Here is a 98,085-nt window from a genome sequence, read left to right on the forward strand (position 1 = left end):
CTCGCGCACGGTCATGCCACGGGCGTACATGGCGATGATCTTGTCATCGAACCCAGTGAAGCGCCGTTCGTGCTTGGGAATCAGGATCGGATCGAAGCTGCCGTCGCGGTCGCGCGGGATGTCGACCCGCAGCGGGCCATCCTCGGTTAGAACGGTCTTGGCGCTCTTGCCGTTGCGCTGGTTGGCTGTGCCAGCCGGGCGCTCCGCGCCCGGCTGGTAGCCCAAGTGATGGCCTAGCTCGGCGCCTAGGGCCCGCTCGATCAGGGCCTTCTTGAATGCCATCGAGGCGTCCTGAACCGCTTCGGCGGTCATCGGACCCTTAACGAAATGAGCGATCAGGTCCTCGGGAATAGCCGGCAGTTCACGGCCTGCGGCTTGGCTGGTCTTCGTCTTGCGTGGCATACATGCTCCTTGGCGACATGTTATGCCCTAAACACAAAATTTCTGACAGGTCCGTCTGGCCATTCGCGCCGCCAGCCTTTAGCACTCGATACTGTACGTGGCACTCTCCGCAGGCATACTGCATGTGTATGACATCGATTGTTGTGTTCTCGTCCGACAGATGAAAGGGGTATAGGAACGCAGCCAGGAGTCCAGCAGCCAACAGCCAACAGCGACACTGGGATAAACACACGGGCTGCGATCTTGGCCGCGCTGTATCTGTACATGGGACACCCTAAGAGTTGCATGTCCAACTTTTGAGGCCCAGATCAGTGTGACCGGGCCTTCTTTCAACCGAACAGACCAACGCCTAGCGGCGGGTCGAAAGATTGGGCTTCGTCCGTCCATCCCTCAAGGCTCCCGCACCTGACCCGAAACGAAACCAAGCCCTTTGTTTCAACTTGAATCAACCTGCAGAAGGTGCCTGATGGAACGGTACCGCTGAAAGGCCCTTGCCGTTTGAACACGTCTAGCGGCTCTTCGTGCAGGGGTACGGGTGCGACGGTGGTTCGCCCTAGCAGGTCGATACTACAACCGCTCCACCATGCGTAAAGCAGCGCGAACGCCAACCCCGACACACCTAGAGCAACGACTGATTTCCTACCAATTGCCGGAGGCGCCACCTTCGTAACCCTTTCCATAGAATCGGCGTTCAACAAGCCGGTTAGATTTCGATAGCACCGCCAACAGATCGGCCGGGGATACCGGCGTCGGGAAGTAGCGTGGATCGTGCGCCATGATACCGACCAACTCGAGAATGTCCGCGACGTTGGAGCTACACGAATTACTGAACACGCTGTACTTCTCGTCTTCGACCACTCGTCTCTCTAATTCGTCCTGAACGATCCTCCTTTCGCGTGGCGACACCCATAGGTACAGACCAACAACATCGCGCTTCACCCCTTGCGTATTGCTTCTCAGGTATTCCGTAAGCGAGCCCTTGAAGTACTTTTCATGTGCGCGGCTATAGACGGTCCCATCAATCCCAATTGCAGCATGACCGAATGCCGAGGCCGGACGAGGTAGCTTATCGAAGATGAGCACTTCCAAATATTCCCGCTCCACGGGAACCGGTTTAGGTGCATTCGCTGGCGTTGGCGTTGTCGTGCGCCTGGCGACAGGAATCAAAGTCTTGCCAGATGGGGAAACAAGCGCGCTCGACATTCAATCACCCCTCTACGTAAATGGTCACTTCCGCTGCGTGCATAGTGGAAGTCAGCAGATGGGTTCTTCCCTGGCCATCGGTCTTGCCAAACTCAGGACTGGCGCCTTCACGCACGACCGCATATTCGGTATTCGGCAATGGCGTTCCGGTCGAACTGTCCTGGAGCACGTACAGGTCGTCATACGCGTCGTTCTTGCCCCATGCACCTGCGATATGCGCCATCCCGCCTTCCGCGCTTGCAAAGCCCGTTCCCCCGCGCGGGTGCTCAACGTTTGCAAAGCCACTGGTTGACGAAATCAACTGCGCCCCGCAGGCCGTATGCATGCCATGCAGTGCGATCGACTTGCCATAGGCGGTAAAAGACGTATCACCTTCAATGATCGGGAACGCACCTTTGCACTGTGGACACGAAACCATATGCCCTACCGCGGCGACAGGTACGCCGTGGATCCTAAAATTCGGTATACCTTCTAACACCTCGCCGCCGTGCGTGGTCGTGTCGCCCTGCCGAATGATGCCCTTTCTCATCACAGGATGTCCTCCAGCAAATAGCTTGAATCGAGGAATCTAAACGAAGGTAGTCATTCGATCTATAAGTCTTTCCCTAAAAATGCGGTTTGACTTATTCAAATCAGATGTTAGCGAAATATCGCCCTGGTTTTCAGGATTTTTCCCCAGGCGCTGGGAGACAATGGCGCAGTATCATTTTGCCGATGGATTTATCTGGATGAAATGCAGGCCAAGCACGGTGGCTCACCCTTGGGGATCTATGGGCTGCAGGCGTTGGCCGCTCGAATCGTAGCGGAGGGGTGTGAGGTGATGGTTCTGCGTTGGTTATTCCTGCTGCCTTCCGTATTGCTGCCTGCTTCGCTTATCGGGCTAAGCCTCTTTCACATAGTTGCTGCGCCAACACGGGACGATATGTTCGTTGGCTATGCGGGCGTTGTGTCAGCTGCGGTACTTCTGGCTGACCTGATCCTTGTGCTGGTATGGCTTGGGGCGTTGGGATACTTGCTCTGGACCATCCCCGACCAGCGTCGCTCATTGCTGATGGTAGCCGGCATAGCCGTGGTGGCCTCCGTTGCCTGCTATGCCTTGGACACCAGAGTGATTCGAGTCATGTTCTCAGTGGCTGCGGCGTGACGCACGAATTGCGGTAGCACCATGACGGAGTTTGGGCTCCATCCAACGGTCGCGCCGGACGGGGTACCGTGGGATAGCACAGCATCAACCATTTTTTCCTGCGTGCCCTCCCCCATCTAGCGCGATTTGACGAAGGGGATAGACGGGCTTAGGTAGATGAACCGCAACGCAAGCAAGGTGGTTCGCCTAGTGGATTCTATGTGCCGCGGCCATGACCTTGCTGGGTATAACGTTCGCGGTGATTGCCGCTCGGACGCCCGTTACACTCGCACGAGCCACAACCGGCCCATTAGCTGCGATAGCTGGCACCACCGTTTTCTGCGCAGCTGTATTGGCGCTCATCGGTCTGTTGCTTTTGCTTTTTGTCTTTCTGCGCCGGCCGGGCAAACGGCTGCGGGCGTCTCTCTCCTACGCCATTGGTGTCTGCCTGTTTGTAGCGGTGTTTCTCGCGACGGACCGACGGGTTACGCGTCCGCTTCCTGAGCGGCATAGCGCCGCACAAGTTGGCCTTCTTCCTCAAAATCCGCGCAGCGTTCCCCGGAATTCTTCGAAGAACCTTTTTTTGTTGCCATCGGACTCCTGTTCCCCGGCCTTGCGGTCCTCTCACTGGTAATGGGTACATTCACTACTACCAGTTTCCAGGTATTGCACAGGGCCTGGCGCGGACTCATGATGGACTACCTTTGCTGAGCCAATAGCGCTGCGCGAAAGCCGGCGCTAGCACTGCTCATCATTCCAGTCTACAGGAGGCACCACATGAAACCCACCCTGATCAGTCTGGAGGCATTTAAGAGTAAGACTGCGCTTTCTGGCTTTCGAGGCAGGAAGAAGCTACTGCAAATCGACTTTCTGCTGGAGACATGGGTGACCAATCCACCGCCGACAGCAGATGGGCGTATGCAGCATCTTGGCACCCTCTTGGGTGCGTGTGACGAGTGGATGAAGATTAAGGAGGGGAAAGAATCGAAGAACAGCGCGTTGCGAAGCGTTGCTGTGCAGGACCTTCGCAAGCAGGTGCTCTTACTTATGAATTACGAGCAGTTCCAACGCAAGAAGCAACTCTACGGCCCCCGCATAGGCGTTCCCCTTCAACCTGGCTACTCCGTCGAGCGAATGCTGTTCATTCAAGCTAGGAACCAGTTTCGCGATGCGATAACGTATGGATTGGACGTGACGATTTCGCCGGTGGGCGGAAGCTTCGTCCATGATGTTCACACAAGGCAGCCATCTCCGTTGGTCCAAGGTCGACCGTTCGATCAGTTCAGGCCAGAGGACTTCACTGCCTACGAGAAGCTGGCTCCCATCTCGAGCCAAAGCATGTATGTCCACTATATGCGCAAGCATGAGCGCCTTGGAACGATGCTTACCGTGTCAAATGGTCAGCTTAGCCGCAACGGTGCCTGGTATTCGACGCCCAAGGGCATCACGATCTATGCCATGGATCTCTACGGAAACCTGTTCGTGCAGAACAGCACCGAAAACGGGCGCCTGGTCGGCAACGTCAGCTCGCAATTCAATCACTCGTCGCTCAATGCTGGCAATAGTGTGATCTGCGCTGGCGAGATTGTGGTCAAAGAAGGCATCCTTCGCGAAATCTCCAACGCCAGTGGGCACTATCGCCCTACCAGAGAAAATCTAATCGAATGCCTGCGCGTACTAGCGGATGATGGCCTGAACATGGACGAAGCAATAGCGATCGTCCATACGGCTACAGGGGACGAGCACGATTCTGTCGCCGCCCTTTGCGCGCCGGGGCAAGCGGCCGCTTCGACCCCGCCGCCTGGCAGGCCGCGAGCGAACCGCCACGCGCCGCCGCCTCGATTTGAGCCTGCCGCCGAGCCAAGTCGCGAATGGACGAGGGGCACGAAGCCTCAGGCCCCGCCGCCTCAATCAGAACCCGTCGCCGAGCCGAGCCGCGGATGGAACAACGGTAAGCCATTGTAAGGTTGAGCCTACAAATGGCTTAGAGCTACCTAAGCCCCTGGACAGCCGCTTGCGATCGGTCACAGCCGGCGGTGTAGTGCATGGATCACGCCGCCCGGCTCATCATCGAGCATGGCTTTGGCGCCACCAGCGTGGAGGCCATTGCCGCCGCCGGCATTTCCAAGAAGACCTACTACACCCGCTTTGCCGGCAAGGCAGAAGTCTTCAAGGCGGCCATGCAGTGCTACGCGGCGCAGAATCTGCTATCTGGCCTATCTGGGCGGAGTTACTTTCGCCAGCCCATGGGCTAGGCGACTGGGAAAGATTGGCGTCGCCGCTGGGTTGCGGTGGCGAGCCTCTCCCCAGGCTCCATTTATGAAGCTGGGTCAGCAAGCAGGAATCTCCCCAGGACCTGCAACCACCCCAGATCGCCCTGCTTCGCAGCGCGCACTTTCATTGCACCATACAGATTCACGTGAGGCCCCATCGACAGGCATTGCAGCATGCTCACGCAGGCCAACGGTTAATCGCAAGCTGCCCCGATACCGCCCGGTAGCTCATATCATTCAGGCGCTTGCACACGTCGCGCCACAGATCATCATCCAGTGCACAGTAATCGAGCAAGAAGCGAATCGAGTTAATCTCGTTAAGTAGGATCAGAAGCGAGATTGCATGGCGGAAGGCCAGAGATCCATGCAATGCCGGCATGTAGGCACTGACGAACGCGCGCCACAAAAAGGCCGCATCGCATCTGCCGTCAATCTCAAGCCACCATCCAATGGCGGCCAGATCGAACCATTGCAGCCCGCATCCGCAATCGTCGAAGTCGAATAACGTGATCCGGGGGCCATCGATCCGCATGTTCCCCACACGATAGTCGCCGTGGCAAAAGCCGAACGGCATCTCAGCAGCCGACCAGCCCGCCGCCACCAAGCGCTCACAACGCTCCCGAACCGCAACCGACGGCACTTCCAGCGAAGGTGAATTTTTCTGCTAGACGGTTCAGCGTCCGACCAGCTTCACGAATATCTGCGATTTGCCTGCGAGGCGCGTAATCCTTTAGCGACGGCTGGTCATGAAGGCGTTTCAGCGCCTGCGCTGCCACGCCAAGATCATCCCTCGTCATTTCCAACGGACGCCCGTCTGCCCCATAGAACAACGCTGCATGACGCATCGCGCCATCCGACAGGGCAACACGAAAGCTACGCGCTCCTTCTAGCGTTGGATGTGCGACCGATACTGCCAGCACCTCATCCTGCTCGATCCGCTCAAGCAACCGCAACTCGGCGTCAACATCGTCTTCGCCCCGGCCATGGGTTCTGTACTGGCGAAGATAGTACGTCCGATCGCCAGAGTCGCAGAGGGAGAAGGTGCGGTTCACCCCCCGTACGACTTCACGCACATTGATCACGTCTATGCCATAGGCGGCCACGATGGCCTGGCACACGAGCGCGACGTCGTTGGAGGAAGCGGTTTCGCTGTCCGATGTCATAGCTTATGCGGTCAGTCGCATGAATCGTTCAATGGAGCCGGGTGAATATATGGACGCAATTTCAACGGCCACTTTAGGATTTGCCTGATTGATTCCATACCGCACGGCTAGTTCCATGTCTTGGTGGCGACCTGCCATGCTCATGGAACACGGAAAATGGCCTCAATCAGAAACGATAACCTTCATCTTGAGAGATCGAAAGACCTCTGCCCTGCGCCGATCTTGGCTTACGTTCGTTCCGACGCTGAGGGCGCGCCATGGTGACCCGAACCTATCTGGTCAGAGGCGACAAGGCCGACAACGGCGCTGTCATCGTTGGCGGCAGCAGTTCCTACTTCTGGCACAGCAAGCCAGTTGCCCGCGAGGGCGATGCCGTCTACTGCCCTGTATGCAAGCGCCCGGGCGTGATTGTCTGTGTCGGTCCGCGCATCCCCTCTAGAGATAGAGGCAAGGAAGTGGCCCTCAGCGGAGACATCTGTGCATGCGGTTGCCGACCAGCGCCTGTCTTTCATGCCTCGCGTCCGTTCACGATGACTATCACCGCGGACCACATTGCGAAGCTGCGTGTCGCTATGCCCAGCGGCTTTGCTGCGACCACGCAAGCGTTGCACTCAGGCGAGCCCGCCAGCTACGACCAGCGCATCCAGTTGCTTGATGAAGGCAGCGGACGGCCCTTGGCAAACTGGCGGTATCGCCTGATCGGCGATACCGGAACGCATGAAGGCCACACCGACAGCAACGGCTTCACCACACCTGTGTTCGCGGACCGTGCGGCGACGGTCAGGCTTGAGGTCTTTGGGGAGGGTGCATAACCATGCAACCGCTCAAGACTGTCAACGTCCGGCTGACGCCGGTTTCGGATAGGGAACCAGTCCAGGTGTACCTGTTGCGGCCGCGGGGGTACATTGTATTGGGGTGGTGCTGGGCTGGATGGCCAATACGTCCAACCTCAGCTGGCAGCCTTCCGTCGAGCCGGCATTTCCCAGTGCTTTGCCGGGCTGACCAACTCTGCAACGCACGCGTTGCCGCAAGACTACGCCTTGGGTGGCATGCTGCTGGATGCCATCCGGTCTGGCATGGTGATCCGAAACCGCGACGATGGCGAATGGACAATCACCAGCGGCATGGCTGCGGAGGCACCTCAGTTCAACCTGATCGGCTACAGCTATGGGTCATTGCTGGCCGCTCAGACCGCGTGGTCATACGCCAGGCAAGGGCATATCATCGACCATCTGGTTCTGGTAGGGTCGCCAATCGCCGAAGCGTTTCTCACGGACCTGCGCGGCCATCGGAACATCCGGAAGGTTATCGTGATTGACCTGGTGCAGTATGGGGATCCGATCCATGCAGGCATTCCGTGGCTGGAGTTGGTGGCTGGTGCCCCATTGCTCAGCAGGCAGATGCTTGCAGGAAAAGGCGAAGGACATTTCTATTATGCTCATGTCGTTTCGGACAGTCCGCGACGTTGGGCGGCACTGGCGGAACGTCTTGTTGCCGAAGGGCTTAGGTAGATGAAACGCAAAGCAAGTAAGGTAGTTCGCCTAGTGGATCTATGTGCCATGGCCATGACCTTGCTGGGTATAACGTTCGCGGTGATTGCCGCTCGGACGCCCGTTACGCTCGCACAGGTCACAACCGGCCCATTAGCTGCGATTGCTGGCATCACAGTCTTCTGCGCAGCTGTATTGGCGCTCTGCGGTCTGCTGCTTTTGCTGTTTGTCTTACTGCGCCGGCCGGGCGAACGGTTGCGGGCATCTCTCTCCTACGCCATTGGTGTCTGCCTATTTGTAGCGGTGTTTCTCGCGACTGATCGATGGGTTACTCGTCAGCTTCCTGAGCGGCATAGCGCCGCACAAATTGATGCGCCGCGGATGCATTCCAACACCCTTGTCATCGCGTCGCAAAAATGTCGAGCACATCGCGGGCCACATTGGCCCTTCTGAGTAAGTTGGTAGCAGGGCTCTGGCTCGAGTCCTGCAAAGAAGCGTTGCGCAGAGCGAGCTGATCAAGCTTGTCGTGAAAGCGAACGGCTGAGAGCAAGATGTTCCTCCAATGCGGCAAACGCTCAGGATTCTGGAGCCGGCAATATCAGCCACCTTGGCGGAGCAGTCCGCGATCTCCTGGGAAGGGATGAAAGGGTCCCCTTTCTCCCATCGGCCTGCCGTGCCAGTCAGTATCGCCCGCCCCTATCACGCACCCGCAAGCGTCCTGGGCATCCCCGCCCCCGAGTACGCACTCAGGTTGTGCTGATAAGTCGTCTCCCCCTTGAGCGCCTCGATCTGCTGATCGAACGCCGCCAGCGTGGCGGCGATCTTGCGTTGCCGGACCTCGGGGTCACTCCGCTCAAGCAGGCGCTGGTAGCGGTTCGAATTGGCGAAGACCGGCATCAGCCCGCTCCACCAGTTGCGTTGCACGCCCAGCTTGTCGGCAAAGTCGTCGCCGTGGAACAGCCGGCAGAAAGCGTGCATCAGACCCACCGCCGCGTCTGCGGGCATGCCCAGCGCAGGCCCCAGGCGTTGGGCGGCCGCATCCAGCATCTTGGCCGTCAGCGTCGCGGCGGCCTGATCGGGCTCGCCGGCGGCGGCGTCGATCAGCGCCAGCATTTCCGCGCCGGACGCCTGGTCGGTCACCCGGCGGTAGTAGCGGTCTTCAATCCCCAGCAAGTGGGCCACCAGTTGCCACACGTGGTAGAGGTCGCGGAACTCGTCGGCATCAAATTCAATGCCGATCTTCTCCAGCGCGTTGAAGGGCACGTAGGTGAAATCCAGCCACGTGCGCAACATATCGAGCTGGCTGATGGGCATGCCGCGTTGCGTGGTGTCCCATCCACGCGCCAGCAAGCCGACCCGGACGCGGGCGTGCAGAATGCGAACCTGCAAGGTATGGATATAGCCCGGCGCGCCGGCCGCCAGGCCGCCCGGGCGCAGCGTCTGCTGCTGCCAGACGGCCGTTTCCAGCAGGCGCCGCGGAGATTGCGCATCCAGGTTGCCGGTGGCCATCAGTACGCTGGCAATGGCCGGAGAACTATAGGTATGCGCCAGCGATCCCGGGCCAAGCGAGATGCTAGTCCACAGCGCGCCAATGCTCAGATAGGCTTCGGCCCCGCGCCGTATGCGTTCGGGATCCACCCACGGCGGCATCGACTCGGCCTGCCGGAGAAAGGTGTCGATAGCCTCGGGCGGGCTCGACAGGCTTGCGCGCCCTTCCCGCAGGCCCGCTTGCAAGATCGCCGGATGGCCGGCCTGTCCGCTGTTCAGCGCGGCGATGGCCGCATCGGCCAGCGGATCGGCGCTTGCGGCCATTTCCATCACCAGCGCCGTGGCTTCGGCGCCGAAACGCGCCGCCAGCGCGGCCTGGTCAATTGCACGGCCCGGCAACGCGGGGGACAGGCTGCCATCATGCGACATTCGGGTCTCCTGGATCAGCGGGAGAGCTGCATGCAGCCCTCTTATAATTCTTGGCCAAATGGACGGGTCGTTCTATAACGAAAACGGCAAAGGAAACGGTATCGTTTCCTTTATAGGACTCCCGATGCCGATGCGCAAGTCCATGCTTTCCCTATGCCCAGATGCGGGCCCGCATCTGCCGTGGCACTCACCCAATCAGGCCGACAGCTAAGAACAGTATTGCAATGCGCAAGGGCAGAGAAACCGCAATGACGGCGGCGCCATCCAGACAACCATCCGTGCGACCATCCGGACGCCCCTCGCTGGAACGGGCCGGGCAGCTTGCCGACACCATCGTGGATCACGCCACCCGGCTCTTCATCGAGCATGGCTTTGGCGCCACCAGCGTGGAGGCCATTGCCGCCGCCGCCGGCATTTCCAAGAAGACCTACTACACCCGCTTTGCCGGCAAGGCAGAAGTCTTCGAGGCGGCCGTGCTGCGCTACGTGGCGCAGAACCTGCGAACCGGACAGCCGGCGCAAGCCGACAGCGAGCCGCTGGAGGAACGCCTGGTCCGCATGGCCTGCGAGCTGCTCGAATGGATCCTGCGACCCGAGGTTCTGGGCCTGTATCGCGTGACGATTGCCGAAGCACCGCGGTTTCCACAACTGGCCCGAACCGTAGTCGACTTCGCCATCCTCGGCGCGGCACGCTCATTCGAGCCGGTATTCCGCACCTGGGCTGCCGGCAATCCGAGCGATGACGAGATCGCCTTCGTGGCCTCGCAGTTCCTGCAGAGCGTGGCGGCCGAGCCGTTCCATCGGGCGGTTCAGGGATTGGATGCGGCGGGGTTGGATGCGGCACGGCGGGAGAAGGTGGGGCGGGCTGTTCGGTTGTTTTTGCGGGGGTTTTTGCAGCGGGGCGAGGGGTGACCGGCCGCGTCGGCAATCTGTCGCCCCTTCCGAGCCCGTACCCACCACCGACCTTCTCATCCGCCTGGCCAGACGAGAAAGGGCAGACGAGAAAGGGAACCGGGAAAGGGGACAGATCTATTTCTAATCTAGGAAATAGATCTGTCCCCATTCTCCCAGTCCCATTGCGTCTTACTCCGCCAGTTGGTAACGGCGTTGCTTCCCAAGCGTGCATCTATAGAGGGTGGCTGTCACCACGGGCAGCATGTAGGCTTCTTCTCGTCAAGTGCCGAACACACTCCAGCAACGGCTTTACCGCGCCCGGACAGCTTGCGGTGACTTCCTTCCAAGCCGCTATGACAAAAGAATTCTTGCCGTATGTTCGCACTCTTACGACGGGCCTCACTCACTTCCCTGTCACGCCAAGTGGTAACAATGGCTTTACCGGTCTCCGAGCAGTTCCATGGCTCCGATTGAAGGGCGTCTGGTTAGAGAGGGCGGGCTTTACTGTCGGGCGAACTGCCAGGATCGAGGTGCGGCAAGGGCAAATTATTATCTTCGCCGAATAACTGCTCGTGGCTATGCCGGTCCAAAGTACCAACATGGCTGTGACCGGCATCGCCCTATCACCCGTTCACTGGAACTCAGCATAGGTTCCAGCCCCCTGCAACGAGCCCCTTCGTTGTTCTGCCCACTACCTTTGCCTCTCGCGAATCCAAGGCACGCGCGGAGCGCTTTCGTCCGCAAAATACTGCAAATCAAAAACTCGCGACTCGTGAAGGACTTGCGGCCATGACCTGCAACCGTATTTCGCTGGCACTTGCTCTGGCTGCTGGCTTTCGACTAGCGCAATCACGTGATCAAGTCTCGCCCACTCTCCAGAGTCGAGTTCTGAGATCGCATTGCGAAGCGCCTTGACAATGCCGGCCGCCTCCCAGGAGACCGTCCCATCGGGTGCTATACCGTTTATAACAAATTCACTGAACGCCGGTGTTTGCACGAAGGCCGCAGTCGCGAGTTTCGCCTCATCCATGCTTTTTGCCCAAGCGCGCAATAACTCATATTGCCTGCCAATCAGAGATAGGCAATCGTCTAGATGGACGCAGGCAGCGGAACAGCCACCGACTGATTGGAGGTCAAATCTATCGAGGAAATGGTGTACAAGGTCGTTTCGCAAAGCGACCAGATGAGTTAGATCCGATGCTGCCTTGGCATAGGCATCAGCTGACATTTCAATAGAGCACTTATAGCGAAGCGTGACCGACTCGATTGGCAGCTTGCTGTCGTCTTCAGTGATGGAAGTTTCCCCATCAGTCGTGAGATACGACTTCAGGAGCACGCCTATCAGGGTTCCAAGCGTTTTCGTTGCGTATTCATCCGCACGCTGTGCATGGTTCTGCTCTAGTTCGTGTACCGGCCCACCAAGTTCATGGGTAACAACAACAGCCTTTGCCAGCCTCTCAAATTGCTGCAGCCGAAGCAGGCAGCGACCGAGAAGTCGCTGAACTACTTGCTGCATCGTTGGCAGATCGTTAATCTTCATGGTACCGGCTTGGCAAAGAGCTTTTACCCTCTCACAGTTCGGATCAGATTCTTCAACACAATCGAAGCGGACACTCAACACTGGAATCGACAACGAAAAAGGACAGCTCTATTACTAAATTTTGAAATAGATCCGCCCCCTTTTTTCATCTATATTCAAAGATTCTCTGACAAACGAGAATAGGCTGCCAATCTAGAAAGATCAAAAATCGGTGCCCGTCTAAGAAGGGAAACCAATTTCAAAACTGTGTCACCGATTCGGGCGGCTTCTGCACTGCGCGTCCGCTTAAGCACCAAGTGGCCACGCTCAAAGTCGAGCACATGGATACCTTGCTTAAAGCGAGAGCCAGAGTATTGGCTCAAATCGAGAAGATATACCTCTGCTCTTTGCCCAGCATGATGTTGATCCGACAGACTCGGATTAATTAAGTGAAGCATGCGAAGATCTGCTAACGCTTGCAACACGCGATACTCCGATGAATGAGCTTCCTTATCACGAAAATCGACTCTAAAATAAGTGATCTCTTCGCTTGAAAGCAGAAATTCTCTTACTATGTTCAACGACGCGATCAATTCTCCGGACCGACCCAGCGTAGCAGCCGCGTCATCTTCGAGCTCCTGGAGTTTGGTCTGCCCCGCGACGCCAGCCGCGTTATTGACATCCTGTACCCCAACAGTCTTCGCATTTGGACGCTGGCGCGCGGTCTGAATGGAAGACGCACATAAGGTCAAAAAATCGCGCGGTACACCACCAGATGCCAATACGAGCCTATCTAAAGCCGCAGAGCTTAAGACCTTGCTGAGCGGTAGTGCATTAGACTCTTCGACATAACCGCGAAGCACATTTCCCAGGAAATCTTTCGCTCGTTCAGGATGCTCAAGTGTGACATCAAGATTGATAATTGTCGCGTCATGACCTGTTTGCAACCCAGTTGGAGGCACCGGGATAAACCATCTGGTCTGATGCTGAATGCCTGCCACTTTCAGCCAAACAAGGTTATCTCGAGTGACGCCATGAAGAAGATCGAGAAAATAAGGAACTTCCGAGCTGGGAAGATAATGGATATCATCTATGAAGAGATAGATGGTCCGTTGCGCCTGCAGAGTAAATCGCGAGCATTCCTGTTGAAGCTGCGGGACCAAAATAGCCACGTCTTGCAACGTTGAGCCATTTGCTGCAAAACGCTGTTCGATGTTCGCCCTTAACGCTCTCAATGCATCGAATCCCGCTTGCGACGAACGAACGGCTTCCTGTGCGGACAAAAGCAAATCGCAGAGCTTCAGAGCGACAGTCAGGAAGGCGCTCCCAACACCAAGACTGCGCAGGGATTGTACATTAACCCACAAAACATAAGCACCCTGATTCTCCAGGAGCCTTTTAGCCTCCAATAAGAGCGAGGTCTTACCTACACCACGACGACCAAATACGAGATGATGGCGCGGGGTAATAGCAACACTCAACCTTTCCTCGACGTCTTGAATATATTGAAGGCTGGGTTGACTTTCCGACGTTCGGGAGCGAGTACTAAGCAAGCTGAGCAAATCACCTACCCTGGAGTCATGAACTCCAACGACAGGCTGGTAGGCCTTCTTGCCATTTCCGATTTTGATCTGCCGAACCGTCACGAAGCCATTCTCGATTCTTGAATCAAGCTCCTGCGCAATGGTCAACGCTCGCTGATAGTCATGCTCCACCTCGACGATCGCGATTATTTCGCCCGGGAAACTTCTAATTTGAATTGAGACAGGAGATATTCCAGCCTTTCGCATCTCCTGCTCAATCACTCCCCTAATATCCGATTCAATCATCATTCTGAGACCTTATTTTTTCATTGATGTATCTTTGCGCAACACGGACAAAATCCTTCGCATCCCGGATCGTTGCTGCGCAAACATCTTCAAAATCCATTTCATCAATCGGGTACGGATCATAATCAGCGCGATTTCTCTCATACCGTGCATTCTTCAGCTTATTCCGCCATTGATCCGAACTGGGGAAATCAGCCGGCAATTTCCCGGGAAGCGCTGAGTGCTCCTCGTGATCATCGCCCCCATACGAGAGGTACGTCGCTGCACGAGCCGCGTGATACATCGCATAATATGCTCTACTAATAGCAGTGCGCGCGAGCCTCGGTGTTAATGAGGATACCTGAACCGCGTCCCTTAATTGCGCCTGTGCCAATTTGAGGCGATCCTTAGCTACTCGCGCGCGAAGACGCTCGATTGAGGAGCGTGCGCGACGACAAATAGAAACCCCATCCGCAAAATTTCTGAGCTTCTCGATCTTTGCCTTGGAGATCAGCAAGAGTTCGCTTTCAGTGATTCTTGTCATTCTTTTGTTGGCGATGGGCTCTTATCGAAAAAAAGAATTGCTTGTAAAGCTATTGGGGATGGCAGCCATTGCGAGACGGGCGGGTCTTCTAATATGGCAGCCGTCCACTGGACTGTTAACTGTACAACCAGCTCCCGGATTTAGTCCAGCGCCAAAAAATGCTTGCCGTATAGCCGAGCAGCAAAGAGATGGCCCGTACAAAGCAATGACCACTCGTCGATGATACAAAAGAAAAAGGAGCCCATTGGGCTCCTCGCTTCTCAACAAGTCATAATCACAGATCAATCCCAGCTCAACGCCCCACCCGTCTGATACTCAATGACGCGCGTCTCAAAGAAGTTCCGCTCCTTCTTCAGATCGATCATCTCCGACATCCACGGGAACGGATTCTCCTCATTCGCGAACAGCTGCTCCAACCCAATCTGCTGGCAACGACGATTGCAAATGAAGCGGAGGTAACCCTTAAACATCGGCGCATTCAACCCCAGCACCCCACGCGGCATCGTGTCCTCCGCATAGCGATACTCCAGGTCAACCGCCTTCTTGAACAACTCAGTAATCTCAGCCTTGAACTCCGCCGTCCAAAGATGCGGGTTCTCCAGCTTGATCTGGTTGATCAGGTCGATACCAAAATTGCAGTGCAGCGACTCATCGCGCAGGATGTACTGGTACTGCTCCGCAGCCCCAGTCATCTTGTTCTGGCGGCCCATCGCCAGGATCTGCGTAAAGCCCACGTAGAAGAACAGGCCTTCCATGATGCAGGCAAACACGATAAGGCTCTTCAGCAGCTTCTGGTCGTTTTCCGGCGTACCAGTCTTGAACGACGGATCCGTCAGCGTGTCGATAAACGGAATCAGGAACTCGTCCTTGTCGCGGATCGACTGCACTTCGTGGTACGCGTTGAAGATCTCGGCTTCGTTCAGGCCGAGGGACTCCACGATGTACTGGTAGGCGTGCGTATGGATGGCCTCTTCAAAGGCCTGGCGCAGCAGGTACTGGCGGCATTCCGGCGCAGTGATCTGGCGGTAGGTGCCCAGCACGATGTTGTTGGCGGCCAGCGAGTCGGCGGTGACGAAGAAGCCGAGGTTGCGCTTGATGATGCGGCGCTCGTCTTCGGTCAGGCCGTTGGGGTCTTTCCACAGGGCGATGTCGCGGGACATGTTGATTTCCTGCGGCATCCAGTGGTTGGCGCAGCCGGCCAGGTATTTTTCCCACGCCCACTTGTACTTGAACGGCACCAGCTGGTTGACGTCGGTCGAGCCGTTGATGACGCGCTTGTCGGCGGCGTTGACGCGGCGGTTGCTTTGCGCGGCGGCGGCGTTGGGGTTGTTGCCCAGGATGCCGGCTTGCGTGGCGCTCGGCGGCAGGACGCCTTGCTGGTCAGCGGTGGCAGCCGATGCAGCGGGTTGCAGGGCAGGCTGCGGTGCGGCCTGCGGGGTGGCTTGAACGTCGTCGTCCCAGCTAAGCATGATGTGGTTCTCCGTGATTCGGTTTGGGGGCGGCGGTGGTCAGTGTTTTTTGACTTGTGCAACTTCGTGGTTGCGCCGGCCCTCTCCCCCGGCCCCTCTCCCGCGGGCGGGAGAGGGGAGCAAACCGGGGGGTTAGGTAAGACTTATTGGCAGGCTTCGCACTCTTCGAAGCCGGGGTCGCCCGGGCGCATCGTGCAGACCGCGCCTTCGGCTTCCGGCATGGCCGGGGCCGATGCGGCGGCTGCGTCCAGGGCGGAGCCGCTGTCGCTGCCCGACGACACCGCGTTCAGCGAGCCGCGCGACACGGTGGACTTTTCCACGTGGGTGGCAGCCATCGTGCGCAGGTAGTACGTGGTCTTCAGGCCGCGCACCCATGCCAGCTTGTAGGTGTCATCCAGCTTCTTGCCCGACGCGCCGGCCATGTAGATGTTCAGGGACTGGGCCTGGTCGATCCACTTCTGGCGGCGGCTGGCGGCTTCCACCAGCCAGGTCGGCTCGACTTCGAACGCGGTGGCGTAGATGTCGCGCAGGTCTTGCGGAATGCGGTCGATACGCGACAGCGAGCCGTCGAAGTACTTCAGGTCGGCAACCATCACTTCGTCCCACAGGCCGCGTTCCTTCAGGTCGCGCACCAGGTAGTCATTGACCACGGTGAACTCGCCCGACAGGTTGGACTTGACGTACAGGTTCTGGAACGTCGGCTCGATGCAGGCGGACACGCCGATGATGTTCGAGATCGTGGCGGTCGGCGCGATCGCGATGCAGTTCGAGTTGCGCATGCCGTGCTGCTTGATGCGGGCGCGCAGGCTGTCCCAGTCCATCGTGGCAGACATGTCGACTTCCAGGTAGCCGCCGCGCTCTTCGGCCAGCAGCTTGAGCGAGTCTTGCGGCAGGATGCCACGGTCCCACAGCGAGCCTTCATAGGTGCTGTAGCGGCCGCGCTCTTCGGCCAGCTCGGTCGAAGCCTGGTAGGCGTAGTAGCACACCGCTTCCATCGAGGTATCGGCAAACTTGACGGCGGCATCGCTGGAATACGGCGTGCGCAGCACGTGCAGGCAGTCCTGGAAGCCCATGATGCCCATGCCGACCGGACGGTGGCGCAGGTTGGAATTGCGCGCCTTGTCCACGGCGTAGTAGTTGATGTCGATCACGTTGTCGAGCATGCGCATGGCGGTGCGCACGGTCTTCTGCAGCTTGGCGTGATCCAGCGCGTAGGTGCCGTCGGCCTGCTTCGCCATGTGGGCGACCAGGTTGACCGAGCCCAGGTTGCAGACGGCGATCTCGCTCTCATTGGTGTTGAGCGTGATTTCCGTGCACAGGTTGGAGCTGTGCACCACGCCCACGTGCTGCTGCGGGCTGCGGATGTTGCACGGATCCTTGAAGGTGATCCACGGGTGACCGGTCTCGAACAGCATGCCCAGCATCTTGCGCCACAGTTGCAGCGCCGGCAGCTTCTTGAACAGCTTCAGTTCGCCGCTGGCGGCCTTGGCTTCATAGCCCAGGTAGGCCTTTTCGAATTCCTTGCCGACCTTGTCGTGCAGGTCCGGGCAGGTGGCCGGCGAGAACAGGGTCCACTCACCGCCTTCCATCACGCGCTTCATGAACAGGTCCGGAATCCAGTTGGCCGTGTTCATGTCGTGGGTGCGGCGGCGGTCGTCGCCGGTGTTCTTGCGCAGCTCGAGGAACTCTTCGATGTCCAGGTGCCACGTTTCCAGGTAGGCGCAGACAGCGCCCTTGCGCTTGCCGCCCTGATTCACGGCCACGGCGGTGTCGTTCACCACCTTCAGGAACGGGACCACGCCCTGGCTCTTGCCATTGGTTCCCTTGATGTGCGAGCCGAGTGCGCGCACGTTGGTCCAGTCATTGCCCAGGCCGCCGGCGAACTTGGACAGCAGCGCGTTTTCCTTCAGCGCTTCATAGATGCCTTCCAGGTCGTCCGACACGGTGGTCAGGTAGCACGACGACAGCTGCGAGCGGCGGGTGCCGGAGTTGAACAGGGTCGGCGTGGACGACATGAAGTCGAACGACGACAGCAGCTGGTAGAACTCGATGGCGCGCGCTTCGCGGTCCTTCTCGTTCAGCGCCAGGCCCATGGCCACGCGCATGAAGAAGGCTTGCGGCATTTCGATGCGGGTTTCATCGATATGCAGGAAGTAGCGGTCGTACAGGGTCTGCAGGCCCAGGTAGTTGAACTGGAAGTCGCGGCCGGCGTCCAGCGCGGCGCCCAGGCGGGCCAGGTCGAAGGTGGCCAGCTTTTCGTCCAGCAGCTCGGCTTCGATGCCGCGGGCGATGAACTTGGGGAAGTACTCGGCGTAGCGGCTGGACATCTCGGCCTGGGTCACTTCGGTGCCCAGGATTTCCTTGCGGATGGTGTGCAGCAGGATACGGGCGGTGACCTGGCTGTAGTCCGGGTCCTTTTCAATCAGGGTACGCGCGGCCAGGATGGCGGAGTCGTACACCTGCGTCATCGGCACGCCTTCGTACAGGTTCTTCAGGGTTTCCTTCAGGATCGGCTCGGCGCTCACTGCGTTGCCAAGGCCGCTGCAGGCGTTGTCGATCAGGTCATGCAGCGCGGCGATGTCCAGCACGTGGGTGACGCCGCCATCGGTCACGTTGACCGAGATGCCGCCTTCCTGCACGCGGGCCACGGCCTGGGCGTTGGCCTGGGCGCGCTCGTCCTTGCGCTTCTCGCGGTACAGCACGTAGGCGCGGGCCACTTCATGCTCGCCCGAGCGCATCAGCGCCAGTTCCACGTGGTCCTGCACGTCTTCGATATGGATGGCGCCGCCGTTGGGGCGGCTGCGCACCAGTGCGCGCACGACGTTGTCAGTCAGTTGCTCGACGATCTCGCGCACACGCGCGGACGCGGCGCCCTGCCCGCCGTTCACGGCGAGGAAGGCCTTGGTCATGGCAACGGCGATCTTGGACGGCTCGAAAGCCACCACGGCGCCGTTGCGTCGAATGATCTTGTGATCCGGGTAGTTCGTATTGGCGGCGTTGGCGGGGGTCTGCTGCGCGGTCGGTGCAATACCGGCGGCGGCGCCACCCGTGGTGATTTCGTTCTGGGCCGTTTGCATGAGAACTCCTGTTTTTACCCTGGAAATAAGAGACAAAAGAGTCCCTGGCGAAATGCGGCGAAAAGAACGTCCCTCCCGGCGTGAGGTCGGGGGCGGACAGACTGCCTTTACGTGAACATTTCGCCAGGGACTCTTGTGATTCGCTGGCCTTAGCGGGCGGTTTCGAGACGATGCACGAACTTCGTGATCCCTGACTCACCCTTGGGGCCGGCTCCCCGGTTGGACTACTAGATATAGTGTGTGACGCGTGAAACTGGGCTAAGTATAGTGAAACGAATCCGAATGACCAGTCTTGACAAGCGCTATTTCGGGGGCGGTTGCGCCGATGCGGCAGCGCCACATGCCCGCAAGCCTAATACTCGCAAGGGTTTTCGCCAGACCGTTCGCAACTGCACATTCCACAAAAATTTTTTTGATTGTTGCGAGGTTGCGATAGCCCCACCCCGAGGTAGGGCATGTGCGCCGGAACGGGGCGCACGGGGATGGGGAATGAGGTTAAGGATTCGTCACCTGGCCAGCCGCGCCAGGGCACTGGTAGGGCAACATGCCCGGCGCCACGCCTGCCTGCCTGGCGAAGCGCGCCCAGTCGAAATGCGGGCCGGGATCGGTCTTGCGCCCCGGGGCGATGTCGCTGTGCCCAGCAATCGCGCGCACCGGGTAGGCGGCCAGCAGCGCCGGCACCAGCGCGGCCACGGTGTCGTACTGGGCCAGGGTGAACGGCAGGTCGTCGCAGCCCTCGATCTCGATGCCGATGGAGAAATCGTTGCAGCGGGCGCGGCCGAAGAAGTCGGACTGTCCGGCGTGCCAGGCCCGCTGCGTGCACGGGACAAACTGCACCAGCTCCCCCTCGCGCGTGACCAGGAAGTGCGCGGACACCTGCACCTGGTGGATGGTGGCAAAGAACGGGTGCTTGTTGGGATCGAGCCGGTTCTGGAAGAAGGCCTCGATGTCGCCGCTGCCGAACTGGCCGGGCGGCAGGCTGATGTTGTGCAGCACCACCAGGTCCACCGGCATGCCGGCCGGGCGCTCGTCAAAGTTTGGTGACGGCACGCGGCGCGCGGCGGGGACCCAGCCGTCGGCCTCTGGCAGATAGCGGTGCTCGGGCTTGCTCATGACGTGCCCTCGCCTTCCACGGTGCTGCGTTCGGCGGCGTCCATGGCCTCGCGGATGCCCAGTTGCTGGATACGGTAGCGCAGCTGGCGCAGGTTCAGGCCCAGCAGCGGCGCGGCCGCGGTGCGGTTGAAGTTGGTCTGCGCCAGCGCCTGCAGGATCAGCTCGCGCTCCACGGCTTCCAGCCTGGCTTGCAGGTCGATCGGGAAGACGATGCCGCGGCAGGCGCGTTCGGCGGGATCGCCGGCGGGCTCGGGTTCGGCCGCGCTGGCCGGGGCCGGCACCACGGGCGGCGGCTCTGCCGGGGCCGGCGCGGGCGCGGCGGCCGGCGGCACCGGCGCCCACATGCCTGCGGCACCCCAAGGGGCGGAATAGTTGGTGGGCGCCATCGCCGGCGCGGGGGCATGCATCAGCCCGGCGCGCTCGGCGCCGGCGTCCAGCGGGCCCAGGTCGGCCAGCTCGATCTCTTCGCTCTCGGCAAAGGCGTAGGCGCGCTCCAGCAGGTTCTCCAGCTCGCGCACGTTGCCGGGGAACGGATAGGCCACCAGCCGTTGCAGCGCCGCCGGCGACAGCCGCTTGGGGCGCGGGTCGCCGTAGCGCACCGCCAGGTGGTCCAGGATGGCGCGCGCCAGCACCGGGATGTCTTCACCGCGCTCGCGCAGCGTGGGCATGCGCAGCGCCAGCACGTTCAGGCGGTAGTACAAGTCCTGCCGGAACTGCCCGGCCGACACCATCGCCGCCAGGTCCTTGTGGCTGGCGCACATCACGCGCACGTCGACGGCGTCTTCGCGGCTGGCGCCGATCTTGCGCACGCGGCGCTCCTGCAGCGCGCGCAGCAGCTTGACCTGCATCGGCAGCGGCAGGTCGGCCACCTCGTCGAGCAGCAGCGTGCCGCCGTTGGCGGCCTGGAAGAAGCCGCCGCGCTCCCCGTCGGCACCGGTGAAGGCGCCTTTGACATGGCCGAAGAACTCGGACTCCATCAGGTTCTCGGGGATGGCGCCGCAGTTGACGGCGATAAACGGATGCGCGGCCCGGCCGCTGGTCGCGTGGATGGCGCGCGCAGCGCGCTCCTTGCCGCTGCCGGATTCGCCGCTGATCACCACCGGCGCCATGCTGCGCGCCAGCCGCGACAGCGAACGGCGCACCTCCAGCATGGCGGCGGAATGGCCGGGCAGCAGGGCGGCGGCGCGGTCGGCGGCCTGCTCGGCCGCGGCGGCTTCGGCATCGGTGCTGTCGCGTTGCTGGCGGCCCAGCGCGTTCAGCACCAGGCTGCGCAGCTGCTCCAGCGATACCGGCTTGGCGATGTAGTCGAAGGCGCCGGCCTTGAGTGCTTCCACGGCGTTGTCGGCGCTGCCGTAGGCGGTGATGACCGCCACCGGGATGCGTTCCGGCGCGGCCGACAGCTGGCGCACGATCTCGATGCCCAGGCCGTCGCCCAGGCGCATGTCGGTCAGCACCAGGCTGTAGCGGCGCTGCGCCAGCTTCTCGCGCGCCTCGGCGAGCGAGCCGGCCAGCACCACGTCATGGCCCATGCGGCGGATCGAGATGTCCAGCAGCTCGCGCAGGTCGGCCTCGTCGTCGATGACCAGGATGGGATCGGGCGCTCGGGACATTCGGGGTGGCATGGGGTGGTGGCTGGGTTGGGACAGGTCAGGCGGCGGCCGCATCGGCACTCTCGATGCGCAGCGTCAGCACGAAAGCCTTGGCCGGCAGTGTATCGCGCGCGGCGGCGGCCAGCATGCCAGTGCGCTCCAACAGCGCCGGCAAGGCGATGGCGCCGTAGCGCACCTGGGCGTCATTGGCGCCGCACAGCTCGCGCGCCATGAACAGGCCCAGCCCGGTGCCCTGGGCGTTGCTGGTGAAGAACGGTTCGAACAGGCTGCGCTGGTGCTCGCGCGCGACTTCGGCGCCGTCGTTCCAGACGATCAGCTCGGCATGGTGCTGGTCCAGCGCATGCGCCAGCAGCCGGATCGATCCCGGCAGCCGGCTGCAGTAGCGCCAGGCGTTGTCCAGCAGGTTGCCCAGCACCTGCTGCAGCTGCGAGGCGTCGAACACCACCGGCTGGGCCACGTCCACGGTCAGCCGGATGGCATTGGCGTTGATGTCGGCCCGGCCCGCCGGGCGGGTCTCGCCGGCGCGCGGGCGGCGCGAGCGCATTTCGGCGCGCCAGCGCTCGACGATCTCGGGCAGCGCCTGCGCCAGGTGCACGGTGCTGCGGCCGGTGCGCGGGCGGCGCGACATCTGCAGCACGTCTGACACCACCTGGTCCAGCCGGCGCACGTTGTCGTTGATGATGCGCAGCAGGCGGGCGTCGATATCGACATCGGCGCCGCCATGGTCCTGCGCGGCGGGATCGCGCCGGCCGGAATCGCCCAGCAGCTCGCTGGCCTGGCTGATTGCCGCCAGCGGGTTGCGGATCTGGTGCGCGATGCTGGCCACCAGCCGGCCCATGGCGGCCAGCTTTTCCTGCTGCACCTGCTCGGCGATGCGTTCCCAGCTTTCGATATGGACCAGCACGGTGTCGCGCATCTCGTTGCGCAACAGGGCCTCATCCTCCTGCGACCAGGCCATGGCCTCGTTCTGGGCGATGGCCAGGCGCAGGCGGCCGGCGGCTTCGGGCGACAGTTCGCTCCAGGCGGCGGTATCCAGCGTGGCCGGCACGGTGCGGCCATGCGCCATGGTCGAGCGCAATCCTGCCAGCCCCGGCAGCACAAAGCGCAGCCGCAGCCGGGTGTGCTGCATGGTGCCGTCGGCCAGCGCGGTGCCGGACGCCATCGGCAGCAGCTGCAGGATGCGCGGCACGTCGTCCTTGCTGTGCAGCCAGTCGCGCAGCATCTCCATCAGCGGCTGCAGGCGCGGGATGCGGCGCAGGTCGAACAGCACTGCTTCTCCGCCCTGACCTGCCGCACCACCCAGCCGGCGCGAGTAGATGCGCTCATGCGGCTGCACGCCCAGCAGCACCACCGCCGCGGGGTTGGCGGCCACCACCGCGCCGTTGGCGCGCACCAGCATCACGCCGTCCTGCATGTCGTTGACCATGAGCCGGTTGACCAGCTGCTGCAGGCGCAGCTCCTGCTCGCGCGCCAGCGCCAGGCGCTCCTGCGCGATCTGGCGGTTGGCCAGCATATACATCAGCAGCGCCGCGATCATGAACACCAGGCCGAACAGGCCCGAGCCCAGCAGCCCGGCATCGGCCTGGCGCAGCAGGATGGTGTGCATGAAGGGCCCGCTCATCACCACCAGCGCGGAGATCGACGCGGCAAACAGCGCGAACAGCAGGCTGGTCAGTGCGCCGGCTTCCAGCGCGGGCAGCAGGAAGATCATGGCCAGGCCCTCGGCCTGCCCGCCCCGCCCCAGCACGCTAAAGACCAGCGCCAGCAGGGCCAGGTCGGCCAGCACCTGCACCCGCACGCGCAGATGGAAGTGCCGGCGCCACAGCGTGCCGGCCAGCATCGCCACGGCAATGCCAAGATAGGGCACGGCGATGGTCATGGCCGCCGCGTGCTCGATGCCGCCCAGGCCCCCGAGGTCGAACGGCACGGGCGGGATCGCATTCGTGATGGCGGTGACGGAGGCCGGCTCGCCGCGCCGCATCAGCGCAAAACCGACCAGCAGCAGGCCCACGGCCACACGGGTCCAGCAGAAATAGCGCAGCAGGCGCCAGTGAAAGTCAGGCGGTTCAGGCTGGCGCCACAGCTGAGCCAGGCCGCGCCAGGCGTTCAGCCGCTGCCAGCCCGACGACGCCGGCTCTGTCATGGGCGGGGGCCGCTGCTGCTGTCGCTGCCCTCGGCCCGGCTTTCGTCAGGCAGGTGGCTGCGGCGGCAGTAGTGCAGGCCGCGCCAGGCAATGGCCTCGCCCTGCGGCAGGTGCACGCCGCACTGGGCGCACTGGACCATGGGTTCGGCGGTGGCGTCGGCCGGGCCGGCGGCGGCAGTGCGCTCGCTGGCCTCGCGGGCCTGGCGTGCGCGGTGTTCAGCCAGCCGCGCCTCGGCGCGGGCGCGCAGCCACCAGATGACGCCCAGCACCACGGCCAGCAGGATCAGGATACGTGCCATGGGGAATCAGAGGCGATGCAGGACGACTTCAATCACGAAACGGCTGCCGACATAGGCCAGCAGCAGGATGCCGAACGAGGCGATGACCCAGCGCAGCGCCACCTTGCCGCGCCAGCCGCGGAAGATGCGCCCGGCCAGGATGCCGCCGAACATGGCCCACGAGATCAGCGCGAACACCGTCTTGTGGTCCAGCCGGAAGGCGCGGCCGAACAGGTCTTCAGAGAACAGCAGGCCCGAGCCGATGGTCAGCGTCAGCAGCACAAAGCCGGCGCCAATCAGCCGGAACAGCAGCTTCTCCAGCGTCAGCAGCGGCGGCAGCAGGTCCAGCCAGCGGCCCAGCCATTCGCTGGGTTGCTGCTCCGGCGGCCGCGCCGGCGCGTGCCGGAAGCCATGCAGGCGCCGTTCGGCCAGCAGCATCAGGAAGGCGTGGAACGCCGCCAGCGTGAACAGCCCGTAGGCCACGTTGGCGATGATGAAATGCAGCTTGAACAGCGGCCGCGCCGCGTAGCCCAGGATCTGCGAGCCGGGGAAGGCCAGCGGCATCAGGCTGGCCACCAGCGCCACCGGGATCACGATCAGGCCCAGGCCCGCCAGCGAGAAGAAGAAGCTTTCGATCCAGTAGATGCCCACGCCCAGCCACAGCATGGCCGACAGTGCGAAGGCAAAGCCGAACATCATGCGCTCGGCCGGGAAGATGGTTTCATGCAGCAGCATGCCGTGGCTGGCCAGCGCCGCCAGCATCAGCACGTGCCACCAGGCCGGGCGCCCTTCGCCGTGCGCGCCGCCCGCCGGGGGGATGGGGCCGCCGCCGGCCACCAGCACGGCCGAGGTCGCCCCCCCTGCCGGGCCGGCAGCGGTGGCAAGGCGTGGGTGGCGCGTGGCCCAGCCGTGAAAGGCCAGGCCGCAATAGAGAAGTGCCGTCAGGGCATACAGTACAATGACCATTTACGCAGTTTACCTTAGTGCCCACGGACGGTGGCGGCCCGCTTGAACCGGTGTAACCGGTGTTCCAGGCCCGCCCCGTGTGCAAGACTGCCTCCGATTTCAGCCCCGAGCCCTGCTCCGACTTCTCCCCCGATTCCTGCCATGCTGGACAATCTCACTCAACGCCTGGCGCGTGTGGTCAAGACCATGCGCGGCGAGGCGCGCCTGACCGAGGCCAACACCGCCGAGATGCTGCGCGAAGTGCGCCTTGCCATGCTCGAAGCTGACGTGGCGCTGCCGGTCGTGCGCGAATTCGTTGCCCGCGTGAAGGAAAAGGCCATGGGCGAGGAGGTTGTCAGCAGCCTCACCCCGGGCCAGGCCCTGGTCGGCGTGGTCCAGCGCGAGCTGACCGCCGTGATCGGCGGCGCCGACGCGGCCAGCGGCAACAACAAGGAAGCCGAGCTGAACCTGGCCGTGCAGCCGCCCGCCATCATCCTGATGGCCGGCCTGCAGGGCGCCGGCAAGACCACCACCGTGGGCAAGCTGGCCAAGTGGCTCAAGGAAAACAAAAAGAAGAAGGTGCTGACGGTCTCGTGCGACGTCTACCGCCCCGCCGCTATCGCCCAGCTCAAGACCGTTTCCGAGCAAGTCGGCGCTGACTTCTTCCCGTCGCAGCCGGACCAGAAGCCGGCGGACATCGCCCGCGCGGCGGTGGACTGGGCGCGCAAGCACTACCACGACGTGCTGATCGTCGACACGGCCGGCCGGCTCGGTATCGACGAGCTGATGATGCAGGAAATCGCCGCCCTGCACGCCGAGCTGAAGCCCGCCGAAACCCTGTTCGTGGTCGACGCCATGCTGGGCCAGGACGCGGTCAACACCGCCAAGGCCTTCAACGACACCCTGCCGCTGACAGGCGTGGTGCTGACCAAGCTGGACGGCGACGCGCGCGGCGGCGCGGCGCTGTCGGTGCGCCATATCACCGGCCGCCCGATCAAGTTTGTCGGCGTCGGCGAAAAGCTGGACGGCCTGGAGCCCTTCTACCCCGACCGCATGGCCCAGCGCATCCTGGGCATGGGCGACATCCTCGCGCTGGTCGAGGAAGCCCAGCGCGGCGTGGACATGGAAGCGGCCGAGAAGCTGGCCAAGAAGATCAAGAAGACCGGTGACTTCGACCTGGAAGACTTCAAGGCCCAGATCGGCCAGATGAAGAAGATGGGCGGCCTGGGCAGCCTGGTCGACAAGCTGCCGGCGCAGTTCGCCCAGCAGGCGCAGGGCGCCAACATGGACCAGGCCGAGAAGCAGGTGGCCCGCATGGAAGGCATCATCAACAGCATGACGCCCACCGAGCGCGCCAAGCCCGAGCTGATCAAGGCCAGCCGCAAGCGCCGCATTGCCGCGGGCGCCGGCGTGCCGGTGCAGGAAGTGAACCGCCTGCTCAACCAGTTCGACCAGATGCAGTCCATGATGAAAAAGCTCAAGGGCGGCGGCATGATGAAGATGATGCGCCAGATGGGCGCGATGAAGGGCGGCATGAAGGGCCTCTTCAACCGCTAGAATCCGTCCGTCGCACCCCGACTTGCCTCCCCCCGCAAAAGAACAGGAAAGACATCATGATGAGTGCCGTACAGGCCCGCGAGCTGTGGGCCAACTCCGAGGAAATCGTCTCCGCCGCGGAAGTCCAGGCGTCGCTGGACCGCATGGCCGCGGAAATCACCGCCAAGATGGGCGATGCCTTCCCGCTGGTGCTGTCGGTGATGGGCGGCGCGGTGGTCTTCACCGGCATGCTGCTGCCCAAGCTGGCCTTCCCGCTGGAGTTCGACTACATCCACCTCTCGCGCTACAACAACAAGACCGTGGGCGGCGAGATGCAGTGGCGCGTGGCCCCGCGCGAGTCGGTCAAGGACCGCGTGGTGCTGGTGCTGGACGACATCCTGGATGAAGGCGAGACCATGGCCGCGATCCGCGAGCGCATCATGGACATGGGCGCCAAGGAATTCCACGCCGCGGTGCTGTGCGAGAAGACGCTGACCAAGATCAAGCCCATGCATCCGGACTTCTGCGGCTTTGCCGTGCCGGACCGCTATGTCTTTGGGTGCGGCATGGACGCCAAGGGCTACTGGCGCAACCTGGACTCGATCCGCGCGCTGGTTTGATCAGTTGAATACAGGCACCCGCCCGGGTGCCTGCCCCGGCGCCATCCTCAGGCGCCCAGGATCGGCCACAGCGAGGCCAGCAGCAGCACGGCCATGCCGATATTGAAGGCGCGCAGCACCCGCGGACGCGCCAGCCAGCGCCGCAGCGCCGAGCCGCACAGTGCCCACATCGCCACGCTGGGCAGGTTCACCACCCCGAAGATCCCCGCCAGCAGCAGCACGTTGAGCCACAGGTTGCCGTGCAGCACATAGGTGCTGCACGCACCCACCGCCATCACCCACGCCTTGGGATTGACCCACTGGAACGCCGCCGCGGCCCAGAAGCCCATCGGCCGCTTGACCTGCTGGTCCTGCACGCCGCCGGCCGTGGCCAGCTTCCACGCCAGCCATATCAGGTAGACCGTCGCCACCACGCGCAGCACCTGCCAGGTCCACGGGAAGGCGTGGAACATCGATCCCAGCCCCAGCCCGACCAGCCCCACCATCAGCGCAAAGCCAATGCTGACGCCGAGCAGGTGCGGCACCGTGCGCACGAAGCCGAAGTTCACGCCCGAGGCGAGCAGCATCGTGTTGTTGGGACCGGGGGTGATCGACGACACCAGCGCAAAGCCGGCAAACGCGGCAAAAACACCGGTTCCGGCGGCGAGTTGGGACACTTCCATGACTGACTCCAGGACGTTCAGGGAAATCAGTCTACGGTCAGTTAGCGGTACAGTACCGGTACAATTTTTGGAATTAATGCCGATACGGCGCCGGGCACTGGATCAGTACCGCGCAGTGCGCTCCTGCGAAACACAATCAGGCGTCGCTGCGGTACGGCCGTTCGCGCAGCCATTTGGTGGCGATCCACTTCTCGCCGGATGCCACCGGCAGGCCCGCGTGCAGGGTGCGTTCGTCCAGCGTGCCGTCGGGCAGCAGGTAGCTGAAGTACACCGCGTTGCCCTTGACCGGCGCCACCTCCAGCCCCACGCGCGGGAACGCGGTGGCGCCGCCCGCCTCGGGCGTGTTCAGGTAGATCACCAGGGTGGCGATGCGCTGCCCGCCGACGGACAGCTGGCGCGCCTCGCCGGGGCGCTGCGGGTTGAAGTAGTCGAAGTGCGGCTGGTACTCGCCGCCGGGCTTGTAGTTGAGGATCTGCAGGCCTTCGCCGTGCTCGGCGGGCACGCCGGTGACGGCGGCGATGCGCGCCTCGATGCGCGCGATCAGGGCGTGCTCGGCCACCTGGAACATCGCGCCCATGCTGGTGCGGGCATCGATCAGGTTCTCGTCGCCGGTGTCCGGGTTGACCACCGGCGAGCGCGCCAGGCGGCCGCGCGACAGCGCCACCAGGGCATCGCACTCGTCGTCGGTCAGCAGTTGCTGGAACAGCTGGACCTGCGGCGACGCGAGCCGGAACAGGATCGGCACCTGGCGGTCGCCGCCATCGGCCGCGTAGAGCGCGGGCGGGCCGGCGGTGGCGGCAGGGCGGGCCGGCGCGGCGCCATCGGCGCCTTGTGCGAAGGCCGCGGCCACGGCCCGGCGCGCAAAGGCGTCGTCATAGCCCGAGCGCAGCATCGACAACACCAGCGCATCGGCGGCAAAGCCCTGGGCGATATGCCGGGCCAGCCATTGTTCAAGTTCGGGCGAGGATTCGGTGTAGCCGGTCTTGCCGCCGGCAACGGATGCTTCGCGGATCATGACGGATTGGCGGCGACGCGCTGCGACGAGAACGGGTTGCGGGCAGGCGGCTCGGACACCGGTGCGCGCGGGCGCGACGGCGCGATCTCGGGCTCGCCGGCCACGGTGACCGTGGCTTCGGAATACTGCCAGCGCTTCCACGCCGCCAGCACCGCGTTCGGATATTCGGGGCGGCCGCGGCTGCCGTTGTAGCGGCCCAGCGCCAGGTACAGGTCGCCCTGCTCGCGGTCCAGGTAGTAGCGCAGGATGGTGCAGCCGTAACGCAGGTTGCTCTGCAGGTGAAACAGCTTGCGCGGGTCGCTGTCGCCGATGGCGCGCACCCAGAACGGCATCACCTGCATCAGCCCGCGCGCACCGGCCGAGCTGATCGCGTACTTGCGGAAGTTGCTCTCGACCTGGACCAGGCCCAGCACCAGCGCGGGCTCCAGCCCGGCGCGCTTGGCCTCGTAGTAGGCCACCTCGATCAGTTCCACGCGCACCTGCGGCTCGGGGATGCGCGAGGCCAGGCGGGCGGACATCTCGCCCAGCCATTTCAGGTAGGCCAGGCGCTCGCCGCCGGACGCGAATACCGGCCGCGTGGGCCGGTCATCGGCAATGGCGGCGGCCAGTGCGCCGCGCACGGAATCGGCGAGGTCTTCTTCCTTCTGCGCGCCGGCGTGGGCTGCCATGGCCGCGACGGCCAGCAGCAGCCCGCCCGCGCAGCGGCGGGCGGCACCGGTCATGCCGCGGGCGGCGCGCATGGGGCTCAGTTCGCCAGCTGGCTGCGCACGTGGCCGACCACGTCGGCCACGCTGACGGCGGTGGCCTGCGCGTCGCGCCGGCCCTGGTACTCGACCTTGCCTTCCTTCAGGCCGCGGTCGCCCACCACCACGCGGTGCGGCACGCCGATCAGCTCCCAGTCGGCAAACATCACGCCCGGGCGCTCGCCGCGGTCGTCCAGGATGACGTCCACGCCGGCGGCCAGCAGCTCGGCATGGATGCGGTCGGCCTCGGCCTTGACGGCTTCGGAGCGGTCGTAGCCCACCGGGCAGATCACCACCGCGAACGGCGCGATCGCGGCCGGCCAGATGATGCCGCGCTCATCGAAGTTCTGCTCGATCGCCGCGCCCAGGATACGGGTGACGCCGATGCCGTAGCAGCCCATCTGCATCGGCTGGGTCTTGCCGTTCTCATCCAGGAAGGTGGCGTTCATCGATTCCGAGTAACGCGTGCCCAGCATGAACACGTGGCCCACCTCGATGCCGCGGCAGATTTCCAGCGTGCCCTGGCCGTCCGGCGAGGCGTCGCCGGCGACCACGTTGCGCAGGTCGGCCACGACCGGCTCGGGCAGGTCGCGGCCCCAGTTGACGCCGGTGTAGTGGTAGTCGCGGTAGTTGGCGCCGCAGACGAAATCGCTCATGTTGGCGACGGTGCGGTCGGCCACCACCTTGACCGGCTTCTTCGCACCGATCGGGCCCAGGTAGCCCGGCGGCGAGCCGAAGGCGTCGACGATCTCGTTCTCGGTGGCAAAGCGGAAGTCGGCCAGGCCCGGCACCTTGGACGCCTTGACCTCGTTCAGCTCATGGTCGCCGCGGATCAGCAGCAGCCAGATCTCGGCGCCGGCCTCGGTGTCCTTGGCCAGCACGATCGACTTGACGGTGCGCTGCAGCGGGATGCCCAGGAACTCGGCCACGTGCTCGCACTTGGCCTTTTCCGGGGTGGCGGTCTTGACCAGGTCTTCGGCCGGCGCGGCGCGGCTGGCCAGCAGGGGCAGCGCCTCGGCGGCCTCCATGTTGGCGGCGTAGTCCGAGGTCGGGCAGTAGACGATGGCGTCTTCGCCGGTGTCGGCGATCACATGGAACTCATGCGAGCCCGAGCCGCCGATGGCGCCGTTGTCGGCCGCCACGGCGCGGAATTCCAGGCCAAAGCGGCGGAAGATGCGCACGTAGGCGTCGTACATGTTCTCGTAGGACGTGCGCAGGCCGTCCGTGTCGCGGTCGAAGGAATAGGCATCCTTCATGGTGAACTCGCGCCCCCGCATGATGCCGAAGCGCGGCCGGCGCTCGTCGCGGAACTTGGTCTGGATCTGGTAGAAATTGACCGGCAGCTGCTTGTAGCTGCGGATTTCCGAGCGGGCGATGTCGGTCACCACCTCTTCCGAGGTCGGCTGGACCGCGAAATCGCGCTCATGGCGGTCCTTCAGGCGCAGCAGCTCGGGGCCCATCTTGTCCCAGCGGCCGGTTTCCTGCCACAGCTCGGCCGGCTGGATCACCGGCATGGACAGCTCCACCGCGCCGGCGCGGTTCATTTCCTCGCGCACGATGTTCTCCACCTTGCGGATCACGCGCAGCCCGATCGGCATGTAGTTGTAGATGCCGGCGCCCAGCTTCTTGATCATGCCGGCGCGCATCATCAGCTTGTGCGAAACGATTTCCGCGTCGGCGGGCGCTTCCTTGAGGGTGGAAATGAAGAATTGCGAGGCTTTCATCCGTAATTTCTCTCTGGGCCGCCGGGCTCGGGAAAACCCGTCCCGGCAAAATCCGGGGGCCGGCGGCACTGAATTGTGGGCACGCGCCTGAAACTGCCCTTCCGCTCGGGGAAAACCAGCATCCCCCGGTCCGGGCCCGGCTGCGCGCTTCCTTTATAATCAGCGTAATTCTAAAGGATTCGAGGTGCAGTCATGCTCGATCGTGAAGGCTTTCGCCCGAACGTCGGCATCATCCTCCTCAACGCACGAAACGAGGTTTTCTGGGGCAAGCGAATCGGCGAACACTCCTGGCAGTTCCCGCAAGGTGGCATCAAGTACGGCGAAACGCCTGAACAGGCCATGTACCGTGAACTGCATGAGGAAATCGGCCTGCTTCCGGAGCACGTCAGGATCGTCGGTCGCACGCGCGACTGGCTGCGTTACGAGGTGCCGGACAAGTTCATCCGCCGCGAGATCCGCGGCCACTACAAGGGCCAGAAACAAATCTGGTTCCTGCTGCGCATGGCCGGCAGGGACTGTGATATCCATCTGCGTGCCACCGAGCACCCTGAATTCGACGCCTGGCGTTGGAGTCATTACTGGGTGCCGCTGGAGGCGGTGATCGAGTTCAAGCGCGATGTCTACCAGCTGGCGCTGACGGAGTTGTCACGCTTCCTGAACCGGCACGCGCGTGTGCCGCTGAGTCCCTATGGCACACACGGCACGCACGGCCCCCACGGCATGCATGGCCGGCATGGCGGGCCGCGCAGCCAGGCGCTCAGCCGCGCCCAGCAGGCGCAGCAGGCCGACGCCGACTGCAATGCCGAGGCCGCGCACGCGACCGAGCACGATTCACCGGCAACGCCGGTTTCCACCTCACGGAGCACTGATGACTAGTTTCACCGGCCTGGGCCGCCGCCGCGGCCTGACCGCTGCCGGCATGCTGATTGCCGCGGCCAGCCTTGCGCTGGCCGGCTGCAAGACCACCGGCAAGGAGATGGCGGAGGAAGAAAGCACCTGGCTCAACCCGTTCGCGCCCAAGACCTTTGATGAGGCCAAGGCGATGCTGCCGGCACCGCCTCAGGACGCCAACCTGATCCCGTTCTCGGTGTCGGGCACCGGCTCGCTGTCATTCGCGGTGGACGGCAAGTCGGTCTCGGTCGGCAAGGACAACGTGGTGCGCTACACGGTCGTCACCACCAGCCAGAGCGGCGCACGCAACGTGACCTTCGAAGGCCTGCGCTGCGATGCGTTCGAGCGCAAGCTCTACGCCACGCTGCCCAAGGGCGCCACCGAGTGGGTGCCCAACAGCAGCGACTACGGCGAGACCTGGCACCGCATGGAGACTGGCGTGCGCAATGCCTATGCCGCCACGCTGGCGATCGATTTCTTCTGCGAGGGCCGTACCGTGGCCGGCACCGCCGACGCCATGGTGCGCGACCTGCAATCGCGAGCGCCGCGCAAGCGCTGAAGCGCGCGGCGTCGACATAAAAAAACGGCGGGACTGCCTGGCAGCCCCGCCGTTTTTGTTTGCGCCCGGCCTGTACGCCCGTCAGACCAGCACCAGGTTGTCGCGATGGATCAGTTCGGGCTCGTTCAGGTGCCCCAGCACGGACTCGATCTCGGATGAGGGCTTGCGCGCGATCAGCCGCGCCTCGGCGCTGGAATAGTTGGTGATGCCGCGCGCCACCTCCTTGCCCTGCGCGTCGACGCACGCGATCACCTCGCCGCGGGCGAACTCGCCCTGCACTTCCGTCACGCCGATCGGCAACAGCGACTTGCCGCCGCTGGTGAGCTTCTCGACCGCGCCGTTGTCGATCACGACCCGGCCGCGCAGCTGCAGGTGGTCGGCCATCCATTGCTTGCGCGCCGTGAGCCGCCCGGTCGGCGCCAGCAGCTGGGTGCCGATGGCCTCGCCCGCGGCCAGGCGCTCCAGCACGTTGGCCTCGCGCCCGGAGGCGATGGTGGTATGGGCGCCGGACTTGGCTGCGCGCTTGGCCGCCAGGATCTTGGTCAGCATGCCGCCGCGCCCGATCGACGTGCCGGCGCCGCCGGCCATGGCCTCCAGCTCGGGGGTGCCGGCCAGGGCCTCGTCCACGAACTGCGCGGCCGGGTCCTTGCGCGGGTCGGCGGTGTACAGGCCGCGCTGGTCGGTCAGGATCACCAGCGCGTCGCCTTCGATCAGGTTGGTCACCAGCGCGCCCAGCGTGTCGTTGTCGCCGAACTTGATTTCGTCGGTGACCACGGTGTCGTTCTCGTTGATGATCGGCACCACGCCCAGGGACAGCAGCGTGAGCAGGGTCGAGCGGGCGTTGAGGTAGCGTTCGCGGTCGGCCAGGTCGGCGTGGGTCAGCAGCACCTGCGCGGTGCGGATGCCGTAGCGGCCGAACTGGCTTTCATAGACCTGTGCCAGGCCCATCTGGCCGACGGCGGCGGCGGCCTGCAGCTCATGGATTTCCTTCGGGCGGCGCACCCAGCCCAGGCGCTGCATGCCTTCGGCGATGGCGCCGGAGCTGACCAGCACCACTTCCTTGCCGGCCACGCGCAGCTTGGCGATCTGGGCCGCCCAGCGGGCGATGGCGTCGTGGTCCAGCCCCTTGCCGTCGTTGGTGACCAGGCTGGAGCCGACTTTGACGACGATGCGCTTTGCCTGCGCGATGACCGATTGCATGACGGGAATCCTGTCTCCCGGGCAGCCGGCGGCGGGCGCCGCGCCCGAATTGTCCGTGGGTATTCTTCTGTGGTGGGGCGCCAGCGGCGGCCCCGGCTTATGCCTCGCCCTGCCCCTGGTCGACGTTGTGCAGGCGCTCGTCCAGCCGGATGTCCGGCTCGGCCAGCGCCGCGGCTTCTTCGGCCTTGATCGCCTGCAGGTGGTCCTTGATCGCGTAGATCAGCTCGCGGCAGCCTTCGCCGGTCAGCGCCGAAATCTGGAACACCGGCCCCTTCCACTTGTAGCGCTTGATGAAATCCTTCACGCGGGCCGCGCGCTCGTCCTCGGGAACCACGTCGAGCTTGTTCAGCACCAGCCAGCGCGGCTTGTCGTACAGGGTTTCGTCGTACTTCTTCAGCTCGTTGACGATGGCCTTGGCCTCGGCCACCGGGTCGACTGCCTCGTCAAACGGCGCCAGGTCGACAATATGCAGCAGCAGGCCGGTGCGCTGCAGGTGGCGCAGGAACTGGTGACCCAGGCCCGCGCCTTCGGCGGCGCCTTCGATCAGGCCGGGAATGTCGGCGACCACGAACGATTGCTCGTGGTCCACGCGCACCACGCCCAGGTTCGGGTGCAGGGTAGTGAACGGATAGTCCGCCACCTTCGGGCGCGCGTTGGAGATATGCGAGATAAAGGTCGACTTGCCGGCGTTGGGCATGCCCAGCAGGCCGACGTCGGCCAGCACCTTGAGCTCGAGCTTGAGCATGCGGCGCTCGCCCGGCTTGCCGTCCACCTGCTGGCGCGGCGCGCGGTTGGTACTGGACTTGAAATGCAGGTTGCCCCAGCCGCCCATGCCGCCTTCGGCCAGGCACACGCGCTGGCCGTGCTCGGTCAGGTCGGCGATGACTTCGCCGGTGTCCATGTCGGTGATCAGCGTGCCCACCGGCATGCGCAGCGTGATGTCCTCACCCGCCGCGCCGTAGCAGTCGGAGCCGCGGCCGTTCTCGCCGTTGCGGGCAACGTGCTTCCTGGCGTAGCGGAAGTCGATCAGCGTATTGATATTGCGGTCCGCCACGGCGAACACGCTGCCGCCGCGGCCGCCATCGCCACCATCCGGGCCGCCGAAGGGCACAAACTTCTCGCGCCGGAACGAGGCGCTGCCATTGCCGCCGTTGCCGGCGATGGCTTCGATTCGGGCTTCGTCTATGAACTTCATGATGATGGGTTTCCGTGATGGATCGGCGGATCAGCGGCTGGAAGCCTCCGACCGGGCTGGCGAACTGACATTGTCGCCAGAAAAGAAAAGGCCCCGCAAGCGTTGCGGGGCCTTCATCCTGCAAAGGCTGTTATCAGGCCGCCGGAACGACGCTGACTTGCTGCTTCTTGGCAGGGCCCTTGACGGCGAACTGCACGTGGCCGTCCACCAGGGCAAACAGCGTGTGGTCCTTGCCCACGCCGACGTTGTCGCCGGCATGCACGCGGGTACCGCGTTGGCGGATGATGATGCCGCCGGCGTTGATGGCCTGGCCACCAAACACCTTCACGCCCAGACGCTTCGATTCGGAATCACGGCCGTTCCGCGTGGAACCGCCGCCTTTTTTCTGTGCCATGTCTTACTCCTGTCGCTTTACCTGGTTACGCTCGATCGATCAGGCAACGATCGCTTCGATGCGCAGTTCGGTGTAATTCTGACGATGGCCCTGACGCTTCTGGTAGTGCTTGCGACGGCGCATCTTGAAGATCTTCACTTTGTCGTGACGACCTTGGGAGATAACGGTAGCCTTGACGGAAGCCCCGCTAACCAGCGGCGTACCAAACTTGATTTGGTCGCCGGCGCCCACTGCGAGCACCTGGTCGAGCGTGATTTCTGCGCCAATGTCTGCCGGTATCTGTTCTACTTTCAGTTTTTCGCCAGCAGCAACCTTGTATTGCTTGCCGCCGGTTTTTACGACCGCGTACATTGTCGAACCTCTCGGATGTGAATAAAACGCCGTATGCCGGCACTGGCGCACCCTGCGCGGCCGGTCAATTGCACGGCCTGGCGCCTGGGCGGGCTCAATGCGGCCCGGTTATCTCCCGCCGGTCAGAACCCGCAAAGCGAGCGCAGCTACCGGAGGAAACCGGGAATTATAAATGAGATCCGGGAAAAGGGCAAAGAAAACAGGCACATAGCCTGTGTGCGGCGGCATCGCCACAATGCAACCGCGCCCTGGCTCAGGTCAGGTCGGCGAGCAGGAATCCCGCCAGTGCCGCAAACGCCACCCAAAGGGCGGTGCGGCGCAGGTGGCGACGAGGCACGGGCTTGTTCATGGCTGCATTATAGTTGCGCGCCTTGCGAACACCCTGAGCGCATACCCTGAGCGCGAATCTTTAGAAGCGCGCCATACGTGGAACGCCACGCGCATCGCATATAATCGTCCGGTTTTGCGTAACGGTGATCATCTTGTCCCAGCCTTCCGCCACTGCCTTGCTTGCCCCGGTCGCTGCAGACATGCGCGCGGTCGATGCTGTTATCCGCCAGCGGCTGTCTTCTGAAGTCCCCCTGATCGAGCAGATCGGCGAATACATCATCGGTGCCGGCGGCAAGCGCCTGCGCCCGGTGATCCTGCTGCTGACAGCGCGCGCGATGGGCTACGACGGCAACCGCCACCATGAGCTGGCCGCCGTGGTGGAGTTCATCCACACCGCCACCCTGCTGCACGACGACGTGGTCGACGAGTCCGAGCTGCGGCGCGGGCGCGATACCGCCAATGCCGTGTTCGGCAACGCCGCCAGCGTGCTGGTGGGCGACTTCCTCTATTCGCGCGCGTTCCAGATGATGGTCGATGCCGGCAGCATGCGCATCATGGAGATCCTGTCCAACGCGACCAACGTGATCGCCGAGGGCGAGGTCCTGCAGCTGCTGAACATGCACGACCCCGACGTCACCGTCGAGCGCTACCTGCAGGTGATCCGCTACAAGACCGCCAAGCTGTTCGAGGCCGCCGCGCAACTCGGCGCCGTGCTGGCCGGCGCCGACGCCCAGATGGAAGAAGCCGCGGCTGAATACGGCCGCCGCATCGGCACCGCCTTCCAGCTGATCGACGACATGCTGGACTACACCGCCAGCGCCGAGCAGATGGGCAAGAACGCCGGCGACGACCTGCGCGAAGGCAAGCCCACCCTGCCCCTGCTGCACCTGCTGGAACACGGCACGCCCGAACAGCGCCAGTTGGCGCGCGACGCCATCGTGCGAGGTGGCACCGAGCATTTCGATGCCGTGTTTGCCGCGATCCACGCCAGTGGCGCGCTGGACGTCACCTTCGAAGCCGCGCGGCGCGAGGCTGAAGCCGCCGAACAGGCGGCACGGCAGTTCCCGCCGTCGGAACTGAAGGAAACCCTGATCCAGCTCTGCGCGTTCTCATTGCAACGGCAGTCCTGACGCAACCGCGGGGAAGGCAGCGGAAGCGGGCAGAACGGCGATTTTCCTCGCCCTCTTCCATTCCCCAAAAAACGCTGCTAAACTTACCTTCTTTGCTGCAGACGGTCAGACGTTTGCCAGCAAACCAAATCGGGGTGTAGCTTAGCCTGGTAGAGCGCTACGTTCGGGACGTAGAGGCCGGAGGTTCGAATCCTCTCACCCCGACCAGATTTAAAAGGCCGGATCAACGTCAGTTGGTTCGGCCTTTTGTCTTTCTGCCCCCCTCCCCGATCCTCCGGCAACTCATCCCTTGATCGCCTTGCGCTGACGCTTGAATGCCTTCAGGTCGGCCGCGGAAAACAGCTGGCTACGACCCACTACCGCATGGGGCGCGAGCTTGCCGTCGCGCACCAGCCGCCGGAAGGTGGCAATTGAAACTTCGAGGTATTCGGCCGCCTCCGCGGCGGTGAAATCTGCTTCCGCGAGGTGGCCAAAGACTTCCTCGTGCGAGAAGTCCTCGTCCTTGAAAGCCTGCTCGCCCACCAGCGTGAAAAACTTGATGCGCTCCTGCGCGGGCATCTTGCTGACGGCCTTCATCAGGTCTTCTGCGGTCATGATGATCATCCCTTTCTCTCTTCATCCTCGATCGCCAGGTACAGCGGCTTGTGCGCCTTCTTGACGAACTGCATGAAGGGCTTCCTGCAAATTGGCGTCACGCAGTGTTATGCACGCACTTTTGATTCTATATCGGATCAAAAAAGGCGTGGCGTCTCCCGTTGGGAAAAGGCCAAGGCAAACATGGGCGGGGACAGGGATTCCTCTCAAAAGGGCACCTATCCCGCGCGCAAGGAAGCTGCCTGAAACGCCGCTTCTTCCCCGCGCAAGTAGGGTTGCGCCCGTGTCGCGCAAACGCCAACACCGCGCCCGCGCCGGCTTTACAAAAAGTGACCCCGGCGGCAAACTGCCCCGATCCGGGGACGTGGGTCCGTCCGCCCCCGCCTGCGTGGCATCCGCCACCGCCTAACCGCACCGCACAGCGCACCTGCCATGACACTCGGTCTTGCCCTGGCCCAGAGCCGGCGTATCGCGCCCGCCCTGCTTGCTCAGCTGGAGCAGGCCGCGCGTGAAAAGCAGTCGCAGCTGATCGACGAGATCGTCGGCAGCGGCACCATGAGCGCGCACGACCTGGCGCTGTTTGCCGCGGACAAATACCAGCTGCCGCTGCTGGACCTGGCCCAGTACAACCTGAACAAGGTGCCGCCGGCACTGGCCGGCAACCGTGAATTCCACGCGCACCGGCTGCTGCCGCTGGGCCGGCGCGAGAACCGGCTGGTGCTGGCGATGTCCGACCCGTCCAACCAGGCCGGGCTGGATGCGATCAAGGAAAAGTACAAGCTGCCGGTCGAAGCGGTGGTGGTCGAGCACGACAAGCTGATGAAGCACGTGCGCTCCGCCGGTGAGGCCCTGGGCACGCTGAAGAACATCTCGCCGGTGCAGGCCGAGCGCAAGATGATCGAATACGATCCGGTGGCCGCGGCCGGCAACCAGCGCAACCGCACCACCGCCGACAATATCGACGACGCCCCGGTGGTGCGCTTCCTGCAGAAGCTGCTGACCGAGGCCTTCCATCGCGGCGCGTCCGACCTGCACTTCGAGCCGTTCGAGACTTTCTACCGCGTCCGCTTCCGCGTGGACGGGGTGCTGCAGGAGGTCGCGCGCCCACCGCTGGATATCCGCGACAAGATCGCCACCCGCATCAAGGTGCTGTCGCGCCTGGATATTTCTGAAAAGCGCGTGCCGCAGGACGGCCGCATGAAGCTGCTGATTGCCCTGCCCAAGGACAAGGACGCCAAGGAGACGGTCGAGCGGGCAGTGGATTTCCGCGTGTCGACGCTGCCGACGCTGTTCGGCGAGAAGATCGTGATGCGGATCCTGGAATCTTCGTCCGACAAGCTCGACATCGACCAGCTCGGCTATGAGCCCGAGCAGAAGGCGCTGCTGCTGGACGTGATCAAGCGCCCCTATGGCATGGTGCTGGTGACCGGCCCCACCGGCAGCGGCAAGACGGTGTCGCTGTACACCTTCCTGAACCTGCTGAACCAGGGCGACATCAATATCTCCACCGCGGAAGACCCGGCCGAAATCCAGCTGCCCGGCATCAACCAGGTCAACGTCAACGACAAGGCGGGCCTGACCTTTGCCGCGGCCCTGCGTTCGTTCCTGCGGCAGGATCCGGACATCATCATGGTCGGCGAAATCCGCGACCTGGAAACCGCCGACATCTCGATCAAGGCCGCGCAGACCGGCCACCTGGTGTTGTCGACGCTGCACACCAACGATGCGCCGACCACGCTGACGCGGTTGATGAACATGGGCGTGGCGGCCTTCAATATTGCCTCGAGCGTGCTGATGATCACCGCGCAGCGGCTGGCGCGGCGGCTGTGCACCTGCAAGCGCGAGGGCGAGATCCCGCGCGAGGCGCTGCTGGAGGCGGGCTTCCGCGAACAAGACCTGGACGGCAGCTGGCAGCCCTACCACCCGGTCGGCTGCGAGCGCTGCAACGGCACCGGCTACAAGGGCCGCTGCGGCATCTACCAGGTCATGCCGATCACCGAGGCCATGCAGGAGATCATCCTGACGCATGGAACGGCATTGCAGATCGCCGAGCAGGCGCGCAAGGACGGCGTGCTATCGTTGCGCGAAGCGGGGCTGCTGAAGGTGAGGCAGGGCGTCACGTCACTCGAAGAAGTGCTGGCGACTACGAATACTTAGGGAAGCAGGACAAACGTAAATACAAGACGCAGAACAAGCGTCATTTACATCGGGGGTCAATATCATGGCGACGCGTGCACCAGCGGCGAGCGCCCGGACGGCGGCACCGTCACGGGCGAAATCAGGGAAGGGGCGCAAGGCACCCACCCAGTATATCTTTGAGTGGGAAGGCAAGGACCGCAAGGGCAAGACCTTCACCGGCGAGCTGCGCGCCGAGAACCAGGCCGAGGTCACCGCCACGCTGCGCAAGCAGGGCCTGACCATCGTCAAGCTGAAGAAGCGCAAGGCCGCGCGCGGGCGCAAGATCACCGAGAAGGACATCGCCTACTTCACCCGGCAGCTGTCGACCATGCTCAAGGCCGGCATTCCGCTGCTGCAATCGATCGACATCATCGCGCGTGGCCACGTGAACCCCAACTTCACCCAGCTGCTGTCCGACATCCGCTTCGACATCGAGGCCGGCAGCAGCATGGCCGCGGCATTCCGGCGCCATCCGAAGTACTTCGATACGCTGTACTGCAACCTGATCGATGCCGGCGAACAGGGCGGTATCCTGGATTCGCTGCTGGAGCGCCTGTCGCTCTACATGGAAAAGACCATCGCGCTGAAAGGCCAGATCAAGTCGGCGATGATCTACCCGATCGCGGTGCTGACGGTGGCCTTTGCCGTGACCGTGATCCTGATGCTGTTCGTGATCCCGGCGTTCAAGGGCGTGTTCTCCAGCTTCGGCGCCAACCTGCCGGCGCCGACGCTGCTGGTGATCGCCATCTCGGACTTCTTTGTCCAGTACTGGTACCTGGTGATCGGGGCGCCGGTGGCCGGCATCTCCTTCTACCTGCGCGCGCTGAAGAAATCGGAGAAGGTGCAGCGCGCCACCGACCGCGCGCTGCTGAAGCTGCCGATCTTCGGCAGCCTGTTCCGCAAGGCCGTGATCGCGCGCTGGACCCGCACGCTGGCCACCATGTTCGCCGCCGGCACGCCGCTGGTGGAGTCAATGGAGTCCGTGGCCGGCGCGGCCGGCAACTGGGTCTACTACGACGCCACGCGCGAGATCGAGCAATCGGTGCGCATCGGCACCAGCCTGACCAACGCGATGCAGGCCACCCATGTGTTCGACAACATGGTGCTGCAGATGACGCAGATCGGTGAGGAGTCCGGCGCGCTGGACAACATGCTGCTGAAGGTGGCGGAGTTCTACGAGCGCGAGGTCGACGATGCCGTGGCCGCGATCTCCAGCCTGATCGAGCCGCTGATCATCGTGGTGCTGGGTGTGCTGATCGGCGGCATGGTGGTGGCGATGTACCTGCCGATCTTCAAGCTGGGACAGGTGGTGTAAGCGATGTTGTCTTCGTGGTCTGCTTCCCCCTACCCTTCGTCGGCCTCCACCGGCGGCGCGCCGCTGGTGGAGGCACTGGCGGCGTTGCCGCCCGCCTTCCTGGTGGCGGCCGCCGCGCTGCTCGGGCTGGTGGTCGGCAGCTTCCTCAATGTGGTCATCCACCGGATGCCGCGCATGATGGAGCGCGACGAGGCCAACTATATCGCCGAGCTGCGCGGCGACCCGCTGCCCTACCCCGGCCGCTACAACCTGATGGTGCCGCGCTCGGCCTGCCCGCATTGCGGCCACGCGATTGCGCCGTGGGAGAACGTGCCGGTGCTGAGCTACCTGTTCCTGCGCGGGCGCTGCTCGGCGTGCCAGGCGCCGATCAGTGTGCGCTATCCGCTGGTCGAGCTGGCCTGTGGCGTGCTGAGCGCGCTGGCGGCGTGGCGCTTCGGCCCCGGCGGACAGGCCCTGGCCGCGCTGGTGCTGGTGTGGGCGCTGCTGGCGCTGACCATGATCGATGCCGATACGCAACTGCTGCCGGACCAGATCACCCTGCCGCTGTTGTGGCTGGGCCTGCTGCTGAACCTGGGCGGCGTGTTCGTGACGCTGCCCGACGCCGTGATCGGCGCGGCTGCCGGCTACCTGGTGCTGTGGACGGCCTACTGGCTGTTCCGGCTGGTGCGCGGCAAGGAAGGCATGGGCTTTGGCGACTTCAAGCTGATGGCGGCGCTGGGCGCCTGGCTCGGCTGGCAGGCGCTGCCGGCGCTGGTGCTGCTGTCGTCGGTGGTCGGCGTGCTGTTCGGGCTGGCCAATATCGCGCTGCGCCGGCAGGAACGCGACACGCCCTTCCCGTTCGGGCCCTTCATCGCGCTCGCCGGCGTGGTGGTGCTGCTGTTCGGCCCCGGCGTGCTGCCGCTGTTTGCATGGCCATGACGGTGTCCGACGATCTCCGCTGAAGCTGGTATCGTTGCGGCAACATCGTCAACAGAGCCTCACATGCTGGAAATCGGACTGACCGGCGGCATCGGCAGCGGCAAGACCCGCGTGGCCGACATGTTTGCCGCGCGCGGTGCCGCGATCATCGACACCGACCTGCTCGCGCACGAGATCACCGCCCCAGGCGGGCGCGCCATCCCGGCGCTGGTCGAGGCCTTCGGCCCGGCCTGCCTGCGTCCCGACGGCGCCATGGACCGCGACGCGATGCGCGCACTGGTGTTTGCCGACCCCGCAGCCAAGGCGCGGCTTGAAGCGATCACCCACCCGCTGATCCGTGCACTGACCACCGAGCGCGCCCACGCGATCCGCGATGCCGGCGACCATCCCTACCTGATCTACGTGGTGCCGCTGCTGGTGGAATCGGGCTCATGGCGCGAGCGCGTGGGCCGCGTGCTGGTGGTGGACTGCACCGAGGCCACCCAGGTGGCGCGCGTGATGTCGCGCAACGGCTTCAGCCGCGAGCAGGTGCAGGCCATCATGGCCAGACAGGCCACCCGCGCCGAGCGCCTGGCATGTGCCGACGACGTCATCGACAACGACGGTCCGGTGGAGGCGCTGGTGGACCAGGTCGACCGGCTCGACCGCTACTATCGTGAACTGTCGGCGGCGGCCAGGGTCCATCCATAACGCGCAACCCGGCGCGCCAGCGCATGGCATCATGCACGCGACATTGTCCTCGGCCCGTGTCTCGCATAGAATGCGCTGGAATATGCGGGGAAATCACCGCATACTGGCGGCAACCGCCCGCCATATACCGCCCCTTCCGGCATTTCCCGGGCCTCATTCTGCACCGGGCCGCTCCTGAAAGCGCCCGACGCCCTGCACGGACATTGCACTTGATTCTGTACGAATACCCTTTCAACGAACGCATCAGGACACTCCTGCGCCTGGAGGACCTGTTCGATCGGCTGGAATACTTTCTCGGCCAGGATCATGCCCACCAGCACCATGTCGCGCTGACCACGCTGTTCGAGATCATCGACGTCGCCGGCCGCGCCGACCTCAAGACCGACCTGATCAAGGAACTGGAACGCCAGCGCCAGGCACTGGCGCCGCTGCGCGCCAGCCCGCAGATCGACCAGGAGGCGCTGGACGCCGTCATCGGCGAGATCGAGCAAGGCATCGCCATGCTCAACCAGACCGTGGGCAAGGCCGGCCAGCTGCTGGCCGACAACGAGTGGCTGACCAGCATCCGCAGCCGCGCGATCATCCCCGGCGGCACCTGCGAGTTCGACCTGCCGGCCTACTATGCCTGGCAGCACCGCCCCGCCGAAGACCGCCGCGCCGATATCCTGAAGTGGGTACGTCCGCTGCTGTCGCTGCGCATGGGCACCACCATCGTGCTGCGCCTGCTGCGCGAAGCCGGCCAGAGCGGCAAGGTGATCGCCACCGGCGGCAGCTACCAGCAAATGCTGTCCGGACGCAGCTACCAGCTGATGCAGGTCTACCTGGATGACTCGCTGCTGGCCTTCATCCCCGAGATGAGCGCCAACAAGTACATGCTGTGGGTGCGCTTCACGCAGCAGGACGGCGACCTGCGCCCACGCTCGGTCGATGCGGATATCCCGTTCCTGCTGAAACTCTGCAATTTCTGAAGCCTGCGCTGAACGCTATGCCTGCTGTCGTCAAATGCCCCACCTGCGGCACCGAGGTGGCCTGGGTGCCCGACAACAAATTCCGCCCCTTCTGTTCCGAGCGCTGCAAGCAGATCGATCTCGGCGCCTGGGCGTCCGAGAAATACGTGATCGGCGGCAAGCCGGGCGAGACCTCCGCCGACCAGACTGAAGACGAGGACGACTGAAGCGCCCTCGCCTTCAGCGTCCCTCGCGGTTCAGTGCGCCGCCGCCAGCACGCGGCGGTAGAAGCCCACGCATACCAGCGCGAACACCGCCAGGCCCAGCCACTGCGCGGTCGCTTCAAACCCGGGCCCGGCCAGCGCCAGTGGCGCATCCCTGCCCGACAGGCCGATTACCGCGGCCAGCATCACGCCGACCAGGCTTTCCCCCACGATCAGGCCCGAGGCCAGCAGCGTGCCGCGCCGCTCGGCATGTTCCAGCGCCAGCTTGACGTCGTCGCCGCGCGCGCTGGCGCGGCGGCGCTCGCTGCGCAGCAGGAGCCACGACAGCACCGCGCCGACCACCAGCGCCGAGCTGATGGTCGGCGGCAGGTAGATGCCGATGCCCACCGCCAGCACCGGCAGCCGCGCCGCGCCGCGGCGGCGGCGCAGCACCTCGTCGATGGCGATCAGCACCACGCCCAGCCCGATGCCGATCAGGATCATGGTCCAGTTGAGCTGGCGGGTGAAGATGCCGGTGGCGATCGCGGTCATCAGCGTCGCCTGCGGCGCGGCCAGCGCCTGGTTGGGGTCCATGTCCGCACGCGGCAGCGCGCCGGCGAAGCCATAGGCGCTATAGAGCAGGTCCAGCACCGGCGGAATCACCGCCGCGCCTACCGCGCAGCCGATCAGCAGCGCCACCTGCTGGCGCCACGGCGTGGCACCGACCAGCCAGCCGGTCTTCAGGTCCTGCAGGTTGTCGTTGGCGATCGAGGCGACCGCCACCACCGCCGAGGTGGTGAAGATCGCCAGCGCAATCGCGAAGTTTCTGCCCTCGGGCGTGGCCAGCAGCCCGTCGGCCTTGCCCGCCAGCAGGATCAGCAGCGACACCAGGATCACCGCGATGATGCCGATGCCCGAGATCGGGCTGGCCGACGAGCCCACCAGCCCGGCCATGTAGCCACACGCCGCCGCCACCAGGAAGCCGAAGATAAAGGCGAACACCACCGCGTAGATCACCAGGCGCCAGCGTGCGCCGCCATCGAGCGGCGCCGGCGCGAGGAACCAGGCGAATACCGTCACCAGCACCGCCAGCAGCCCCAGCATCACCAGGCCGATCCATCTGGCCGGCATGTCCTGCTGCGTGCGCGGCATCTTGCCCTGCCCCGCCGGCCCGCCCTGCAGCGCGCCGAACGAGGCGCGGATGCCGTACAGCATCGGCCCGGCCAGCGACAGCAGCGTCCAGATCGCGGCAATGCCGATGGTGCCGGCACCGATGAAGCGCGCCTGCTGGCTCCACACCATGGCGCCGAAGGCCGACAGCGTGGCGCCGTCCGGGCGCGGCGTGATGGCCGTCAGCCACGGCACCGCGACGCCCCAGGTCAGCACCAGCCCGAGCAGCATGGCCAGCCCGCCGACGATTCCGACCAGGTAGCCCGCGCCCACCAGCGCCAGCGAGAACCCCATCGACAGCCGCACCACCGAGGCCCCGGCCGACAGCCAGAAGTTGGCGCCCTCGGCCAGCAGGCGCAGCCCGCCGGCGGCAAAGCTGAACAGCCCCGCCACCAGGCCGCCGGCCATCAGGTCGGCCAGGCCGGTCGCCTGGGGCTTCTGCCCCGGCGCGGCCTGGTCTGGCGCGGCGCTGCCCACGCGCAGGATTTCCGCCGCGGCCACGCCCTCCGGGTAGGGCAGCTCGCTCTGCACCACCATCGCGTGGCGCAGCGGGATGCTGAACAGCACGCCCAGCATGCCGCCGGCCGCGCAGATCGCCAGCGTCTGCCAGAACGGGAAGCCCTGCCAGTGGCCCAGCATGACCAGGCCCGGCAGGATAAAGATGATCGACGACAGGGTGCCCGCGGCCGAGGCCTGCGTCTGCACCATGTTGTTTTCCAGGATGTTGGCGCCGGGGAAGAGCCGCAGCACGGCCATCGAGATCACGGCCGCCGGGATCGCCGACGAGAAGGTCAGGCCGACCTTCAGGCCCAGGTAGATGTTGGAGGCGGTGAACACGACCGTGATCAGCGCACCGAGGATGATGCCGCGCAGGGTCAGTTCAGGCAGGGAAACGTCGTCGGCGATACGATCGACACGTAGCATGCAGGTTCCTTTCCTGTGGATCAGGGCCTGGTCAGGCCCTGGCGGCGCGCAAGCGGGCGCCGCGGCCGCTTGCCCGACAGCGGGAAGGCAGGGTCAGCCGTTGCCCGATTCCTCGGCCAGCCACTCCACCACGGGAATGGTGGCCGGCAGCAGCGGCCCCACCGTCACCAGCGTGCGCTGCCACGAGAAGGCCTGGCCTTCGCGGCCGACGGGGTCGCCCCGCCAGTCGGTGACCTTGCAGAAATACAGCCGCACATAGGCGTGCGGATAGTCATGTTCCAGAATGTGCCAACGCTCGCATTGCGTTACATCAAGGCCCAGCTCTTCATGGAGTTCTCTGGCCAGTGCTGCCTCCACCGACTCACCGGGCTCCAGCTTGCCGCCGGGGAATTCCCAATAGCCCTCGTAGGGCTTGCCGGCCGGGCGCTGCGCCAGCAGGAAGCGTCCGTCGGGCTGCACCAGCACGCCGACCGCCACCTCGGTCACCTTGCGCGGCGGGTTGGCGCCGGTCTGCGCGGGGTTCTGCGTGGCCGCGCTCATGCCTTGGCGTCTCCGGCGACATCGGCAATATAGGGCTTGCCATGCTTGCCGCCCCAATCGCGCGCAAACTGCCAGGCCACGCGGCCCGAGCGCGAGCCGCGCTCCAGCGCCCACACCAGCGCGTCACCGCGCGCCGCGGCGATGTCCTCGTCGGTGCAGCCAAAGTGCCTGAGCCAGTGGCCGACAATGGCCAGATATTCGTCCTGCTTGGGCGGGTAGAACGACAGCCACAGCCCGAAGCGCTCGGACAGCGAGATCTTCTCTTCCACCACTTCGCCGGGATGGATCTCGCCATCGTCGGTGTGGCGGTAGGTCTCGTTGTCCTTCATGTACTCCGGCAGCAGGTGCCGGCGGTTGGAGGTGGCGTAGATCAGCACGTTGTCCGACTGCGCCGCCACCGAGCCGTCCAGCGCCGACTTGAGCGACTTGTAGCCCGACTCGCCCTCTTCGAACGACAGGTCGTCGCAGAAGATCACGAAGCGCTCGGGGCGCTGCGCAACCAGCTCGACGATATCGCCGAGGTCGCCCAGGTCATCCTTGTCCACCTCAACCAGCCGCAGCCCGTCCCTGACGAAGGCATTGAGGCAGGCCTTGATCAGCGACGACTTGCCGGTGCCGCGCGCGCCGGTCAGCAGCACATTGTTGGCCGGCAGCTTGCTCACGAACTGGCGCGTGTTGGCGACGATGGCATCCTTCTGGCGCTCGATGTTCTTCAGGTCGTCCAGGTGGATCGGCGGCAGCTGGCGCACCGGCTGCAGGTAGCCGATATTGCCGAACAGGCTCTGCCGCTTGCGCCAGCGGAACGCCACGGCCTCCTGCCAGTCGGCGTCGCTCAGTTGCGGCGGCAGCCATTGTTCGAGTCGGGCAAGGAAGTTGTCGAGGCGGGCGGCGAGGTCAGACATGGCAGGGGCGCGCTAGGGGCGCGGTATCGGCTGGCAGGGGAATCGATGCCCTTCCCGCATACACGGGAAGGACGGAAAGCTCAGGAGCGGTAGTCGGCGTTGATCGACACGTAATCGTGCGACAGGTCGCAGGTCCAGACCGTCGCTTCGGCCTTGCCGCGGCCGAGCGCGACGCGCACGGTGATCTCGGCCTGCTTCATCACGCGCTGGCCGTCTTCCTCGCGGTAGTCGGGGTTGCGGCCGCCGTCGCGGGCCACCCAGACATCGTCCAGCCACAGGTTGACGCGGCCGACGTCGAGGTCATCGACGCCGGCGTAGCCGACCGCGGCCAGGATGCGGCCCAGGTTGGGGTCCGACGCATAGAACGCGGTCTTGACCAGCGGCGAATGCGCCACCGCATAGGCGATCTGGCGGCACTCGGCCACGTCCTTGCCGCCTTCGACGCGGATGGTCATCAGCTTGGTGGCGCCTTCGCCGTCGCGCACGATCATCTGCGCCAGTTCCTGCGCCAGCGCGGTCACCGCGTCGCGCAGCGCCTCGAAGGCCGGGCCTTCGGCGCGCTCGACCACGGCGCCGGACTTGCCCGTGGCGATCAGCACGAACGAGTCGTTGGTCGAGGTATCGCCGTCGATGGTGATGCTGTTGAACGAATGGTCGGCGGCGTAGGAGACCAGCGCCTGCAGCACCGGCTGGGCCACGGCGGCGTCCATGGCGATAAAGCCGAGCATGGTCGCCATGTTCGGGCGGATCATGCCGGCGCCCTTGCTGATGCCCGACAGCGTCACGGTCTTGCCGTCGATCTGCACCGTGCGCGACGCGGCCTTGGGCTGCGTGTCGGTGGTCATGATGGCTTCGGCGGCGGCCAGCCAGTTGTCCGGCTTCGCGTTGGCGATGGCGGCGGGCAGGCCGGCCACCAGACGGTCGACCGGCAGCGGCTCCAGGATCACGCCGGTCGAGAACGGCAGCACCTGCTCGGCGGCGATGCCCAGTTGCGCTGCCAGCGCGTCGCAGCTGGCGCGGGCACTGGCCAGGCCCGGTTCGCCGGTGCCGGCGTTGGCATTGCCGGTGTTGACCACCAGCGCGCGGATGCCCTTGCCAGCGGCCAGGTGCTCGCGGCAGACCTGCACCGGCGCCGCGCAGAAGCGGTTGCTGGTGAAGACGCCGGCCACGGTGCTGCCTTCGGCCACGCGCACCACCAGCACGTCCTTGCGGTTGGCCTTGCGGATGCCCGCCTCGGCCCAGCCCAGCTCCACGCCGGCGACGGATTTCAGGTTCTCTGCCTGGGGCAGCGGAAGATTGACGGGCATGTGGACTCCTCGTTCCTGCTTGCGTTATCTGCTTGCGGCTTCTGCTCGCAACTTGCTTGTCATCAGACGAACATGCCCGCGGAGGGCGGGCATGTCGTTTCCTTGCGCGTCACTCCCCAGACAGCGGGAACGACGTCATGCCGGGTACCCGGCCGGGCTCAGTTCAGCTGAGCCTGCCGTGGCACTGCTTGAACTTCTTGCCCGAGCCGCACGGGCACGGATCGTTGCGGCCGACCTTGGGCATGCCCGCCAGCGCCAGCTCGGCGGCGGCCATGGCCGCACCGGTGCGCGGCGACGGCGCTTCCTCGACCGGCTCGCGCCCTTCGGCGAACTCGTCGTGCTTGTACTGGATGTTCTCCAGGTGCGACAGGCCTTCCTCGATCTCTTCCGAAGCCTGCTCCAGCTCTTCCGGCGACTGGATCTGCACGTTGAAGGTCACGCGCGTGACTTCGTTCTTGATCAGGTCCAGCAGGCGCGCGAACAGCTCGAACGACTCGCGCTTGTATTCCTGCTTGGGATCCTTCTGCGCATAGCCGCGCAGGTGGATGCCCTGGCGCAGGTGGTCCAGCGCGGCCAGGTGCTCGCGCCAGTGCGTGTCGATGCTCTGCAGCATGACCGAGCGCTCGAAGCCGGCGAACGACTCGCGGCCGACCATCGCGACCTTGCCATCGTAGCGCTCCGCGGCCGCCTTCATGATCAGGTTGAGCAGCTCTTCGTCCTCGATGCTCTGCGCGCCCTCGATGGTCTGCGCCAGCGGCACTTCCAGGCCCCAGTCCTCGCGCAGGCGCGTTTCCAGGCCGGAGATGTTCCACTGCTCTTCCATGGTGTCGGCCGGCACGTGGTCGCGGAACAGCTCAACCAGCACGCTCTCGCGCAGGTTGGTCACCATGTCGCCGACATCCTGGGCTTCCAGCACGTCGTTGCGCAGCTTGTAGATTTCCTTGCGCTGGTCGTTGGCGACGTCGTCGTACTGCAGCAGCTGCTTGCGGATGTCGAAGTTGCGGCCTTCGACCTTGCGCTGCGCCGATTCGATCGAGCGCGTGACGATGCCGGCTTCGATCGGCTCGCCCTCGGGCATCTTCAGGCGTTCCATGATGGCGCGCACGCGGTCGCCGGCGAAGATGCGCAGCAGCTGGTCGTCCAGCGACAGGTAGAAGCGCGACGAACCCGGGTCGCCCTGGCGGCCGGCACGGCCGCGCAGCTGGTTGTCGATACGGCGCGACTCATGGCGCTCGGTGCCGACGATATGCAGGCCGCCGGCGGCCTTGACCTGCTCGTGCAGCGAATGCCACTCATCCTCGAGCTGCTTGATGCGTGCGGCCTTCTCGGCGTCGGACAGGTTCGGGTCCGCCTCGATAAAGCCGGATTGCTTCTCCACATTGCCGCCCAGCACGATGTCGGTACCGCGGCCGGCCATGTTGGTGGCAATGGTGATCATCTTGGGGCGGCCGGCCTGGGCCACGATCTCGGCTTCGCGCGCGTGCTGCTTGGCGTTGAGCACCTGGTGCGGCAGTTGCTCGCGATCGAGCAGGCCCGACAGGTATTCCGAGGTCTCGATCGAGGTGGTGCCCACCAGCACCGGCTGGCCACGCTCGTAGCAGTCGCGGATATCGCGCACCACGGCGTCGTAGCGCTCCTTGCCGGTCTTGTAGATCTGGTCCTGCTGGTCCTTGCGCTGGGCCGGGCGGTTGGTCGGGATCACCACCACTTCCAGGCCGTAGATCTCCTGGAACTCATACGCTTCGGTGTCAGCCGTGCCGGTCATGCCGGCCAGCTTGTTGTACATGCGGAAGTAGTTCTGGAAGGTGATCGTCGCCAGCGTCTGGTTCTCTTGCTGGACGGTGACGCCTTCCTTGGCCTCAACGGCCTGGTGCAGGCCGTCGGACCAGCGGCGGCCGGTCATCAGGCGGCCGGTGAACTCGTCGACGATCACGACTTCGTCGTTCTGCACCACGTAGTGCTGGTCGCGATGGAACAGGCTGTGCGCGCGCAGGGCGGCGTACAGGTGGTGCATCAGCGTGATGTTCTGCGGCGCGTAGAGCGACTCGCCCTCGCCGATCAGGCCTTGCTGCGACAGGATCTCTTCGGCCTTCTCGTGGCCGGCTTCGGTCAGGTAGACCTGGTGGCCCTTCTCGTCGACGTAGTAGTCGCCCGGCTTCTCGACGCCGGTGCCGTCGGCCTTCTCTTCACCGATCTGGCGCTCGAGCAGCTTGGGGATGCCGTTCATGCGCTGGTACAGGTCGGTCTGGTTCTCGGCCTGGCCGGAGATGATCAGCGGGGTGCGGGCCTCGTCGATCAGGATCGAGTCCACTTCATCGACGATGGCGTAGTTGAGCGGGCGCTGCACGCGTTGCGACGGGTCGTAGACCATGTTGTCGCGCAGGTAGTCGAAGCCGAACTCGTTGTTGGTGCCGTAGGTGATGTCCGAGTTGTACGCCGCCTGCTTGGCGTCGTGCGGCATCTGCGACAGGTTCACGCCCACCGACAGGCCCAGGAAGTTGTACAGCCGGCCCATCCACTCGGCATCGCGCTGCGCCAGGTAGTCGTTGACGGTCACCACGTGCACGCCCTGGCCGGTGATGGCATTCAGGTACACGGCCAGCGTCGCGGTCAGCGTCTTGCCTTCGCCGGTGCGCATTTCGGCGATCTTGTTGTCGTTCAGCACCATGCCGCCGATCAGCTGCACGTCGAAGTGGCGCATCTTCATGACACGCTTGCTGGCCTCGCGGCAGACGGCGAAGGCCTCGGGCAGCAGCGCCTCGAGCGATTCGCCGCCGGCGTGGCGCTGCCGGAAGGTCTCCGTCATGCCGCGCAGTTCGTCGTCCGAGAGCTGCTCGAACTTCGGCTCCAGCGCATTGATCTGCGCCACCGTGCGGCGGTATTGTTTGATCAGCCGCTCATTGCGGCTGCCGAAGACTTTCTTGAGAAGGCCGGTGATCATCGATTGCTTTCACCTGCGCGGAACCGGGCGGCACCCCAGGGATGCGGGCTGCTCCGGCGGCCGGGCGAGGAATGGATAGATTGGCGCAAAACGCCGAGTTTATCATGTGCCGGGGTCACGGCCGGAACGCGCCTGGCCCCGTCCCGCAAGGGCAGGCAAGCCTGCCGGATGTCGGCCACGCGTGTGGTCCGCAGATTGCCCGCGTGATTGCCCGTGCGCCCATTGGCCACAGTTTGGGGCGGCCGCCGCAGCTTCAATCCACAGTCGGGCAAGGCGGCCAGCGCGCCCCTTGCTAGAATGCATGCATGCGCCGCTTCACCCATCACGCCCTGCAGACCCCCGCCGCCAAGCCGCTCAACGACTGGCTGGCCAAGGCCGGCCCGGTTTCGACGCTGATGCAGACCGCGCGCCAGCTGTCGGTGCTCGAGGCCGAGGTGCTGGCACTGCTGCCCGCCGGCATGCGCGACGGCCTGGCCGTGGCCGGGGTCAAGCGTGACGCCACCGACCCGAACGCCCAGGTGCTGCTGTTGCTGGCCGCGCACGGCGCCGCCGCTGCCCGCGTGCGCCAGGTAGTGCCGACGCTGCTGGCACGGCTGCAGCAGCGCGGCTCGCATATCACCGCGATCCGGGTGCGGGTGCAGCCGGAGGTGTCGCGCCACGCGGACTGGGAAGTGGAGCCCGTGCAACGCCAGCGCACCGGTGGCCGCATGACGCCCACGGGACTCGCCAATCTGGACCAGCTGGCGCGCAGCCTGCCGGATTCGCCGCTGCGCGACGCGCTCAATACGCTGCTCGCCCATCACCGCTAGCCCGTTGCCGAACACGAAAAAGCCGACCCTCGGGTCGGCTTTTTTCTGCGCCAGTTCGCCAGGATCAGGCAAACGCCGGCTGCGCCTGCGGCAGGAACGCGACCGGGGCTTCCTCGACGCGGTCGAAGGTGACCAGTTCATAGGCTTCCTGGTCGGCCAGCAGCGCGCGCAGCAGCTGGTTGTTCAGGCCGTGGCCCGACTTGTTCGCCACATAGGCGCCGATCAGCGGGTGGCCCACCACATACAGGTCGCCGATCGCATCCAGGATCTTGTGGCGCACGAACTCGTCGCCGTAGCGCAGCTCTTCATTGTTGAGCATGCGGTGCTCGTCCAGCACGATCGCGTTGTCCAGGCTGCCGCCGCGCGCCAGGCCCATCTCGCGCAGGGCTTCCACCTCGTGCGCAAAGCCGAAGGTGCGGGCGCGGGCAATCTCGCGCACGTAGCTGGTGTCGGCAAAGTCGATCGAGAAAGTCTGGCCGGTCTTGTCGACCGCCGGGTGGCGGAAGTCGATGGTGAACGACAGCTTGAAGCCGAAGAACGGCTCCAGCCGCGCCAGCTTGTCGCCCTCGCGCACTTCCACCGCTTTCTTGACGCGGATAAAGGTCTTCAGCGCGTTCTGCTCTTCAATGCCGGCCGACTGCAGCAGGAACACGAAGGACGCGGCGCTGCCGTCCATGATCGGGATTTCCTCGGCGTCGACATCGACATAGAGGTTGTCGATGCCCAGGCCCGCACAGGCCGACATCAGGTGCTCGACGGTCGAAACGCGCGCGCCATCCTTCTGCAGCACCGATGCCAGGCGCGTGTCGCCGATGGCCGACGCGGCCACGGGAATCTCGACGGCCTCGGGCAGGTCGACGCGGGTAAAGACGATGCCGGTGTCCGCCGGCGCGGGACGCAGGGTCAACGTGACCTTGCGTCCCGAGTGCAGGCCGATGCCAACGGTCTTTACCAGGGATTTGATGGTGCGCTGTTTGAGCATGACAGCCTCAACTATTATAAAAATCTATCGGGCAGCTTTTGTGATTAAGGGATTTTACCACCACCTCAGGGGCGCTCCAGCCGGGTTTTGTTTCCGGCTGTTAACATCCCCTTAACAAGTTGCGTATTATCCACGTTTACCCGGATGACTGTGTCAGCCACGCAACGCCGCCAGCACTGCTTCGGCGCTGCTGACGCGGAATTCGCCCGGTGCCTCGACGTCGAGCCGGGTGACGACGCCGTCGTCGATCACCATCGCGTAGCGCTTGGAGCGCACGCCCATGCCGCGCGCGCCCAGGTCCTGGTCCAGGCCCAGCGCGCGGGTCCACTCGGCGCTGCCGTCGGCCATCATGCGCACCGTGCCGCCAGTCTGCTGTTCACGGCCCCAGGCGCCCATCACGAAGGCGTCGTTGACCGACACGCACCAGACCTCGTCGACGCCGGCCTCGCGCAGCGCCGCGGCGTGCTGCACAAAGCCCGGCACATGCTTGGCCGAGCAGGTCGGCGTAAAAGCGCCGGGCAGGCCGAACACCACGATCTTGCGGCCGCGGACCAGGTCCGCCACCTTGAAGGCATTGGGGCCGAGCGCACAGCCGTTGCCTTCGGTTTCGAAGAATTCCTGCAGCGTGGCGTCGGGGACGCGGGAACCGACAGTGATCATGGGTCGTGGTCCTTCTGGGTTTTCTGAAGAATAGTCCGGATGCCGGGGCGCAGACGCCCGCACTCAGTCAGACGGGCAATCTCAAGATCATAGGCGCCTTGCCCGCATTGCCAAAGCCGGGTCACATCCGGTGACATCCGGCGCGGATCCGATACACCTTGCTACAAAGACGTCCGCGCGGCGCACCTCTTGGGTGCGCCGCGCGGACGCTGATACATCCCGACCGGGAAGGCGGGAAACCAGTCCGGGGAGGCGGCCAGCGGCACGCCAGTCCCGGCGGGATGCGGGTGAAGCTCAGTCCGGCGCAGGCGCGGCGCCGCCAGCAGCCCGGCGGTTCACGTCAGTCCATGCAAGGCACGCGCGGATGGGGAGCGCACGTGCATCGCGACAAGGCGACGCGTTCCGTCAGGCGGCCGGTGGAGGCACCGATGCCGCGCCAGGCAGGGCTCAGTCTGCCTGCTTGCGCAGGAAGGCCGGGATGTCGTACGTATCCACACCCTTTTCCTGCAGCGCCGCCACGTGAGCCGACGCCGACTCACGCGAGCTGCGCCACACGGCCGGCGTATCCAGGTTGCTGTAGTCCGGCGAGCTGTGCGTGGCCGCGGCGGCGGTCATGTTGGCCATCATCTGCACCGGCATGTTGTCCGTGCCGGTCTTGAGCAGGGTCATCGGCTGTTGCTTCTTGGCCGAGCGGCCCAGGCCCGTGGCCACCACCGTCACGCGCAGCGCATCGCTCATCGAGTCATCGTACACCGTACCGAAGATCACGGTCGCATCTTCCGCCGCGTAGCTGCGGATGGTGTTCATGACTTCCTTGGTTTCCGACAGCTTCAGCGAACGGCTGGCGGTGATGTTGACCAGCACGCCGCGCGCGCCGGACAGGTCAACGCCTTCCAGCAGCGGGCTGGCAACGGCCTGCTCGGCTGCCAGGCGGGCGCGGTCCACGCCCGACACGGTGGCCGTCCCCATCATGGCCTTGCCCTGCTCGCCCATCACCGTCTTCACGTCTTCGAAGTCGACGTTCACCAGGCCGTCAACGTTGATGATCTCGGCAATGCCGGCCACCGCGTTGTGCAGCACGTCGTCGGCGCACTGGAAGCACTTGTCCATCTCGGCGTCGTCGCCCATCACTTCGAACAGCTTCTCGTTGAGCACCACGATCAGCGAGTCGACGCTTGATTCCAGCTCGCTGGAACCGTGTTCGGCCACCTTGGCGCGGCGCGCGCCTTCGAAGTCGAACGGCTTGCTGACCACGCCCACGGTCAGGATGCCCATCTCCTTGGCCACTTGCGCGACGATCGGCGCGGCGCCCGTGCCGGTGCCGCCGCCCATGCCGGCAGTGATGAAGACCATGTGCGCGCCGCGCAGGGAGTCGGCGATCTGATCACGGGCCGATTCGGCGCAGTTGCGGCCGACTTCCGGCTTGGCGCCAGCGCCCAGGCCCGTATTGCCAAGTTGCAGCACGCGCGAAGCGCTCGAACGCTTGAGCGCCTGGGCATCGGTGTTCATGCAGATGAATTCGACGCCTTGCACGCCGCGGCTGATCATGTGCTGCACGGCGTTACCGCCCGCACCGCCCACGCCGACCACCTTGATGATGGTGCCGTCCTGCACTTCCGTTTCGATCATGTCAAAGTCCATCACTGCCTCCGAGAAAAATCAGTCCCCAGACGATGCAGCCTCCCCGCCGCAACCCCTGGTTTCTGAACAAGAAACCAATAAAAAGAAAACCAGAAAACTTCCACTCGGTACACAGGCCTGTCCGGTAGACCGCCCTGCCTGCGCGCCGTTGCATCGTCAGCGCGTCAATTTCCGCATTGATCAGAAATTGCCGACAAACCATTCCTTCATGCGGGTCCACACCTGCTTGACCGACCCGCTCTGCACCGCCACCTTGCGTCCGCGCATGCGTTGCACACGGCCTTCCAGCAGCAGGCCCATCACGGTCGCGTAGCGCGGGCTCTTCACCACCTCGTGCAGGTTGCCGCGGTACTCCGGCACACCCACGCGCACGGGCTTGAGGAAGATGTCCTCGCCCAGCTCGACCATGCCCGGCATCATCGCGGTACCACCGGTGATGACCACGCCGGACGACAACAGTTCTTCATAGCCCGACTCGCGCACCACCTGGTGCACCAGCGAGTACAGCTCTTCGATGCGCGGCTCGATCACCGCGGCCAGCGCCTGGCGGCTGAGCGTGCGCGTGCCACGGTCGCCCACGCCCGGCACTTCGATCATGTCGTCCGGGTCGGCGATCGCCTGCTTGGCGATGCCGTACTGGATCTTGATGTCCTCGGCATCTGGCGTCGGCGTGCGCAGCGCCATCGCGATGTCGTTGGTGATCTGGTCGCCGGCGATAGGGATCACGGCCGTATGGCGGATCGCGCCTTCGCTGAAGATGGCGATGTCGGTGGTGCCGCCGCCGATGTCGACCAGCACCACGCCCAGTTCCTTCTCGTCCTCGGTCAGCACCGCCAGGCTCGAAGCCAGCGGCTGCAGGATCAGGTCGTGCACTTCCAGGCCGCAGCGGCGCACGCACTTGACGATGTTCTGCGCGGCGCTGACCGCGCCGGTGACGATATGCACCTTCACTTCCAGGCGGATGCCGCTCATGCCGATGGGCTCGCGCACGTCCTCCTGGCCGTCGATGATGAATTCCTGCGTCAGGATGTGCAGGATCTGCTGGTCGGTCGGGATATTGACCGCCTTGGCGGTCTCGATCACGCGCGCCACATCGGTCTGCGTGACCTCCTTGTCCTTGATCGCCACCATGCCGCTGGAGTTGAAGCTGCGGATGTGGCTGCCGGCAATGCCGGTGAAGACCTCCGAAATCTTGCAGTCGGCCATCAGCTCGGCCTCTTCCAGCGCCTTCTGGATCGACTGCACGGTGGCCTCGATATTGACCACGACCCCTTTCTTCAGACCCTTGGACTCTGACTGGCCCATCCCGATCACCTCGTAGCTGCCGTCGGGGCGCAGTTCTGCGACCACCGCCGCCACCTTCGAGGTGCCGATATCGAGACCGACCAACAGGTCCTTGTATTCCTTGCTCATCGGGTTTTCTCCGCGTTCTTGCTCTTCAGTCGCGTCGGATTGTTGTTGGAAGTACCTGAAACCGCTGCTGCCGCCGGCGCCGGCTTGGCCGCCTTCGCTGCTTTCGCCGCCTTCTCCGCCCTGACCGCCGCTGCGATCTGCGCCTCGGTCAGGAAGCGGGCATTGGCGGCGCGGATGGCAAAGCCGTTGGGATAACGCAAGTCGGCATACTCGATCTGGCTGCCCCATTGCTGGGTGACCTGCGGCCAGGCCGCGACGAAGCGCCGGACCCGCTGGTCCATCGCCACGCGATCCTCATCGTTCTGCTCGCGGCCCAGTTCGACCTCCATGCCGTTGGACAGCTTCGCGCGCCAGGCATAGCGGCCAGACAGGGCCACCGCCAGCGGCTCGGCCTTGAGCGGCTTGAACCACTGGCGCATGACCTCGAGCTTCTCGATCACATCGCCCTCGCTGTCCGGCGGCCCGTCCAGCGCCAGCAGCTGTGCGTCTTCTTCCGCCTCGGCGGTGTTGGCGACAAAGACCTCGCCATAGGTATTGATCAGGCGCCCGCTGTCGGGCGTGCCCCAGGTGCCCAGCGCCTCGTGTTCCTCGACCTCGACCGCCAGGCCGTTGGGCCATTCGCGCCGCACGCTGGCGCGCCGCACCCAGGGCACCGACTCGAATGCCTGCCGGGCCGCGTTCAGGTCCAGCGTGAAGAAATTGCCGGTCAGCTTGCCCAGCGCGCTGGCACGCACGCTGGGCGCGTTCACGTGGCGCAGGGCGCCGCCGTCCAGCGGGCCGATCTCCACATGGGTGATGGCGAACACCGGCCGCTGCGCCAGCCACAGCAGGCCTGCCGCGAGCGCCATCAGCACCACCAGCGCGTACAGCGCGGAGGCGATCAGGTTGAGCAGGCGTGCGTTATGCCACATGGTCCGGTACGGTCCTGTTCGGTTGCGTTATTCGGGTTTCCAATGCTCGTTGGGATGCAGGTCCAGCGTGGCCGCGGCCACCACCTGCATCACGAAGTCCTCGTAGCTGATGCCAACCGCGCGCGCCGCCATCGGCACCAGCGAATGGCCGGTCATGCCGGGCGAGGTATTCATCTCGAGCAGGAAAGGCTTGCCGTCGGCGCGCAGCATCAGGTCGGCACGCGCCCAGCCGCGGCAGCCCAGCACGCGGTAGGACTGCACCGCCAGCGCCCGGACCTCGCGTTCGACTTCGAGATCCAGGCCCGACGGGCACAAGTACTGGGTATCGTCAGTAAAGTACTTATTTTGATAGTCGTAGTTGGCTTCGGGCGCAACAATGCGGATCACCGGCAGCGCTTCGGCGCTGTCGCCCTCGCCCACGATCGGGCAGGTCAGTTCGGCGCCGTCGATAAAGGTCTCGGCAATGACGTCGTTGTCCAGCGCCGCGGCCTTCTCGAACGCCGCGCGCATCTGGTCGGCGGCAGTGACCTTGGTCAGGCCGATCGACGAGCCCTCGCGCGCCGGCTTGACGATCAGCGGCAGGCCCAGGTCGGCCGCCACGGCATCAAAATCAGTGTCCGCATGCAGCATGGCAAAGCGCGGCGTGGCCAGGCCATAGGTCATCCACAAGCGCTTGGTGGCCTGCTTGTCCATGGCCATGGCTGATGCCAGCACGCCGCTGCCGGTGTACGGCACGCCCAGCTGCTCGAGCAGGCCCTGGATGGTGCCATCCTCGCCATAGCGGCCATGCAGTGCGATAAAGACGCGGTCAAAGCCGGCAGCGGCCAGCTCGGCCACGCTCTGCAGGCCCGGGTCGAAGCCGTGCGCGTCCACGCCGCGCGACTGCAGCGCGGCCAGCACGCCGTTGCCAGACATCAGCGAGATCTCGCGTTCGGCCGAGCGTCCGCCCAGCAGCACGCCGACCTTGCCCAGCGACTTGGGATCGATATTGGGATGGGCGACGAAGCTCATGCCTGGCCTCCCTGCGTTGATTGCGTCGATTGCTGGTGCGACACCAGCTGCCCCGGCACGGCCCCGATCGAGCCCGCGCCCATCGTCACGACCACATCGCCCGGCCGGACGGCATCCAGGATGGCCTGCGGCATTTCTTCCATCTGCTCCACGAAAACAGGTTCGACCTTGCCGGCCACGCGCAGCGCGCGGGTCAGCGCACGGCCGTCGGCGGCCACGATCGGGGCTTCGCCGGCGGCGTAGACCTCGGACAGCAGCAGCGCATCGACGGTGCCCAGCACTTTGACGAAGTCCTCAAAGCAATCCCGCGTACGGGTAAAGCGGTGCGGCTGGAACGCCAGCACCAGGCGGCGCCCCGGGAACGCGCCGCGCGCGGCGGCCAGCGTGGCCGCCATCTCGACCGGGTGGTGGCCGTAGTCGTCCACCAGGGTGAAGGTGCCGGCGCCGTCGGGCGTGGCCACCTCGCCGTAGCGCTGGAAGCGCCGGCCCACGCCATGGAACTCGCGCAGTGCCTTGACGATGGCGGCATCGGGCACCTCCAGCTCGGTGGCAATGGCGATCGCCGCGAGCGCGTTCTGCACGTTGTGCAGGCCGGGCAGGTTCAGCACGATCTCGAGCGGCGGCTCGGTATGGCCGTTAAGCTGGCGCTGCACGGTGAAGTGCATCTGGCCGTCGACCGCGCGCGCGTCCACGGCGCGGATCTGGGCATCCTCGGCAAAGCCGTAGCGCACCACCGGCTTGGACACGAACGGCAGGATCTCGCGCACGTTGGGGTCGTCGACGCACAGCACCGCGATGCCGTAGAACGGCAGCCGCTGGGTGAATTCGATGAACGCCTGCTTGAGCCGGGCAAAGTCATGCCCGTAGGTGTCCATGTGGTCGGCATCGATATTGGTGATGACCTCGATGACCGGGAACAGGTTCAGGAACGATGCGTCCGACTCGTCGGCCTCGGCCACGATGAAGTCGCCCGTGCCCAGGCGCGCGTTGGCGCCGGCCGAGTTCAGGCGGCCGCCGATCACGAAGGTCGGGTCCAGCCCGCCTTCGGCCAGCACCGACGCCACCAGGCTGGTGGTGGTGGTCTTGCCGTGCGTGCCGGCGATGGCCACGCCCTGCTTCAGGCGCATCAGTTCGGCCAGCATCACTGCGCGCGGCACCACCGGGATGCGCTTGCTGCGGGCGGCCAGCACTTCGGGGTTGTCGCCGCTGACGGCGGTCGACACCACCACCGCGTTGGCGCCGGTCACGTTGGCCGCGTCATGCCCGTGCATGACCGTGGCGCCGAGCGATGCCAGGCGCCGCGTGGCGGCATTGTTGCCCACGTCCGAGCCCGAGACCTTGTATCCCAGGTTCAGCAGGACCTCGGCGATGCCGCTCATGCCGGCGCCGCCGATGCCCACGAAGTGGATGTTCTTGACGATATGCTTCATTCGATTGCTGCCTATATAGGCTTCAGTCCCTGGCCAGCTGACTGCAGATCTCGGCGACGCGCCGGGTTGCCTCAGGTTTGGCCAGTCCGCGCGCCAGGCGCGCCATGTCTTTCAGCTGCGGCCGGGTCAGGCTGGCGATGGTTTGCGCCAGCCCCTCGGCCGTCAGGTCTTTCTGCTGCACCAGCAGGGCCGCGCCCTGCTTCGACAAAAATTCCGCGTTGGTGGTCTGGTGGTCGTCCACCGCATGCGGGAACGGCACGAACATCGCCGCCACACCCGCGGCAGCCACTTCCGACACCGTCATCGCGCCGGCGCGGCAGATCACCAGGTCCGCATCGGCGTAAGCGCGCGCCATGTCGTCGATGAACGGCAGGGTCTGCGCGGGCACCTGCGCGGCCGCGTAGTTGGCGCGCAGCGTGTCGATCTGCTTCGCGCCCGCCTGATGCGTGACCACCGGGCGCTCGCCCCCGGGCAGCAGCGCGATGGCCTTGGGCACCACCTCGTTCAACGCCGCGGCGCCCAGGCTGCCGCCCACCACCAGGATCCGCAGCGGGCCGCTGCGCTGGTCATAGCGCGCTTCGGGCGCGTCCAGGTGCGCCAGTTCCTCGCGTACCGGGTTGCCGGTCCATTCGCCGCCGGGCAGCGTGTCCGGGAACGCGCACAGCACGCGGTCGGCCACCTTGGCCAGCACCTTGTTGGCCAGTCCGGCAATCGAGTTCTGCTCGTGCAGCACCAGCGGGCGCCCCAGCAGCGACGCCATCATGCCGGCCGGGAAGGTGATATAGCCGCCCATGCCCAGCACCACGCTCGGGCGCACCCGGCGCAGCGCGGCTATGCTCTGCCAGAACGCACGCAGCAGGTTCAGCGGCAGCAGGAACTTGGTCACCAGGCCTTTGCCGCGCAGCCCGCCGAACTGGATGAACTCCATCGGGATGTCGTGCTTGGGCACCAGCGTGGCTTCCATGCCGGTGCGGTTGCCCAGCCAGACCACTTTCCAGCCCTGCTCGCGCAGCGCGTGCGCGACCGCCAGCCCCGGGAACACATGCCCCCCGGTGCCGCCGGCCATCACGAGCAAGGTGCGCGGTCCGGTCATACCTTCCCTCCGCGCATCAATACTCGATTTTCATAATCAATGCGCAGCAGGATCGCCAGCGCCACGCAGTTCATCAAGATCCCCGAGCCGCCATAGCTCACCAGCGGCAGCGTCAGCCCCTTGGTCGGCAGCAGGCCCAGATTCACGCCCATATTGATAAAGGTCTGCCAGCCGATCCACACGCCGATGCCCTTGGCCACCAGGCCGGCAAAGGTGCGGTCCAGCTGCAGCGCGGTGCGGCCGATATTGAAGGCGCGCCGCACCAGCCAGTAGAACAGCACGATCACCACCAGCACGCCGACAAAGCCGAATTCCTCGCCGATCACCGCGAGGATGAAGTCGGTATGGGCCTCGGGCAGGTAGTGCAGCTTCTCGATGCTGCCGCCCAGCCCCACCCCGGTCCACTCGCCGCGGCCGAAAGCGATCAGCGAGTGCGTGAGCTGGTAGGCCTTGCCCAGCGCGTTGCTCTCTTCCCACGGGTTCAGGTAGGCGAAGATCCGCTCGCGCCGCCAGGGCGAAGCCGTGATCAGCAGCGCGAACGCGCCGATTGCCACGCCCACCAGCCCGGCAAACAGCTTGCCGTTGATGCCGCCCAGGAACAGGATGCCCATCGCCACCGCGGCGATTACCAGGAACGCGCCCATGTCGGGCTCGAGCAGCAGCAGCATGCCCACCACCACCACCGCCACGCCCATCGGCAAAAAGCCCTTGGACACGGTCTGCATCCACTCCTGCTTGCGCACGGTGTAGTTGGCCGCGTACAGCACCACCGCCAGCTTCATCAGCTCGGACGGCTGGAAGTTCATCACGCCCAGCGGAATCCAGCGCCGCGCGCCGTTCACGCCCTTGCCGACGAACGGCACCAGCACGATCACCAGCAGGATCAGCGCGAAGATAAAGAGCTTGGGCGCGTAGCGGTCCCACACCTTGACCGGGACCTGGAACGACGCCAGCCCGACCGACAGCCCGATCCCCAGCGCGAACGCATGGCGCATCAGGAAGTGGCTCTCGCGATAGTTGGCGTAGCGCGGCGAGTCCGGCAGCGCGATCGAGGCCGAATAGACCATCACCAGGCCGAGCGCGAGCAGCACGATCGACACCCACAGCATGGGCTGGTCGTACTCCATCATGCGCGAGCGGGTCGGCTTGACGCCCGACACGGCGTCGCGCAGGCCACCCCAGGCATTGCCGATGGTGGCGCCGATAAAGCCGCTGCGCTTGACCTGTGCTTCGCTCATGGCAGGATCCCCCGGGACAGCGCCAGTTCTTCCACGGCGCCGCGGAACACCTCGGCGCGATGCACGTAGTTGCGGAACATGTCGAGGCTGGCGCATGCCGGCGACAGCAGCACCACATCGCCGCTCTCGGCCAGTCCGGCAGCCTTGGTCACGGCCTCTTCCAGCGTGCCGGCGTCGACCAGGCTGGCACCGCTGCCCTGCAATGCATCGCGCAGTTCACCCGCGGCACGGCCGATCAGCACCACCGCGCGCGCGTACTGCGCCACCGGCGCGGCCAGCGGCGAGAAATCCTGGCCCTTGCCTTCGCCGCCGGCGATCAGCACCACGCGCTTGTCCAGCCCAGACAGCGCGGCCACGGTTGCGCCCACGTTGGTGCCCTTGCTGTCGTCGAAATACTCGACATCGTCGATGGTCGCAACCCACTCCACGCGGTGCGGCTCGCCGCGGTATTCGCGCAGGCCGTGCAGCAGTGCGTTCATCGGCAGGTCGATGGCGCGGCACAGCGCCAGCGCGGCCATCGCGTTGGTGGCGTTGTGCATGCCGCGGATATGCAGCGCGTCGGCCGGCATCAGGCGCTTGTGGCGCACCGGCACGGCTTCCTGGACCGCCTCGGCGGCCTTGCGGCGGCGCGGCTTGCCCTCCCCTTCCGCGTCCGGATCGGGTTCGGCCAGCACCAGCCAGGGCATGCCGCCCTCGCGCAGGATGCCGAAGCTGCCCGGCGTTTCCGGCAGGTCGGTGCCAAAGGTCAGCGGCGTGCTCCCGGGCCGCGCCATATCCATGGTCAGGCGGTCGTTGCGGTTGAGCACCTGCACGCACTCGCTGCCGGCCGGCCCGAAGATGCGCGCCTTGGACGCGGCATAGGCTTCCATCGAGCCATGCCAGTCCAGGTGGTCCTGGGTGACGTTGAGCACAGTCGCCGCGGCGGGCGCCAGCGTGTGCGTGGTTTCCAGCTGGAAGCTGGACAGCTCAAGCACCCACACCTCCGGCAGCGATGCCGAGGCGATGCAGGCCGACAGCTTGTCCAGCGCCGACGGGCTGATATTGCCCGCCACCGCCACGCTCTTGCCGGCGCGCTCCACCAGCCGGCCGGTCAGCGCGGTGGTGGTGGTCTTGCCGTTGGTGCCGGTGATCGCCAGGATCTTCGGCGCGTAGCCGGACTCGGCTTCCAGGTGGCGCAGCGCGCGCACGAACAGCTCGATCTCGCCCCACACGGGGATGCCGCGCGCCTGCGCCGCGGCCAGCAGCGCGCCAGTGGCGGCTTCCAGCGGCGACAGGCCCGGGCTGATCGCCACCAGGCCGATGCCGTCGAGCAGGCTGTCGGCGAACGGGCCGCCGACGAATTCGGCCGAAGTCAGCTCGGCCTGCAGGAAGACAAGGTTGGCGGGCGCCTCGCGCGTGTCAGCCACGCGCACCGCGCAGCCGTTCAGGCCACACCAGCGCGCCATGGCCAGGCCCGACTCACCAAGGCCCAGTACCAGCACATGAGGTTTTTGCAGCTCGCCAAACACTTCGATTTCCTGCCTTTGTTTTCCTGTATCTATATAGAAAGCGCCGTCAGTCCCTGACCCGCGCAACCATTAACGCAACTTCAGCGTCGACAACCCGATCAGCACCAGCAGCATGGTGATGATCCAGAAGCGCACCGTGACCTGGGTTTCCTTCCAGCCGCCCAGCTCGAAATGGTGGTGCAGCGGCGCCATCCGGAACAGCCGCCTGCCTTCGCCATAGCGGCGCTTGGTGATCTTGAACCACGTCACCTGCGCCATCACCGACAGTGTTTCCACCACGAAGATGCCGCCCATCACGAACAGCACGATCTCCTGGCGCACGATCACCGCCACCGTGCCGAGCGCGCCGCCCAGCGCCAGCGCGCCGACGTCGCCCATGAACACCTGCGCCGGGTGCGCATTGAACCAGAGGAAGGCCAGCCCCGCGCCGGCCAATGCCGAGCAGAAGATCAGCAGTTCGCCCGCGCCCGGGATATGCGGGAACAGCAGGTACTTGCTGTAGACCGAGTTGCCCATTACGTACGCAAACACGCCCAGCCCGCCGCCAACCAGCACCACCGGCATGATCACCAGGCCGTCCAGGCCGTCGGTCAGGTTGACGGCGTTGCTCGAGCCCACGATCACCAGGTAGGTCAGCACGATGAAGCCGGCCACGCCCAGCGGGTAGCTGATCTCCTTGAAGAAGGGCACGATCAGGTTGGACTTGTACGGCATGTCCAACGACAGCCCGCCCTCGACCCAGTTCAGGAACAGCTCCCACACCCGCACGTTGCTGCTTTCCGATACCGAAAACGCCAGGTAGACCGCGGCCACCAGGCCGATCAGCGTCTGCCAGAAAAATTTCTCGCGGCTCGACATGCCGCGCGGGTCGCGATACACCACCTTGCGGTAGTCGTCGACCCAGCCGATCGCGCCGTAGCCGAAGGTGACCAGCATCACCACCCAGATAAAACGGTTGCCCCAGTCGCACCACAGCAGCGTCGACACCGCGATCGAGACCAGCACCAGCACGCCGCCCATGGTCGGCGTGCCGGCCTTGACCAAGTGGGTCTGCGGGCCGATGGTGCGCACCGCCTGGCCGACCTTCAGCTCGGTCAGCTTGCGGATCACCCACGGACCGAACGCCAGCCCGATCAGAAGCGCGGTGAGGTTGGCCATCACCGCGCGGAAAGTCAGATAGTTGACGACCCGGAGGAAGCTGTAGTCGTTTTGCAGCCACTGGGCCAGAGCCAATAACATCGTGTTGTCTTATTTAATGTGCGGAAGTGTCTGCGACCAGCGCCGCGACCATCCGTTCCATGCGCATGAAGCGCGATCCCTTCACCAGCACGGCGCCCACTTGCGCCACCATGCCCCTGCTGTCTTCCTCCAGCGCCTTTGCCAGGGCTTCCGCGGTGCCGAAATGCCGGCCACCCGCGCCGAATGCCTGCACCGCATGCACGGCCAGTTCACCGGTCGCCCACAGCGTGCCAATGCCGCGCGCCTTGGCGTAGGCACCGATTTCTTGGTGGAATGCGGGGCCCTGGTCGCCCACTTCGCCCATGTCGCCCAGCACCAGCACACGCGGCGCGGCAAAGCCGGCCAGCACGTCGATGGCGGCGCGCATGGAGTCGGGGTTGGCGTTGTATGTGTCGTCGATGACTACCGTCCCACCCGGCGTGTACTTGACCTGCAGCCGGCCCTTGACCGCCTGGAACCCGGCCAGGCCCCGCTGGATCGCCGGCACGTGCACCCCCGCGGCCAGCGCGCAGGCGATGGCCGCCAGCGCGTTGCGCACGTTGTGCTCACCCAGCAGCGCCAGGCGCACGTCGAAGGCATGGCCAGGCGCGCGTACCTGCATCACCTGTGCGCCGTCGACCAGCGTCACGGTGGCGTGCACATCGGCGCGCTGCGAGGTGCCGAACGACAGCGCACGGCGCGCGCCTGCGGCATTGCGCCACACCGGCGCGTAGGCGCCGCCGCTTTCCGCGTCGAGTGGGTACACCGCCACGCCGTTGGCAGGCAGCGCCGCAATCGCGGCAGCGTGCTCGTGGGCGACGGCTTCCACGCTGACCATGAACTCCTGGTGCTCGCGCTGCGCGTTGGTGATCACCGCCACGGTGGGCTGGGCGATGCCGGCCAGGTAGACCGTCTCGCCCGGATGGTTCATGCCGAGCTCCAGCACCGCCAGCTTGTGCGTGGCGCGCAGGCGCAGCACCGTCAGCGGCAGGCCGATATCGTTGTTCAGGTTGCCGCCGGTGGCCAGGCGCTGCTCCTCGCCTACCGCCGCGGCGAAGATGGCCGCGATCATTTCCTTGACCGTGGTCTTGCCGTTGCTGCCGGTCACCGCCACCGCCGGCAGCGTGAACTGGCGGCGCCAGCCGGCGCCGAGCTCGCCCAGCGCAATGCGCGTGTCCGGCGCGACGATGGCCGGCACGCCGGCATCGACCTCGCGGCTGACCAGCACGGCGGCAGCGCCGCGCGCCACCACGTCGGCGATAAAGTCATGCGCGTCGAAGCGCTCGCCCTTGAGAGCGACGAACAGGTCGCCGGGCTCGACGCTGCGGCTGTCGCTATGCACGCGCGAAAACTCCACGGCGCCGTCGCCGCAAACGCGCGCGCCGGCGATCCAGCCGGCGGCTTGCTGCAAGTTGGTCATTGGGGTCTGGCTCATGCCGATACTCCACGGGTGGCAAGCGCCAGTCGTACATGTTCGCGATCGGAGAACGGGCGCTTGCGCCCCTGGATCTCCTGGGTGGCCTCATGGCCCTTGCCCGCCACCAGCACCACGTCGGCCGGTGCCGCGTGCCTGACGGCATAGAGGATGGCGGCGGCGCGGTCTTCGATCTGGCGCGCGCGCGCGCGCACGGCCATGCCGTCGGCAATGGCGTCCAGGATGTCCTGCGGGTCTTCGCTGCGCGGGTTGTCGCTGGTCAGGATGACCTCGTCGGCCTCGCGCTCGGCCACCGCGCCCATCAGCGGGCGCTTGATCGGGTCGCGGTCGCCACCGCAGCCGAACACGCACCACAGGCGGCCGTTACGCGCCTGCGCCACCGGGCGCAGCGCGGCCAGCGTCTGCGCCAGCGCGTCCGGGGTATGGGCGTAGTCGACCACGGCCAGCGGCGCATCCGGGCCGCCGGCGGCACCGAACAACTCCATGCGCCCTTCGACCGGCGTCAGCGCGCGCAGCGCGGCGATGGCCGCGTCCCACGCCACGCCGTTGGCCAGCGCCGCACCCAGCACCGCCAGCAGGTTGCTGACGTTGAAGGCGCCGATCATTGGTGTGGCCATCTCGGCGCTGCCGAAGCTGCCGTCGATATGGAAGGCGGTGCCGGTGGACGTGGCGCGCACGTTGGTGGCGCGCAGCCACTCGCCGCGCGGGCGGCGCACCGTGGCCGCGCCGGGGCCGTCGATGCCGTATTCGATCACGTGCGGCGCGCCAATGGCGGCGGCGTCCGCCGCCAGCAGGCGCTGGCCCATGGCGTCGTCGCGGTTGACCACCGCGGTGCGCAGGCCGTCCCAGCGGAACAGGCTCTCCTTGGCGGCCTCGTACTCGGCCATCGAGCCGTGGTAGTCGAGGTGGTCCTGGGTCAGGTTGGTCAGCACCGCCACAGAGAAATGCGTGCCGGCCACGCGCTCCTGCTCCAGGCCGTGCGAGGACACCTCCATCGCCACCGCGCGCGCGCCGGCGTCGTGCAGGGACGCCAGGCTGGCCTGCAGCTGCACCGCGTCAGGCGTGGTGAAGCCGGTAGCCTGCAGCGCGCCCGGGAAGCCGGTGCCCAGCGTGCCGATGGTCGCGCAGGGCGTGCCGGCGGCCTGCAGCACCCGTGCCAGCCACTGGCTGCACGAGGTCTTGCCGTTGGTGCCGGTGATGCCGGTCACGGCCAGGCCGCGCACCGGGTTGCCATGCCAGCCGGCGGCGATCGGGCCGGCCAGCTGGTGCAGGCGGCTCACCGCGAGATGCGGCACGACGTCGCTGAAGGGCCAGTCGAAGCCGTCGGCCTCATAGACGATGGCCCCCGCGCCGGCGGCAATCGCCTGGGCGATATAGAGCCGGCCGTCGGTGGCCAGGCGCGCGTTGCCGAGCACGTAGGCGAAGAACACATCGCCACGCGCCAGGCGCCGGGTATCTCCGGTCAGCTGCGCGGCGGCGGCCACGTTGGTACGCAGCCAGGCCAGCGCATTGCTGGCCTGCGCGGTGACCTCGAGCGGGAGCAGTGGCTTGGCCGTCATTGGGTCGAACTCCACGGTTCGCTCTCCTGCACCTTGTCGCTGACCACCAGCTGGCGGATCGGCGAGTCGGGCTGCACATTCAGTGCGCGCAGCGTGCCGCCGGTGATGGCCGCGAACGCCGGGCCGGCCACCAGGCCGCCGTAGTGGCTGCCCGCGGTGGGTTCGTCCACGCTGACGGCCACGATGATGCGCGGATTCGACATCGGCGCCAGGCCGATGAACGAGGCGCGGTACTTGCTGCGGTTGTAGCCGCGGCCTTCATGCTTGTAGGCGGTGCCGGTCTTGCCGCCGACGCGGTAGCCCATCACCTGCGCCTCGGGCGCGGTGCCGCCGGGCGCGGTCACGGTTTCCATCATGGCGCGCACGTCGCGGGCCACCTGGGGCGACAGGATGCGCTCGCCGGTGGCGGGGCCGCTGGTGCGGAACATCGACACCGGGATCAGCTCGCCGTCATGCGCGAAGATGGTGTAGGCATGCGCCATCTGGAACAGCGACACCGACAGGCCGTAGCCGTATGACATGGTGGCCTGCTCGATCGGGCGCCAGCTCTTGAACGGGCGCACGCGGCCGGCCACGGCGCCGGGGAAGCCGATCTTGGGCGCCTGGCCCAGCCCGATGCTGGTGTACATGTCCCACATCTCCTGCGGCTTCATCATCATCGCGATCTTGGTCGTGCCGATGTTGCTCGACTTCTGGATCACGCCGCTTACCGTCAGCGCCCCGTAGTTGTGGGTATCGCTGATGGTGGCGCCTTCGAAGTTGTACTTGCCGGTAGTGGTGATTACCGTGGACGGCGTCACGCGCTTGAGCTGCAGCGCCAGGCCGACCGTGATCGGCTTCATCATCGAGCCGGGCTCGAAGGTGTCGGTCAGCACACGGTTGCGCAGCTGCTCGCCGGACAGCCGGGTACGGTCGTTGGGGTTGTAGGTGGGCCAGTTGGCCAGCGCCAGCACTTCGCCGGTCTGGGCGTCGAGCACCACCGCGCTGGCGGCCTTGGCCTTGTGCTTTTCGACCACGGCCTTGAGCTCGTTGTAGGCCAGGTACTGGATCTTGGCGTCGATCGACAGCTGGATGTCCTCGCCGTCGCGCGGGGTCTTCAGCACGCCGACGTCCTCGACCACGCGGCCCAGGCGGTCCTTGATCACCTGGCGCGCGCCGGCCCGGCCGGCCAGGCCGGGCTCGCGCGCCAGCTCCACGCCTTCCTGGCCACGGTCTTCCACGTTGGTGAAGCCGACGATGTGGGCCATCGCCTCGCCTTCCGGGTAGAAGCGCTTGTATTCGCGGGTCTGGTGGATGCCCTCGATCTTCAGCGCGGCGATCTTGTCGGCGACGTCAGGCAGCACCTGGCGCTTCAGGTAGACGAAGCCCTTGTCCTCGGACAGCTTCTTGCCAAGGTCTTTCTCGGACATGCCGAGCAACTTCGCCAGCTGGCGGATCTTGGCGGCCTCGACCTGGTTGGGCACGTCCTCGGGCACCGCCCAGACGGCCTTGACCGGCAGGCTGGTGGCCAGCACCAGGCCGTTGCGGTCCAGGATCTTGCCGCGCGTGGCCGGCAGCTCCAGCGTGCGCTGGAAGCGCTTCTTGCCCTCGGCCTCGTAGAACTGGTTGCCGGGGCCCTGGATCCAGGCCGCGCGCAGGGCCAGCGCGCCGAAGGCGGCGAACATCAGGAACACCACCAGCTTGGAGCGCCACATCGGCAGGCGCAGGCCCAGCACCGGGCTGGCCGAGAACTGCCCGCTGCGCGGGCGCGAGGCGGTGCCGTTGCGGTCACGGCGGGGCGGGTTGGGACGGGCCATGCTCATCGGCGCGCCTCCTCGGCACTGGCCGACGCCGCCTCGGCAGGCGGCGGCAGCACGATGCCGGACAGATACTGGGTCTTGCCGGGGTTGACCGGCGCCATCTTCAGCTGCGCGCGCGCCGCGTCGGCGATGCGCGCGCTCTTGCCCAGCGCGCTCTGCTGGTACTGCAGGCGCGACCAGTCGATATCGAGCTGCTTCTCTTCAGCCTGGGCCCGCTCCAGCGCGACGAACAGCGTGCGCGCCTGGTGCTGCGCGCTCACCAGCGACAGCGCGCACAGGATCAGCGCGGCCAGCAGGAAGAAGGTCAGGCGGTTCATGCGCGTGCGCCTCCGCCGGCAGTGGTCGCGGCAGGGGCCAGCTTCTCGGCCACGCGCATCACGGCCGAGCGCGCGCGCGGGTTGGCGGCCACCTCTTCAGGGCCCGGCTTGTAGCGGCCGAGCAGGCGCAGCGTCGGTTGCGGCAGGTCGGCCGCGCGCAGCGGCGCGCGCCGCAGCGCCGGGTCGGCATCCTGCTGGGGACGGGCGTGCGCCGCCATGAACCGCTTGACGATGCGGTCCTCCAGCGAGTGGAAGCTGATCACCACCAGGCGCCCTCCGACCTGCAGCAGTTCATACGCCGCCTTCAGCCCTCTTTCGAGGTCCTCAAGCTCTTGATTGACGTGAATCCGTAGAGCCTGAAAGGTGCGGGTCGCAGGGTCCTGACCCTTCTCGCGTGTCTTGACGGCTTTCGCCACGAGCGCGGCAAGGTCGGCAGTAGTGGCGATGGGTCCGCCATCGCCGGGTTCGCTCCGGCGAGCAACAATCGCCTTTGCAATCTGTACAGCAAACCGTTCTTCCCCATAGTCTCGTATCACCCTGGCAATGTCCTGCTCATCCGCCTGCGCCAGCCACTGCGCGGCAGTGATGCCGCGCGTGGTGTCCATGCGCATGTCCAGCGGGCCCTCGAAACGAAAGGAAAACCCCCTCGCCGCCTCGTCGATCTGGGGCGAGCTGATCCCCAGGTCGAGCAGCACGCCGGCGACGTGGCCGCGCCCCGACAGGCGCTCGGCCATGGCCGCAAAGCTCGCGTGCTCAATGGAGAAGCGGGCATCCTTGATGGTGCCCGCTTCTGCGATTGCTGCTGGGTCCTTGTCGAACGCAACCAGGGCCCCGTCTGGCCCCAGCCGGGCCAGCACCGCCCGGCTGTGCCCTCCCCTGCCGAAGGTGCCGTCGACGTAGACCCCGTCGGGCCGCCAGACCAAGGCGTCGACGGCCTCGTCCAGCAGCACGGTGCGATGGCGCAGGGCGGGGGTTGCCGGCGTTCCGGTTGGACTCATGACCTCGTCAGAAAGAGAAATTCTTCAATGCTTCGGGCATGCCCTGCGCCATCGCCTGCTGTTCCTTGGCGGCGTAGGTCGCGGCATCCCACACTTCGAAATGGCTGCCCATGCCGAGCAGCATGACTTCTTTGTCGAGCATGGCGGCACTGCGCAACTCCGGGGCGATCAGCACCCGGCCCGCGCCGTCCATTTCCACGTCGGCGGCGTTGCCCAGGAAAATGCGCTTCCACCAGTGCGCATCCATCGGCAGCGCTGCAATGCGCGTGCGGAAGGTTTCCCACTCGGGCCGGGGAAACAGCAACAGGCAGCCATCCGGGTGCTTGGTCAGCGTCACCCGGCCCTCGGCCTGCTGTTGCAGCGCCTCGCGGTGCCGGGACGGAATGGACATCCGTCCCTTGGCATCCAGCGAGAGTGCCGATGCTCCCTGAAACAAGCTTGCTCCCGGTCCATGCCGGCCGGTTGTCGGCCAGCATGCGCGTGAATCCCTTCTGTTCCGACTATGGCGACATCATCCCACGGTCGGGGCCCAATTTCACACAAAAATACACTTCCTCACACTATTTCCCACTTTAGAGGAAGCGATATGGCGGGTCAAGGCTGGTTGCAGGGCAGCAAACGAGTTTTTTTGAATAAGAACAATGACTTAGCGCGCACACCTCACGCACCGAAAAAGTGAATCCTTAATGAAATGAAGATCTTAGGGAGGAAAGCCGAGAAACCACCTGAGAACCACTTGCGGAGGAACTGCCGGCGGCACGGGAAAGACCTGCCCCGTCGCGCGAAGGAAGGATACAACAATTGCCCGCCAGCCCCGCCGGAATCAGGGCCGGCGGGGGGCTGGCAGGGCCGGCTCAGATCCGGTAGGCGGCGGTGGTCATCACGCGCGAGGCGCCGCGCATCAGCGCCCGCACCGGGGCAGGTAACGGGATCCCGCCGGCATCGCGCGCGGCGTTGCCGTGGCGGATCTCGTCGTCGCGCATCTGCTCGAGGATGGCACGCGAGCGGCCGTCGGCCTCGGGCAGGCGGTCCAGGTGCCCGCCCAGGTGGTGCTCGACCTGGCGCTCGGTCTCGGCGACGAAGCCCAGGCTGACGCGGTCGCCGGCGCGGCCGGCCATCCAGCCGATGGCGAAGGCGCCGGCGTACCACAGCGGGTTGAGCAGGCTCGGGCGCGAGCCCAGCTCGCGCAGGCGCTCGGCGCACCAGGCCAGGTGGTCTTCCTCTTCGCGCGCGGCGGCATCCATCTGCGCGCGCACCGCGCCGTCGCGCGCGGTGAGCTTCTGGGCCTGGTACAGGGCCTGCGCGCAGACCTCGCCGACATGGTTGATGCGCATCAGCCCGGCCACGTGGCGGCGTTCATCGGCGCTCATCTGTTCGGTGTCCGGCGCCAGCCGGTCAGCCGGGTTGGCGCGCGCGGTGCGCGTGGCGCCGGCAATGGCGCGCAATGCCACGTCGAATTCTTTGATCAGGGTGTCCATGTCGCAGAGGCAGTTGGTCTTCGTTCCCGGCAGTCCCTGCGATCGTGGGGTGCGCAGCTGCAGCTGCGGTACGCACAGGGGGCCATCGGGATTACCCGCATTGTAGCTTGCCTCTAATCGGCGCCAACCCGCATCCCGCCTTGCATTGATGCGCCCGGCTACTCAGAAACCCTGAGTTGTTAAAAGAAGACAAGGGGGATTGGCCTGAGTAGTGAATTAAGGGTTGTTTGTTACAGTACTTCGCAACTTCCCAGGAAGTTTGACGCACGGGGGATGGAGACCAACAGGAGGTTCTCCCGGGCCGTCACCAATAATTCTTACAGTGGAGATCAACGAGCATGAAGAAATCGCTTCTGGCGCTGGCAGCGCTTGGCGCATTTGCTGGGGCGGCGCAGGCCCAATCGAGCGTCACGCTCTACGGTGTGGTGGATGCCAACATCGAGTACGTGAGCAATATGTCGAGCGTCACGCCGTCGGCGGCCAACGGATTTGCGACCGGCCCGTCGGAGAACCTCTTCCGCATGTCGTCCGGCGGCCTGTCCGGTTCGCGTTGGGGCCTGCGTGGCGTGGAAGACCTGGGCAGCGGCCTGAAGGCACTGTTCGTGATGGAAAGCGGTTTCGGCCTGGACGACGGGCGCTCGCAGCAAGGCGGCCGCCTGTTCGGTCGTCAGGCTTATGTCGGCCTGGAAAGCGCCCAGGTGGGCCGCGTGACCTTCGGTCGCCAGTACACCTCGCTGTTTGACATGATGGCCAATTTTTCGCCGACCGGCTATGCCACCCAGTACGAGCCGGTGGTCGCTCAACTGGGCCTGAACTTCCGTTCGGACAACACCGCCAAGTACACCGGCAAGTTCGGCCCGGTGACCGCGGTCGCGCACTGGTCGTTCGGTAACGGCGTTGCCGGCGGTGGCGAAGTCGCCGGCCAGTTCCGCCGCGACACCGGCTACGGTGCCGGCGTGTCGTGGTCAGCCGGCCCGTTCGGCATCAGCGGCGCCTATGACCAGTACAACCCGACCCTGAACGCCGCCGGCGGCACCGGCGAATTCAAGAAAGCCGCGGTCGCTGCCAGCTATGCCTTCGGTCCGGCCAAGCTGATGGCTGGCTATCGCTGGGGCATGAGCAAGCATGTGAACGACAATACGATCCTGAAGGACAACTACTACTGGGTCGGTGCCAACTACCAGGTCACGCCGGCACTGGGCCTGACGCTCGCGTACTACTACGACGACGTCAAGAACTTCAACCCGGCCGCCGCCACCGTCAACACCACCAACAACATCAAGAACCCCTGGCAGATTTCGTTCGTGGCCGACTACAACCTGTCCAAGCGCACCGACGTGTACCTGACCACGGCCTTCTCGAAGAACGCCGGCCTGAACTTCGACACCTCGGCGATCAGCTTCGCCAATGGTTACTTCCTGGGTACCGGCGAAGACAAGATGATTGGCGCCGCCATCGGCATCCGCCACAAGTTCTGATCGCCAGTCGCAAGGCTGAGCTTGAAAGGCACCTTCGGGTGCCTTTTTTCATTGGCGCGGCGCTGCAGCCCCATAGGGCATCACCTCATCGGCGCCACTGCGGGCGCCGACTAGAATGCACTGACCATAGCCCCCCAGGTACCGAGAGCGGGCCACACCAGGAGACCACCCATGCAACCCACTCGCCGGCGCGTCGTTGCGCTGCTGCTGTCCGCCAGCCTTGCCGCGCTCGCCAGCCAGTCGGCGCTGGCCGCAGACCCGTACCCGGCCAAGCCGATCCGGCTGGTGGTGCCCTTTGCCGCCGGCGGCACCACCGACATCCTGGCCCGCGCCGTGGCCGCAGAGCTGGCCAGGCTGCCGGGCTGGAACGTGGTGGTCGACAACAAACCCGGTGCCGGCGGCAATATCGGCGCGGACATCGTCGCCAAGGCCGCTCCGGACGGCTACACGCTGCTGATGGGCACCGTGGGCACCCATGGCATCAACCAGTCGCTGTACGGCAAGCTGCCGTTCGATCCGATCAAGGACTTCGCCCCGATCACCGAGGTGGCGGCCGTGCCCAACGTGCTGGTGCTGAACCCGGTGTTTGCGCAGCAGAACAAGATCGACAGCGTCAAGGACCTGATCACTTACGCGCGCGCCAATCCCGGCAAGATCAACATGGCCTCCAGTGGCAACGGCACCTCGATCCACCTGGCCGGGGAGTTGTTCAAGACGCAGACCCGGACCTTCATGGTCCACTTCCCGTACAAGGGCAGCGGGCCGGCGCTGACGGACCTGGCCGGGGGCACCATGCAGGTGATGTTCGACAACCTGCCGTCGTCGATGGCGCTGATCAAGAGCGGCAAGCTCAAGGCGCTGGCGGTGACCAGCGCCAGGCCCTCGCCGGCGCTGCCGGGCGTGCCAACCATTGCCCAGGCTGCGGGCCTGCCTCAGTATGAAGCCAGCTCCTGGTTCGGCATGCTGGCGCCGGCCGGCACGCCGCCGGACGTCATCCACCGCATCCAGCAGGAAGTGGCCAAGGCGCTGAACGCCCCGGCCGTGCGCGAACGCCTGCAGGCGCAGGGCGCCGAGCCTGTCGGCAACACGCCGGAGCAGTTCGCCGCGTTCATCCGCGCCGAGACCGCCAAGTGGGCCAAGGTGGTCAAGGATTCCGGCGCCAAGGTGGATTGACGCCGATTTGATCGCCGGCAGGGCGGCGGCGCGTATCGCGCATATACTTGAGGCATCAAATGTCGGCTGCCCGCCCCGTGGGCGGCCCCTGGCGGCCGCGGCCGCACACCTGCGCACCGATGCACTGAAGATGCCAAACCCATCCCCTGCCGCCGGCGCCGACAGCGCGCCGGTCGACCTTGAAACCCGTGCCGACCAGACCGAGCACGAAGCCCTGCGGCTGTGGTTGCGGCTGTTGACCTGCACCACCCTGATCGAGGGCGATATCCGTTCGCGGCTGCGCCAGGATTTTGCCTGCACGCTGCCGCGCTTCGACCTGATGGCACAGCTCGACCGCCATCCGGAAGGCCTGAAGATGGGCGAGCTGTCGCGCCGCATGATGGTGACCGGCGGCAACGTCACCGGCATCACCGACCAGCTGCAGCAGGAAGGCCTGGTCTCACGCGAGGCCCTGCCCACTGACCGCCGTGCCTACCTGATCCGCCTGACCCCGGCCGGGCGCGCCGCGTTCTCGCGCATGGCGCGCGCGCATGAGGACTGGATCGGGCAACTGTTCTCGGGCCTGGCCGAGACCGACCGGCGCGCCCTGTTCCGACTGCTTGGCCGGCTCAAGACCGGCCTGATCTCGCCATGAAGACCCGGCCCTATCTTGTCCTGTGCGGCCTGCTGCCGGTGCTGGCTGCCTGCAGCAGCACGCCGCAGCCGCCGCAGGTCACGCCGGTGAACGCCACCATCAAGCTTGGCCGCGTCACCGAGAAGACGTTCCTGACCCGCCTGGACGTGGCCCAGGTGCCCCCGTACTACGGCGGCGGCACCAGCGTCGGCGTGGGTGCCGCGGGTGGCGGCGGGGGTGGCGGCGTGGGCGTGGGCTTTGCCTTCGACCTGAGCCGGCTGTTCAACAAGCCCGCGCCGGTGCAGCAGGTGGACCTGTTCCAGTACAAGGTGCGAACCATGGACGGCACGATCGTGTCGGCCAACGCGCCGGCGGCGCCGGGGCTGGAGCCAGGCGCGTGCGTGCGGGTGATCTACCCCGACGGCAGCCAGGAAGCCCGCCTGGCGCCATCGAACGAGTGCTGAGCCGCCGCGGCGCAGCCTGAAAGCACAACGGCCTCCACTCGGGAGGCCGTTGTCGTTGGCAGCGGCTGCCGCTCAGGCGGCCTTGCGGCTGTCGCGCAGTTCGCGGCGCAGGATCTTGCCGACGTTGGTCTTGGGCAGTTCGGTGCGGAACTCGACGTACTTGGGCCGCTTGTAGCCGGTCAGGCGCTCCTTGCAGAACTCGATCACATCGGCCTCGGTCAGTCCCGGATCCTTCTTCACCACGAACAGCTTGACGACCTCGCCCGAGTGCGTGTCGGGCACGCCCACGGCCGCCACTTCCAGCACGCCCGGGCACTCGGCCACCACGCCTTCGACCTCGTTCGGATACACGTTGAAGCCCGACACCAGGATCATGTCCTTCTTGCGGTCGACGATCTTGGTGTAGCCACGCTCGTCCATCACGCCGATGTCGCCGGTCTTGAAGAAGCCGTCCGGGGTCATGACCTTGGCGGTCTCGTCCGGACGGTTCCAGTAGCCGGCCATCACCTGCGGGCCGCGGATGCAGATTTCGCCCGGCTGGCCGAGCGGCACGTCCTTGCCGTCATCGTCGCGGATCACCACTTCGGTCGACGGCAGCGGCATGCCGATGGTGCCGGAGAATGCGTCGGTGTCGGTCGGGTTGCAGGTGGCCGAGGGCGAAGTCTCGGACAGGCCGTAGCCTTCGATGATCGGGCAGCCGGTCTTGGCCAGCCACTGCTTGGCCACCGCCTCCTGCACCGCCATGCCGCCGCCGTTGGCCACGCGCAGGCCGGAGAAATCGACCTTGCTGATTTCCGGATTGTTGATCAGTGCGTTGTACAGCGTGTTGACGGCCGGGAACATGTTGAACTTGTACTTCTGCAGTTCCTTGATGAAGCCCGGGATGTCGCGCGGATTCGGGATCAGCACGCTGGTGCCGCCGCTGCGCATGCCCAGCAGGCAGCAGACCGTCAGCGCGAAGATGTGGTACAGCGGCAGCGCGGTGATGGTGATGGGCTGGTCGATGTGTGCGCCCTTGTTCAGCGCCGGCTGCATCCACGCCTCGGACTGCAGCACGTTGGCCACCACGTTACGGTGCAGCAGCACCGCACCCTTGGAGATGCCGGTAGTGCCGCCCGTGTACTGCAGGAAGGCGATGTCATCCGGCCCCGTGGTGGCCGGCTGCAGCGTCAGCTTGCGGCCTTCGGCCAGCACGCTGTTGAAGCGCACGCAGGTGGGCAGCTCCCATGCCGGCACCATCTTCTTGACGTTGCGCACCACGAAATTGACGATCGCTCCCTTCAGCCCGCCCAGCATGTCACCCATGCTGGCCACCACCACGTGCTTGACCGGGGTCTTGGCCAGCACCTGCTGCAGCGTGGAGGCAAAGTTCTCCAGGATCACGATGGCCTCGGCGCCGCTGTCCTTGAGCTGGTGCTCGAGCTCGCGCGGGGTGTAGAGCGGGTTGACGTTGACCACCACGAAGCCCGCGCGCAGCACCGCCGCCAGCACCACCGGGTACTGCAGCACGTTCGGCATCATGATCGCCACGCGTGCGCCGGGACGCAGCCCGCGCGACTGCAGCCAGGCGGCAAAGTGCGTCGAGAGCTGGTCCAGTTCGCCGTAGGTGATGGCCTTGTCCATGCAGATGAAGGCCTTGCGGTCGGCATAGGTGCGGAAAGATGCCTCGAGCAGCGCGGCAAGCGAGCGGAACTGGCTGGCATCGATCTCGGCGGGAACGCCGGCCGGGTAGTGTTTCAGCCAAATTCTTTCCATAGCACCGTCTCCTGATTTCTGAATGGTCGTTCGATTTTGCCGAGATGCTAAACGTGCGCCCCGGTTAAAACAACAACTTAGACGAAGTCCTCGGGGCCACCGGACAGGCCTTGGTGCCCCTGACGGGCATTATGCGCCACCGATCGGGCGCAAGTAGGGGGATAACCCCTAGTGAGGCAAATCCGCACTCAGCCGCCGCTGGGCAGCGCCAGTTTCATCATGCTGGCGGCAAGCTCCTGCGCCAGCGTCTCCGGGTCCATGCGGCCGGGTTCATGCCAGGTGTAGAGGAACCCCACCACGCTGCCGATCGCATGGGCCGTCACGCGTGCGTCGCCGAAGGCGAACACGCCATCGCGCTTGCCCTCTTCCAGCAGCGCATAGAGGTCGCGATAGAAGTCCCGCGCCATGCTGTCGAGCCACGCCACGGTGTCGGGGCGCAGGTACTGGTTGTCGCGAAAGCTCAGCGTGGCCGGCACATGGCAGGCGACGCAGCGCCGCGCCATCTCGAGCAGGCAGGCCTGCAGGCGCTCGCGCACCGGCAGCGCAGGGTCCGCGGTCTCGCGGATCACGGGCAGGCAGGTCTGGGCCGACTCGCGGCACAGGATGTCGAAGATCTCGTACTTGTCAGTAAAGTAGTAGTAGACCGCCGGCTTGGTCACGCCCAGCGCGCGGCACAGGTCGTTCATGGTCATGCCGGGATAGCCCTTGCTGTAGAAGAGCTGCGCGGCGGTATCGAGAATCTGGCGGCGGCGGGCCTCCTGGCGCTCGGCGATATGCGGGCGGGCCGGCTGCGGCTCTGGCGGTGTGCTCAACGGCGGGTTCAGCGGTGCGGATCTGGGTGCAATCGACATGATGCAATTCTCGCATGGCGGGCTCGCTACGCCAGTCCGGTCGAGCCCTTGCTTGACGCCACAGCCTGCGGCGCCAAAGGGGAAAGGGAAAACGGCCAATTGACGCCAATACCCGATCACCCCAGAATCTTACCCAACGGTAAATAAATGTACCAACGAGTACATACCCGCACTGCGCCCACAACACACGCCATCAACGCTCCCGCTCATGACGAACCACAAGCTCCTGATCGCCAATCGCGGCGAAATCGCTATCCGGATCGCGCGGGCCGCCGCGGCCATGGGCATCCCCAGCGTGGCGCTGTACAGCGAAGACGACTGCGACGCGCTGCACGTGCGCAAGGCCGACGCGGCCGTGGCGCTGCCCGGCACTGGTCCGCGCGCCTACCTAGACATTGCCGCCGTGGTGGACGCTGCGCGGCGGGCGGGCTGCGGCATGGTGCACCCTGGCTACGGCTTCCTGTCCGAGAACGCCGACTTTGCGCAGGCCTGCCTGGACGCCGGGCTGGTCTTCGCCGGCCCTGCGCCCGACGTGCTGCGCCTGTTCGGCGACAAGGCCCGCGCCCGCGCGCTGGCGCGCGAGCATGGCGTGCCGGTCGTGCCCGGCACCGCCGGCCCGACCTCGCCGGAGCAGGCGCGGGCCTTCTTCGCCAGCCTCGACGGGCAAGCGGGCATGATGATCAAGGCGCTCGCCGGCGGCGGCGGGCGCGGCATGCGCGCCGTGCATCGCGCTGCCGGGATCGACGAGGCCTACGCACGCTGCGTCTCGGAAGCTACCGCGGCGTTTGGCAATGGTGCGGTCTACGTGGAGCGCATCGTCGCCGCGCCGCGCCATATCGAGATCCAGGTGGTCGCCGACGCCGAGGGCCGCGTGTTGACGCTGGGCGAGCGCGAATGCAGCCTGCAGCGCCGCCACCAGAAGCTGGTGGAGATCGCCCCCAGCCCGTCATTGGATGACGCACTGCGCGCAAGGCTGGCCGATGCCGCCGCCACACTGGCGCGCGCCGCCGCCTATCGCGGCATCGGCACGTTCGAATTCCTGGTGGAAGACAGCGGCAATGGCGGCCCATCGTTCTGGTTCATGGAGGCCAACCCGCGCCTGCAGGTCGAGCACACGGTGACCGAGATGGTGACCGGCGTCGACCTCGTGCAAACCCAGCTGGCCATCGCCGCCGGCGCGCGCCTGGCCGACCTGGGCCTGGAGCAGGCACCCGCGCCGCGCGGCATCGCGGTGCAGTTGCGCATCAATGCCGAGCACCTCGACGCGCAGGGCCAGCTGCGCCCGGCCAGCGGCACGCTGACGGCGTTCGAGCCGCCCAACGGGCCAGGCGTGCGCGTGGACAGCGCGGGCTTTGCCGGCATGACGGCGAATCCGCGCTTTGATTCGCTGCTGGCCAAGCTGATCGTGCACGAACCCGGCGGCAACTTTGCGCGTGCGCTCGCGATCGCCTACCGCGCGCTGTGCGAGTTCCGCATCGAAGGCATCGACACCAACCGCCGCTTGCTGCAGGATCTGCTGCAGCTGGACGACATACGCCGCAATGCCGTGCACACGCAGTACCTGGACCAGGCGCTGGCCGCGCTTGCCGCCGCCGACGCCGACCACCCGGTGCTGCACGCGCCGCCCGGCCTGGCCGACAGCGCCCCGGCCGATGAGCACAATGCGCTGGCCGATGTCCCTGACGACGCCATTGCCGTGCCGGCGCCCATGGACGGCGCGCTCGCCGCCATCCACGTGCGCGAAGGCGATACGGTCAGGCGCGGCCAGCCGCTGGCCATCATCGAAGCGATGAAGATGGAGCATCCGCTGGAGGCGCCCGCCGCCGGCACCGTGCTGCGCGTGCTGGCCGTCGCGGGTGCCACGCTGCGCGCCGGCGCCGCGGTGATCGTGCTGGCGCCCGGCGGCGATGCCGGCCATGCCGCCGAGACCGCCGCGGCGGCCGACCTCGACCATGTGCGCGCGGACCTGCGCGAGACGCTGGAGCGCCACGCCCTCGGCCACGACGCCGCACGCGCCCAGGCCGTCGCCAGGCGCCACGCCCAGGGCGGCCAAACGGCGCGCGAGAACATCGCCCGGCTGTGCGACGACGGCTCCTTCATCGAGTACGGCGCGCTCGCCATCGCCGCGCAACGGCAGCGCCGCAGTGTCGAAGACCTGGTCAGCGCCACGCCCGCCGACGGCATCGTCACCGGTATCGGGTCCGTCAACGCGTCGCGCTTTCCCGGTGCCGATACGCGCTGCATGGTGCTGGCCTACGACTACACCGTGCTGGCCGGCACGCAGGGCTTCTACGGCCACAAGAAGCTGGACCGCATGCTGGCGCTGGCGCGCCAGTGGCAGGTGCCGGTGGTGCTGTTTGCCGAGGGCGGCGGCGGGCGGCCCGGCGATACCGACATGCCGGTGGTGGCCGGGCTGGACTGCACCTCGTTCATCCAGTTCGCGCGGCTGTCGGGCCAGGTGCCGCTGGTGGGCATCGTGTCGGGCCGCTGCTTTGCCGGCAACGCCGCGCTGCTGGGCTGCGCCGACGTCATCATCGCCACGCGCAGCGCCACCATCGGCATGGGCGGGCCGGCCATGATCGAAGGCGGCGGGCTGGGTGTGTTCGCGCCCGAGGAAGTGGGCCCGGTCAGCGTGCAGGGGCCCAACGGCGTGATCGACGTGCTGGTCGATGACGAAGCGGCCGCGGTCGATGCCGCGCAACGCTACCTGTCCTACTTCCAGGGCGACGTGCATGACTGGCAGGCGGAAGACCCGCGCCACCTGCGCCACGCCATCCCCGAGAACCGCCTGCGCAGCTACGACATGCGCGCGGTGATCGCCGCCATGGCAGACAGCGGCTCGGTGCTGGAGCTGCGCGCGGCGTTCGGCACCGGCATCATCACCGCGCTGATCCGCATCGAAGGCCGCGCCTTCGGCTGCATCGCCAACAACCCGCGCCACCTCGGGGGCGCCATCGACAGCGCCGCCGCCGACAAGGCCGCGCGCTTCATGCAGCTGTGCGACGCGCACGGGCTGCCGATGGTGTCGCTGTGCGACACCCCGGGCTTCATGGTCGGGCCGCAGGCCGAGAAGACCGCCACGGTGCGGCACGTGTCGCGCCTCTTTGTCACCGCTGGCGCGCTGCGCGTGCCGTTCTTCACGGTGGTGCTGCGCAAGGGCTACGGACTGGGCGCGCAGGCCATGGCCGGCGGCAGCTTTGCCGCGCCCTTCTTCACCGCGGCCTGGCCCAGCGGCGAGTTCGGCGCGATGGGCATCGAGGGCTCGATCCGGCTGGGCTTCCGCAAGGAACTGGAGGCCGTGGCCGACCCCGACGAGCGCGCGGCGCTGTTCGCGCGCATGGTCGACGGCGCCTACCAGCGCGGCCGCGCGCTCAACATGGCCAGCCACCTGGAGATCGACGCGGTGATCGACCCTGCCGACACGCGGCGCTGGCTGCTGCGCGGGCTGGCCTCGGTGCCGCCGGGGAGCCTCGGCCGCCAGGCCAACGCACCGAGACGGTTCATCGATACCTGGTAAGCGACGCGGCAGCTTAGTTGGCCGCGGTCTTTCCGCCCGCGGTCAGCGTGCCGGCGCGCGTGGCCGGCGGCGCCAGCCGCTGCAGCGCGGCCTCGCGCTCGGCGGCGGGCAGCGCGCCGATACGGGCAGCCTCGTCATAGAAGCGCTGCCAGTCGCCGTTGCACTGCGCCAGCAACGCGGTGAAGGCCGGCACCCACTGCTGGTAAGTGGCCACCGCGGCCAGGTGGGCGTTGGTCAGCGGCTGGTCGAACCAGCGGTCATAACCGCTGAATCCGCCCCACTCCGTGCGCAGCCGCGCGTACTGGGCGCGCAGGTCGGCAAAGATCTTTGCCTTGCTCTCGCGCTTGGCGCCGTCATCGAGCGGGGTCTGGTACAGCGCCACCAGCCGGTCGCGCGTGCCCAGCAACAGCGCGCGGAACTGCTGGCGCCGGGCATCGTACTGCCGATAGCTGGCGCGCGCGTCCTCCGACGCATCCTCGGCCAGCCAGCGCTCCACGCCCGCGGCTTCCACCGCAGTGGCAAAGGACTCGTTGAAGGCGGTGTCGTTGCGCACGTACACCACCTGGTGCGCGAGCTCGTGGAAGATCAGCCGCGCCAGTTCGCCCTCGGGCAGGTAGACGAAGGTATTGAGCAGCGGGTCGTCGAAATAGCCCAGCGTCGAATAGGCGGGGATGCCGGCAACGTAGGTCTCGAGCCCGTCGCGGCGCAGGCCCCGCGCATACTGCTCGGCATCGGACTGGGCGTAGTAGCCGCGGTAGCTGATGCAGCCGACGATGGGGAAGCACCACTTGCGCAGGTCCATCGACAGCTCGGGCGTGGCGAACACGCTCCACACCACATAGGGCCGGTGCAGGTTGGCGTAGCGGCGGTAGCTGCCGTTCTCGGGCAGCTTCAGTTCGCGCGAGGCGAAGTCACGCATGCGGCCGGCCAGCGCAAGCCGCTGCGCCAGGCGCCCATCGTTGGCGTCGCGCGCGTTGGCGATGGCGTCGGTCAGCGGCTGTGCCTGGGCCATCACGCCCAGATGGCCGCCGATCGACTGCGCGTAGTAGCCGACGGCCTCGCACCCGGCCGTCACCAGGACCACCGCGGTGAGGCCGGTCGCCGCCAGGAGTGCCGCCCAGCGCCAGCGGCCACGCTGCGGCGTCATGCCGGCAGGACTGCCCCTTCCGTGCAGGCCTCGACCTGCACCAGGCAGTCATAGAACACCGGCGCGCGGCCCAGGTCGGTCAGGCGCTGGCTGGTCAGCTCGTTGGCGTTCTTGCCGTCCGAGGCCAGCTTCTTCCACCAGATCGACAGGCCCACCACCAGCCCGCGCCGGGCGCGGTCGGTGACGCGGGCGCGCGCCACCATGCTGCCGCGGTCGTTGAAGACGCGCACCATGGCGCCGTGCACGATGCCGCGCTCAGCGGCGTCGGCCGGGTGGATGTCCAGGTGCGGCTCGCCCTCGGTGGCGCGCAGGCTGTCGACGTTGACGAAGGAGCTGTTGAGGAAGTTGCGCGCCGGCGGCGAGATCATCGCCAGCGGATAGCGCGCCGCCAGTTCGGGCGCGGTCAGCGGCGCCTCGTACTGCGGCACGTAGTCAGGCAGCGGGTCGAGGCCGTCGCGCGCCATCGGCTCAGAATAGAACTGGCACTTGCCCGATGCGGTCGGGAAGCCACCCTCGGCGAACGGCGCCGCCGGCAGCGCCAGCTTCTGCCAGCCCTGCTCCTTCAATGATTCCCAGCTGATGCCGGCCGCGCGCGCATCGCCCGGAATGATGGCCTGCGCGGCGATGGCCTCGTCGCTGTCGGCAAAGCACGCCTCGGTGAAGCCCAGGCGCTGGGCCAGCCGGCGGAAGATCTCAGTATTGGGCAGGGCCTCGCCCATCGGCGCGATGGCGGCGTTGTTGGCCAGGAAATAGGTGTGGCCGTAGGCCTTGTGCACGTCGATGTGCTCAAGCTGCGTGGTCGCCGGCAGCAGGATGTCGGCATAGTCGGCGGTGTCGGTGCGGAAGTGCTCCAGCACCACCGTGAACAGATCCTCGCGCGCGAAGCCCGCGGCGACCTTGCCGGATTCCGGCGCCACCGCGACCGGGTTGCTGTTGTACACCACCACGGCCTCGATGCGCGGCGCGCCGGGCGTGGGCTCGGCCAGCAGCGCGTCGCCGATGGTGCTCATGTTGACGATGCGCGGCAGCGTCTGCGGCCAGCCAGGCAGCAGGTCGGGGCGCTGCAGCGCGGCTTCGTTGATCGGGAAGAAGCCCGAGGTCGACAGCTGCAGCCCGCCCGCGGGCTGGCGCCAGGCGCCCACCAGCGACGGCAGGCACGCCACCGCGCGCACCGCCTGGCCGCCGCCGTGCACACGCTGCATGCCGTAGTTCAGGCGGATTGCCACCGGCTGGCGCTCGCGCACCGCCAGCTGGCCGTAGAGGCCGGCCAGCCATTCGATGTCCTCGGCCGGGATGCCGCAGATCTCGGCCGCGCGTGCCGGGGTGTAGGCCTGCGCGCGCTCGCGCAGCGCCTCGAAGCCGACGGTGTGGCGTTCGATGTAGTCGTGGTCGAGCAGGTCGTCGCGGATCAGCACATGGATCAGCGCCAGCGCCAGCGCGCCGTCGGTGCCGGGCATCGGCGCGATATGGCGGTGGCACTTCTCGGCGCTCAGCGAGCGGTACGGGTCGATTGCCACCAGCGTGGCGCCGCGCCGCTTGGCTTCCTGCGCGCGGGTCCAGAAATGCAGGTTGGAGGCAATCGGGTTGCCGCCCCAGATGATCACCAGCCTGGCATCGACCACGTGCTCCATGTCCATGCCCACGCTGGCGCCATAGGTGTAGCGCAGCGCGGTGGCGCCGGCGCTGGCGCAGATGGTGCGGTCCAGCCGCGACGCGCCCAGCTTGTTGAAGAAGCGCGCGGCCATGCTCTCGCCCTGCACCAGCCCCATGGTGCCGGCGTAGCTGTACGGCACGATCGCCTGCGGATCGCGCGCCGCGATCGCCTGCAGGCGGGTGGCGATGGTGTCGAGCGCCTCGTCCCAGGAGATCGGCGCGAACTTGCCTTCGCCCTTCCTGCCGATGCGCTTCATCGGTGTCAGCAGCCGGTCCGGGTGGTAGGTGCGCTCGGTGTAGCGCGACACCTTGGTGCACAGCACGCCCTGCGTGCCGGGATGGTCGGGATCGCCCGCTACCTTGACGGCACGGCCGTCCTCGACGGTGACGAGCAAGGCACAAGTGTCGGGGCAGTCATGCGGGCAGGCGGCGCGGACGATGCGGGAAGCCATGGGGTCTCCGGGCGGGGTGTGTTGTTTTTTCGTTCGGTCGTACGGAACTGGAGATGCCGGCGCAGGCGCGCTGGTAGCGGCGCCCGAGCCGCGCCGGCGGGCGGCGCTTTCCCGGCCGTGCGGGGGATGGCGGGGAGTATCTCGATCCGATTGTATTCGATTATGATGTGCCGGCGCGCTGCCGGCACAGACCGGTACGCGCACCATGCCGCACGACGTGAGCAATTCGCCGGCGAGAGACCGGCCGACGCGGCAAACGGGTAACCGAACCACATTTCGCGGGGGGTTTATGTCGTTCCGATCCGGGGTCAATGGCCGGCTTGCCGGCCTGCTGGTGGCGTGCGCCATCGGCACGGGTGGCGCATCCTGCGCTGCCTTCGCAGCCAACACGGCGGGCACCCCCGCCACATCCGAAAACGGCGTCACCGCCGACACCATCCTGCTGGGCCAGTCCGCCGCGCTGACCGGCCCGACCGCCGTGCTCGGCAAGCAGATGAACTCGGGCGCACGGCTGTATTTCGACCATATCAACCAGCAGGGCGGCATCCACGGCCGCAAGATCCGGCTGGAGGCGCTGGACGACTACTACGAGCCCGAGCCCGCCGCCAGGAACACCAGGAAGCTGATCGAGGAAGACCGCGTCTTCGCCCTCTTCGGCTATGTCGGCACGCCCACCAGCCAGGCCGCGCTGCCGCTGGCAATCCAGGCCCGGGTGCCGTTCTTCGGCCCGTACACCGGGGCGCAGTCGCTGCGCGAGCCGCGCAGCCGCTACGTCTTCCATGTGCGCGCCGGCTACAACGAGGAAACCGCGGCCATCCTGCGCCAGATCCAGACCACCGGGCTCAAGCGCGTGGCCGTGGTCTACAACGAGGACGCCTACGGCAAGGCCGGGCTGGATGGCCTGGAGCGCGCGCTCAAGGCCGCGCCCGACAGCGGCGTACAGATCGTCGCGCGCGAGCCCGTGGTCCGCAACACCACGGAAATCGGCGACGCCATCCAGGGTTCGATAAAGGCCAGGCCCGACGCCGTGGTGATGATCAGCGCCTACCGCACCGCCGGCGCCTTCGTGAAGGAAGCGCTGCGCCGCGGCTACAACGGCCAGTTCTACAACGTCTCCTTCGTCGGCACGCAGGCGCTGGCCAACGAGGTCGGCGCGCAGGGCAGCGGCGTGATCATCTCGCAGGTGATGCCGCACCCGGGCAACGCCACGCTGCCGATCGTGCGGGAGTACCTGCGCCTGCTGCAGGCCGCCGGCAAGCCCAGCGAATTCGACTACGCCAGCATCGAAGGCTTTATCTCCGCCAAGACGTTCACCGAGGGCCTGCGCCGCGCGGGCAAGGACCTGACGCGCGAGAAGCTGGTGACCGCGCTGGAGTCAATGCGCAGCTATGACCTCGGCGGGTTTATCATCAACTTCACGCCGGAGAACCACGTGGGTTCGAAGTTTGTGGAGATGACGATCATCAATTCGAAGGGGCAGGTGATCCGCTGAGATTCAAGGTTTTCTCCTCCCTCGCGCAGGGAGGAGAAAGCCAGGCCCTACTCCATGTCGTTCAGGTGACACGCCGAGAACCGCATCGGCGCAATCTCCTTCAGCAGCGGCTGCTCTTCCCGGCAACGCGGCATCGCATGCGGGCAGCGCGGGTGGAAGTGGCAGCCCGGCGGCGGGTTCAGCGGCGACGGGATCTCGCCGCGGATCGCCACATAGGTCTTGCGGGCCACCTCCAGCTTGGGCGCCTCGGCCAGCAGGGCCTGGGTATAGGGATGGTTGGGCGCGGCGAACACGTCTTCGGTCGGCGCGGATTCCACCACCCGCCCCAGGTACATGATCACCACGCGGTCGCTGATGTGCTTGACCACGCCCAGGTCATGGCTGATGAACAGGTAGGTCAGGTTCAGGTCTTCACGCAGGCGCATGAACAGGTTCAGCACCTGGGCCTGGATCGACACGTCCAGCGCCGCCACCGACTCGTCGCACACCAGGAACTCGGGCTTGACCGCCAGCGCCCGGGCAATGCCGATGCGCGCGCGCTGCCCGCCGGAGAACTGGTGCGGAAAGCGCCGCAGCACGGTCGGGTCCATGCCCACGCGCACCAGCATGTCTTCCACATAGCCCTTCTGCGCTCCGCGCTCGACCATGCCGTGCACCACCGGCGCCTCGCCCACGATATCCAGCACGCGCAGCCGCGGATTGAGCGAGGCGTACGGGTCCTGGAAGATCATCTGGATCGCCAGCTGCTTCTCGCGGCGCTTGTCGGGCGGCAGGTGGTCCAGGTTGATGCCGCGCCACAGGCGCTCGCCCTCGGTCAGCGAGTGCAGGCCCACGGCCATGCGCCCGAGCGTGGACTTGCCGCAGCCGGACTCGCCGACCAGGCCCACCACTTCGCCGGCGCGGATGCTCAGGTCGACATGGTCGACCGCGTGCACCACCTCGTCATGCGCATGGGCGCCGAACAGGTTGGCGATGCGCGCGGCAGTGTCGAGCGACTTGACGAAGCGCTTGGACACGCCGCGCAGCTCCAGGATCGGCGCGCTCGGCGTGCCCCCCTCTTCCGCTGCAGGATTCGTCATCGGTCGGGATTGCAGTTCAGTTGCGCTCATGCTGCCTCCTGGTTGGCCAGCACCGGATGGAAGCAGCGCAGGCGGCGGCCGTCGGCGGCGGTCTCCAGCGGCGGCTCGGTCTTGCAGGCAGCGGTGGCGTAGGGACAGCGTTCGCGGAACGCGCAGCCGCCCGGCAGGTTCAGCAGCGACGGCGTCATGCCCGGGATCTGCCGCAGCGGCGTGCCGCGCGGATTGCGCGACGGCGCCGAGCTGATCAGCCCGTGGGTGTAGGGGTGCTCGGGGTGCTCCAGCACCTGGCGCACGTCGCCGGCCTCGACGATCTTGCCGGCGTACATCACGCACACGGTATCGGCCAGTCCCGCCACCACCGACAGGTCGTGCGTGATCCAGATCAACGCCGTGCCCGATTCGCGGCACAGGGTCTGCATCTCGTACAGGATCTGGCCCTGGATGGTGACGTCCAGCGCGGTGGTGGGCTCGTCGGCAATGATCAGGTCGGGCTTGTTCAGCAGCGCGATCGCGATCGCCACGCGCTGGCGCATGCCGCCCGAGAACTGGTGCGGATAGGCCTGCAGGCGCTCGTCCGGCGACGGGATGCCGACCCGCGCCAGCGCATTGCGCGCGCGTTCGCGCGCCACCGCCTTGCCTACCTTCTCATGGGCCAGCACCGCCTCGATCATCTGCGTGTCGATGCGCAGGACCGGGTTCAGCGTCATCATCGGGTCCTGGAAGATCATCGCGATGCGGTTGCCGCGCACGTCGCGCTGCTGCGCCGGCGTGAGCGCGCGCAGGTCGCGGGTGATGCCGTCGCGGCTGGTCAGCGCGATGCGGCCGTCGACGATCTTCCCGGGCGGATCGATCAGGCCCATGATCGAATACCCGGTCATGGACTTGCCCGAGCCGGACTCGCCCACCAGCCCCATGATCTCGCCGCGGCCCACGGTGAAGGACACGTCGTCGACGGCCTTGGCGATGCCGCCGCGCGTGTGGAATTGCGTCTTCAGGTGTTCAACCACCAATGTCGGTTGTGCCATGTACCGCTCCTGGTTATTGCGTCTGCAGGCGCGGGTTGAGGACGTCGCGCAACTGGTCGGCCACCAGGTTCATCGCCACGATGGTGACCACCAGCGCAATGCCCGGGAAGAAGCTGATCCAGTACTTGCCCGACAGCATGTACTGCTGGCCGTTGGAGATCAGCGAGCCCAGCGAGGGCTCCGTGACCGGCACGCCCAGCCCGAGGAAGGACAGCGTCGCTTCCAGCGTGATCGCCGAGGCCACCTGCAGCGCCGCGATCACGATCAGCGGCGGCAGGCAGTTGGGCAGCAGGTGGCGGAACATGATGCGCATCGGCGGCAGGCCCAGGCAGGTGGCGGCCTCGATATATTCCTTGCGGCGCTCCACCAGTGCGGCGCTGCGCGTGGTGCGGGCGTAGTAGGCCCACTGTACCGCCACCAGCGCGATCACGATATTGCCCAGGCCCGGGCGCAGGAAGGCTAGCAGGATCAGCGCCAGCAGGATCGGCGGGAACGACAGCTGCAGGTCGGCCACGCGCATGATGAAGGCCTCGGTGCGACCGCCCAGGAAGCCGGCCAGCAGGCCGAGCGTGGCGCCCAGCAGCAGCGCGATCACGGTGCTGACCACGCCCACGCCGATGCTGATGCGCAGGCCGTACATCACCGCCGACAGGATGTCGCGGCCCTGCTCGTCCGAACCCAGCAGGAAGGTCATGCCGGTGCCGGCCTGCTCGCCCGGCGCCAGGCGCGCGTCGAGCACGTCCAGCGTGGCCAGGTCATAGGGGTTCTGCGGCGCCAGCCACGGCGCGAAGATGGCGATCAGGATGATGACGACCAGCGTGGCCAGTCCGGCCACAGCAATCTTGCTGGAGAAGAACTCCGCGGCAAAGCGCCGCCACGGCGATTGTTCGCGCGCCGCGGCGAGCGGCGGGGTCTTGTCCTCTTGTTCTACAGATACGGCACTCATGGCTCAGCCCTTGTTGTCGGCAATGCGCACGCGCGGATCGAGCATGCTGTAGATGATGTCCACCACCAGGTTGATCAGGATGAACAGCGTCACGATCACCATCAGGTAGGCGACGATCACCGGCCGGTCCAGCAGCTGGATCGAGTCGATGATGAGCTTGCCCATGCCGGGCCAGGCGAAGATGGTCTCGGTCACGATCGCAAATGCGATGATCGAGCCGAACTGCAGCGCGATCACCGTGACGATCGGGATCAGGATGTTCTTCAGCACATGCACGCCGACAATGCGCGTGTTCGACAGGCCCTTGGCGCGCGCGAACTTGACGTAGTCCTGCATCATCGCCTCCTGCGTGCCGGCGCGCGTGAGCCGGATCACCATGGCGATATTCAGGAGCGACAGCGTCACCGCCGGCAGGACCAGGTGGCGGATGCCGTCGGCAGTCAGGAAGCTGAGCGGGATGCCGAGCACGCGCACGGTCTCGCCGCGCCCGTTGGAGGGCAGCCAGCCGAGCTGCACCGCGAACACCATGATCAGCATCAGCCCGACCCAGAAGGTGGGCAGCGAGAAGCCCAGGATCGACACCGCCATGATCGACTTGCCGGCAATGCCCTTGGGCCGCAGCCCGGCCCACAGGCCCAGCGGAATGCCCAGCACGATCGCCAGCAGGATCGCGCAAATGGCCAGCTCCATGGTGGCGGGCATGCGCTCGAAGATCAGCTTGAGTGCCGGCGTGCCGTGCGCGAACGAGGTGCCCAGGTTGCCTTGCAGCGCATTCTGCAGGAACACCCAGTACTGCTCCCACAGCGGCTTGTCCAGGCCCAGCGCCGCGATGGTGCGCTTGATGTCCTCCTGGTCGGCCTGCGGGTTGATCAGGATGTCGACGGGATTGCCGATGGCAAAGACGCCGAGGAAAACCAGCAGCGACATGACGAAGAGCACAACCACGCTCTGCATCAGGCGCCGGATGATAAAGACCAGCATGTTCGAACCACTTTCCTTTCGCGCGCGAATGCACGCCACACCTGGGCCGCGCCGTGGCGCTTCCCGGGTGTGGCGCGGCAGCCATGCGCGGCACCGCAAACTCGGCCAGCAGACCATCCGCGGGCCGAGGCTCCTGTCTGGGTTGACCGGAGCTTACTGGGGCTTGAAGTTATGCGCGTAGGTGCGCTCGTCGGTACGCGGCACGTAGACGATGCCCTTTTGTGTGGCCCAGGTGGTCACCTGCTGGTGGATCGGGACGATACCGCCATCGTTGATCGCGATTGCGGTGGCCTCCTGCAGCAGCTTGGAGCGCTCGTTGTCATCCACGGTGGACAGCGCCTTCTCCAGCACCACGTCCATCTTGGGGTTGCAGTACTCGCCCCAGTTGGTGGTGCCGAAGCCCTTCTTGCTGTCCTCGCACGCCAGCAGCGCGCGCAGCGGCGAGCTGACCTCACCGGTCTGCGCGCCCCAGCCCAGCAGCCCGAACGACCACTCGTGCTTGATGCCCTTGGACGAGTATGTCGCCATCGGCATGCCTTCGACCTTGGTGGCGATGCCGATGCGGGTCAGGTTCTGCGCAATCGTCTGCGCGATCTTCTCGTCGTTGACGTAGCGGTTGTTGGGCGTATGCAGCGTCACGCCGAAGCCGTTCGGGAAGCCGGCGTCGGCCAGCAGCTTCTTGGCGGCCTCGGGGTCGTACTTGACCGTCTTCAGGTTGGGGTTATAGCCGAACAGCGTCGGCGGCACCAGGTTGTTGGTCGGCTCGGACAGGCCTTCCATCAGGCGGTCCTTGATGCCCTGCCGGTTGATCGCCATGCTGATGGCATTGCGCACGCGCGCGTCCTTCAGCGGGTTCTTGTCCAGCGGTGCGCCTTCCTTGGTGGTGACGTAGGGCGACTTGTCGCGCTTGGCATCGAAATACAGGTAGATCACGCGGTGCGAGATCTTGGAGAAGAACGACAGCTTGGGATCCTGGCGCACCTTGGGCAGGTCAGGCGTGGGCACGTTCTCGATGGCCTGCACGTCGCCCGACAGCAGCGCCGCCAGGCGCGTCGCCGGATTGGGGATGAAGCGCAGGGTAACCTTGTCCCAGGCCGGCTTGGCGCCCCAGTAGTCGTTGTTGCGCACCAGCTCGACCCGGTCGTCGCGGGCATAGCTGACGAACTTGAACGGCCCGGTGCCGACCATGCCCTTGCCCTGCGCGAAGTCATCCGAGCTCAGCCCCTGCGTCGCCTTCTTCTGCACGATGAAGATCGACGTGAGGTCGTTCAGCATCAGCGGATAAGGCTGGTTGGTGGTCAGCTGGATGGTGTGCTTGTCGATGATCTTCTTGTTGACGATCGCCTTGGTGTAGACATCGAACTTGCCCGGGCTGTTCTGGATGGTGGCCGGACGGTCCAGGGACCAGATTACGTCTTCGGCGGTCAGCTCGGAGCCGTCGTGGAACTTCACGCCCTTGCGGATCTTGAATTCCCAGGTGAGGTTGTTGACCAGCTTCCACGACTCGGCCAGGCCCGGGATGATGCGGCTGTCCGGATCCATCTTGGTCAGCGAGTCGAAGATATGCTCGGAGACGTTGATGTTGGAGAACAGGTTGTAGAAGTGCGGATCCATCGAGGTTGGCGGCGAACTCATGGCCAGTTTGAGGTCCGCGGCCTGGGCGGTACCGGCGAGCGCCAGGCCAAGGGCCCCGGCTACCGCCACCACACCAATTGCCTTCTTGAAAGTGCGAAGGGACATCGCGCAATTCTCCCTGTAGGAAGTGAAGCAGACGTTTTAGGATCGGCAATGCGCCGCGCCGCGGGTCACGCGGCGGCGCTGCGTTTTGGTGCGGTTTGGGGTGCGGTTGCGCATCACAAAGCGACGAAATTGCCGGCCGGGCACTTCAAGCATGAACTGTTCCAGCAGTGCGCATGTCGCGGCAATGCGGGGAAACCCACCCGCGCTGGCATATTGCACTGCGCCAACCTGGCAAGCGCGCAGGAAATCGCCGCATTTTGGCGCTTTGCGGAGAGGCATCGTATGATCGGGGTATCCAACGCTAACGCCCCTAACGTCCAGGGCAGCCAGGCATCATGAAGCTCATCCCCGAAATCCTGCAGGCACAAGCCGAAATCCGCGCGATCCGGCGCGACATCCACGCCCACCCGGAACTCTGCTTCGAAGAACAGCGCACTGCCGACGTGGTCGCGCAGAGCCTGGAATCGTGGGGCATCGAAGTGCATCGCGGCCTGGGCACCACCGGCCTGGTGGGCGTGATCCGCAACGGCAACAGCCCGCGCACCATCGGCCTGCGCGCCGACATGGACGCGCTGCCGCTGCAGGAAGCGAACACCTTTGATCACCGCTCGCAGCACACCGGCAAGATGCACGCCTGCGGCCACGACGGCCACACCGCCATGCTGCTCGGCGCGGCGCGCTACCTGGCGCAGCACAAGCCCTTCGACGGCACCGTGCACCTGGTCTTCCAGCCGGCCGAGGAAGGCGGCGGCGGCGCCCGCGAAATGATCAAGGACGGGCTGTTCGAGCGCTTTCCGTGCGACGCGGTGTTCGGCGTGCACAACTGGCCGGGCATGCCGGTCGGAGCGTTCGGCACGCGCGCGGGCCCGCTGATGGCATCGAGCAACGAATTCCGCATCGTGGTGCGCGGCAAGGGTGCGCATGCGGCCATGCCCAACAACGGCAACGACCCGGTCTTCACCGCTGCGCAGATCGTGTCGGCGCTGCAGGGCATCATCACGCGCAACAAGCGCCCGATCGATACCGCGGTGATCTCGGTCACGCAGTTCCACGCAGGCGACGCCACCAATATCGTGCCGGACCAGGCCTGGATCGGCGGCACGGTGCGCACGTTCACGGTGCCGGTGCTGGACCTGATCGAACGGCGCATGGAAGAAGTGGCGCGCGCGGTGGCGGCGGCATTCGACTGCGCCATCGAATACGAATTCCACCGCAACTATCCGCCGACCATCAACAGCGAGGCCGAGACCGGCTTTGCGGCCGCGGTCGCCGCGGAACTGGTCGGTGCGGACAACGTCGACAGCAATGTCGAGCCCACCATGGGCGCCGAGGATTTCTCGTTCATGCTGCAGCACAAGCCGGGCTGCTACCTGTTCCTGGGCAACGGCGACGGCGGCCATCGCGACGCCGGCCATGGCATCGGGCCCTGCATGCTGCACAACCCGAGCTACGATTTCAACGACGAACTGCTGCCGGTGGGCTCGACGTTCTTCGTGCGGCTGGTGGAAAAGTGGCTGGCGCCTGCGTGACGTTACGCACCTGAGCACAGCACAACGATAAAAAAACTGGGGAGCATCCGCGATGGGCCGCCTGGCGCTGGATCGCGAGACAGCGCGCAGCTTCGCGCGCGTGGCGCTGGACAATATCCTGCGCCGCTATCCGTACAAGCTGGACCACATGATGGCCAGCGCCGGTGACCTGGCCGAACCGTCGGCCAGGCATCCGGTCTTTTGCGGCAGCTACGACTGGCACTCCAGCGTGCACATGCACTGGTTGCTGGTGCGGCTGCTGGCGCTGTCGCCGGACCAGGAGGAGGCGCCCCGCATCCGCGCAACGCTGGACGCCCAGCTGCGTCCAGAGCACATTGCGGTCGAACTGGCCTACTTCCAGCAGCCCCTTTCGCGCACCTTCGAACGCCCCTATGGCTGGGGCTGGATGCTGAAACTGCAGGCGGAGTTGCTGGCGCTGGCGCGGCAGGACGCCCAGGCAGCCACCTGGGCCGAGGCATGCGCGCCGCTGGCATCGCACCTGTCACGGCAACTGGCGGATTTCCTGGATGCAGCGGTATTCCCGGTGCGCACCGGCACCCATTACAACAGCGCCTTCGCCCTGGTCATGGCCATGGCCTATGCGCGCACACACCAGGACTTCACCTTGCGGCGCGCCATCGTGCGGCGCGCCCACCGCTGGTTCGGACATGATCAGAAATACCCGGCGCGATATGAGCCCGGCGGCGATGAATTCCTGTCCGGCGGGCTGACCGAAGCCGTGCTGATGCACGCCGTGATGGACGGCTGCGCGTTTTCAGAATGGTGGGAGTTGTTCGTGCCGGGGCAGGCGGAACTGGCTAATTGGCTGACGCCGGTCGAAGTGACCAATCGCAGCGACCCCAAGACCTCGCACCTGGACGGGCTCAACCTTTCGCGCGCCTGGTGCTGGCGCATGCTGGAGCCCGCCCTGCCCGAGCCGCTGCGGCCGCTGGCCATCCGGGCATGGTCCGATCATCTCGAGGCATCGCTGCCGCAGGCGGTCGAGGGCGAGTATGTGTCCACGCACTGGCTGGCCTCGTTCGCGGTGCTCGCGCTGGCCGAGCCTATCGGCGGCTGAAGGCGCCGCCGGGGCGCTTCAGTCCAGCGCGATGTCGCCGTACCAGGACTCGGCCTTGCTCTTGGTGTTGTCGGTATCGGTCATGATGCCCACGGCGATGACCGGGCCGGGGTCGGTCCCGAAGGCCTTGCGGTAGTCGGCGCGCAGGTCGCGCTCATGGCAACGCCACTCATTGGCGTGCTTCATGCCGCTATCCACCACGATCATGCGTACCCGGTCGGTGTGCGGGTTCTTCACCAATGAGCCTTCCGCGCGCCGTCCGCCCCAGATGTACATCAGCGTGGCGTAGGGCATTTCGCGGCCGGTGGTCAGCCGCGCCATCTCGTACATCAGCTGGTCTTTCAAGGGCAGCGCACCCTTGTCGCCATCGAAGGCGACGAACAGGCGCAACGGCGAATCCTCGCGCGGGCCGTGGCTGTTGTCGGCGTTGCGGATAATGCCGCTGGTCTTCCAGGTCCAGCGCAGCATGCCGGCATCGCGATCGCGCAGCGGGACATACAGGCCGGAGGCCGAACTCTCGGCCTTCGCATGGACGACCACGCGCTGGTCGACCTCTGCCATCGAATAACGGGTGGGCGTCTTGTTGCGGTTGATGGTCCAAGGCTGCCAGCCGACCGGCAACTGGTCGCGATGCGGTGACACCGAGAACAACGGCAGCGTGACCAGGGTCGGCGGCGGCGCGGCATCGGCGACTTCGCCGTCATCACCCGCCTCGGCTTCCGCCGCACTGGTGTTGGCGGCAGCCAGCGGGTCGGGCGACGATATGGCAGTCACCGCCGGATCCGTCTGCGCTGCCGCGTACGCGGCCATGCGCCTGGCGAATGCCTGGCAATCGATCGCGGAAGTGCCGGCCACAGCGGTCGTGTCACCCGGAGGAACCGCGGAAACAGGGGGAGTAGATGCGCATCCTGCCAGCAGCAGCGCGCCGGCGGCGCCAGTCAAAACCAGCCGAAACACCTTGGCCGTCATGTAACCCCTCGGAACCCGAATCCGGACCTGCTCTGTTGGCAAGGGTCCGGCTATTGCTCACTACTTGCTGCAAACACGCGTTGCAACCGCCTTCGTGCCGCATGTGGGCACTTGGGTGTCGACCATAGCAGAAGGCGGACAGTCCCGGAATGCTCGGCGACCCGCGATGCGGCATGAAAACAACGAGGACATGCGTGCCTGCGCCGACCCCCGGGCGTTTGTGCCGCGCCAAAGCAAAAACCCCCAGCCTTTTGGGGCTGGGGGTTCTGCGGAATAAGAGCCTGGCGATGACCTACTTTCACACGGGAATCCGCACTATCATCGGCGCGGAGCTGTTTCACGGACCTGTTCGGGATGGGAAGGGGTGGTTCCAGCTCGCTATGGTCACCAGGCATGAGGGGTTGCAGCGCTGAGGTTGAGGTCAACGCTGCGAATAGGGATGTAGTTGGGGTTGTGCGTATCTGGCACAAGGCGATCGACTCACCAGGCAAAACACACTGGTTATAGGATCAAGCCTTACGGGCAATTAGTACTGGTTAGCTTAACGCATTACTGCGCTTCCACACCCAGCCTATCAACGTCCTGGTCTCGAACGACCCTTCAAGGCGGTCAAGCCGCCAGGGAATCCTCATCTTCAGGCGAGTTTCCCGCTTAGATGCTTTCAGCGGTTATCTCTTCCGTACATAGCTACCCT

88 protein-coding genes, 1 tRNA gene and 2 rRNA genes are annotated in these 98,085 nt (G+C 65.7%); 31 read left to right on the forward strand and 60 right to left on the reverse strand.

The window, feature by feature from the left end:
• The 3 genes from C265_RS21965 to C265_RS31745 form a co-directional block, all read right to left on the reverse strand.
• Positions 1–402 (reverse strand): IS256 family transposase (locus C265_RS21965; RefSeq protein ID WP_010814717.1); only part of this gene is annotated, 402 nt, incomplete at its 3' end.
• 639 nt (positions 403–1,041) lie between these two features.
• On the reverse strand, positions 1,042–1,605 hold the full coding sequence (locus tag C265_RS31740) for a hypothetical protein (RefSeq protein WP_010814718.1): 564 nt from the start codon (positions 1,603–1,605) through the stop codon (positions 1,042–1,044).
• Between the two features lie 4 nt (positions 1,606–1,609).
• On the reverse strand, positions 1,610–2,134 hold the full coding sequence (locus tag C265_RS31745) for a PAAR domain-containing protein (RefSeq protein WP_010814719.1): 525 nt from the start codon (positions 2,132–2,134) through the stop codon (positions 1,610–1,612).
• A 204-nt stretch (positions 2,135–2,338) separates the two neighbouring features.
• Here C265_RS31745 and C265_RS21975 point away from each other — a divergent pair, with 204 nt between their 5' ends.
• From C265_RS21975 to C265_RS21985, 3 genes are all read left to right on the forward strand, one after another.
• Positions 2,339–2,749, forward strand: coding sequence for a hypothetical protein (locus C265_RS21975; protein WP_010814720.1), 411 nt, complete (start codon positions 2,339–2,341; stop codon positions 2,747–2,749).
• Between the two features lie 756 nt (positions 2,750–3,505).
• Entirely contained in the window at positions 3,506–4,693 is a 1,188-nt protein-coding gene (locus C265_RS21980) for a hypothetical protein (RefSeq protein ID WP_010814721.1), read from the forward strand.
• Positions 4,694–4,773: 80 nt separating this feature from the next.
• The gene (locus C265_RS21985) at positions 4,774–4,983 is read left to right on the forward strand and encodes a helix-turn-helix domain-containing protein (RefSeq protein ID WP_010814722.1); all 210 of its coding nucleotides are present in this window, start codon (positions 4,774–4,776) and stop codon (positions 4,981–4,983) included.
• A 196-nt stretch (positions 4,984–5,179) separates the two neighbouring features.
• Here the strand turns inward: C265_RS21985 and C265_RS21990 are convergent, their stop codons facing one another.
• On the reverse strand, positions 5,180–5,575 hold the full coding sequence (locus C265_RS21990; RefSeq protein ID WP_037025046.1) for a phosphotransferase: 396 nt from the start codon (positions 5,573–5,575) through the stop codon (positions 5,180–5,182).
• 34 nt (positions 5,576–5,609) lie between these two features.
• A complete protein-coding gene (locus C265_RS21995) occupies positions 5,610–6,164 on the reverse strand; it encodes a hypothetical protein (RefSeq protein WP_037025047.1) in 555 nt (184 codons plus the stop codon).
• 257 nt (positions 6,165–6,421) lie between these two features.
• Here C265_RS21995 and C265_RS22000 point away from each other — a divergent pair, with 257 nt between their 5' ends.
• From C265_RS22000 to C265_RS31755, 3 genes are all read left to right on the forward strand, one after another.
• The gene (locus C265_RS22000) at positions 6,422–6,976 is read left to right on the forward strand and encodes a PAAR domain-containing protein (protein WP_037025049.1); all 555 of its coding nucleotides are present in this window, start codon (positions 6,422–6,424) and stop codon (positions 6,974–6,976) included.
• 210 nt (positions 6,977–7,186) lie between these two features.
• Positions 7,187–7,675 (forward strand): thioesterase domain-containing protein, encoded by a 489-nt coding sequence (locus C265_RS22005; protein ID WP_010814724.1) that lies wholly within the window; start codon positions 7,187–7,189, stop codon positions 7,673–7,675.
• A 48-nt stretch (positions 7,676–7,723) separates the two neighbouring features.
• Entirely contained in the window at positions 7,724–8,107 is a 384-nt protein-coding gene (locus C265_RS31755; RefSeq protein ID WP_174549460.1) for a hypothetical protein, read from the forward strand.
• A 246-nt stretch (positions 8,108–8,353) separates the two neighbouring features.
• Here the strand turns inward: C265_RS31755 and C265_RS22010 are convergent, their stop codons facing one another.
• Positions 8,354–9,571: an oxygenase MpaB family protein gene (locus tag C265_RS22010; protein WP_010814725.1), complete on the reverse strand. Its 1,218-nt coding sequence runs from the start codon at positions 9,569–9,571 to the stop codon at positions 8,354–8,356.
• 335 nt (positions 9,572–9,906) lie between these two features.
• Between C265_RS22010 and C265_RS31060 the strand changes: the two genes are divergently transcribed.
• Complete coding sequence (locus C265_RS31060; RefSeq protein WP_052181664.1) at positions 9,907–10,482, forward strand: TetR/AcrR family transcriptional regulator; 576 nt, start codon at positions 9,907–9,909, stop codon at positions 10,480–10,482.
• Positions 10,483–10,817: 335 nt separating this feature from the next.
• Positions 10,818–11,030 carry a SymE family type I addiction module toxin gene (locus C265_RS33235; protein WP_081050350.1) on the forward strand — a complete coding sequence of 71 codons (213 nt, stop codon included), beginning with the start codon at positions 10,818–10,820 and terminating at the stop codon, positions 11,028–11,030.
• A gap of 125 nt (positions 11,031–11,155) precedes the next feature.
• On the opposite strand, the gene C265_RS31765 is transcribed toward C265_RS33235, so the two are convergent.
• The 10 genes from C265_RS31765 to C265_RS22055 all read right to left on the reverse strand — a co-directional run bounded on the left by C265_RS31765 (position 11,156) and on the right by C265_RS22055 (position 24,991).
• Positions 11,156–12,004 (reverse strand): OST-HTH/LOTUS domain-containing protein, encoded by an 849-nt coding sequence (locus C265_RS31765; RefSeq protein ID WP_058698440.1) that lies wholly within the window; start codon positions 12,002–12,004, stop codon positions 11,156–11,158.
• Positions 12,005–12,159: 155 nt separating this feature from the next.
• The gene (locus C265_RS31770; protein WP_234788258.1) at positions 12,160–13,815 is read right to left on the reverse strand and encodes an ATP-binding protein; all 1,656 of its coding nucleotides are present in this window, start codon (positions 13,813–13,815) and stop codon (positions 12,160–12,162) included.
• The gene (locus tag C265_RS31775; RefSeq protein WP_081050351.1) at positions 13,805–14,335 is read right to left on the reverse strand and encodes a HEPN domain-containing protein; all 531 of its coding nucleotides are present in this window, start codon (positions 14,333–14,335) and stop codon (positions 13,805–13,807) included. Before C265_RS31775 ends, C265_RS31770 begins: the two co-directional genes overlap by 11 nt.
• Before the next feature lie 281 nt (positions 14,336–14,616).
• Positions 14,617–15,804 (reverse strand): ribonucleotide-diphosphate reductase subunit beta, encoded by a 1,188-nt coding sequence (locus C265_RS22025; RefSeq protein WP_010814730.1) that lies wholly within the window; start codon positions 15,802–15,804, stop codon positions 14,617–14,619.
• Positions 15,805–15,947: 143 nt separating this feature from the next.
• Positions 15,948–18,881, reverse strand: coding sequence for a ribonucleoside-diphosphate reductase subunit alpha (locus C265_RS22030; protein WP_010814731.1), 2,934 nt, complete (start codon positions 18,879–18,881; stop codon positions 15,948–15,950).
• 495 nt (positions 18,882–19,376) lie between these two features.
• Positions 19,377–19,994 carry a 1,6-anhydro-N-acetylmuramyl-L-alanine amidase AmpD gene (gene ampD, locus C265_RS22035; RefSeq protein WP_010814732.1) on the reverse strand — a complete coding sequence of 206 codons (618 nt, stop codon included), beginning with the start codon at positions 19,992–19,994 and terminating at the stop codon, positions 19,377–19,379.
• Positions 19,991–21,616 carry a sigma-54 dependent transcriptional regulator gene (locus C265_RS22040; protein WP_037025052.1) on the reverse strand — a complete coding sequence of 542 codons (1,626 nt, stop codon included), beginning with the start codon at positions 21,614–21,616 and terminating at the stop codon, positions 19,991–19,993. The genes ampD and C265_RS22040 overlap by 4 nt, the downstream gene beginning before the upstream one ends.
• Before the next feature lie 25 nt (positions 21,617–21,641).
• The gene (locus C265_RS22045) at positions 21,642–23,747 is read right to left on the reverse strand and encodes a sensor histidine kinase (RefSeq protein ID WP_010814734.1); all 2,106 of its coding nucleotides are present in this window, start codon (positions 23,745–23,747) and stop codon (positions 21,642–21,644) included.
• Complete coding sequence (locus C265_RS22050; RefSeq protein WP_010814735.1) at positions 23,744–24,046, reverse strand: PP0621 family protein; 303 nt, start codon at positions 24,044–24,046, stop codon at positions 23,744–23,746. The genes C265_RS22045 and C265_RS22050 overlap by 4 nt, the downstream gene beginning before the upstream one ends.
• Positions 24,047–24,052: 6 nt before the next feature.
• The gene (locus C265_RS22055) at positions 24,053–24,991 is read right to left on the reverse strand and encodes an inner membrane protein YpjD (RefSeq protein WP_010814736.1); all 939 of its coding nucleotides are present in this window, start codon (positions 24,989–24,991) and stop codon (positions 24,053–24,055) included.
• A 141-nt stretch (positions 24,992–25,132) separates the two neighbouring features.
• Here C265_RS22055 and ffh point away from each other — a divergent pair, with 141 nt between their 5' ends.
• Together ffh and C265_RS22065 are read left to right on the forward strand one after the other, a co-directional pair.
• The gene (gene ffh / locus C265_RS22060; RefSeq protein ID WP_010814737.1) at positions 25,133–26,527 is read left to right on the forward strand and encodes a signal recognition particle protein; all 1,395 of its coding nucleotides are present in this window, start codon (positions 25,133–25,135) and stop codon (positions 26,525–26,527) included.
• A 56-nt stretch (positions 26,528–26,583) separates the two neighbouring features.
• A complete protein-coding gene (locus tag C265_RS22065) occupies positions 26,584–27,126 on the forward strand; it encodes a hypoxanthine-guanine phosphoribosyltransferase (RefSeq protein ID WP_011616075.1) in 543 nt (180 codons plus the stop codon).
• Positions 27,127–27,173: 47 nt separating this feature from the next.
• On the opposite strand, the gene C265_RS22070 is transcribed toward C265_RS22065, so the two are convergent.
• From C265_RS22070 to C265_RS22085, 4 genes are all read right to left on the reverse strand, one after another.
• A complete protein-coding gene (locus C265_RS22070) occupies positions 27,174–27,788 on the reverse strand; it encodes a LysE family translocator (protein ID WP_010814739.1) in 615 nt (204 codons plus the stop codon).
• Positions 27,789–27,924: 136 nt separating this feature from the next.
• Positions 27,925–28,803 carry a 2OG-Fe(II) oxygenase gene (locus C265_RS22075; protein ID WP_010814740.1) on the reverse strand — a complete coding sequence of 293 codons (879 nt, stop codon included), beginning with the start codon at positions 28,801–28,803 and terminating at the stop codon, positions 27,925–27,927.
• Positions 28,800–29,543 (reverse strand): lytic transglycosylase domain-containing protein, encoded by a 744-nt coding sequence (locus C265_RS22080; RefSeq protein WP_010814741.1) that lies wholly within the window; start codon positions 29,541–29,543, stop codon positions 28,800–28,802. Before C265_RS22080 ends, C265_RS22075 begins: the two co-directional genes overlap by 4 nt.
• Positions 29,544–29,548: 5 nt before the next feature.
• A complete protein-coding gene (locus C265_RS22085) occupies positions 29,549–31,270 on the reverse strand; it encodes a proline--tRNA ligase (RefSeq protein WP_010814742.1) in 1,722 nt (573 codons plus the stop codon).
• 192 nt (positions 31,271–31,462) lie between these two features.
• On the opposite strand from C265_RS22085, the gene C265_RS22090 reads away from it, so the two are divergent.
• Both C265_RS22090 and C265_RS22095 read left to right on the forward strand, forming a co-directional pair.
• Complete coding sequence (locus C265_RS22090; protein ID WP_010814743.1) at positions 31,463–32,146, forward strand: RNA pyrophosphohydrolase; 684 nt, start codon at positions 31,463–31,465, stop codon at positions 32,144–32,146.
• On the forward strand, positions 32,139–32,720 hold the full coding sequence (locus C265_RS22095) for a CNP1-like family protein (RefSeq protein ID WP_010814744.1): 582 nt from the start codon (positions 32,139–32,141) through the stop codon (positions 32,718–32,720). Before C265_RS22090 ends, C265_RS22095 begins: the two co-directional genes overlap by 8 nt.
• A gap of 81 nt (positions 32,721–32,801) precedes the next feature.
• Here C265_RS22095 and proB read toward each other — a convergent pair whose 3' ends face one another.
• The 4 genes from proB to rplU all read right to left on the reverse strand — a co-directional run bounded on the left by proB (position 32,802) and on the right by rplU (position 35,860).
• Complete coding sequence (gene proB / locus C265_RS22100; protein ID WP_010814745.1) at positions 32,802–33,920, reverse strand: glutamate 5-kinase; 1,119 nt, start codon at positions 33,918–33,920, stop codon at positions 32,802–32,804.
• A 97-nt stretch (positions 33,921–34,017) separates the two neighbouring features.
• Positions 34,018–35,115, reverse strand: a complete 1,098-nt coding sequence (obgE, locus tag C265_RS22105) for a GTPase ObgE (protein WP_010814746.1) — start codon at positions 35,113–35,115, stop codon at positions 34,018–34,020.
• Between the two features lie 133 nt (positions 35,116–35,248).
• Positions 35,249–35,509, reverse strand: a complete 261-nt coding sequence (rpmA, locus tag C265_RS22110) for a 50S ribosomal protein L27 (RefSeq protein ID WP_010814747.1) — start codon at positions 35,507–35,509, stop codon at positions 35,249–35,251.
• Between the two features lie 39 nt (positions 35,510–35,548).
• Positions 35,549–35,860, reverse strand: a complete 312-nt coding sequence (gene rplU / locus C265_RS22115) for a 50S ribosomal protein L21 (protein ID WP_006576525.1) — start codon at positions 35,858–35,860, stop codon at positions 35,549–35,551.
• A gap of 530 nt (positions 35,861–36,390) precedes the next feature.
• On the opposite strand from rplU, the gene ispB reads away from it, so the two are divergent.
• Positions 36,391–37,320, forward strand: a complete 930-nt coding sequence (gene ispB / locus C265_RS22120) for an octaprenyl diphosphate synthase (RefSeq protein ID WP_010814748.1) — start codon at positions 36,391–36,393, stop codon at positions 37,318–37,320.
• A 130-nt stretch (positions 37,321–37,450) separates the two neighbouring features.
• Positions 37,451–37,527: transfer RNA gene (locus tag C265_RS22125), tRNA-Pro, on the forward strand.
• Between the two features lie 75 nt (positions 37,528–37,602).
• Here the strand turns inward: C265_RS22125 and C265_RS22130 are convergent.
• Positions 37,603–37,923: a helix-turn-helix domain-containing protein gene (locus C265_RS22130; protein ID WP_010814749.1), complete on the reverse strand. Its 321-nt coding sequence runs from the start codon at positions 37,921–37,923 to the stop codon at positions 37,603–37,605.
• Positions 37,924–37,986: 63 nt separating this feature from the next.
• Between C265_RS22130 and C265_RS32585 the strand changes: the two genes are divergently transcribed.
• From C265_RS32585 to C265_RS22160, 7 genes are all read left to right on the forward strand, one after another.
• On the forward strand, positions 37,987–38,160 hold the full coding sequence (locus C265_RS32585; RefSeq protein WP_168163322.1) for a hypothetical protein: 174 nt from the start codon (positions 37,987–37,989) through the stop codon (positions 38,158–38,160).
• 186 nt (positions 38,161–38,346) lie between these two features.
• Complete coding sequence (gene pilB / locus C265_RS22135) at positions 38,347–40,071, forward strand: type IV-A pilus assembly ATPase PilB (protein ID WP_010814750.1); 1,725 nt, start codon at positions 38,347–38,349, stop codon at positions 40,069–40,071.
• 64 nt (positions 40,072–40,135) lie between these two features.
• Positions 40,136–41,407: a type II secretion system F family protein gene (locus tag C265_RS22140; RefSeq protein WP_010814751.1), complete on the forward strand. Its 1,272-nt coding sequence runs from the start codon at positions 40,136–40,138 to the stop codon at positions 41,405–41,407.
• 3 nt (positions 41,408–41,410) lie between these two features.
• Positions 41,411–42,325: an A24 family peptidase gene (locus C265_RS22145; RefSeq protein WP_010814752.1), complete on the forward strand. Its 915-nt coding sequence runs from the start codon at positions 41,411–41,413 to the stop codon at positions 42,323–42,325.
• Between the two features lie 63 nt (positions 42,326–42,388).
• Positions 42,389–43,015, forward strand: coding sequence for a dephospho-CoA kinase (gene coaE, locus C265_RS22150; protein ID WP_010814753.1), 627 nt, complete (start codon positions 42,389–42,391; stop codon positions 43,013–43,015).
• 209 nt (positions 43,016–43,224) lie between these two features.
• Positions 43,225–43,983: a cell division protein ZapD gene (gene zapD, locus C265_RS22155; protein ID WP_010814754.1), complete on the forward strand. Its 759-nt coding sequence runs from the start codon at positions 43,225–43,227 to the stop codon at positions 43,981–43,983.
• A gap of 17 nt (positions 43,984–44,000) precedes the next feature.
• On the forward strand, positions 44,001–44,189 hold the full coding sequence (locus C265_RS22160; RefSeq protein WP_010814755.1) for a DNA gyrase inhibitor YacG: 189 nt from the start codon (positions 44,001–44,003) through the stop codon (positions 44,187–44,189).
• A 30-nt stretch (positions 44,190–44,219) separates the two neighbouring features.
• Here C265_RS22160 and C265_RS22165 read toward each other — a convergent pair whose 3' ends face one another.
• From C265_RS22165 to secA, 5 genes are all read right to left on the reverse strand, one after another.
• On the reverse strand, positions 44,220–46,259 hold the full coding sequence (locus tag C265_RS22165) for an OPT family oligopeptide transporter (protein ID WP_010814756.1): 2,040 nt from the start codon (positions 46,257–46,259) through the stop codon (positions 44,220–44,222).
• A gap of 93 nt (positions 46,260–46,352) precedes the next feature.
• Positions 46,353–46,799, reverse strand: a complete 447-nt coding sequence (locus C265_RS22170) for an NUDIX domain-containing protein (RefSeq protein ID WP_010814757.1) — start codon at positions 46,797–46,799, stop codon at positions 46,353–46,355.
• Positions 46,796–47,701, reverse strand: coding sequence for an ATP-binding protein (locus C265_RS22175; protein WP_010814758.1), 906 nt, complete (start codon positions 47,699–47,701; stop codon positions 46,796–46,798). The genes C265_RS22170 and C265_RS22175 overlap by 4 nt, the downstream gene beginning before the upstream one ends.
• An 80-nt stretch (positions 47,702–47,781) precedes the next feature.
• On the reverse strand, positions 47,782–49,008 hold the full coding sequence (argJ, locus tag C265_RS22180) for a bifunctional glutamate N-acetyltransferase/amino-acid acetyltransferase ArgJ (RefSeq protein ID WP_010814759.1): 1,227 nt from the start codon (positions 49,006–49,008) through the stop codon (positions 47,782–47,784).
• Positions 49,009–49,171: 163 nt separating this feature from the next.
• On the reverse strand, positions 49,172–51,949 hold the full coding sequence (gene secA / locus C265_RS22185; RefSeq protein WP_010814760.1) for a preprotein translocase subunit SecA: 2,778 nt from the start codon (positions 51,947–51,949) through the stop codon (positions 49,172–49,174).
• Positions 51,950–52,254: 305 nt separating this feature from the next.
• Here secA and C265_RS22190 point away from each other — a divergent pair, with 305 nt between their 5' ends.
• Positions 52,255–52,758, forward strand: a complete 504-nt coding sequence (locus C265_RS22190; RefSeq protein ID WP_010814761.1) for a hypothetical protein — start codon at positions 52,255–52,257, stop codon at positions 52,756–52,758.
• A 64-nt stretch (positions 52,759–52,822) separates the two neighbouring features.
• On the opposite strand, the gene lpxC is transcribed toward C265_RS22190, so the two are convergent.
• The 18 genes from lpxC to coq7 all read right to left on the reverse strand — a co-directional run bounded on the left by lpxC (position 52,823) and on the right by coq7 (position 73,449).
• Positions 52,823–53,740, reverse strand: coding sequence for a UDP-3-O-acyl-N-acetylglucosamine deacetylase (gene lpxC / locus C265_RS22195; protein WP_010814762.1), 918 nt, complete (start codon positions 53,738–53,740; stop codon positions 52,823–52,825).
• Between the two features lie 153 nt (positions 53,741–53,893).
• The gene (locus tag C265_RS22200; protein WP_010814763.1) at positions 53,894–54,400 is read right to left on the reverse strand and encodes a peroxiredoxin; all 507 of its coding nucleotides are present in this window, start codon (positions 54,398–54,400) and stop codon (positions 53,894–53,896) included.
• A 447-nt stretch (positions 54,401–54,847) separates the two neighbouring features.
• Positions 54,848–56,041, reverse strand: a complete 1,194-nt coding sequence (gene ftsZ, locus C265_RS22205) for a cell division protein FtsZ (protein ID WP_010814764.1) — start codon at positions 56,039–56,041, stop codon at positions 54,848–54,850.
• A 180-nt stretch (positions 56,042–56,221) separates the two neighbouring features.
• Positions 56,222–57,454, reverse strand: coding sequence for a cell division protein FtsA (gene ftsA, locus C265_RS22210; protein WP_010814765.1), 1,233 nt, complete (start codon positions 57,452–57,454; stop codon positions 56,222–56,224).
• A complete protein-coding gene (locus tag C265_RS22215; protein WP_010814766.1) occupies positions 57,451–58,365 on the reverse strand; it encodes a cell division protein FtsQ/DivIB in 915 nt (304 codons plus the stop codon). Before C265_RS22215 ends, ftsA begins: the two co-directional genes overlap by 4 nt.
• A 27-nt stretch (positions 58,366–58,392) precedes the next feature.
• On the reverse strand, positions 58,393–59,376 hold the full coding sequence (locus C265_RS22220) for a D-alanine--D-alanine ligase (RefSeq protein WP_010814767.1): 984 nt from the start codon (positions 59,374–59,376) through the stop codon (positions 58,393–58,395).
• Positions 59,373–60,806, reverse strand: coding sequence for a UDP-N-acetylmuramate--L-alanine ligase (gene murC, locus C265_RS22225; protein WP_010814768.1), 1,434 nt, complete (start codon positions 60,804–60,806; stop codon positions 59,373–59,375). The genes C265_RS22220 and murC overlap by 4 nt, the downstream gene beginning before the upstream one ends.
• Positions 60,807–60,828: 22 nt before the next feature.
• A complete protein-coding gene (gene murG / locus C265_RS22230; RefSeq protein ID WP_010814769.1) occupies positions 60,829–61,899 on the reverse strand; it encodes an undecaprenyldiphospho-muramoylpentapeptide beta-N-acetylglucosaminyltransferase in 1,071 nt (356 codons plus the stop codon).
• Positions 61,896–63,137 carry a putative lipid II flippase FtsW gene (gene ftsW / locus C265_RS22235; protein WP_010814770.1) on the reverse strand — a complete coding sequence of 414 codons (1,242 nt, stop codon included), beginning with the start codon at positions 63,135–63,137 and terminating at the stop codon, positions 61,896–61,898. Before ftsW ends, murG begins: the two co-directional genes overlap by 4 nt.
• On the reverse strand, positions 63,134–64,645 hold the full coding sequence (gene murD / locus C265_RS22240; RefSeq protein WP_010814771.1) for a UDP-N-acetylmuramoyl-L-alanine--D-glutamate ligase: 1,512 nt from the start codon (positions 64,643–64,645) through the stop codon (positions 63,134–63,136). Before murD ends, ftsW begins: the two co-directional genes overlap by 4 nt.
• A 69-nt stretch (positions 64,646–64,714) precedes the next feature.
• Positions 64,715–65,884 (reverse strand): phospho-N-acetylmuramoyl-pentapeptide-transferase, encoded by a 1,170-nt coding sequence (gene mraY / locus C265_RS22245; protein ID WP_010814772.1) that lies wholly within the window; start codon positions 65,882–65,884, stop codon positions 64,715–64,717.
• Between the two features lie 13 nt (positions 65,885–65,897).
• Positions 65,898–67,298, reverse strand: coding sequence for a UDP-N-acetylmuramoyl-tripeptide--D-alanyl-D-alanine ligase (gene murF, locus C265_RS22250; protein WP_037025057.1), 1,401 nt, complete (start codon positions 67,296–67,298; stop codon positions 65,898–65,900).
• A complete protein-coding gene (locus C265_RS22255; protein WP_010814774.1) occupies positions 67,295–68,857 on the reverse strand; it encodes a UDP-N-acetylmuramoyl-L-alanyl-D-glutamate--2,6-diaminopimelate ligase in 1,563 nt (520 codons plus the stop codon). Before C265_RS22255 ends, murF begins: the two co-directional genes overlap by 4 nt.
• A complete protein-coding gene (locus C265_RS22260) occupies positions 68,854–70,659 on the reverse strand; it encodes a penicillin-binding protein 2 (RefSeq protein ID WP_010814775.1) in 1,806 nt (601 codons plus the stop codon). Before C265_RS22260 ends, C265_RS22255 begins: the two co-directional genes overlap by 4 nt.
• On the reverse strand, positions 70,656–70,973 hold the full coding sequence (ftsL, locus tag C265_RS22265; protein ID WP_010814776.1) for a cell division protein FtsL: 318 nt from the start codon (positions 70,971–70,973) through the stop codon (positions 70,656–70,658). Before ftsL ends, C265_RS22260 begins: the two co-directional genes overlap by 4 nt.
• Positions 70,970–71,971, reverse strand: a complete 1,002-nt coding sequence (gene rsmH / locus C265_RS22270; RefSeq protein WP_010814777.1) for a 16S rRNA (cytosine(1402)-N(4))-methyltransferase RsmH — start codon at positions 71,969–71,971, stop codon at positions 70,970–70,972. Before rsmH ends, ftsL begins: the two co-directional genes overlap by 4 nt.
• A 7-nt stretch (positions 71,972–71,978) precedes the next feature.
• Positions 71,979–72,407, reverse strand: coding sequence for a division/cell wall cluster transcriptional repressor MraZ (gene mraZ, locus C265_RS22275; protein ID WP_010814778.1), 429 nt, complete (start codon positions 72,405–72,407; stop codon positions 71,979–71,981).
• 418 nt (positions 72,408–72,825) lie between these two features.
• A complete protein-coding gene (gene coq7 / locus C265_RS22280) occupies positions 72,826–73,449 on the reverse strand; it encodes a 2-polyprenyl-3-methyl-6-methoxy-1,4-benzoquinone monooxygenase (RefSeq protein ID WP_010814779.1) in 624 nt (207 codons plus the stop codon).
• Between the two features lie 338 nt (positions 73,450–73,787).
• Between coq7 and C265_RS22285 the strand changes: the two genes are divergently transcribed.
• The 4 genes from C265_RS22285 (at position 73,788) to C265_RS22300 (ending at position 77,177) form a co-directional block, all read left to right on the forward strand.
• Positions 73,788–74,927: a porin gene (locus tag C265_RS22285; RefSeq protein WP_010814780.1), complete on the forward strand. Its 1,140-nt coding sequence runs from the start codon at positions 73,788–73,790 to the stop codon at positions 74,925–74,927.
• Positions 74,928–75,098: 171 nt separating this feature from the next.
• Positions 75,099–76,100: a tripartite tricarboxylate transporter substrate binding protein gene (locus C265_RS22290; RefSeq protein ID WP_010814781.1), complete on the forward strand. Its 1,002-nt coding sequence runs from the start codon at positions 75,099–75,101 to the stop codon at positions 76,098–76,100.
• Between the two features lie 130 nt (positions 76,101–76,230).
• Positions 76,231–76,734 carry a MarR family winged helix-turn-helix transcriptional regulator gene (locus C265_RS22295; RefSeq protein ID WP_010814782.1) on the forward strand — a complete coding sequence of 168 codons (504 nt, stop codon included), beginning with the start codon at positions 76,231–76,233 and terminating at the stop codon, positions 76,732–76,734.
• The gene (locus C265_RS22300) at positions 76,731–77,177 is read left to right on the forward strand and encodes a hypothetical protein (protein WP_010814783.1); all 447 of its coding nucleotides are present in this window, start codon (positions 76,731–76,733) and stop codon (positions 77,175–77,177) included. Before C265_RS22295 ends, C265_RS22300 begins: the two co-directional genes overlap by 4 nt.
• 72 nt (positions 77,178–77,249) lie before the next feature.
• Here the strand turns inward: C265_RS22300 and C265_RS22305 are convergent, their stop codons facing one another.
• Both C265_RS22305 and C265_RS22310 read right to left on the reverse strand, forming a co-directional pair.
• Complete coding sequence (locus C265_RS22305; protein WP_010814784.1) at positions 77,250–78,932, reverse strand: long-chain fatty acid--CoA ligase; 1,683 nt, start codon at positions 78,930–78,932, stop codon at positions 77,250–77,252.
• Positions 78,933–79,120: 188 nt separating this feature from the next.
• Positions 79,121–79,783, reverse strand: coding sequence for a TetR/AcrR family transcriptional regulator (locus C265_RS22310; RefSeq protein WP_010814785.1), 663 nt, complete (start codon positions 79,781–79,783; stop codon positions 79,121–79,123).
• Between the two features lie 208 nt (positions 79,784–79,991).
• On the opposite strand from C265_RS22310, the gene C265_RS22315 reads away from it, so the two are divergent.
• Entirely contained in the window at positions 79,992–83,300 is a 3,309-nt protein-coding gene (locus tag C265_RS22315; RefSeq protein WP_010814786.1) for a carboxyl transferase domain-containing protein, read from the forward strand.
• A 13-nt stretch (positions 83,301–83,313) separates the two neighbouring features.
• Here the strand turns inward: C265_RS22315 and C265_RS22320 are convergent, their stop codons facing one another.
• Entirely contained in the window at positions 83,314–84,447 is a 1,134-nt protein-coding gene (locus C265_RS22320) for an aminopeptidase (protein WP_010814787.1), read from the reverse strand.
• A complete protein-coding gene (locus C265_RS22325) occupies positions 84,444–86,552 on the reverse strand; it encodes a molybdopterin-dependent oxidoreductase (protein ID WP_010814788.1) in 2,109 nt (702 codons plus the stop codon). The genes C265_RS22320 and C265_RS22325 overlap by 4 nt, the downstream gene beginning before the upstream one ends.
• A gap of 289 nt (positions 86,553–86,841) precedes the next feature.
• Here C265_RS22325 and C265_RS22330 point away from each other — a divergent pair, with 289 nt between their 5' ends.
• Positions 86,842–88,044, forward strand: coding sequence for an ABC transporter substrate-binding protein (locus C265_RS22330; RefSeq protein WP_010814789.1), 1,203 nt, complete (start codon positions 86,842–86,844; stop codon positions 88,042–88,044).
• A gap of 47 nt (positions 88,045–88,091) precedes the next feature.
• Here C265_RS22330 and C265_RS22335 read toward each other — a convergent pair whose 3' ends face one another.
• From C265_RS22335 to C265_RS22355, 5 genes are all read right to left on the reverse strand, one after another.
• On the reverse strand, positions 88,092–89,123 hold the full coding sequence (locus C265_RS22335; RefSeq protein WP_010814790.1) for an ABC transporter ATP-binding protein: 1,032 nt from the start codon (positions 89,121–89,123) through the stop codon (positions 88,092–88,094).
• A gap of 26 nt (positions 89,124–89,149) precedes the next feature.
• On the reverse strand, positions 89,150–90,148 hold the full coding sequence (locus C265_RS22340; RefSeq protein ID WP_010814791.1) for an ABC transporter ATP-binding protein: 999 nt from the start codon (positions 90,146–90,148) through the stop codon (positions 89,150–89,152).
• Positions 90,149–90,161: 13 nt separating this feature from the next.
• Entirely contained in the window at positions 90,162–91,094 is a 933-nt protein-coding gene (locus tag C265_RS22345) for an ABC transporter permease (RefSeq protein ID WP_010814792.1), read from the reverse strand.
• A gap of 3 nt (positions 91,095–91,097) precedes the next feature.
• On the reverse strand, positions 91,098–92,075 hold the full coding sequence (locus tag C265_RS22350) for an ABC transporter permease (RefSeq protein ID WP_010814793.1): 978 nt from the start codon (positions 92,073–92,075) through the stop codon (positions 91,098–91,100).
• A 153-nt stretch (positions 92,076–92,228) separates the two neighbouring features.
• On the reverse strand, positions 92,229–93,815 hold the full coding sequence (locus tag C265_RS22355) for an ABC transporter substrate-binding protein (RefSeq protein ID WP_010814794.1): 1,587 nt from the start codon (positions 93,813–93,815) through the stop codon (positions 92,229–92,231).
• 48 nt (positions 93,816–93,863) lie between these two features.
• Here C265_RS22355 and C265_RS32315 point away from each other — a divergent pair, with 48 nt between their 5' ends.
• Genes C265_RS32315 through C265_RS22365 form a run of 3 tightly spaced genes read left to right on the forward strand, consistent with a single transcriptional unit; the run spans position 93,864 to position 96,422 of the window.
• Positions 93,864–94,154, forward strand: coding sequence for a hypothetical protein (locus tag C265_RS32315; protein ID WP_136227796.1), 291 nt, complete (start codon positions 93,864–93,866; stop codon positions 94,152–94,154).
• Positions 94,151–95,344, forward strand: a complete 1,194-nt coding sequence (locus C265_RS22360; RefSeq protein ID WP_010814795.1) for a M20 aminoacylase family protein — start codon at positions 94,151–94,153, stop codon at positions 95,342–95,344. The genes C265_RS32315 and C265_RS22360 overlap by 4 nt, the downstream gene beginning before the upstream one ends.
• Positions 95,345–95,396: 52 nt before the next feature.
• Positions 95,397–96,422, forward strand: a complete 1,026-nt coding sequence (locus C265_RS22365) for a DUF2891 domain-containing protein (protein WP_010814796.1) — start codon at positions 95,397–95,399, stop codon at positions 96,420–96,422.
• Between the two features lie 18 nt (positions 96,423–96,440).
• Here the strand turns inward: C265_RS22365 and C265_RS22370 are convergent, their stop codons facing one another.
• The 3 genes from C265_RS22370 to C265_RS22380 form a co-directional block, all read right to left on the reverse strand.
• Positions 96,441–97,391, reverse strand: coding sequence for a DUF3047 domain-containing protein (locus C265_RS22370; RefSeq protein WP_037025063.1), 951 nt, complete (start codon positions 97,389–97,391; stop codon positions 96,441–96,443).
• Between the two features lie 279 nt (positions 97,392–97,670).
• Positions 97,671–97,783, reverse strand: a 5S ribosomal RNA gene (gene rrf / locus C265_RS22375).
• Positions 97,784–97,896: 113 nt separating this feature from the next.
• Positions 97,897–98,085, reverse strand: a 23S ribosomal RNA gene (locus C265_RS22380); the annotation flags it as partial.

This window comes from Cupriavidus sp. GA3-3, from assembly GCF_000389805.1.
GTDB lineage: Bacteria > Pseudomonadota > Gammaproteobacteria > Burkholderiales > Burkholderiaceae > Cupriavidus > Cupriavidus necator_D.

Bases quoted from the DNA above. Each gene is read 5' to 3' on its own strand.
- C265_RS31740 (WP_010814718.1), bottom strand. From the start codon at position 1,605: ATGTCGAGCGCGCTTGTTTCCCCATCTGGCAAGACTTTGATTCCTGTC.
- C265_RS31745 (WP_010814719.1), bottom strand. From the start codon at position 2,134: ATGAGAAAGGGCATCATTCGGCAGGGCGACACGACCACGCACGGCGGC.
- C265_RS21975 (WP_010814720.1), top strand. From the start codon at position 2,339: ATGCAGGCCAAGCACGGTGGCTCACCCTTGGGGATCTATGGGCTGCAG.
- C265_RS21980 (WP_010814721.1), top strand. From the start codon at position 3,506: ATGAAACCCACCCTGATCAGTCTGGAGGCATTTAAGAGTAAGACTGCG.
- C265_RS21985 (WP_010814722.1), top strand. From the start codon at position 4,774: ATGGATCACGCCGCCCGGCTCATCATCGAGCATGGCTTTGGCGCCACC.
- C265_RS21990 (WP_037025046.1), bottom strand. From the start codon at position 5,575: ATGCCGTTCGGCTTTTGCCACGGCGACTATCGTGTGGGGAACATGCGG.
- C265_RS21995 (WP_037025047.1), bottom strand. From the start codon at position 6,164: ATGACATCGGACAGCGAAACCGCTTCCTCCAACGACGTCGCGCTCGTG.
- C265_RS22000 (WP_037025049.1), top strand. From the start codon at position 6,422: ATGGTGACCCGAACCTATCTGGTCAGAGGCGACAAGGCCGACAACGGC.
- C265_RS31755 (WP_174549460.1), top strand. From the start codon at position 7,724: ATGGCCATGACCTTGCTGGGTATAACGTTCGCGGTGATTGCCGCTCGG.
- C265_RS22010 (WP_010814725.1), bottom strand. From the start codon at position 9,571: ATGTCGCATGATGGCAGCCTGTCCCCCGCGTTGCCGGGCCGTGCAATT.
- C265_RS33235 (WP_081050350.1), top strand. From the start codon at position 10,818: ATGACAAAAGAATTCTTGCCGTATGTTCGCACTCTTACGACGGGCCTC.
- C265_RS31765 (WP_058698440.1), bottom strand. From the start codon at position 12,004: ATGAAGATTAACGATCTGCCAACGATGCAGCAAGTAGTTCAGCGACTT.
- C265_RS31770 (WP_234788258.1), bottom strand. From the start codon at position 13,815: ATGATGATTGAATCGGATATTAGGGGAGTGATTGAGCAGGAGATGCGA.
- C265_RS31775 (WP_081050351.1), bottom strand. From the start codon at position 14,335: ATGACAAGAATCACTGAAAGCGAACTCTTGCTGATCTCCAAGGCAAAG.
- C265_RS22025 (WP_010814730.1), bottom strand. From the start codon at position 15,804: ATGCTTAGCTGGGACGACGACGTTCAAGCCACCCCGCAGGCCGCACCG.
- C265_RS22030 (WP_010814731.1), bottom strand. From the start codon at position 18,881: ATGCAAACGGCCCAGAACGAAATCACCACGGGTGGCGCCGCCGCCGGT.
- ampD (WP_010814732.1), bottom strand. From the start codon at position 19,994: ATGAGCAAGCCCGAGCACCGCTATCTGCCAGAGGCCGACGGCTGGGTC.
- C265_RS22040 (WP_037025052.1), bottom strand. From the start codon at position 21,616: ATGCCACCCCGAATGTCCCGAGCGCCCGATCCCATCCTGGTCATCGAC.
- C265_RS22045 (WP_010814734.1), bottom strand. From the start codon at position 23,747: ATGACAGAGCCGGCGTCGTCGGGCTGGCAGCGGCTGAACGCCTGGCGC.
- C265_RS22050 (WP_010814735.1), bottom strand. From the start codon at position 24,046: ATGGCACGTATCCTGATCCTGCTGGCCGTGGTGCTGGGCGTCATCTGG.
- C265_RS22055 (WP_010814736.1), bottom strand. From the start codon at position 24,991: ATGGTCATTGTACTGTATGCCCTGACGGCACTTCTCTATTGCGGCCTG.
- ffh (WP_010814737.1), top strand. From the start codon at position 25,133: ATGCTGGACAATCTCACTCAACGCCTGGCGCGTGTGGTCAAGACCATG.
- C265_RS22065 (WP_011616075.1), top strand. From the start codon at position 26,584: ATGATGAGTGCCGTACAGGCCCGCGAGCTGTGGGCCAACTCCGAGGAA.
- C265_RS22070 (WP_010814739.1), bottom strand. From the start codon at position 27,788: ATGGAAGTGTCCCAACTCGCCGCCGGAACCGGTGTTTTTGCCGCGTTT.
- C265_RS22075 (WP_010814740.1), bottom strand. From the start codon at position 28,803: ATGATCCGCGAAGCATCCGTTGCCGGCGGCAAGACCGGCTACACCGAA.
- C265_RS22080 (WP_010814741.1), bottom strand. From the start codon at position 29,543: ATGCGCGCCGCCCGCGGCATGACCGGTGCCGCCCGCCGCTGCGCGGGC.
- C265_RS22085 (WP_010814742.1), bottom strand. From the start codon at position 31,270: ATGAAAGCCTCGCAATTCTTCATTTCCACCCTCAAGGAAGCGCCCGCC.
- C265_RS22090 (WP_010814743.1), top strand. From the start codon at position 31,463: ATGCTCGATCGTGAAGGCTTTCGCCCGAACGTCGGCATCATCCTCCTC.
- C265_RS22095 (WP_010814744.1), top strand. From the start codon at position 32,139: ATGACTAGTTTCACCGGCCTGGGCCGCCGCCGCGGCCTGACCGCTGCC.
- proB (WP_010814745.1), bottom strand. From the start codon at position 33,920: ATGCAATCGGTCATCGCGCAGGCAAAGCGCATCGTCGTCAAAGTCGGC.
- obgE (WP_010814746.1), bottom strand. From the start codon at position 35,115: ATGAAGTTCATAGACGAAGCCCGAATCGAAGCCATCGCCGGCAACGGC.
- rpmA (WP_010814747.1), bottom strand. From the start codon at position 35,509: ATGGCACAGAAAAAAGGCGGCGGTTCCACGCGGAACGGCCGTGATTCC.
- rplU (WP_006576525.1), bottom strand. From the start codon at position 35,860: ATGTACGCGGTCGTAAAAACCGGCGGCAAGCAATACAAGGTTGCTGCT.
- ispB (WP_010814748.1), top strand. From the start codon at position 36,391: ATGCGCGCGGTCGATGCTGTTATCCGCCAGCGGCTGTCTTCTGAAGTC.
- C265_RS22130 (WP_010814749.1), bottom strand. From the start codon at position 37,923: ATGATCATCATGACCGCAGAAGACCTGATGAAGGCCGTCAGCAAGATG.
- C265_RS32585 (WP_168163322.1), top strand. From the start codon at position 37,987: ATGAAGGGCTTCCTGCAAATTGGCGTCACGCAGTGTTATGCACGCACT.
- pilB (WP_010814750.1), top strand. From the start codon at position 38,347: ATGACACTCGGTCTTGCCCTGGCCCAGAGCCGGCGTATCGCGCCCGCC.
- C265_RS22140 (WP_010814751.1), top strand. From the start codon at position 40,136: ATGGCGACGCGTGCACCAGCGGCGAGCGCCCGGACGGCGGCACCGTCA.
- C265_RS22145 (WP_010814752.1), top strand. From the start codon at position 41,411: ATGTTGTCTTCGTGGTCTGCTTCCCCCTACCCTTCGTCGGCCTCCACC.
- coaE (WP_010814753.1), top strand. From the start codon at position 42,389: ATGCTGGAAATCGGACTGACCGGCGGCATCGGCAGCGGCAAGACCCGC.
- C265_RS22160 (WP_010814755.1), top strand. From the start codon at position 44,001: ATGCCTGCTGTCGTCAAATGCCCCACCTGCGGCACCGAGGTGGCCTGG.
- C265_RS22165 (WP_010814756.1), bottom strand. From the start codon at position 46,259: ATGCTACGTGTCGATCGTATCGCCGACGACGTTTCCCTGCCTGAACTG.
- C265_RS22170 (WP_010814757.1), bottom strand. From the start codon at position 46,799: ATGAGCGCGGCCACGCAGAACCCCGCGCAGACCGGCGCCAACCCGCCG.
- C265_RS22175 (WP_010814758.1), bottom strand. From the start codon at position 47,701: ATGTCTGACCTCGCCGCCCGCCTCGACAACTTCCTTGCCCGACTCGAA.
- argJ (WP_010814759.1), bottom strand. From the start codon at position 49,008: ATGCCCGTCAATCTTCCGCTGCCCCAGGCAGAGAACCTGAAATCCGTC.
- secA (WP_010814760.1), bottom strand. From the start codon at position 51,949: ATGATCACCGGCCTTCTCAAGAAAGTCTTCGGCAGCCGCAATGAGCGG.
- C265_RS22190 (WP_010814761.1), top strand. From the start codon at position 52,255: ATGCGCCGCTTCACCCATCACGCCCTGCAGACCCCCGCCGCCAAGCCG.
- lpxC (WP_010814762.1), bottom strand. From the start codon at position 53,740: ATGCTCAAACAGCGCACCATCAAATCCCTGGTAAAGACCGTTGGCATC.
- C265_RS22200 (WP_010814763.1), bottom strand. From the start codon at position 54,400: ATGATCACTGTCGGTTCCCGCGTCCCCGACGCCACGCTGCAGGAATTC.
- ftsZ (WP_010814764.1), bottom strand. From the start codon at position 56,041: ATGGACTTTGACATGATCGAAACGGAAGTGCAGGACGGCACCATCATC.
- ftsA (WP_010814765.1), bottom strand. From the start codon at position 57,454: ATGAGCAAGGAATACAAGGACCTGTTGGTCGGTCTCGATATCGGCACC.
- C265_RS22215 (WP_010814766.1), bottom strand. From the start codon at position 58,365: ATGTGGCATAACGCACGCCTGCTCAACCTGATCGCCTCCGCGCTGTAC.
- C265_RS22220 (WP_010814767.1), bottom strand. From the start codon at position 59,376: ATGAGCTTCGTCGCCCATCCCAATATCGATCCCAAGTCGCTGGGCAAG.
- murC (WP_010814768.1), bottom strand. From the start codon at position 60,806: ATGAAGCATATCGTCAAGAACATCCACTTCGTGGGCATCGGCGGCGCC.
- murG (WP_010814769.1), bottom strand. From the start codon at position 61,899: ATGACCGGACCGCGCACCTTGCTCGTGATGGCCGGCGGCACCGGGGGG.
- ftsW (WP_010814770.1), bottom strand. From the start codon at position 63,137: ATGAGCGAAGCACAGGTCAAGCGCAGCGGCTTTATCGGCGCCACCATC.
- mraY (WP_010814772.1), bottom strand. From the start codon at position 65,884: ATGTTATTGGCTCTGGCCCAGTGGCTGCAAAACGACTACAGCTTCCTC.
- murF (WP_037025057.1), bottom strand. From the start codon at position 67,298: ATGAGCCAGACCCCAATGACCAACTTGCAGCAAGCCGCCGGCTGGATC.
- C265_RS22255 (WP_010814774.1), bottom strand. From the start codon at position 68,857: ATGACGGCCAAGCCACTGCTCCCGCTCGAGGTCACCGCGCAGGCCAGC.
- C265_RS22260 (WP_010814775.1), bottom strand. From the start codon at position 70,659: ATGAGCATGGCCCGTCCCAACCCGCCCCGCCGTGACCGCAACGGCACC.
- ftsL (WP_010814776.1), bottom strand. From the start codon at position 70,973: ATGAACCGCCTGACCTTCTTCCTGCTGGCCGCGCTGATCCTGTGCGCG.
- rsmH (WP_010814777.1), bottom strand. From the start codon at position 71,971: ATGAGTCCAACCGGAACGCCGGCAACCCCCGCCCTGCGCCATCGCACC.
- coq7 (WP_010814779.1), bottom strand. From the start codon at position 73,449: ATGGACACCCTGATCAAAGAATTCGACGTGGCATTGCGCGCCATTGCC.
- C265_RS22285 (WP_010814780.1), top strand. From the start codon at position 73,788: ATGAAGAAATCGCTTCTGGCGCTGGCAGCGCTTGGCGCATTTGCTGGG.
- C265_RS22290 (WP_010814781.1), top strand. From the start codon at position 75,099: ATGCAACCCACTCGCCGGCGCGTCGTTGCGCTGCTGCTGTCCGCCAGC.
- C265_RS22295 (WP_010814782.1), top strand. From the start codon at position 76,231: ATGCCAAACCCATCCCCTGCCGCCGGCGCCGACAGCGCGCCGGTCGAC.
- C265_RS22300 (WP_010814783.1), top strand. From the start codon at position 76,731: ATGAAGACCCGGCCCTATCTTGTCCTGTGCGGCCTGCTGCCGGTGCTG.
- C265_RS22305 (WP_010814784.1), bottom strand. From the start codon at position 78,932: ATGGAAAGAATTTGGCTGAAACACTACCCGGCCGGCGTTCCCGCCGAG.
- C265_RS22310 (WP_010814785.1), bottom strand. From the start codon at position 79,783: ATGTCGATTGCACCCAGATCCGCACCGCTGAACCCGCCGTTGAGCACA.
- C265_RS22315 (WP_010814786.1), top strand. From the start codon at position 79,992: ATGACGAACCACAAGCTCCTGATCGCCAATCGCGGCGAAATCGCTATC.
- C265_RS22320 (WP_010814787.1), bottom strand. From the start codon at position 84,447: ATGACGCCGCAGCGTGGCCGCTGGCGCTGGGCGGCACTCCTGGCGGCG.
- C265_RS22325 (WP_010814788.1), bottom strand. From the start codon at position 86,552: ATGGCTTCCCGCATCGTCCGCGCCGCCTGCCCGCATGACTGCCCCGAC.
- C265_RS22330 (WP_010814789.1), top strand. From the start codon at position 86,842: ATGTCGTTCCGATCCGGGGTCAATGGCCGGCTTGCCGGCCTGCTGGTG.
- C265_RS22335 (WP_010814790.1), bottom strand. From the start codon at position 89,123: ATGACGAATCCTGCAGCGGAAGAGGGGGGCACGCCGAGCGCGCCGATC.
- C265_RS22340 (WP_010814791.1), bottom strand. From the start codon at position 90,148: ATGGCACAACCGACATTGGTGGTTGAACACCTGAAGACGCAATTCCAC.
- C265_RS22345 (WP_010814792.1), bottom strand. From the start codon at position 91,094: ATGAGTGCCGTATCTGTAGAACAAGAGGACAAGACCCCGCCGCTCGCC.
- C265_RS22350 (WP_010814793.1), bottom strand. From the start codon at position 92,075: ATGCTGGTCTTTATCATCCGGCGCCTGATGCAGAGCGTGGTTGTGCTC.
- C265_RS22355 (WP_010814794.1), bottom strand. From the start codon at position 93,815: ATGTCCCTTCGCACTTTCAAGAAGGCAATTGGTGTGGTGGCGGTAGCC.
- C265_RS32315 (WP_136227796.1), top strand. From the start codon at position 93,864: ATGCGCCGCGCCGCGGGTCACGCGGCGGCGCTGCGTTTTGGTGCGGTT.
- C265_RS22360 (WP_010814795.1), top strand. From the start codon at position 94,151: ATGAAGCTCATCCCCGAAATCCTGCAGGCACAAGCCGAAATCCGCGCG.
- C265_RS22365 (WP_010814796.1), top strand. From the start codon at position 95,397: ATGGGCCGCCTGGCGCTGGATCGCGAGACAGCGCGCAGCTTCGCGCGC.
- C265_RS22370 (WP_037025063.1), bottom strand. From the start codon at position 97,391: ATGACGGCCAAGGTGTTTCGGCTGGTTTTGACTGGCGCCGCCGGCGCG.